Source organism: Pseudomonas sp. GQ91, assembly GCF_059758795.1.
This window is the reverse complement of record NZ_JCAXED010000009.1, coordinates 1-113,952: the sequence shown is the minus strand read 5'-3', so window position 1 is coordinate 113,952 and position 113,952 is coordinate 1. Positions and strand designations below refer to the sequence as shown.

General features: G+C 60.0%; 106 protein-coding genes (1 of these 106 only partly in view). 55 read left to right on the top strand and 51 right to left on the bottom strand.

Annotation, left to right across the window (positions count from 1 at the left end):
- The 7 genes from cmk to mtnA form a co-directional block, all read right to left on the bottom strand.
- A protein-coding gene (gene cmk, locus AC6CIA_RS15265) for a (d)CMP kinase (RefSeq protein ID WP_339532802.1) crosses the window boundary here: on the bottom strand, window positions 1-186 show its 5' portion. It extends 504 nt beyond the left edge of the window; the window shows 186 of its 690 coding nt (coding positions 1-186); it begins with the start codon at window positions 184-186; its stop codon lies beyond the left edge, outside the window.
- A 2-nt stretch (window positions 187-188) separates the two neighbouring features.
- Window positions 189-2,393, bottom strand: coding sequence for a bifunctional prephenate dehydrogenase/3-phosphoshikimate 1-carboxyvinyltransferase (locus tag AC6CIA_RS15260; protein ID WP_498313358.1), 2,205 nt, complete (start codon window positions 2,391-2,393; stop codon window positions 189-191).
- 28 nt (window positions 2,394-2,421) lie between these two features.
- Complete coding sequence (hisC, locus tag AC6CIA_RS15255) at window positions 2,422-3,534, bottom strand: histidinol-phosphate transaminase (RefSeq protein ID WP_498313142.1); 1,113 nt, start codon at window positions 3,532-3,534, stop codon at window positions 2,422-2,424.
- A 9-nt stretch (window positions 3,535-3,543) separates the two neighbouring features.
- Complete coding sequence (gene pheA / locus AC6CIA_RS15250; RefSeq protein WP_339532804.1) at window positions 3,544-4,638, bottom strand: prephenate dehydratase; 1,095 nt, start codon at window positions 4,636-4,638, stop codon at window positions 3,544-3,546.
- Entirely contained in the window at window positions 4,638-5,723 is a 1,086-nt protein-coding gene (gene serC, locus AC6CIA_RS15245) for a 3-phosphoserine/phosphohydroxythreonine transaminase (RefSeq protein WP_339532805.1), read from the bottom strand. The genes pheA and serC overlap by 1 nt, the downstream gene beginning before the upstream one ends.
- Window positions 5,724-5,953: 230 nt before the next feature.
- Complete coding sequence (gene gyrA, locus AC6CIA_RS15240; protein ID WP_339532806.1) at window positions 5,954-8,608, bottom strand: DNA gyrase subunit A; 2,655 nt, start codon at window positions 8,606-8,608, stop codon at window positions 5,954-5,956.
- A gap of 303 nt (window positions 8,609-8,911) precedes the next feature.
- Window positions 8,912-9,988: an S-methyl-5-thioribose-1-phosphate isomerase gene (gene mtnA / locus AC6CIA_RS15235; protein WP_498313140.1), complete on the bottom strand. Its 1,077-nt coding sequence runs from the start codon at window positions 9,986-9,988 to the stop codon at window positions 8,912-8,914.
- A gap of 109 nt (window positions 9,989-10,097) precedes the next feature.
- Here mtnA and AC6CIA_RS15230 point away from each other — a divergent pair, with 109 nt between their 5' ends.
- The 5 genes from AC6CIA_RS15230 to AC6CIA_RS15210 all read left to right on the top strand — a co-directional run bounded on the left by AC6CIA_RS15230 (window position 10,098) and on the right by AC6CIA_RS15210 (window position 15,092).
- Complete coding sequence (locus AC6CIA_RS15230) at window positions 10,098-11,429, top strand: TRZ/ATZ family hydrolase (protein WP_339532808.1); 1,332 nt, start codon at window positions 10,098-10,100, stop codon at window positions 11,427-11,429.
- Between the two features lie 62 nt (window positions 11,430-11,491).
- A complete protein-coding gene (ubiG, locus tag AC6CIA_RS15225; protein WP_498313137.1) occupies window positions 11,492-12,190 on the top strand; it encodes a bifunctional 2-polyprenyl-6-hydroxyphenol methylase/3-demethylubiquinol 3-O-methyltransferase UbiG in 699 nt (232 codons plus the stop codon).
- 4 nt (window positions 12,191-12,194) lie between these two features.
- Window positions 12,195-12,866, top strand: a complete 672-nt coding sequence (mupP, locus tag AC6CIA_RS15220; protein WP_339532810.1) for an N-acetylmuramic acid 6-phosphate phosphatase MupP — start codon at window positions 12,195-12,197, stop codon at window positions 12,864-12,866.
- 186 nt (window positions 12,867-13,052) lie between these two features.
- Window positions 13,053-13,793, top strand: coding sequence for a YciK family oxidoreductase (locus AC6CIA_RS15215; protein WP_498313135.1), 741 nt, complete (start codon window positions 13,053-13,055; stop codon window positions 13,791-13,793).
- A 372-nt stretch (window positions 13,794-14,165) separates the two neighbouring features.
- Complete coding sequence (locus AC6CIA_RS15210) at window positions 14,166-15,092, top strand: GGDEF domain-containing protein (protein WP_498313133.1); 927 nt, start codon at window positions 14,166-14,168, stop codon at window positions 15,090-15,092.
- A 22-nt stretch (window positions 15,093-15,114) separates the two neighbouring features.
- On the opposite strand, the gene AC6CIA_RS15205 is transcribed toward AC6CIA_RS15210, so the two are convergent.
- From AC6CIA_RS15205 to AC6CIA_RS15175, 7 genes are all read right to left on the bottom strand, one after another.
- Window positions 15,115-15,873, bottom strand: coding sequence for an iron-containing redox enzyme family protein (locus AC6CIA_RS15205; protein ID WP_498313131.1), 759 nt, complete (start codon window positions 15,871-15,873; stop codon window positions 15,115-15,117).
- A 79-nt stretch (window positions 15,874-15,952) separates the two neighbouring features.
- Entirely contained in the window at window positions 15,953-18,415 is a 2,463-nt protein-coding gene (locus AC6CIA_RS15200) for an EAL domain-containing protein (protein WP_498313129.1), read from the bottom strand.
- A 73-nt stretch (window positions 18,416-18,488) separates the two neighbouring features.
- Complete coding sequence (locus AC6CIA_RS15195) at window positions 18,489-20,303, bottom strand: ABC transporter ATP-binding protein (RefSeq protein ID WP_498313128.1); 1,815 nt, start codon at window positions 20,301-20,303, stop codon at window positions 18,489-18,491.
- Entirely contained in the window at window positions 20,296-20,931 is a 636-nt protein-coding gene (locus AC6CIA_RS15190; RefSeq protein ID WP_498313126.1) for a DsbA family protein, read from the bottom strand. Before AC6CIA_RS15190 ends, AC6CIA_RS15195 begins: the two co-directional genes overlap by 8 nt.
- Window positions 20,932-20,934: 3 nt before the next feature.
- The gene (gene trhO, locus AC6CIA_RS15185) at window positions 20,935-21,876 is read right to left on the bottom strand and encodes an oxygen-dependent tRNA uridine(34) hydroxylase TrhO (protein WP_339532817.1); all 942 of its coding nucleotides are present in this window, start codon (window positions 21,874-21,876) and stop codon (window positions 20,935-20,937) included.
- Window positions 21,877-22,347: 471 nt separating this feature from the next.
- Window positions 22,348-22,641: a BolA family protein gene (locus AC6CIA_RS15180; RefSeq protein ID WP_498313123.1), complete on the bottom strand. Its 294-nt coding sequence runs from the start codon at window positions 22,639-22,641 to the stop codon at window positions 22,348-22,350.
- Between the two features lie 12 nt (window positions 22,642-22,653).
- Window positions 22,654-23,175 carry a DUF2059 domain-containing protein gene (locus AC6CIA_RS15175; protein ID WP_084378115.1) on the bottom strand — a complete coding sequence of 174 codons (522 nt, stop codon included), beginning with the start codon at window positions 23,173-23,175 and terminating at the stop codon, window positions 22,654-22,656.
- 204 nt (window positions 23,176-23,379) lie between these two features.
- Here AC6CIA_RS15175 and AC6CIA_RS15170 point away from each other — a divergent pair, with 204 nt between their 5' ends.
- Window positions 23,380-24,768 (top strand): class II fumarate hydratase, encoded by a 1,389-nt coding sequence (locus tag AC6CIA_RS15170; RefSeq protein WP_498313121.1) that lies wholly within the window; start codon window positions 23,380-23,382, stop codon window positions 24,766-24,768.
- Here the strand turns inward: AC6CIA_RS15170 and AC6CIA_RS15165 are convergent.
- The 3 genes from AC6CIA_RS15165 to pap all read right to left on the bottom strand — a co-directional run bounded on the left by AC6CIA_RS15165 (window position 24,762) and on the right by pap (window position 28,796).
- Complete coding sequence (locus AC6CIA_RS15165; protein WP_498313119.1) at window positions 24,762-25,721, bottom strand: DMT family transporter; 960 nt, start codon at window positions 25,719-25,721, stop codon at window positions 24,762-24,764. The two genes, AC6CIA_RS15170 and AC6CIA_RS15165, sit on opposite strands and share 7 nt — an antisense overlap.
- Window positions 25,722-25,992: 271 nt before the next feature.
- A complete protein-coding gene (locus tag AC6CIA_RS15160; protein WP_498313117.1) occupies window positions 25,993-27,177 on the bottom strand; it encodes a thiolase family protein in 1,185 nt (394 codons plus the stop codon).
- 101 nt (window positions 27,178-27,278) lie between these two features.
- Entirely contained in the window at window positions 27,279-28,796 is a 1,518-nt protein-coding gene (pap, locus tag AC6CIA_RS15155) for a polyphosphate:AMP phosphotransferase (RefSeq protein ID WP_498313116.1), read from the bottom strand.
- Between the two features lie 380 nt (window positions 28,797-29,176).
- Between pap and mnmC the strand changes: the two genes are divergently transcribed.
- The 5 genes from mnmC to AC6CIA_RS15130 all read left to right on the top strand — a co-directional run bounded on the left by mnmC (window position 29,177) and on the right by AC6CIA_RS15130 (window position 36,527).
- Complete coding sequence (mnmC, locus tag AC6CIA_RS15150) at window positions 29,177-31,159, top strand: bifunctional tRNA (5-methylaminomethyl-2-thiouridine)(34)-methyltransferase MnmC2/FAD-dependent 5-carboxymethylaminomethyl-2-thiouridine(34) oxidoreductase MnmC1 (RefSeq protein WP_498313114.1); 1,983 nt, start codon at window positions 29,177-29,179, stop codon at window positions 31,157-31,159.
- Between the two features lie 194 nt (window positions 31,160-31,353).
- Entirely contained in the window at window positions 31,354-33,126 is a 1,773-nt protein-coding gene (locus tag AC6CIA_RS15145) for an N-acetylglutaminylglutamine amidotransferase (RefSeq protein ID WP_339533309.1), read from the top strand.
- A 3-nt stretch (window positions 33,127-33,129) separates the two neighbouring features.
- Window positions 33,130-34,875 (top strand): N-acetylglutaminylglutamine synthetase, encoded by a 1,746-nt coding sequence (ngg, locus tag AC6CIA_RS15140; RefSeq protein ID WP_498313112.1) that lies wholly within the window; start codon window positions 33,130-33,132, stop codon window positions 34,873-34,875.
- 180 nt (window positions 34,876-35,055) lie between these two features.
- The gene (locus AC6CIA_RS15135) at window positions 35,056-36,240 is read left to right on the top strand and encodes an osmoprotectant NAGGN system M42 family peptidase (RefSeq protein WP_084378093.1); all 1,185 of its coding nucleotides are present in this window, start codon (window positions 35,056-35,058) and stop codon (window positions 36,238-36,240) included.
- A 59-nt stretch (window positions 36,241-36,299) separates the two neighbouring features.
- Window positions 36,300-36,527, top strand: a complete 228-nt coding sequence (locus tag AC6CIA_RS15130; RefSeq protein WP_003172962.1) for a YheU family protein — start codon at window positions 36,300-36,302, stop codon at window positions 36,525-36,527.
- Here AC6CIA_RS15130 and csrA read toward each other — a convergent pair.
- Together csrA and AC6CIA_RS15120 are read right to left on the bottom strand one after the other, a co-directional pair.
- Window positions 36,524-36,727 carry a carbon storage regulator CsrA gene (gene csrA / locus AC6CIA_RS15125; protein ID WP_498313109.1) on the bottom strand — a complete coding sequence of 68 codons (204 nt, stop codon included), beginning with the start codon at window positions 36,725-36,727 and terminating at the stop codon, window positions 36,524-36,526. The genes AC6CIA_RS15130 and csrA overlap by 4 nt on opposite strands.
- Before the next feature lie 164 nt (window positions 36,728-36,891).
- Window positions 36,892-37,707 (bottom strand): SDR family oxidoreductase, encoded by an 816-nt coding sequence (locus AC6CIA_RS15120; protein WP_339533313.1) that lies wholly within the window; start codon window positions 37,705-37,707, stop codon window positions 36,892-36,894.
- Between the two features lie 328 nt (window positions 37,708-38,035).
- Between AC6CIA_RS15120 and AC6CIA_RS15115 the strand changes: the two genes are divergently transcribed.
- Window positions 38,036-38,188, top strand: a complete 153-nt coding sequence (locus AC6CIA_RS15115) for a DUF3309 family protein (RefSeq protein ID WP_084378090.1) — start codon at window positions 38,036-38,038, stop codon at window positions 38,186-38,188.
- Window positions 38,189-38,246: 58 nt separating this feature from the next.
- On the opposite strand, the gene AC6CIA_RS15110 is transcribed toward AC6CIA_RS15115, so the two are convergent.
- From AC6CIA_RS15110 to AC6CIA_RS15090, 5 genes are all read right to left on the bottom strand, one after another.
- Window positions 38,247-40,337, bottom strand: coding sequence for an LTA synthase family protein (locus AC6CIA_RS15110; RefSeq protein ID WP_498313107.1), 2,091 nt, complete (start codon window positions 40,335-40,337; stop codon window positions 38,247-38,249).
- Between the two features lie 400 nt (window positions 40,338-40,737).
- Window positions 40,738-40,929 (bottom strand): PLDc N-terminal domain-containing protein, encoded by a 192-nt coding sequence (locus AC6CIA_RS15105; RefSeq protein WP_003172956.1) that lies wholly within the window; start codon window positions 40,927-40,929, stop codon window positions 40,738-40,740.
- Between the two features lie 67 nt (window positions 40,930-40,996).
- Window positions 40,997-41,527: a hypothetical protein gene (locus AC6CIA_RS15100; protein WP_498313105.1), complete on the bottom strand. Its 531-nt coding sequence runs from the start codon at window positions 41,525-41,527 to the stop codon at window positions 40,997-40,999.
- 41 nt (window positions 41,528-41,568) lie between these two features.
- Window positions 41,569-42,084, bottom strand: a complete 516-nt coding sequence (locus AC6CIA_RS15095; RefSeq protein WP_498313103.1) for an ankyrin repeat domain-containing protein — start codon at window positions 42,082-42,084, stop codon at window positions 41,569-41,571.
- A 97-nt stretch (window positions 42,085-42,181) separates the two neighbouring features.
- Window positions 42,182-44,008 (bottom strand): long-chain-acyl-CoA synthetase, encoded by a 1,827-nt coding sequence (locus tag AC6CIA_RS15090; RefSeq protein ID WP_498313101.1) that lies wholly within the window; start codon window positions 44,006-44,008, stop codon window positions 42,182-42,184.
- A gap of 401 nt (window positions 44,009-44,409) precedes the next feature.
- Between AC6CIA_RS15090 and AC6CIA_RS15085 the strand changes: the two genes are divergently transcribed.
- On the top strand, window positions 44,410-44,688 hold the full coding sequence (locus AC6CIA_RS15085) for a DUF3509 domain-containing protein (RefSeq protein WP_498313099.1): 279 nt from the start codon (window positions 44,410-44,412) through the stop codon (window positions 44,686-44,688).
- Between the two features lie 152 nt (window positions 44,689-44,840).
- Here AC6CIA_RS15085 and AC6CIA_RS15080 read toward each other — a convergent pair whose 3' ends face one another.
- The 6 genes from AC6CIA_RS15080 to aroC all read right to left on the bottom strand — a co-directional run bounded on the left by AC6CIA_RS15080 (window position 44,841) and on the right by aroC (window position 50,484).
- The gene (locus tag AC6CIA_RS15080; RefSeq protein WP_498313098.1) at window positions 44,841-45,230 is read right to left on the bottom strand and encodes a hypothetical protein; all 390 of its coding nucleotides are present in this window, start codon (window positions 45,228-45,230) and stop codon (window positions 44,841-44,843) included.
- Entirely contained in the window at window positions 45,227-45,676 is a 450-nt protein-coding gene (locus AC6CIA_RS15075; RefSeq protein ID WP_498313096.1) for a hypothetical protein, read from the bottom strand. Before AC6CIA_RS15075 ends, AC6CIA_RS15080 begins: the two co-directional genes overlap by 4 nt.
- A gap of 405 nt (window positions 45,677-46,081) precedes the next feature.
- Window positions 46,082-47,473: a PAAR domain-containing protein gene (locus AC6CIA_RS15070; protein ID WP_498313094.1), complete on the bottom strand. Its 1,392-nt coding sequence runs from the start codon at window positions 47,471-47,473 to the stop codon at window positions 46,082-46,084.
- 215 nt (window positions 47,474-47,688) lie between these two features.
- On the bottom strand, window positions 47,689-48,222 hold the full coding sequence (locus AC6CIA_RS15065; protein WP_498313092.1) for a 1,2-dihydroxy-3-keto-5-methylthiopentene dioxygenase: 534 nt from the start codon (window positions 48,220-48,222) through the stop codon (window positions 47,689-47,691).
- A complete protein-coding gene (locus AC6CIA_RS15060) occupies window positions 48,219-49,379 on the bottom strand; it encodes an MFS transporter (protein WP_498313090.1) in 1,161 nt (386 codons plus the stop codon). Before AC6CIA_RS15060 ends, AC6CIA_RS15065 begins: the two co-directional genes overlap by 4 nt.
- A 13-nt stretch (window positions 49,380-49,392) precedes the next feature.
- Window positions 49,393-50,484: a chorismate synthase gene (gene aroC / locus AC6CIA_RS15055; protein WP_339532870.1), complete on the bottom strand. Its 1,092-nt coding sequence runs from the start codon at window positions 50,482-50,484 to the stop codon at window positions 49,393-49,395.
- A gap of 142 nt (window positions 50,485-50,626) precedes the next feature.
- On the opposite strand from aroC, the gene AC6CIA_RS15050 reads away from it, so the two are divergent.
- Both AC6CIA_RS15050 and AC6CIA_RS15045 read left to right on the top strand, forming a co-directional pair.
- Complete coding sequence (locus AC6CIA_RS15050; RefSeq protein WP_498313088.1) at window positions 50,627-51,589, top strand: alpha/beta hydrolase; 963 nt, start codon at window positions 50,627-50,629, stop codon at window positions 51,587-51,589.
- A gap of 100 nt (window positions 51,590-51,689) precedes the next feature.
- Window positions 51,690-52,481, top strand: a complete 792-nt coding sequence (locus tag AC6CIA_RS15045; protein WP_339532868.1) for a hypothetical protein — start codon at window positions 51,690-51,692, stop codon at window positions 52,479-52,481.
- A 399-nt stretch (window positions 52,482-52,880) separates the two neighbouring features.
- Here the strand turns inward: AC6CIA_RS15045 and prmB are convergent, their stop codons facing one another.
- Complete coding sequence (gene prmB, locus AC6CIA_RS15040; RefSeq protein ID WP_498313086.1) at window positions 52,881-53,789, bottom strand: 50S ribosomal protein L3 N(5)-glutamine methyltransferase; 909 nt, start codon at window positions 53,787-53,789, stop codon at window positions 52,881-52,883.
- 240 nt (window positions 53,790-54,029) lie between these two features.
- On the opposite strand from prmB, the gene AC6CIA_RS15035 reads away from it, so the two are divergent.
- From AC6CIA_RS15035 to AC6CIA_RS15015, 5 genes are all read left to right on the top strand, one after another.
- Window positions 54,030-54,620, top strand: coding sequence for a cysteine hydrolase family protein (locus AC6CIA_RS15035; RefSeq protein ID WP_498313084.1), 591 nt, complete (start codon window positions 54,030-54,032; stop codon window positions 54,618-54,620).
- A 141-nt stretch (window positions 54,621-54,761) separates the two neighbouring features.
- The gene (locus AC6CIA_RS15030) at window positions 54,762-55,082 is read left to right on the top strand and encodes a hypothetical protein (protein ID WP_339532865.1); all 321 of its coding nucleotides are present in this window, start codon (window positions 54,762-54,764) and stop codon (window positions 55,080-55,082) included.
- A gap of 76 nt (window positions 55,083-55,158) precedes the next feature.
- On the top strand, window positions 55,159-55,716 hold the full coding sequence (locus AC6CIA_RS15025; protein ID WP_498313082.1) for a Smr/MutS family protein: 558 nt from the start codon (window positions 55,159-55,161) through the stop codon (window positions 55,714-55,716).
- Window positions 55,717-55,889: 173 nt separating this feature from the next.
- Window positions 55,890-56,435: a GTP cyclohydrolase I FolE gene (folE, locus tag AC6CIA_RS15020; protein ID WP_003175229.1), complete on the top strand. Its 546-nt coding sequence runs from the start codon at window positions 55,890-55,892 to the stop codon at window positions 56,433-56,435.
- Between the two features lie 102 nt (window positions 56,436-56,537).
- Entirely contained in the window at window positions 56,538-56,909 is a 372-nt protein-coding gene (locus AC6CIA_RS15015; protein WP_498313080.1) for a glutathione S-transferase N-terminal domain-containing protein, read from the top strand.
- Between the two features lie 20 nt (window positions 56,910-56,929).
- Here the strand turns inward: AC6CIA_RS15015 and AC6CIA_RS15010 are convergent, their stop codons facing one another.
- Window positions 56,930-57,532, bottom strand: a complete 603-nt coding sequence (locus AC6CIA_RS15010; RefSeq protein ID WP_498313078.1) for a glutathione S-transferase family protein — start codon at window positions 57,530-57,532, stop codon at window positions 56,930-56,932.
- Between the two features lie 10 nt (window positions 57,533-57,542).
- Window positions 57,543-58,709: an aminotransferase-like domain-containing protein gene (locus AC6CIA_RS15005; RefSeq protein WP_498313076.1), complete on the bottom strand. Its 1,167-nt coding sequence runs from the start codon at window positions 58,707-58,709 to the stop codon at window positions 57,543-57,545.
- Between the two features lie 82 nt (window positions 58,710-58,791).
- Between AC6CIA_RS15005 and AC6CIA_RS15000 the strand changes: the two genes are divergently transcribed.
- The 3 genes from AC6CIA_RS15000 to AC6CIA_RS14990 all read left to right on the top strand — a co-directional run bounded on the left by AC6CIA_RS15000 (window position 58,792) and on the right by AC6CIA_RS14990 (window position 61,630).
- Complete coding sequence (locus AC6CIA_RS15000; protein ID WP_498313074.1) at window positions 58,792-59,223, top strand: MarR family transcriptional regulator; 432 nt, start codon at window positions 58,792-58,794, stop codon at window positions 59,221-59,223.
- A gap of 193 nt (window positions 59,224-59,416) precedes the next feature.
- A complete protein-coding gene (locus AC6CIA_RS14995) occupies window positions 59,417-60,775 on the top strand; it encodes an NCS2 family permease (protein WP_498313072.1) in 1,359 nt (452 codons plus the stop codon).
- A gap of 228 nt (window positions 60,776-61,003) precedes the next feature.
- Complete coding sequence (locus AC6CIA_RS14990) at window positions 61,004-61,630, top strand: LysE family translocator (protein WP_498313070.1); 627 nt, start codon at window positions 61,004-61,006, stop codon at window positions 61,628-61,630.
- Between the two features lie 184 nt (window positions 61,631-61,814).
- On the opposite strand, the gene uraH is transcribed toward AC6CIA_RS14990, so the two are convergent.
- Window positions 61,815-62,168, bottom strand: coding sequence for a hydroxyisourate hydrolase (gene uraH / locus AC6CIA_RS14985; protein WP_498313068.1), 354 nt, complete (start codon window positions 62,166-62,168; stop codon window positions 61,815-61,817).
- A 491-nt stretch (window positions 62,169-62,659) separates the two neighbouring features.
- On the opposite strand from uraH, the gene puuE reads away from it, so the two are divergent.
- The 8 genes from puuE to AC6CIA_RS14945 all read left to right on the top strand — a co-directional run bounded on the left by puuE (window position 62,660) and on the right by AC6CIA_RS14945 (window position 69,953).
- The gene (puuE, locus tag AC6CIA_RS14980; RefSeq protein WP_498313066.1) at window positions 62,660-63,586 is read left to right on the top strand and encodes an allantoinase PuuE; all 927 of its coding nucleotides are present in this window, start codon (window positions 62,660-62,662) and stop codon (window positions 63,584-63,586) included.
- Window positions 63,583-64,098 carry a 2-oxo-4-hydroxy-4-carboxy-5-ureidoimidazoline decarboxylase gene (gene uraD, locus AC6CIA_RS14975; RefSeq protein WP_498313064.1) on the top strand — a complete coding sequence of 172 codons (516 nt, stop codon included), beginning with the start codon at window positions 63,583-63,585 and terminating at the stop codon, window positions 64,096-64,098. The genes puuE and uraD overlap by 4 nt, the downstream gene beginning before the upstream one ends.
- A gap of 41 nt (window positions 64,099-64,139) precedes the next feature.
- Window positions 64,140-65,135, top strand: a complete 996-nt coding sequence (alc, locus tag AC6CIA_RS14970; RefSeq protein WP_498313063.1) for an allantoicase — start codon at window positions 64,140-64,142, stop codon at window positions 65,133-65,135.
- Between the two features lie 183 nt (window positions 65,136-65,318).
- Window positions 65,319-65,822 (top strand): ureidoglycolate lyase, encoded by a 504-nt coding sequence (locus AC6CIA_RS14965; RefSeq protein WP_084381579.1) that lies wholly within the window; start codon window positions 65,319-65,321, stop codon window positions 65,820-65,822.
- 51 nt (window positions 65,823-65,873) lie between these two features.
- Window positions 65,874-67,172, top strand: a complete 1,299-nt coding sequence (locus AC6CIA_RS14960; RefSeq protein ID WP_498313061.1) for a urate hydroxylase PuuD — start codon at window positions 65,874-65,876, stop codon at window positions 67,170-67,172.
- 188 nt (window positions 67,173-67,360) lie between these two features.
- Window positions 67,361-68,716 carry a nucleobase:cation symporter-2 family protein gene (locus AC6CIA_RS14955; protein WP_498313059.1) on the top strand — a complete coding sequence of 452 codons (1,356 nt, stop codon included), beginning with the start codon at window positions 67,361-67,363 and terminating at the stop codon, window positions 68,714-68,716.
- A gap of 59 nt (window positions 68,717-68,775) precedes the next feature.
- Complete coding sequence (locus AC6CIA_RS14950) at window positions 68,776-69,171, top strand: hypothetical protein (RefSeq protein WP_498313058.1); 396 nt, start codon at window positions 68,776-68,778, stop codon at window positions 69,169-69,171.
- On the top strand, window positions 69,168-69,953 hold the full coding sequence (locus AC6CIA_RS14945) for an outer membrane protein OmpK (protein ID WP_498313056.1): 786 nt from the start codon (window positions 69,168-69,170) through the stop codon (window positions 69,951-69,953). The genes AC6CIA_RS14950 and AC6CIA_RS14945 overlap by 4 nt, the downstream gene beginning before the upstream one ends.
- A gap of 110 nt (window positions 69,954-70,063) precedes the next feature.
- Here the strand turns inward: AC6CIA_RS14945 and AC6CIA_RS14940 are convergent, their stop codons facing one another.
- Both AC6CIA_RS14940 and AC6CIA_RS14935 read right to left on the bottom strand, forming a co-directional pair.
- Window positions 70,064-71,218, bottom strand: a complete 1,155-nt coding sequence (locus AC6CIA_RS14940; RefSeq protein ID WP_498313054.1) for a patatin-like phospholipase family protein — start codon at window positions 71,216-71,218, stop codon at window positions 70,064-70,066.
- A gap of 32 nt (window positions 71,219-71,250) precedes the next feature.
- Window positions 71,251-72,183: a lipid A biosynthesis lauroyl acyltransferase gene (locus AC6CIA_RS14935; protein ID WP_498313053.1), complete on the bottom strand. Its 933-nt coding sequence runs from the start codon at window positions 72,181-72,183 to the stop codon at window positions 71,251-71,253.
- A gap of 118 nt (window positions 72,184-72,301) precedes the next feature.
- Between AC6CIA_RS14935 and minC the strand changes: the two genes are divergently transcribed.
- The 5 genes from minC (at window position 72,302) to AC6CIA_RS14910 (ending at window position 76,622) form a co-directional block, all read left to right on the top strand.
- A complete protein-coding gene (gene minC, locus AC6CIA_RS14930) occupies window positions 72,302-73,039 on the top strand; it encodes a septum site-determining protein MinC (RefSeq protein ID WP_498313052.1) in 738 nt (245 codons plus the stop codon).
- A gap of 211 nt (window positions 73,040-73,250) precedes the next feature.
- On the top strand, window positions 73,251-74,063 hold the full coding sequence (minD, locus tag AC6CIA_RS14925; RefSeq protein WP_498313050.1) for a septum site-determining protein MinD: 813 nt from the start codon (window positions 73,251-73,253) through the stop codon (window positions 74,061-74,063).
- A 3-nt stretch (window positions 74,064-74,066) separates the two neighbouring features.
- Window positions 74,067-74,321 carry a cell division topological specificity factor MinE gene (gene minE, locus AC6CIA_RS14920; protein ID WP_084381587.1) on the top strand — a complete coding sequence of 85 codons (255 nt, stop codon included), beginning with the start codon at window positions 74,067-74,069 and terminating at the stop codon, window positions 74,319-74,321.
- Window positions 74,322-74,514: 193 nt separating this feature from the next.
- Window positions 74,515-75,150, top strand: coding sequence for an RluA family pseudouridine synthase (locus AC6CIA_RS14915; RefSeq protein WP_498313048.1), 636 nt, complete (start codon window positions 74,515-74,517; stop codon window positions 75,148-75,150).
- A 182-nt stretch (window positions 75,151-75,332) separates the two neighbouring features.
- On the top strand, window positions 75,333-76,622 hold the full coding sequence (locus tag AC6CIA_RS14910; RefSeq protein WP_339532847.1) for a M18 family aminopeptidase: 1,290 nt from the start codon (window positions 75,333-75,335) through the stop codon (window positions 76,620-76,622).
- A 54-nt stretch (window positions 76,623-76,676) separates the two neighbouring features.
- On the opposite strand, the gene nagZ is transcribed toward AC6CIA_RS14910, so the two are convergent.
- Window positions 76,677-77,687 carry a beta-N-acetylhexosaminidase gene (gene nagZ, locus AC6CIA_RS14905; RefSeq protein WP_339532846.1) on the bottom strand — a complete coding sequence of 337 codons (1,011 nt, stop codon included), beginning with the start codon at window positions 77,685-77,687 and terminating at the stop codon, window positions 76,677-76,679.
- A 156-nt stretch (window positions 77,688-77,843) separates the two neighbouring features.
- Window positions 77,844-78,551, bottom strand: a complete 708-nt coding sequence (locus AC6CIA_RS14900) for a TetR/AcrR family transcriptional regulator (RefSeq protein WP_084381591.1) — start codon at window positions 78,549-78,551, stop codon at window positions 77,844-77,846.
- A 262-nt stretch (window positions 78,552-78,813) separates the two neighbouring features.
- Here AC6CIA_RS14900 and lexA point away from each other — a divergent pair, with 262 nt between their 5' ends.
- Together lexA and sulA are read left to right on the top strand one after the other, a co-directional pair.
- A complete protein-coding gene (gene lexA / locus AC6CIA_RS14895; protein ID WP_003172575.1) occupies window positions 78,814-79,422 on the top strand; it encodes a transcriptional repressor LexA in 609 nt (202 codons plus the stop codon).
- 10 nt (window positions 79,423-79,432) lie between these two features.
- Entirely contained in the window at window positions 79,433-79,906 is a 474-nt protein-coding gene (sulA, locus tag AC6CIA_RS14890) for an SOS-induced cell division inhibitor SulA (RefSeq protein ID WP_498313045.1), read from the top strand.
- A gap of 157 nt (window positions 79,907-80,063) precedes the next feature.
- Here sulA and AC6CIA_RS14885 read toward each other — a convergent pair whose 3' ends face one another.
- From AC6CIA_RS14885 to AC6CIA_RS14855, 7 genes are all read right to left on the bottom strand, one after another.
- Complete coding sequence (locus AC6CIA_RS14885) at window positions 80,064-80,300, bottom strand: hypothetical protein (protein WP_498313043.1); 237 nt, start codon at window positions 80,298-80,300, stop codon at window positions 80,064-80,066.
- A gap of 102 nt (window positions 80,301-80,402) precedes the next feature.
- Entirely contained in the window at window positions 80,403-80,924 is a 522-nt protein-coding gene (locus AC6CIA_RS14880; protein ID WP_498313041.1) for a DUF6586 family protein, read from the bottom strand.
- Window positions 80,925-81,129: 205 nt separating this feature from the next.
- Complete coding sequence (topA, locus tag AC6CIA_RS14875) at window positions 81,130-83,751, bottom strand: type I DNA topoisomerase (protein ID WP_339532841.1); 2,622 nt, start codon at window positions 83,749-83,751, stop codon at window positions 81,130-81,132.
- A gap of 114 nt (window positions 83,752-83,865) precedes the next feature.
- The gene (locus tag AC6CIA_RS14870) at window positions 83,866-84,102 is read right to left on the bottom strand and encodes a DUF1653 domain-containing protein (protein ID WP_498313039.1); all 237 of its coding nucleotides are present in this window, start codon (window positions 84,100-84,102) and stop codon (window positions 83,866-83,868) included.
- A 97-nt stretch (window positions 84,103-84,199) separates the two neighbouring features.
- Window positions 84,200-85,375: an acetyl-CoA C-acyltransferase FadA gene (fadA, locus tag AC6CIA_RS14865; RefSeq protein ID WP_005786153.1), complete on the bottom strand. Its 1,176-nt coding sequence runs from the start codon at window positions 85,373-85,375 to the stop codon at window positions 84,200-84,202.
- 29 nt (window positions 85,376-85,404) lie between these two features.
- Window positions 85,405-87,552 (bottom strand): fatty acid oxidation complex subunit alpha FadB, encoded by a 2,148-nt coding sequence (gene fadB / locus AC6CIA_RS14860; RefSeq protein WP_498313037.1) that lies wholly within the window; start codon window positions 87,550-87,552, stop codon window positions 85,405-85,407.
- Window positions 87,553-88,038: 486 nt separating this feature from the next.
- The gene (locus AC6CIA_RS14855) at window positions 88,039-88,476 is read right to left on the bottom strand and encodes a hypothetical protein (protein ID WP_498313035.1); all 438 of its coding nucleotides are present in this window, start codon (window positions 88,474-88,476) and stop codon (window positions 88,039-88,041) included.
- Window positions 88,477-88,581: 105 nt separating this feature from the next.
- On the opposite strand from AC6CIA_RS14855, the gene AC6CIA_RS14850 reads away from it, so the two are divergent.
- Window positions 88,582-89,019, top strand: coding sequence for a universal stress protein (locus tag AC6CIA_RS14850; RefSeq protein WP_498313033.1), 438 nt, complete (start codon window positions 88,582-88,584; stop codon window positions 89,017-89,019).
- 182 nt (window positions 89,020-89,201) lie between these two features.
- On the opposite strand, the gene AC6CIA_RS14845 is transcribed toward AC6CIA_RS14850, so the two are convergent.
- Entirely contained in the window at window positions 89,202-91,121 is a 1,920-nt protein-coding gene (locus AC6CIA_RS14845; RefSeq protein WP_498313032.1) for an ATP-binding cassette domain-containing protein, read from the bottom strand.
- Between the two features lie 213 nt (window positions 91,122-91,334).
- On the opposite strand from AC6CIA_RS14845, the gene AC6CIA_RS14840 reads away from it, so the two are divergent.
- Window positions 91,335-93,263 (top strand): transglycosylase SLT domain-containing protein, encoded by a 1,929-nt coding sequence (locus AC6CIA_RS14840; protein ID WP_498313030.1) that lies wholly within the window; start codon window positions 91,335-91,337, stop codon window positions 93,261-93,263.
- Window positions 93,264-93,328: 65 nt separating this feature from the next.
- Here AC6CIA_RS14840 and AC6CIA_RS14835 read toward each other — a convergent pair whose 3' ends face one another.
- The gene (locus tag AC6CIA_RS14835) at window positions 93,329-95,095 is read right to left on the bottom strand and encodes an ABC transporter transmembrane domain-containing protein (protein WP_498313029.1); all 1,767 of its coding nucleotides are present in this window, start codon (window positions 95,093-95,095) and stop codon (window positions 93,329-93,331) included.
- A gap of 253 nt (window positions 95,096-95,348) precedes the next feature.
- On the opposite strand from AC6CIA_RS14835, the gene AC6CIA_RS14830 reads away from it, so the two are divergent.
- Entirely contained in the window at window positions 95,349-95,522 is a 174-nt protein-coding gene (locus AC6CIA_RS14830) for a PA1571 family protein (RefSeq protein ID WP_498313027.1), read from the top strand.
- Between the two features lie 198 nt (window positions 95,523-95,720).
- Here AC6CIA_RS14830 and pdxB read toward each other — a convergent pair whose 3' ends face one another.
- On the bottom strand, window positions 95,721-96,863 hold the full coding sequence (gene pdxB / locus AC6CIA_RS14825) for a 4-phosphoerythronate dehydrogenase PdxB (RefSeq protein WP_498313026.1): 1,143 nt from the start codon (window positions 96,861-96,863) through the stop codon (window positions 95,721-95,723).
- Between the two features lie 141 nt (window positions 96,864-97,004).
- Here pdxB and AC6CIA_RS14820 point away from each other — a divergent pair, with 141 nt between their 5' ends.
- Window positions 97,005-98,393: an MATE family efflux transporter gene (locus tag AC6CIA_RS14820; RefSeq protein ID WP_498313024.1), complete on the top strand. Its 1,389-nt coding sequence runs from the start codon at window positions 97,005-97,007 to the stop codon at window positions 98,391-98,393.
- On the opposite strand, the gene tusA is transcribed toward AC6CIA_RS14820, so the two are convergent.
- Together tusA and rlmM are read right to left on the bottom strand one after the other, a co-directional pair.
- Window positions 98,390-98,641, bottom strand: a complete 252-nt coding sequence (tusA, locus tag AC6CIA_RS14815; protein ID WP_498313022.1) for a sulfurtransferase TusA — start codon at window positions 98,639-98,641, stop codon at window positions 98,390-98,392. The genes AC6CIA_RS14820 and tusA overlap by 4 nt on opposite strands.
- Window positions 98,642-98,668: 27 nt before the next feature.
- Complete coding sequence (rlmM, locus tag AC6CIA_RS14810; RefSeq protein ID WP_084381607.1) at window positions 98,669-99,742, bottom strand: 23S rRNA (cytidine(2498)-2'-O)-methyltransferase RlmM; 1,074 nt, start codon at window positions 99,740-99,742, stop codon at window positions 98,669-98,671.
- A 192-nt stretch (window positions 99,743-99,934) separates the two neighbouring features.
- Here rlmM and acnA point away from each other — a divergent pair, with 192 nt between their 5' ends.
- The 3 genes from acnA to AC6CIA_RS14795 all read left to right on the top strand — a co-directional run bounded on the left by acnA (window position 99,935) and on the right by AC6CIA_RS14795 (window position 105,274).
- Window positions 99,935-102,676 (top strand): aconitate hydratase AcnA, encoded by a 2,742-nt coding sequence (gene acnA, locus AC6CIA_RS14805; RefSeq protein WP_498313020.1) that lies wholly within the window; start codon window positions 99,935-99,937, stop codon window positions 102,674-102,676.
- A 100-nt stretch (window positions 102,677-102,776) separates the two neighbouring features.
- A complete protein-coding gene (locus AC6CIA_RS14800) occupies window positions 102,777-103,568 on the top strand; it encodes a CPBP family intramembrane glutamic endopeptidase (RefSeq protein WP_498313019.1) in 792 nt (263 codons plus the stop codon).
- A gap of 140 nt (window positions 103,569-103,708) precedes the next feature.
- Window positions 103,709-105,274, top strand: coding sequence for a methyl-accepting chemotaxis protein (locus AC6CIA_RS14795; protein ID WP_498313017.1), 1,566 nt, complete (start codon window positions 103,709-103,711; stop codon window positions 105,272-105,274).
- Between the two features lie 118 nt (window positions 105,275-105,392).
- Here AC6CIA_RS14795 and AC6CIA_RS14790 read toward each other — a convergent pair whose 3' ends face one another.
- Window positions 105,393-106,085 (bottom strand): alpha/beta family hydrolase, encoded by a 693-nt coding sequence (locus tag AC6CIA_RS14790; RefSeq protein ID WP_498313015.1) that lies wholly within the window; start codon window positions 106,083-106,085, stop codon window positions 105,393-105,395.
- 79 nt (window positions 106,086-106,164) lie between these two features.
- On the opposite strand from AC6CIA_RS14790, the gene ccoN (AC6CIA_RS14785) reads away from it, so the two are divergent.
- From ccoN (AC6CIA_RS14785) to AC6CIA_RS14740, 10 genes are all read left to right on the top strand, one after another.
- The gene (gene ccoN, locus AC6CIA_RS14785; RefSeq protein WP_339533333.1) at window positions 106,165-107,589 is read left to right on the top strand and encodes a cytochrome-c oxidase, cbb3-type subunit I; all 1,425 of its coding nucleotides are present in this window, start codon (window positions 106,165-106,167) and stop codon (window positions 107,587-107,589) included.
- Window positions 107,590-107,599: 10 nt separating this feature from the next.
- Window positions 107,600-108,208, top strand: coding sequence for a cytochrome-c oxidase, cbb3-type subunit II (gene ccoO / locus AC6CIA_RS14780; RefSeq protein ID WP_498313013.1), 609 nt, complete (start codon window positions 107,600-107,602; stop codon window positions 108,206-108,208).
- A gap of 3 nt (window positions 108,209-108,211) precedes the next feature.
- A complete protein-coding gene (locus tag AC6CIA_RS14775) occupies window positions 108,212-108,427 on the top strand; it encodes a cbb3-type cytochrome oxidase subunit 3 (RefSeq protein ID WP_498313011.1) in 216 nt (71 codons plus the stop codon).
- A complete protein-coding gene (gene ccoP / locus AC6CIA_RS14770) occupies window positions 108,424-109,371 on the top strand; it encodes a cytochrome-c oxidase, cbb3-type subunit III (protein ID WP_498313009.1) in 948 nt (315 codons plus the stop codon). The genes AC6CIA_RS14775 and ccoP (AC6CIA_RS14770) overlap by 4 nt, the downstream gene beginning before the upstream one ends.
- Before the next feature lie 362 nt (window positions 109,372-109,733).
- Window positions 109,734-111,176 carry a cytochrome-c oxidase, cbb3-type subunit I gene (gene ccoN, locus AC6CIA_RS14765; protein WP_498313007.1) on the top strand — a complete coding sequence of 481 codons (1,443 nt, stop codon included), beginning with the start codon at window positions 109,734-109,736 and terminating at the stop codon, window positions 111,174-111,176.
- Window positions 111,176-111,784 carry a cytochrome-c oxidase, cbb3-type subunit II gene (gene ccoO, locus AC6CIA_RS14760; RefSeq protein WP_339533338.1) on the top strand — a complete coding sequence of 203 codons (609 nt, stop codon included), beginning with the start codon at window positions 111,176-111,178 and terminating at the stop codon, window positions 111,782-111,784. Before ccoN (AC6CIA_RS14765) ends, ccoO (AC6CIA_RS14760) begins: the two co-directional genes overlap by 1 nt.
- Before the next feature lie 5 nt (window positions 111,785-111,789).
- Complete coding sequence (locus AC6CIA_RS14755; RefSeq protein WP_003175465.1) at window positions 111,790-111,975, top strand: CcoQ/FixQ family Cbb3-type cytochrome c oxidase assembly chaperone; 186 nt, start codon at window positions 111,790-111,792, stop codon at window positions 111,973-111,975.
- Window positions 111,972-112,955, top strand: a complete 984-nt coding sequence (gene ccoP / locus AC6CIA_RS14750) for a cytochrome-c oxidase, cbb3-type subunit III (protein WP_084381617.1) — start codon at window positions 111,972-111,974, stop codon at window positions 112,953-112,955. The genes AC6CIA_RS14755 and ccoP (AC6CIA_RS14750) overlap by 4 nt, the downstream gene beginning before the upstream one ends.
- 149 nt (window positions 112,956-113,104) lie before the next feature.
- Window positions 113,105-113,359 carry a type II toxin-antitoxin system Phd/YefM family antitoxin gene (locus AC6CIA_RS14745; RefSeq protein WP_498313005.1) on the top strand — a complete coding sequence of 85 codons (255 nt, stop codon included), beginning with the start codon at window positions 113,105-113,107 and terminating at the stop codon, window positions 113,357-113,359.
- Entirely contained in the window at window positions 113,359-113,769 is a 411-nt protein-coding gene (locus AC6CIA_RS14740) for a type II toxin-antitoxin system VapC family toxin (RefSeq protein ID WP_498313003.1), read from the top strand. The genes AC6CIA_RS14745 and AC6CIA_RS14740 overlap by 1 nt, the downstream gene beginning before the upstream one ends.
- Window positions 113,770-113,952 lie beyond the last annotated feature (183 nt).

Here is a 113,952-nt window from a genome sequence, read left to right as displayed (position 1 = left end):
CAGCTTCAGCGATTCTTCGTTAGTCAGGTCGACGCCATGATTGCGCGCGGCGAAGGCCAGCAGGCGGTACAACGCCCCGGAATCCAGCAGACACCACCCCAGGCGCTTGGCCAGAATGCCGGCCACCGTGCCTTTGCCCGAGCCACTTGGCCCATCTATGGTAATCACCGGTGCTTTGATATTCACAATTAAGCCTCTTGGGCAACACGCATGCCGACTTGGGCACACAGTGTAAGAAAATTCGGAAAAGATGTAGCTACATTGGCACAGTCATGGATAAGAATCGGCGCTGCAGCCCGTAGCGAGGCCACGCTGAATGCCATGGCAATCCGGTGATCGCCGTGGGCATGCACCTCGCCCCCGCCGATCACGCCGCCGTCAATGATAATCCCATCGGGTGTCGGCACACACTTCACGCCCAGCGCCAGCAGACCATCGGCCATCGCCTGGATCCGGTCAGACTCCTTGACGCGCAGCTCCTCGGCCCCACGCAAGACGGTGCGCCCCCGGGCACAGGCCGCGGCAACAAATAACACAGGGAATTCGTCAATGGCCAAGGGCACCAGCGCTGCGGGAATCTCGATGCCTTGCAGCGGCGCAGATCGGACCCGCAGGTCGGCAACCGGCTCGCCGCCAACTTCCCGAGGATTCTCCAGGGTGATATCCGCGCCCATCAAACGCAGGATATCGATAACACCCGTACGTGTCGGATTGATGCCAACGTGCTCAAGCAACAGCTCGGAGCCCTCGGCAATCGAGGCCGCCACCAGGAAAAATGCCGCAGATGAGAGATCACCCGGCACTTCGATACGCGTCGCGAGCAGCGTACGCCCCGACTCGACCGCAGCCGTTGCCCCCGTCACCTCAACCGGATAGCCAAAACCACGCAGCATGCGCTCGGTATGGTCACGGGTCGGCGCAGGCTCGCTGACTGCCGTCCTGCCTTCGGCATACAAGCCGGCCAACAGCAGACTGGACTTGACCTGGGCGCTGGCCATCGGCAGCACGTAGTTCAAGCCTTTAAGCGCCTGACCGCCGCGAATGGTCAGCGGTGGATGCCCTTGCGGCCCGGTCTCGATGCTCGCGCCCATCTCCCGCAAGGGTTTGGCGATGCGGTTCATCGGACGCCGGGACAGCGAGGCGTCCCCCGTCAGGACACTGTCAAAGGCCTGGGCCGCCAGCAAGCCGGACAACAGGCGCATGGACGTACCCGAATTACCGAGGTAGATCGGCCCCGGCGCCGGCTTCAAGCCATGCAAGCCAACCCCATGAATGGTCACGCGCCCATGGTGCGGGCCTTCAATCACCACGCCCATGTCGCGGAATGCCTGCAACGTCGCGAGCGCATCTTCGCCTTCCAGGAAGCCTTCGACCTCAGTCACGCCTTCCGCCAGGGAACCGAGCATGATCGAGCGGTGTGAAATCGACTTGTCACCCGGCACTCGAACCTGCCCGCTCAGGCGGCCGCCAGGACTGGCGATAAACACCACCTCGTCGGCGCTCACCGCGGCGTCCACGTAGGCCCGGCGCGCCAGGATCTTGCTGAAATGCTCGCGCGCCACCCGCGCACGGGTGAACACGCCCAATAATTGATGGCCATCTCCGGCATCGACCGCGTCGCGCAAGGCGTCCAGGTCGCCGCGGAAGGTGTCCAGAGTACGCAGCACCGCCTCGCGATTAGCCAGGAAGATGTCATGCCACATCACCGGATCACTGCCGGCAATCCGCGTGAAATCGCGAAAGCCACCGGCGGCGTAACGGAAAATCTCGAGGTTTTCGTTGCGTTTGGCGAGGGAATCGACAAGACCAAATGCCAATAAATGCGGCAAATGGCTGGTCGCGGCCAACACTTCATCATGGCGCTCGACCTGCATATGCTCGACATCTGCGCCCAGCTCACGCCAGAGGCGATCCACCACCGCCAACGCGGTCGGGTCAGTTTCCTGCAGCGGCGTCAGGATCACTTTATGCCGGCGGAACAGCTGCGCATTGGACGCTTCCACCCCGCTCTGTTCAGAGCCGGCAATCGGATGCCCCGGCACGAACCGCGACGGCATGCCACCAAACGCCGAGCGCGCCGCACGCACCACATTGCCCTTGGCGCTGCCGACATCGGTAAGAATCGCCTGACCCAGGTCCATGCCTGCGAGCAATGCCAACAGTTTCTCCATCGCCAGGATCGGCACCGCCAACTGAATCACATCGGCGCCACGGCAGGCCATCGCCAGGTCCGCCTCGCAGCGATCGACAACCCCCAGCTCGACCGCCAACGTACGCGATTGCGGATCCAGGTCGACGCCGACCACTTCGCCACACAGGCCACTTTCCCGCAGCCCCTTGGCGAAGGAGCCGCCGATCAACCCCAGGCCGACCACCACCAGGCGACCGACCACAGGCACAACAGGTTGCAACGCCGTGACATCAACCACGGGCCAGGACCTTGGCCAGCGCCTCAAGGAAACGGCTGTTTTCCGCCGGCAAACCGATGGTGATGCGCAAGTGGTTCGGCATCCCGTAATTGGCAACCGGACGCACGATCACACCTTCGCGCAACAGCCCCTGAAACACCGGCGCCGCGTCTTGCCCGAGGTCGACGCAGATGAAATTGCCCTTGGACGGAATCCAGCCCAGGCCCAACTCGCGGAAACCTTCCTGCAACTGCAGCATGCCGCTTTCATTGAGGCGGCGGCCTTCAGCCAGGTACTCGCCATCCTGCACAGCCGCACACGCCGCTGCCAGCGCCAGGCTGTTGACGTTGAACGGCTGACGCACGCGGTTCAGCACATCCGCGACCACCGCAGTGGATAGGCCGTAGCCAACCCGCAACGAGGCCAGGCCATACGCCTTGGAGAAGGTACGGGACACCAGCAGATTGGGATACGCCGCGAGAAAATCCAGGCCGTCCGGCAGGTCGCTGCCTTCGGCGTACTCGATGTAAGCCTCGTCCAGCACCACCAGCACATGTTCCGGCACATCCTGCAGGAACGCGTCCAGCGCCTCGGCACCAAACCAGGTCCCGGTCGGGTTGTTCGGGTTGGCGATAAACACCACACGGGTCTGGGCATCGATCGCCGCCAGCATCGCAGGCAAGTCATGCCCCCAGTCCTTGGCCGGGATCACCCGCGCCTCGGCACCGACCGCCTGAGTGACGATCGGATAGACCGCAAAAGCATGCTCGCTGAACACCGCATTCAAGCCCGGCGCCAGATAGGCCCGCGCCACCAGCTCAAGAATGTCATTGGAGCCGTTACCCAGCGTGACCTGGCTCAACGCTACCCGGCAGCGCTCGGCCAACAGCGATTTGAGCGCAAAACCGTTGCCATCGGGATAGCGGGTCAGCTCGGCCAACTCTTCGCGAATCGCCGCCAGCACCTTGGGACTGGGGCCCAGCGGGTTTTCGTTACTCGCCAACTTGACGATCCTGGCCGGATCGAGATTCAGCTCACGCGCCAACTCGTCCACAGGCTTGCCTGGAACGTAAGGCGACAGTTGTTGCACGCCCGGCTGTGCCAAGGCGAGGAAATTGCCACTCATGTTAAAGCCTCACAGAACCGCTTTCGGGTAAGAGCCGAGCACCTTGAGCGCCACGGCTTCCTGGCTGATTTTCTCCAGCACACTCTTGACCAGCGGGTCGCGGTGATGGCCGATGAAGTCGATAAAGAACACGTAGGTCCATTTACCGCTGCGCGACGGACGTGTCTCGATGCGCGTCAGGTCAATCCCGTTGTCGTGGAACGGCACCAGCAGTTCGTGAAGCGCGCCAGGCTTGTTGCTCATGGAGACGATGATCGAAGTCTTGTCGTCGCCGGTCGGCGGCACTTCCTGGCTGCCGATCATCAAGAAGCGCGTGGAGTTGTCCGGGCGGTCCTCGATTTTTTCCGCCAGACGGGTCAAACCGTACAGGCCCGCGGCCATATCGCCGGCAATCGCCGCCGAATTCCACTCACCCTTGACCCGCTTGGCCGCCTCGGCGTTGCTGGACACCGCTACGCGCTCGACATTCGGGTAATGGGCATCCAGCCATTTGCGGCACTGGGCCAGCGACTGGGCATGGGAGTAGATACGGCTGATGCTGTCGGTCTTGGTATTTTCGCCGACCAACAAATGGTGGTGAATGCGCAGCTCGACTTCGCCGCAGATCACCATGTCGTGTTCAAGGAAGCTGTCGAGGGTGTGGTTGACCGCGCCTTCCGTGGAGTTCTCCACCGGCACCACGCCAAAGTTCACCGCGCCGGCCGCCACTTCGCGGAATACTTCATCGATGGCCGCCATGGGCTTGCTGATCACCGCGTGACCAAAGTGTTTCATGGCCGCTGCTTGGGTGAAGGTCCCTTCAGGGCCGAGGTACGCCACTTTCAGCGGCTGTTCCAAAGCCAGGCATGACGACATGATTTCACGGAACAACCGCGCCATCTCTTCGTTGCCCAGCGGGCCCTGGTTACGCTCCATCACCCGCTTGAGCACCTGCGCCTCACGCTCCGGACGGTAGAACACCGGCACTTCGCCTTCGGCCAGGGAGGCCATTTTCACCCGTGCAACTTCCTGGGCGCAGCGCGCACGCTCGCTGATCAGTTCCAGGACTTTTTCGTCGAGGCTGTCAATGCGCAGGCGCAGGGCCTTGAGTTCTTGCTCAGACATTAGCCGTGTTCCTTTTCGAACGCTGTCATGTAGGCCACCAGCGCCTTGACGCCATTGATGTCGACAGCATTGTAGATCGAAGCGCGCATGCCCCCCACCGAACGGTGCCCCTTGAGGTTCAGCAGGCCACGCTCTTCAGCACCTGCCAGGAACGGCTTGTCCAGACGATCATCCGCCAGGCGGAAGGGCACGTTCATCCACGAGCGATCAGTCTTGTTGATCGGGTTGCTGTACAGGCCGCTGGCGTCGATGAAGTCGTACAGGACGCGCTTCTTCTCTTCGTTGAGCTTGCCCATGGCAGCCACACCGCCCTGCTCTTTCAGCCATTCGAAGACCAGGCCCGAGAGGTACCAGGCAAAGGCCGGCGGAGTGTTGTACATCGAGCCGTTATCGGCGGCGACCTTGTAGTTGAGCATGGTCGGGCACAACGAACGCGCACGCCCCAGCAGGTCTTCACGGATGATGTTGACCAGGATCCCGCTCGGGCCGATGTTCTTCTGGGCGCCGGCGTAGATCATGCCGTAGCGCGAGACATCGATAGGTCGCGAAAGAATGTCCGAAGACATGTCACACACCAGCGGCACATCACCGGTCTGCGGCACCCAGTCGAATTCCAGGCCGCCGATGGTTTCGTTCTGCACGTAGTGCACGTAGGCCGCGTCCGCAGACAGCTGCCATTCGTTCTGACCCGGGATCGCGAAGTAGTCGTAAGGCTTGGCGGTGCCCGCGACATTGATGTTGCCGTAGCGCGAGGCTTCTTCAATGGCTTTCTGCGACCAGATACCGGTGTCGATGTAGTCCGCCGTGCCGTCTTCCGGCAGCAGGTTCAGTGGCAGCTGGGCAAACTGCTGGCTCGCGCCGCCCTGCAGGAACAACACTTTGTAATCGGATGGGATGTCCAGCAGGTCGCGCAGATCCTGCTCGGCCTTGGTGGCGATGGACACGAACTCATCGCTGCGATGGCTCATTTCCATCACAGAGAGGCCTTTGCCATGCCAGTCGAGGAGTTCACCCTGCGCACGCTGCAGGACTGCTTCAGGAAGCGCCGCGGGACCGGCACAGAAGTTATAGGCTCTCTTGCTCACATCCAATCTCACTCTGATTTGGGTAGTCACGCAAACATATCAGTCGACACTGGATCCAGTGTGGGAGCGGGCTTGCTCGCGAAGGCGGCGTGTCAGTCAACACATCTGGCGACTGACCCTCCGCCTTCGCGAGCAAGCCCGCTCCCACAAGAGGTCTCCATCGTTGTCGATATTTCCATCCGGACAAACAACAAGGGGGCGAATTTTCATCCGCCCCCTTGTATGTCCGCTTATTCCTGCGGTTCTTCTTCGTCTGCGGCAGCGTCGAGGGTTGGCTCGTCGACGCTGTCATCGCTGCCCGCGATCACCTCGCCTTCAAACGTCTCGCCTTCGAGCTCTTCGCCTTCGACTTCCGATGGCTCCTGGACACGCTCCAGGCCTACCAGCGTTTCATCGCTGGCCAGCTTGATCAGCGTCACGCCCTGGGTGTTACGCCCCAGGCTCGACACTTCAGCCACACGGGTACGCACCAGCGTGCCCTGGTCGGAAATCAACATGATTTCCTCGCCATCCAGCACCTGGACCGCGCCGACCAGACGACCGTTACGGTCGTTGCTGACCATGGCGATCACGCCCTGGCCGCCACGCTTGTACTCCGGGAACTCGCTGATAGCGGTACGCTTGCCGTAACCACGGGCCGAAGCAGTGAGGATCTCGCTGCCTTCTTCCGGGATCAGCATGGAAATCAGCTTCTGCCCTTCCGGCAGACGCATGCCGCGCACACCGCGGGCGGTACGGCCCATGGCACGCACGTCGGATTCCTTGAAGCGCGTGACCTTGCCACCGTCGGAGAACAGCATGACTTCACGCTCGCCATCGGTGATGGCAGCCGAGATCAATACGTCGCCTTCGTCCAGCTCCAGGGCGATCAGGCCCACGCTGCGCTGGCGGCTGAAGGATTCCAGCGGAGTCTTTTTCACGGTGCCCTTGGCGGTCGCCATGAAAATGAAGTGACCTTCGGTGTATTCCTCGACCGGCAGCATGGTGGTGATGTATTCATCACTGTCCAGCGGCAGCAGGTTGACCAAGGGACGACCACGGGCCGCGCGGGATGCTTCCGGGATTTCGTAGGTCTTCAGCCAGTACACCTTGCCCTTGCTGGAGAACAGCAGGAGCGTGGTGTGGCTGTTGGCGACCAGCAGGTGAGCAATGTAGTCCTCATCCTTGACGCCGGTCGCCGACTTGCCTTTACCGCCACGGCGCTGGGCCTGATAGGCAGCCAGTGGCTGAGTCTTGGCGTAGCCGCCGTGGGAAATAGTCACCACGCGCTCTTCTTCCGGGATCATGTCACCCAGGGTCAGGTCGAGACGTGCGTCGAGGATTTCGGTACGGCGCACGTCGCCGTATTCGGCGCGGATCACTTCCAGCTCTTCGCGAATCACTTCCATCAGGCGCACGGCGCTATTGAGGATGCGGATCAGCTCGCCGATCTGGTTGAGAATTTCCTGGTATTCGGCCAGCAGTTTCTCGTGTTCCAGGCCAGTCAGGCGGTGCAGGCGCAATTCGAGGATGGCCTGGGCCTGCTCTGGTGACAGGAAGTACTTGCCTTCGCGCAGACCGTATTGCGGGTCGAGGTTCTCCGGACGGCAGGAATCGGCACCGGCGCGCTCGACCATTGCGACCACCGCGCTGGACTCCCAAGGGGTGCTGATCAGCGCTTCCTTGGCTTCCGACGGAGTCGGCGAAGCCTTGATCAGGGCGATCACCGGGTCGATGTTCGACAACGCTACCGCCTGGCCTTCCAGGATGTGCCCGCGCTCACGGGCCTTGCGCAGTTCAAACACGGTACGCCGGGTCACTACTTCACGACGGTGACGGACAAAGGCTTCCAGCAGATCCTTGAGGTTGAGGATGCGCGGGCGGCCGTCGATCAAGGCCACGACGTTGATACCAAACACGCTTTGCAGCTGGGTCTGGGCGTAGAGGTTGTTGAGGATCACTTCAGGCACTTCGCCGCGACGCAGCTCGATCACCACGCGCATACCGTCCTTGTCAGACTCGTCGCGCAGCTCGGTGATGCCTTCAAGTTTCTTCTCTTTGACCAGTTCGGCGATTTTTTCGATCAATCGCGCCTTGTTCAACTGGTAAGGCAGCTCGGTAATGACGATCTGCTGACGACCACCGACCTTGTCGATGTCCTCGATGATCGAGCGGGCACGCATATAAATGCGCCCGCGGCCGGTGCGGTAGGCTTCGATGATGCCGGCGCGACCGTTGATGATCGCGGCGGTCGGGAAGTCCGGGCCGGGAATGTACTGCATCAACTCATCGATGGTCAGCTCAGGGTTGTCGATGAGCGCCAGGCAACCGTCGATGACTTCACCGAGGTTGTGTGGCGGGATGTTGGTGGCCATGCCCACGGCGATACCGCTGGAGCCGTTGACCAACAGGTTGGGAATACGGGTCGGCATGACCGCCGGGATCATTTCGGTGCCGTCGTAGTTCGGCACCCAGTCCACGGTTTCTTTATGCAGGTCGGCCAGCAGCTCGTGCGCCAGCTTGGTCATGCGCACTTCGGTGTATCGCATGGCCGCGGCGTTGTCGCCGTCGACCGAACCGAAGTTGCCCTGGCCATCTACCAGCAGGTAGCGCAGGGAAAACGGCTGAGCCATCCGAACGATGGTGTCGTACACCGCAGTGTCGCCGTGAGGGTGATACTTACCGATCACGTCACCGACAACACGGGCAGATTTCTTGTACGGCTTGTTCCAGTCGTTACCCAGCTCGCTCATCGCGAACAGCACACGCCGGTGCACGGGCTTCAAGCCATCGCGCGCATCAGGCAGTGCCCGCCCGACAATTACGCTCATCGCGTAGTCGAGGTAGGACTGTTTCAGCTCGTCTTCGATATTGACCGGGAGGATTTCTTTGGCCAGTTCGCCCATGAGAAGCCTGATTCCTTTTTCGGGTGAAACCTCGTCACATCCATATGGGACGAACGAAGCTCGCCGCCGCCGGCATGGTGCCTGGCAACGACTTACGACAAATCAACGAGTTAGGACACGGATCTGCGCATTAAGGATCACCCCTTGGGGTGACCCTGGAAACCGCCGAATGTTATCACAATCGCCGCCACGCACCTATCCCCCTGATGCGCATGGAGCATAGTAAGTTGACGGGTGACAGGCTTGACGGCGACGAGAGAGGCCCTGAGGCAAACCTTCGGCGGTTTTTCCAGGGAAAAACGCTCAATGCAAGCGTTTACGACACATCAATTGCGCCAGTTTTGCCGTGTCGGGCCGTTCGACAATGCCTTTTTCCGTGACAATCACGTCAATCAAGTCCGCCGGCGTCACGTCAAACACCGGATTGAACACATCGACCGCAGCCCCGAGCCGCTGGCCGCCGACTTGCAGCAACTCCCCCGCGTCACGCTCTTCAAGGGGAATTTCATCGCCACTGGCCAGCATCCTGTCGATGCTGGAGCTGGGCGCCACCACCATGAAGCGCACACCGTGGTGCATCGCACATACGGCCAATTGATAAGTGCCGATCTTGCTGGCCACGTCACCATTGGCGGCAATGCAGTCAGCCCCGACAATCACCCAGGTGACGCCCTTGGTCTTCAACACATGGGCGCCGGCCGAATCGCTGTTGATCGTGACCGCGATGCCATCGCCCGCCAACTCCCACGCCGTCAGCCGCGAACCTTGTAGCGCCGGACGGGTTTCGTTGACATAGACGCGCTCCACCATGCCATCCAGGAACGCCCCGCGAATCACCCCAAGGGCCGTGCCGAAACCACCGGTCGCCAGGGCACCCGCGTTGCAATGGGTAAGGATCGCCTGAGCATTGCCCTGATGCTTGCGGATCAGGTCGACGCCCAACTGCGCCATGGTCAAGTTGGCTTCGCGATCACTTTCGTGGATCGCCCGGGCTTCCGCCTCCAGGATCGACAGCGGGTCGGCGGGCTCCTTGAGGCGATCCAGCCGGTCGCGCATGCGGTTCAAGGCCCAGAACAGATGCGCCGCCGTCGGACGGGTATCGGCCAGCAGCGCCAGGTCCTCTTCCCATGCCGCCTGCCAGTCGCCGCCTTCGGCGAGCCGCGCACGGGCCGCCAGCACCAGCCCGTAGGCCGCACTGATACCAATCGCCGACGCGCCACGCACCGCCATCGAACGAATAGCCAGCGCAACCTCCGCCGCAGTGGCGCAGGTTATCCAGGTTTCCTCGAATGGCAACCTGCGCTGATCAAGCAGATGCAGGACGCCATCACGCCAATCGATGGCCTTTACCTTCTCCGCAGCCAACAGTCGGTCGCGCATCCCTCACCCCGCACTCATGCACAAAAGCCGCCGATTATAGCGATCCGCCAGCCAAGACGCTCGGGTATACTTCGCCCTTCCTTAATAACAGCCTTGGACGACGCTTCCGATGATGCCACCCGCCGCCCCGCTCGACTTATTGCTCCTGCCAACCTGGCTGGTACCGGTCGAACCTGCCGGCGTAGTGCTCAAGGAACACGGCCTGGGCATCCGTGACGGGCGCATCGCCTTTATCGGACCCCGTACGCAAGCACTGAAATTGGCGGCGACCGAAGTCCGGGAACTGCCTGGCATGTTGCTCAGCCCCGGCTTGATCAACGCCCACGGCCACGCGGCAATGACACTGTTTCGTGGCCTGGCGGACGATTTGCCACTGATGAACTGGCTCGAAAATCACATCTGGCCCGCCGAGGCCAAGTGGGTGGATGAAGCCTTCGTGCGTGACGGCACCGACCTGGCCATCGCCGAGCAGCTCAAGGGCGGCATCACCTGTTTTTCGGACATGTATTTCTTTCCAAAAGTGGCCAGCGAGCGGGTGCACAACAGTGGCATCCGCGCACAGATCGCCATCCCGATCCTGGATTTCCCGATTCCCGGCGCCAGCAATGCCGACGAGGCTATCCGCCAGGGCATCGAACTGTTTGGCGACCTCAAGCACCACCCACGCATCAACATTGCCTTCGGGCCTCATGCGCCGTATACCGTCAACGATGAAAACCTGGAGAAAGTCCGGGTGATCGCCGAGGAACTGGACGCCGTCATTCACATGCATGTCCATGAAACAGCCTTCGAAGTGCAGCAGGCGGTGGAGCATCACGGTGAGCGCCCGCTGACACGCCTTGGCCGCCTGGGTTTGCTGGGACCGCGCTTCCAGGCGGTGCATATGACCCAAATCAGCGAGGACGACCTGACTTTACTGGTAGAAAGTAACAGCAGCGTCATCCATTGCCCGGAGTCGAACCTGAAACTGGCCAGCGGCTTCTGCCCGGTGGAACGTCTGTGGCAAGCCGGCGTCAATGTGGCAGTAGGCACCGACGGCGCAGCCAGTAACAATGACCTCGACCTGCTGGGTGAAACCCGCACCGCGGCCTTGCTCGCCAAAGCCGTTGCCGGCTCGGCCACCGCCCTGGATGCCCATCGCGCGTTGCGCATGGCCACGCTCAACGGAGCCCGGGCGTTGGGCCTGGACAGCCAAATCGGCTCACTGCAAGTCGGCAAGGCCGCGGACTTGGTCGCCTTCGACTTGTCGGGCCTGGCGCAACAACCGATCTATGATCCTGTCTCGCAGCTTATATATGCCACCGGACGCGATTGTGTGAAACACCTTTGGGTCGACGGCAAACACTTGCTCGACGACCGGCAACTGACTCGCCTGGATGAACAACAGTTGTGCGCCACGGCCATTGCCTGGGGCCAACGCATCAGCGGACATACCGAATAACGCCGCGCTTGAGCCCCGCCTCACGCCCGGCAAACCGTTTTATCAGATTTAGAGGATGATCCATGAGCAACGTCGACCACGCTGAAATCGCCAAATTCGAAGCCTTGGCCCATCGTTGGTGGGACCGCGAAAGCGAGTTCAAGCCGCTGCACGATATCAATCCACTGCGCGTCAACTGGATTGACGAGCGCGTCAACCTGGCAGGCAAGAAGGTGCTGGACGTCGGTTGCGGCGGCGGCATCCTCAGCGAAGCCATGGCCTTGCGCGGCGCGACCGTGATGGGCATCGACATGGGCGAAGCGCCACTGGCGGTGGCGCAGCTGCATCAACTGGAATCCGGCGTGAGCGTCGAATACCGGCAGATCACCGCCGAAGCCCTGGCCGAAGAAATGCCCGAGCAGTTCGACGTGGTCACCTGCCTCGAGATGCTTGAACACGTGCCGGACCCGTCCTCGGTGATCCGCGCCTGCTTTCGCATGGTCAAGCCCGGTGGCCAGGTCTTCTTCTCGACTATCAACCGGAACCCGAAAGCCTATCTGTTCGCGATCATCGGGGCCGAATACATCATGAAGCTGCTGCCTCGCGGCACCCACGACTTCAAGAAATTCATCCGCCCTTCCGAACTGGGCGCCTGGAGCCGTCATGCCGGACTCACCGTCAAAGACATCATCGGCTTGACCTACAACCCGCTGACCAAGCACTACAAGCTGGCCAGCGACGTTGACGTCAATTACATGATCCAGACCTTGCGCGAGGAATGAGCCTGTGAAGTTGAAAGCAGTTCTTTTCGACATGGACGGCACCCTACTGGACACCGCGCCGGACTTTATCGCCATCTGCCAGTCGATGCGCGCCGATCGCGGGCTGGCGCCGATCAATGACCAGCATATCCGTGATGAAATTTCCGGCGGTGCCAAGGCCATGGTCGCCGTGACCTTCTCGATGGACCCTGAATCCCCGGGTTTTGAAGCGTTGCGCCTGGAGTTCCTGGAGCGTTACCTGAAAGGTTGCGCCATCCATAGCAAATTGTTCGATGGCATGGGCGAGTTGCTGGCCGATATCGAGAAATCCAAGCTGATCTGGGGCGTGGTCACCAACAAACCCGTACGCTTCGCCGAACCGATCATGCAGCAACTGGGCCTGGCCCAGCGCTCGGCACTGCTGATCTGCCCGGATCACGTGAAAAACAGCAAGCCCGACCCCGAACCCCTGATCCTGGCCTGCAAGATGCTCGACCTGGACCCGGCCAGCGTGCTGTTCGTGGGTGATGACTTGCGCGACATCGAGTCGGGTCGTGACGCCGGCACCCGCACCGCCGCCGTGACCTACGGTTATATTCACCCGGACGACAACCCGCGCAACTGGGGGGCCGATGTGGTGGTGAATCACCCGCTGGAATTGCGCAAGGTGCTGGATAACGCGCTGTGCAGTTGCTGATTGCTCACCGATTCTGCTGACCGGTGAAGATCCAAAGGTGGGAGCGGGCTTGCTCGCGAAAGCAGTGGTTCAGTCAATGAATGTATGAATGGCCCACCGCTTTCGCGAGCAAGCCCGCTCCCACAAGGGATCTCCACAGATCTCAAGTCGGGTGTTTGAAACCTGTTAGTTTTGTTGAGGTTGTTTATGTTTGATTACTCCGCACGCCCAGAATTACTCAAGGACCGGGTCATCCTGGTCACCGGTGCCGGTCGCGGGATTGGCGCGGCAGCGGCAAAAACCTACGCAGCCCACGGTGCCACCGTCCTGCTGCTGGGCAAGACCGAAGCCAACCTGGCCCAGGTCTACGACGAAATCGAAGACGCTGGCCACCCGCAGCCGGTAGTCATCCCGTTCAACCTGGAAACCGCCCTGCCCCATCAATACGATGAGCTGGCGGCAATGATCGAAAAAGAATTCGGCCGTCTCGACGGTCTGCTGCACAACGCCTCGATCATTGGCCCACGTACGCCGATCGAGCAGCTGTCTGGCGAAAACTTCATGCGCGTGATGCACATCAACGTCAATGCGATGTTCATGCTGACCGCGACCTTGCTGCCGTTGCTCAAGCTGTCCCAGGATGCTTCGGTGGTATTCACCTCCAGCAGCGTGGGACGCAAAGGCCGCGCCTACTGGGGCGCCTATGGGGTTTCGAAATTCGCCACCGAAGGCCTGATGCAAACCCTGGCGGACGAACTCGACACCGTCGCCGCGGTACGCGCCAACAGCATCAATCCGGGCGCCACCCGCACCAGCATGCGCGCTCAGGCCTATCCAGGGGAAAACCCGGTCAACAATCCGCTGCCAGAGGAAATCATGCCGGTGTACCTGTACCTGATGGGCCCGGACAGTACCGGTATCAATGGCCAGGCATTCGACGCGCAATAACCCGCTCACCCCACGCCCCGCAGGCGCTGTCGAGCGAAACGAGGCTGCAACTTTCCAGCAATCGCGACGATTTCGACCCGGACAGCGCCTGCGCCAACTTTCCGCCGTCCGGCCCGCGCCCTCAACAAATTCCAACCCTCTGATTCAGCTGGCTTTTTATCGGCTGATGCACATGGCATGAATTTCGCTCTGCTCTACCCGACGCAGGTTGCGCGACATCACGACGCGCGGCATGGGAAGCGGGTTATAACCCTCGGCAAAGCGGACTAAACTGTCACTCAGGGTTTACACAACTGAATGACCAGTAGCACACCCGCACCTGCTGTTCTCATTGAGCCTGTCAGACAGTGTTAGGTGCTTAGAGGCCAGTCCATGAAAACACCGACCCAGACCAACGCGATTGACTTCGACAGTGCCAAATTACAGCGCCTGGGCTTTGGTCGGCCGTCCCTTCTTGCGCGTCGCCCCACCACCCTAGAGCAACTGCGCCAGCAACTGACCCTGCAATTGCAGACCAGCCTGCAGCCGGAACGCATCCTCGGCCTGTTTTTTCGCGAAATTCAGCGGCTGGTCCCCCTGGATGCCCTGCAGTACCGTCACGACAGCAGTGATCTGCGCCTGGAGTACGGCCATCGCGGCCATCACTCGGTGAGCTATGCCCTCAGCCATGAGGGTGAACATCTGGGCGAACTGATCTTCCGGCGCAACCAGCGCTTCAGTGAAGAGGAACAAGGCAACCTGGAGTCGCTGCTGGCCACCTTGCTGTATCCCATGCGCAACGCCCTGATGTACCGCGCCGCAACCCGCAGCGCCCTGCGTGACCCATTGACGGGCACCGGCAATCGCATCGCCATGGACCAGACGCTGCAGCGGGAAATCGACATGGCCAAGCGACATTTGCATCCGCTGTCGTTACTGATGCTCGACATTGATCACTTCAAGCGCGTGAACGATAGTCATGGACATGCCACTGGCGACAAGGTGCTCAAAGCGATCGCCGGGTTGATCAAGAGCCAACTGCGGAACGTCGATATGGTGTTTCGTTTTGGCGGGGAAGAATTTCTGATCCTGCTTTCCAACACCGGCCGGGAGGCCGCAGCGTTGGTTGGCGAGCGCCTGCGAAAGGCGGCTCAGGCCCAGGACTATTGGGCGGATACAACGCGAATCGAATTAACCGTGAGCCTGGGTTGCTCGACGTTGTTGCCGGGAGAAAGCGCCGATAGCCTGCTGCGCCGGGCCGACAGTGCCTTGTACGTGGCCAAGCGCGAAGGCCGTAATCGCCTGGCGTTGGCGGGGTAACCAGGACCCCGCCAAGGTCATATCAAGCTTCGCTGGCTTCCAGCGCATGTCGCTCGCGAGCAACCGGTGCTTTCTCCAACTGCATGCAACGTTCCAGGAACAGGTACATGTAGTCGTAGCTCTTGCAGACCGCTTGTCGCAACTCCACCTGCAGGGCCTTGCTCGGGTTCATCCCGGCCAGGGTGCAAATGATTTCCAGGGCTTCCCAGGGATGCGCGTCATCGTACTGGGCATGCATTTTCAACCACTTCATCGCCCGCTTGCGATCTTCCTCGGGGAACGCCGCCGCATAGACGCCTGTCGAGCACACCACGGCAGACCATTCACCGGTGGCGCCTTCGATCGCATAGTTGGTGGCAGCGATCGCGACGATCAATGAATCCGACGAGCTTGTGTGCCAGCACCAATGGCTCAGGGCATGCAACTCGGGCGGAACATTTTGTGCCTGCAACTCTTCCAGCGTGACGCCATGGGCACGCGCCCAGTGCACCCAATAGTCAGCGTGATTCAGTTCCACGCGAATGTTGCGCATCAACCAGCGTCGCGCCATATCCTCCCCAGGATGGCGGGCAAACTTGGTCTTGGTGAGGTTCTGCGCCATGTACAACGCAAACTGTTCAACCACCGGCCAGCCGCCAATCAGGTAGTGGCGCATGGTCTTGGCGCTGAGCTGGTTATCGCGCATACGCTGGTACAGTTCATGTTCGACAACTCGGCGCTTGCTCTCGCTACAGTCCTGGATCAGTTGCTGAGCCCAGGCGGGATAACTTGAGGCATCCATAAGCGGACCGGTTCTGTTGAATGTGTCGATCACTGTCGGGCTCCTTTTGATGTGTGATATGTACAGACCAGCAAATGTTTCAACGGAACGTGCCAGGCGCCCTGAATAACAGAGGCTGTGCCCGCACAGGTCGACACTGCAAACTATCAAAGGTAAACAATTGCGGACGTTCGATCAGGTAACCCTGAGCGTAATCCACGCCAATCTCAAGCAAGGCCTGCTCGATCTGCGGCGTTTCGACAAATTCGGCAATTGTACGTTTACCCATGACATGCCCGATGTGATTGATCACTTCGACCATTGCGCGGTTAATCGGGTCGTCCAGCATATCCTTTACGAAACTTCCATCGATCTTCAAGAAGTCTACAGGTAAATGTTTGAGATAAGCGAATGAAGACATTCCGGCGCAGAAGTCATCCAGTGAGAATTGGCAACCCAAGGCTTTGAGTTCATTAATAAAACGAATTGCACTGCCCAAGTTGGAGATCGCACTGGTCTCGGTGATTTCAAAACAGATCATTTCTGGCGGAATATTGTAAGCATTGAATTTCTCACGTAAAAAACCGAGAAAGTCGTCGTCTCCAATAGTTATTCCTGACAGATTTATCGCACATACCGCCATGGGCCGGCCGGGTCGCTCGAGCATACACTTGGCAATGATCTTGAATACGTTCTCTACCACCCACCGGTCCAGCGAAGTCATCAAGCCGTAACGTTCGGCGGCCGGGATAAAACTGTTGGGCAAGATGATGCGTCCGGTTTCATCATGCAGGCGCAGCAGAATCTCAATGTGCCCGCAACCCAACTCGGTATGGCCCAGCGGAGCGATTTCCTGGGCGTACAGACAGAACCGGTTCTCTTCCAGGGCAATATGCAGGCGTTGCACCCACGCCATCTCGCCAAAACGCAGAGACAACTCCGAATCATCGGCATGATAGACCTGCACCCGGTTGCGGCCCTTTTCCTTGGCCATGTAACAGGCCATATCGGCGGTCCGCAGCGAAGTCTCCAGGGTGGTCGGGGTTTGCGAGATATGCACCAGGCCGATGCTGACGGTGGTGACAAAAGGCCGGCCCTTCCAGACAAAGTGCAGGCTTTGCACGGTATGGCGCAGGCTTTCGGCGATTTTTTCCGCCATCGGCGGCGGACAGTTCTCCAGCAGGATGCCGAACTCATCTCCGCCAAGGCGAGCCAGGGTGTCGCCTTCACGCAGGTCCGACTGCAACAGCGCGCAGATATGGCGCAACAACTCATCGCCCGCCGCATGACCGCACGTGTCATTGACCAGCTTGAACTGATCCAGATCCAGGAACATCAACGCATGGCGCCCGCCGTGCTGGCGACCGGCGCTGCTTATCACCTGCTCCAGGCGATATTCAAACTCGCGGCGGTTGGCCAGGCCGGTCAGTGCGTCGTGCGTCGCTTGCCAGGACAGGTTGGCGATGTACTGACGTTCCTGGGTCATGTCGTGCAACACCAATACCGCGCCACTGACTTTGCCGGCACTGCGAATCGGCGCGCCCACCAGGGTCACGGACACCGTGCTGCCGTCCACCCGCTGGATCAACTTCGAATGTTCACTGCCACCGCTGAGTTGGCCAGCGAGAATATGCTCGATCAGGGTAAACCCATCGGCCTGGATATTTTCATCGAGCAAATTGAACAACGCGGCCAGGGGCAATCCTTGGGCCTGAGCAGCCTTCCAGTGGGTCAGTGCCTCGGCCGCCGGATTCATATAGGTGATGGCTCCGTCGACATCCGTACTGATGACCCCGTCGCCTATGGATTCCAGGGTAATCTGTGCCCGCTCCTTTTCCAGCTCCAGGGCATCGGCAAAAGCGCGGCGCTGGGTCAGCAACTTGCGGGTGCGCAAAAGCGCCAGAGCGATCAAGACCAGTGCCGTGGCGAGATTGATCACCAGCAGCATGCGCAAAATCACCCGCGACCCCTCGCCCAGGGCATCACTGAAGGCTTTGGCGGCCGGTGTCACGCCGTCATTGATGGCAAAGATGCGGGCTTTCCAGCGTTTCACATCGCCATCGCTCACCTGATTGCCAAGAATCGCCCGGTGCATCTCCTGCGCCAACGCATCCAGTTGCACCAGGTAGCCATTCCCCACCGTCCACAATTCGATAGCCTTTTCCAGGTAACTGAAATGCCGAAAATTGAGGTACAGCCAAATCAGGCTGGAAACGTCATCACGATGATTGCCACCCTTGAGAATACTCAGGCGTGCCGCGCTCAGGTCAGGCGTCGGGCGGTCCAGGGCGAGCCGCAGTTCATGCCCGCCCTGGGGCACCGCAATCGCGTTCTGGTATTTGAGGAAGGTGGCTTCGTCACGACTGTCGGCGTACAGCGTCAGGTAGTAGATGGCATCTTTCTGTCCCTTGGACCATAAGCTCTCACCTGCGACGTACCCACGCACCGCCGACAGCACGTAGAGACTGACGCCACCCAGTAATGCCTGGAACAGCACCACGGCGATAAATGGCCAGACGATGCCCAACAACCGTGGCGTTCCGAAAGTCCGCTTTTGCTTCATGAGGTCCCTTGCACATGCACCGCCAAATACGCACGCGAATCCAACACGCCCCGAGCGCACAGCCTAAGCTAAATCAACGTACTTGTTGCAGATGACCGTAAAGTTTTGCGTATAACCCGCCATCGGCAATCAACTGCTGATGGTCACCGTCTTCGGCAATATGGCCACCGTCAAATACCAGCACCCGGTCCGCCTGCTTCACCGCCGACAAACGGTGGGCGATGATCAGTGTAGTACGACCACTGAGAAACCGCGTCAGTGCCTGGTGCAGGTTGTATTCGGTAGCGGCATCGAGAGCCGACGTGGCTTCATCGAGAATCACTACCTTGGGTTCGGCCAACACCATTCGCGCAATGGCCAGGCGCTGACGCTGCCCACCGGAAAAACGCACTCCGGACCGTCCCACTACGCTGTCCAGGCCCAAGGGGAGAGCCTTGACCGTAGCGTCCAGTTGCGCGATTTCCAGCGCCTGCCAGCAGGCTTGATCGCTGCGGTCGCGGCCCATGGTCAGGTTGGCGCGCACGGTGTCGTTGAACAAGGCTGGGTGTTGCAGCACCACCGCGAGGTTCTCACGGATCGTGGCAAGACCGATTTCCTGCTGGGTTGCACCGCCGTAACGGATGCTGCCCGACTGCGGCGTATAAAGTCCCAGCAACAACTGCACCAAGGTACTTTTGCCGCCACCGCTGGCGCCGACAAGCGCCACCTTCTCACCGGGCGCAATGATCAGGTCAAGCTGGTCGAGCACCCGCTCCTCGCCGTAACCGAAGCTCAGGCCGCGCACCTCGATCCCCACCGTTTCCCGCCCAACAAAAGGATCGGTTACCCCGGCGTATTGCGGCTCGTCGGCCCGCGCCAGCAGTTCGTTGATTCGCGTCAGCGCCCCCCCTGCCGCGTAGTAGGCGTATTGCAGATTCAGCAACTGCTCCACCGGGCTGATCATGAACCACAGGTAACTGAACACCGCGAGCATCTGCCCGATGGACAGGTCGGAAAACAGTACCGTGAGCATCGCCGCCGCGCGAAAGATGTCGATGCCGAACTGGAACAACAAGCCGCTGGCACGACTGGAGGCATCGCTTCTCCACTGCGAGTTGACCGCAAAGTCCCGCACTTCCTGGGCTCGCCGCCCCAGCCGGCCGAGGAAAAATCCTTGGCGGTTGCCCGCGCGGACTTCCTGGATGGCGTCGAGGGTTTCGGTCAGCGCCTGGGTAAACCGCGAGGTGCTGTCATTCTCCAGCTTTTTCAGGTGCTTGACCCGCTTGCCCAACTGCACTGTGGCGTAGATCACCAACGGGTTGAACAACAGGATCAACAGCGCCAGTTGCCAGTGCATCCACATCAGAATCGCGGAAGTGCCGACCAACGTCAGCATGGCCACCAGGAAACGGCTCAGGGTTTCACCGACAAACTTGTCCAGCGTGTCCAGGTCAGTCACCAGGTGCGTGGTCACGGTGCCGCTGCCCAGGCTTTCGTATTCACTCAGCGATATCCGCTTGAGCCGCTCGATCAGCCGGACGCGAATACGGTACACAATGTCCTTGGCCAGCCGCGCGAACAGCCGGGCTTGCAGCACGTTGAACAGCAGCGCGCCGCAACGCAGCACCAGGGTGAGCAACAGCATCAAGCCAATGTAGCCCGCGGCCTTCTGCCAACCCAGCGGCAGCGCATGGTTCATCACCTTCAAGGCGGCGTCGCCATGACCCAGCAGCACTTCGTCCACCAGCAACGGCAACAGCAAGGGAATCGGCACGCTGCACAGGGTCGCGAGTACCGCGACGCCATTGGCAATCCACAGGGATTTCTTGTGATGCAAGGCCAGGCGGCGAACTTCCGCCCAGGTCAACCGATCGACACGCTGGACCTGCTCGGCAGACGGCTCAGGCACAGGCAGCGCGCTCCAGCCAGCGGCCGAGCAACGCAGACAGCTCGGACAGGGGCTGGTAGCCGTTGGTCAGCAAGGCCAATTGACCATTACGCTCGGCCAGCATCGTCGGGAAGCCAGCCACGCCCAGATCCTGGACCCAGGTGAAATCAGCGGCCGTGGCCGCGTGCTGGTCGGCACGGTCGAACGCTTCGGCAAACTCGATGCGCGGTATACCCGCCTGTTCGGCCAGTTCCACCAACACGCTGGCGAGGGTCACGTCGCGCCCTTCCACATAAAACGCACGCTGGATCAGCCCCAGCAGTGTCCAGGCACAATCCGGCGCCAGGCCGCGGGCGGTGACGATCGCCCTGCACGCGGGCTCAGTGTCGTAGACAAAGCCCTCGGGCAGCGCCCCTTCCCGATTGAACGGTTGGCCAGTGGCTTCAGTGACTGCCTGCCAATGCTCGAGGATGTAGCGCCGAGTCGTCGGCTCCAGCGCCGCGCCACTGCCGGTGCGCAAGCCGCCCACCACCAGATGCAACTCGACGCCGGCAGCTTGCGCCTGCTTCACCAGCGCCTCGGCCACCGGCGCAAAGCCCCAGCACCAGGAACACATGGGGTCCATTACATAGAGCAGGCGCGCGGACATGGCTCAGGCCTCGGAAGATGGTTGCTTGTAGTTGTAGCCAATCGGGTGCGGCATATTGCGGGCCTTGGCCAGCTCAATCTGCTTCTGCCGGTCGATCGCGCTGCGACGGGTTTTCTCGGAGAGCTTATCCCAACAATGCGGGCAACTGATGCCGGCCACATAATGCTCGGACGCCCGGTCTTCGACACTGATGGGGGTTCGGCAGGCATGGCATTGATCGTAGTCGCCTTCGCTCAAGTCGTGGCGCACGGTGACACGATTATCGAAGACAAAGCAGTCGCCCTGCCACTTGGTTTCTTCCTGAGGCACCTCTTCGAGGTATTTCAAGATGCCGCCCTTGAGATGGTAGACCTCATCGAAGCCTTCGCTGAGCATATAGCTCGAGGCCTTTTCACAGCGAATACCGCCGGTGCAGAACATCGCGACTTTCTTATGCCTGGCCGGGTCGAAGTTGGCTTTGATGTAGTCGGGAAATTCGCGAAAACTGGTGGTTTTCGGGTCGATTGCGCCTTCAAAGGTGCCGATCGACACTTCATAATCGTTGCGGGTATCGATCAACAGTACTTCTGGATCGCTGATCAGCGCGTTCCAGTCCTTGGGGTCGACGTAGGTACCGACTTTCTTGTTCGGGTCGACGCCTTCGACGCCCAGGGTCACGATCTCTTTCTTCAGCTTGACCTTGGTACGGTAGAACGGCTGCTCATCGCAGTACGATTCCTTGTGATCGAGGTCGACCATGCGCGGATCATGCTTGAGCCAGGCGATTAAGCCATCAATGCCTTCGCGGCTGCCGGAAACAGTGCCGTTGATGCCTTCTTCGGCGATCAGCAAGGTGCCTTTGATGCCGTTGTCGACCATCGCCTTGAGCAGTGGCTCGCGCAGGGCAACGTAATCTTCAAGGGTGACGAACTTATACAGTGCCGCCACGACAATCGGGTGTGTCATGGGTATCTCTCCAGGTGGCTACCCTCGTAAAGGGTGAACCGGATGCAAAAAAAAGCGCCAACCGTGTGGCGCGCTGCGGATTCTAACAAAATCCGCATGACGTTAGCATCGACTCTGATAGGCGCGGAGTTTCAAATTGCCATGGTGGCATGGCAGACCGGGTCGACGCCTGGAATGGACCACTCCTGTGGCGAGGGGGCTTGTCCTGTGGTGAGGAGGTCTGTCCTGTGGTGAAGGGGTTTGTCCTGGGGTGAACTGTGGCGAGGGGGCTTGTCCCCCGTTGGGCTGCGCAGCAGCCCCAGTCAGGAAAAACGCGGTGTATCAGACAATTCTCGGCGCCCGGTTTTGGGGCTGCTGCGCAGCCCACCGGGGGACAAGCCCCCTCGCCACAGGACAAACCCCTTCATCACAGGACAAGCCTCCTAGCCACAGGACAGCCCCCTTAGTCACAGTGTGGGTTTCAGGCTGGCTTCAATGTCCGCCCGCGCACGTCGGCGAAGCCGGGGCGGCGTCGATTTGCGCCCACTCTGCAGGCGTGTAGGTATGCAGCGCCAGCGCATGAAACTCACTCATCAGGTCACCCAAAGTGGCATAGACCTTCTGGTGGCGCTTGACGCGGTTCAGCCCTTCGAACTGCTGGCTGACCAGCACGGCCTTGAAGTGGGTCTGTAACCCGCGGCTGTGCATATGACTTTCATCCAGCACGCTCAGGTGCTCAGGGCTCAGGCCGCCAAGTGCCGTCTCTATACGCTGTTGCATGGTCATTCCCGGCTCCACTTACTTCTTCACAGGGGCGGCGGCTTTCTTGGCTGGCGCCAGTTCGTTGGTCATATCTTCCAGCAACTTGTTCACCACCGGTACCGCGCTTTCCAGCTTGGCCTGGGTCAACTGGGCCGATTGCTGGGTCAACTGGGGCATTTTTTCCAGGACTTTTTTGCCCAGGGGCGACTTGTAGAACGCCACCAGCTCCTTGAGCTCGGATTCGCTGAAGTTGCTGGTGTAGAGCTTGACCATGTCAGGCTTGAGCTTTTTCCAGCCGATAGCCTGATCCAGGGCGGCGTTGGCCTTGGCCTGATAGCTATCGAGGACAGTTTGCTTGGCGGCAGGCGCCTTGGTCTGCTCGAAACGCTGGGCGAACATTTGCTGCACTTGCATGTACACCGGGGTACCCAGCTTGTCGGCATGGGCCAGGGTAAGGAAGGCTTCGGCGCTGGCGTTGTGGCTGGCGGTATCGGCAAGAACCTGGCCGCTGGCGCAGACCAGAGCAACCGCGGTACAGATGGCACGAAGACGAGTCATCGAGTTTCCTTTCTAGCAGGCGAGGTAAGACCCCAAGGGCGCTCATTCTGCGCCTAAAAAACGCCGCGACTCAACCCCACACCTTGCAGCACCTGGTTTTGCGGGGATTCACGGCAAAAACCGTTCATTGAAAGGTGTTCAATGGAACCCCTCGGTCCAGGCAGGGCCTAAACTGCGCTAACCGACTTAAGGAGGGTCCTCGCGATGAGCCGTATTGAAACCGACAGCCTGGGAGACGTACAGGTCCCGGATGACGCTTACTGGGGCGCGCAGACCCAACGTTCACTGGTCAACTTCGCTATTGGCGAGCAACGCATGCCGTTGGCGGTGCTGCACGCCCTGGCGCTGATCAAGAAAGCCGCCGCACGGGTCAATGACCGTAATGGCGACCTGCCCGCCGACATCGCCCGGTTGATCGAGCAAGCGGCCGACGAAGTGCTCGACGGGCAGCACGATGACCAGTTCCCGCTGGTCGTCTGGCAGACCGGGAGCGGCACACAGAGCAACATGAACGCCAACGAAGTGATCGCTGGCCGCGCCAACGAACTATCCGGCCAACCCCGTGGCGGCAAAAGCCCGGTACATCCCAACGATCACGTCAACCGTTCCCAGAGTTCCAACGACTGCTTCCCCACCGCCATGAACATTGCCGCGGTGCAAGCGGTGCACGAACAATTGCTGCCGGCGATCCGCGAGCTGTCCGGAGGACTGGCCGAGTTGTCGGCGCGCCATATGAAGCTGGTCAAGACCGGACGCACCCACATGATGGACGCGACGCCGATTACCTTTGGCCAGGAAGTCTCGGCGTTCATCGCACAACTGGATTATGCCGAACGCGCGATTCGCAGCGCCCTGCCCGCGGTCTGCGAGCTGGCCCAGGGCGGTACGGCAGTCGGCACCGGCCTCAATTCGCCGCATGGCTTTGGCGAAGCTATCGCCGCGGAAATCGCCGCGCTGTCCGGCCTGCCGTTTGTCACCGCGCCGAACAAATTCGCCGCGCTGTCAGGGCATGAACCGCTGACCACCCTGTCTGGCGCCCTGAAAACCCTGGCCGTGGCCCTGATGAAAATCGCCAACGATCTGCGTCTGTTGGGCTCGGGCCCGCGTACCGGGCTGGCCGAGGTCAAGCTGCCGGCCAACGAGCCAGGCAGTTCGATCATGCCCGGCAAGGTCAACCCGACCCAATGCGAAGCGCTGTCGATGCTGGCCTGCCAAGTGCTGGGCAATGACGTGACCATCGGCTTTGCCGCAAGCCAAGGGCATCTGCAGTTGAACGTGTACAAGCCGGTGATCATCCACAACCTGCTGGAATCGATCCGCTTGCTGGCTGACGGTTGCCGCAACTTTCAGGAACACTGCATCGCCGGCCTCGAACCGGATGCGGAGCAGATGGCTCAGCACCTGGAGCGGGGCTTGATGCTGGTGACAGCCCTGAATCCGCACATCGGCTATGACAAGTCGGCGGAAATCGCCAAGAAAGCCTACGCCGAAAGATTGACGTTACGCCAGGCAGCGCTGGACCTTGGCTACCTCACTGACGCAGAGTTCGATCAGTGGGTACGTCCGCAAAACATGCTCGAGGCGGGTCACTGAGACAACAAGCGGGTGCGCCGGGCCTTGAGCCCGGCGAACAACGAGGGCGCCAAGGCTATCGTCGCTGAACCCAGCACCACCAATACCGCCCCGCCATAACCCAGTCCATTGATTTGCTCGGCATGCACATAATCCGGCCATAACCAGGCTGCGGCAGCCACCGCCACGAAGGTCACCAGCGGCGTAATCGCCAAGGTCGCGCTCACCCGCGACGCTTCCCAATGCGCCAGCGCCTCGGCAAATGCGCCGTAGGCAATCAGCGTATTGAAACAGCAGGCGAGTAACAGCCAACCTTGCAGCGGGCTCAATTGCAGCGCTTCCATGGGATGCGCCCAAGGCGTCAACAGCAGGGCGCAGGACAGGTAGATCACCATCATTACCTGCAACGAATTCCACACCGTCAGCAGTTGCTTCTGACCCAATGCGTAGAGCACCCAGATTGTCGTCGCCAGAAGAATCGTCAGCACGCCCGAGGTGTAGGCACCCAGAGACGTCAGCAGCTCCGCCAGACGCTGGTTGAAGAACAGCGCGAAGCCGATGATCAGCACCAACAGACCCGCGCCCTGCCCCAGGCTGAAACGCTCCTTGAACACAAAGACGCTGGCGATCATCAGAAAGATCGGCCCCATCTGCACCACCAGTTGCGCAGTGCCGGGGCTCAATAGTTTCAGCCCCACCAGATACAGCACGTAGTTGCCCACCAGGCCACACACCGCCATCGCCACCAGCCAGCCGCCCTTCGGGCCGAGCGCGCGCGGGTTGGGCAGGCGTCTCACGGCGGCCAGGTAGATGAACAGAAAGCTGCCGGCGACCATCAGGCGGAACCAGGTGACGGTGATCGGATCCATCACCTGCAGCACCTGTTTGAGCTTGATCGGCAGAATGCCCCAGAGCAGCGCGGTCAGCAGGGTCAGCGATAAACCGTAGACCCAGCGGCCGGAGGAGATGTGCATGAGTGCCCCAGAAGCCAGAGGAGGTGGATCGGCATTCTAAGGGCAAGTGCGTGACTTGGGCTACGCCGCAGTTCAACTGTGGGAGCTGGCTGTCGTGGCGAATGCACAGGCGACAGAGATGTATCAGGTGTAAGCATTGCAAATGTGGGAGCGGCGGTGCGACGATTCGACTTGCTCGCGAAAGCGGTGTGCCAGAGAAGAATAGGCTGACTGACACTCTGCATTCGCGACCAAGCCCGCTCCCACATTGATCTGGTTTCTCCAATGAAATCTAGTGTACGGCTTCGAAGAGGCCGGTCGCGCCCATCCCGCCACCCACGCACATGGTGACGATCCCATAGCGCACATCACGCCGCTGCAACTCCCGCACCAGATGCCCGACCTGCCGCGAACCGGTCATGCCGAACGGGTGGCCAATCGAGATCGAACCGCCGTTGACATTGTATTTGGCGTTATCGATCTCCAGCCGATTACGCGCATACAAGCACTGCGAGGCAAACGCTTCATTCAGTTCCCACAGGTCGATGTCTGCCACCTGCAACCCACGCGCCTTGAGCAGCTTGGGCACCGAGAACACCGGGCCGATGCCCATCTCGTCCGGCTCGCAGCCGGCCACGGTAAAACCACGGAAGAAGGCCTTGGGCTTGAGCCCCAGTTCCAGGGCTTTTTCCAGACTCATCACCAGCGTCATCGACGCGCCGTCGGACAACTGCGACGAGTTCCCCGCCGTCACCGACCCATCCTCGGCAAATACCGGCTTCAGTCCGGACAGGCTGGACAACGTGGTGTCTGGACGGTTGCAGTCATCCCGGTCCACCACGCCGTCGAGGATCTGCACCTCACCGGTATGCTTGTCCTCGACTTTGTACTTGACCGGCATCGCCACGATTTCATCGTCGAACAATCCGTCCGCCTGGGCCTGGGCCGTACGCTGCTGGCTTTGCAGGGCATACAGGTCCTGTTCTTCGCGGCTGACGTTATAGCGACGCGCGACGATTTCGGCGGTCTGGCCCATCGGGAAGTAGATGCCAGGCACCTGCGCCTTGAGCAGCGGGTTGATCAGGTTGTCGGTATTCACGCTCTTCATCGTCAGGCTGATGGACTCGACACCGCCAGCAACCATGATGTCACTGCATCCGGAAGCAATCTGATTGGCGGCAATCGCAATCGCCTGCAGGCCCGAGGAACAGAAACGGTTAAGGGTCATGCCCGCCGTACCGGTGCCCAGGCGCGAAAGGACCGCCACGTTGCGGCCAATGTTGTAGCCCTGGGCACCCTCGTTGGAACCGGCGCCGACGATGCAATCCTCGACGCTGGCCGGGTCGATGCCGTTACGTGCCAGCAGCGCGTTGACACAATGCGCCGCCATGTCATCCGGACGGGTCTGGTTGAACTTGCCGCGAAAGGACTTGGCCAGGCCGGTTCGCACGCTGTCGACGATCACTACTTCACGCATGGGCTTGCCTCTTTTTGTGGGGGGTGGGAACTGGACCGAGCATAGATCCAGCCCGCACCGACCGCGACAATCATTCACCCCGCGTATGCAAAAGCATGGCGTTACTTTTTCTTGCCCTTCTTCGCACGTTTACCGGACTGCTCGAACGCGTCTTCCAGCGCCCGGTTGATGGTGCGCAATACCTTGATCCGCGCCCAGCGCTTGTCGTTGGCTTCCACCAGGGTCCAGGGTGAAATCTCGGTGCTGGTGCGGTCGACCATATCGCCTACCGCCGCCCGGTAGTCGTCCCACTTTTCGCGGTTGCGCCAGTCGTCTTCGGTGATCTTGAAGCGCTTGAAAGGGATTTCCTCGCGGGCCTGGAAACGTTCCAGTTGGGTCTGCTTGTCGATCGCCAGCCAGAACTTGACGACGATCACACCGGCGTCGTGCAGTTGTTCCTCGAAGTCGTTGATCTCGCCATAGGCGCGCATCCAGTCCGCCGACGAACAAAAGCCTTCGATCCGCTCCACCAACACCCGGCCATACCAGGAACGGTCGAACACGGTAAACATGCCTCGCCCCGGAATCTGCCGCCAGAATCGCCACAGATAAGGCTGGGCCCGTTCGTCCTCGGTCGGCGCGGCAATCGGTACGATGTGGTACTGACGCGGATCCAGCGCGGCCGCCACCCGGCGAATCGCGCCGCCCTTGCCTGCCGCGTCGTTGCCCTCGAACACCGTGACCAACGCGTGCCTGCGCATGCGCTTGTCACGCATCAAGCCGGATAAACGGGCCTGCTCGGTAATCAATTGATCTTCGTAATCGTCTTTCTCAAGGCGCTGGCTCATGTCCAGGCTGTCCAGCAGGTTCTTTTGATCCACGGCGGCCAGCAACGGCGCCGGGTTCATTCCGCTGGCCTTGCTCTTGGGGACTTTCAGGGCGTTTTGCAGGCCTTCGAGGAGGATTTTGCCAACGGTCAGGCCGCGAAAATGCGGGTCGACGCCTTCAATCACATGCCAGGGCGCGTAATCGCGACTGGTGCGGCGCAACACCCGCTCGCCAAAATGCACGAACTTGTCATAGGTCTCGGACTGCTGCCAGTCCAGCGGGCTGATGCGCCAGCTGTGCAGCGGATCGTCGGCCAGGGACTTGAGCCGCGCCTTCATTTGCTTCTTGGACAAATGGAACCAGAACTTGAAAATCAACGCGCCTTCGTCGCAGAGCATCTTTTCCAGACGCTCGGCACCGGCAATCGCCTGATCCAGCCGCGCATCCTTGAACAGGTCATGCACCCGCCCCTGGAGCATCTGGCTGTACCAGTTGCCGAAAAAAATCCCCATGCGGCCCTTGGCGGGCAGTTGGCGCCAGTAGCGCCAGGCGGGAGGACGGGCCAGTTCTTCATCGGTCTGCTGGTCAAAGGTCCGCACCTCGATCAGGCGCGGATCCATCCATTCGTTGAGTAGCTTGACGGTTTCGCCCTTGCCTGCCCCTTCAATACCATTGATCAGCACAATCACCGGAAACCGCCCTTGCTGGCGCAGTTCGTATTGCGCTTCCAGCAAGGCTTCGCGCAACGCCGGCACTTCGGCGTCGTAAGTCTCTTTGTCGATGGCGTGACCGATTTCAGCAGATTCGAACATGGACGACTCCCTTTCAAGATGGATCAAGACTAGCGGATTGGAGATCACCCGGCGCAAGGAAATTCCACCGGCGCTTGCCCTAGTGCCGTTCAGTTAAAAAACTTGCATGCCCCTGTGAGGAGACTTGTCTGTGGAAAAGTGGCTCGCCTGTAGGCAGAGGCTTGTCTGTAGGCAGAGGCTTGTCTGTGGCGAGGGGGCTTGTCCCCCGTTGGGCTGCGCAGCAGCCCCAAAAAGGCCTCCCGGTTGATCCAGGCAAACCGGGATGGCAGGTTTGAGGGCTGCTGCGCAGCCCAACGGGGGACAAGCCCCCTCGCCACAACAGCGATATTCCGCGCCCGTTGATCGGCTAGAATAGCCGTCTTGCCTTTGCCGAGTTGCCCATGAACCCCGTACTGCCGCACGCCCAGCTCGACTGGGACGAACAGGGACGCCCGCGTTCGCGAGTGTTCGACGATGTGTATTTCTCCGACAAGTCGGGCCTGGAAGAAACCCGCTACGTGTTCCTTGAACAGAACCGCCTGGCCGAACGTTTTGCCGCCTTGACGGTGGACGGCAGCCTGGTGATCGGCGAAACCGGATTCGGCACCGGCCTGAATTTCCTCTGCGCCTGGCAACTGTTCGAACAACAGGCGGTGACAGGTGCGCGGCTGCATTTTGTCAGCGTGGAAAAATACCCGCTGAGCCCTGCCGACCTGCAACGGGCCCTCGCCCTCTGGCCGGAACTCAAGCCCTTTGCCGATCAACTGCTGGCGCAGTACGTCGCGATTCATCAAGGCTTTCAACGCCTGGTACTGGACAGCGGTCGAGTGACACTGACATTGCTGATCGGCGATGCCCTGGAGCAACTGCCGCAGTTGGACGCGCAAATCGACGCGTGGTTTCTCGACGGTTTCGCGCCGGCGAAAAACCCTGACATGTGGACCGCCGAGCTGTTTGCCGAACTCGCACGGTTGGCGGCGCCGGGCTCGACCATCAGCACGTTCACCAGCACCGGCTGGGTACGGCGCCTGCTCAATGGTGCCGGGTTCAAGATGAAGCGCACACCGGGCATCGGCCACAAGTGGGAAGTGCTGCGCGGTGAATTTCTCGGCTGGCCCGAGCAAACACCGCGGCCGCCGACCACCGCGCCCTGGTTCGCACGCCCCGCGCCACATAACGGCGAACGCCACGCCATGGTCATCGGTGGCGGCCTGGCGGGATGCGCCACGGCCGCCAGCCTGGCCGCCCGTGGCTGGCGGGTCAGTCTGCTGGAGCGTCATGCTGCCCTGGCCCAGGAAGCCTCCGGCAACCCGCAAGGCGTGCTGTACCTCAAACTCTCGGCCCACGGCACCGCGCTGTCACAGCTGATTGTCAGCGGTTTCGGCCACACCCGGCGCCTGCTGCAGCAGTTGCAGCGCGGCGTCGACTGGGACGCCTGCGGCGTGCTGCAACTGGCGTTCAACGCCAAGGAAGCCCAGCGCCAGGCCACGCTGGCCGAGGCCTTTGCGCCGGACTTGTTGCGGTGCCTGGATCAGCCCCAGGCCCAGACTATCGCCGGTGTCGCCCTGGCGCACGGCGGGCTGTTTTTCCCTGAGGGGGGTTGGGTGCATCCTCCGGCGCTCTGCCAATGGCAGGCCGCGCACCCGTTGATTGAGGTGTTGACGCACCATGACGCCCTCGACCTGCAACGTGTCGATAACCAATGGCACGCACAGGCGGCCGGCCGCGTATTGGCCAGCGCTCCGGTGGTGATCCTCGCGGGGGCCGCCGAGGTCACACGCTTTGCCGCCAGCGCCGAACTGCCGCTGAAGCGCATTCGTGGGCAAATCACCCGATTGGCGCAAACCGCCACCAGCCGCGACCTGGCGACCGTGGTCTGTAGCGAAGGCTATATTGCCCCGGCGCGCCTGGGTGAACACACCCTTGGCGCCAGCTTCGACTTCACCCGCGAGGACCTGACGCCGACCGCCAGCGAACACGCCGGTAACCTGCACCTGCTGCGGGATATCTCCGCCGACCTGTGGCAACGCTTGCAGGCCGAGGAGCTCGATCCCGGACAACTCGAAGGTCGCGCGGCGTTTCGCTGCACCAGCCCGGACTACCTGCCGATTGTCGGCCCCCTGGCAGACAGCCAGGCTTTTTCCCTGGCCTACGCCGCCTTGCGCAAGGACGCTCGCCAGGTACCGGACACGCCCTGCCCCTGGCTGGACGGCCTGTACATCAATAGCGGACATGGTTCGCGCGGCCTGATTAGCGCACCGTTGTGCGGTGAACTGCTGGCGGCCTGGATCAATCAGGAACCGCTGCCGTTGCCTGCCAGCGTCGCCCAGGCCTGCCACCCCAACCGGTTCGCGTTGCGCCGTTTGATACGAAATCAAGCCTGAGCCAGCCCCCCGCCCAGCCTCGCGAAGTGGGCAAACCGACCCGAGACTTTCTCGCCGCGCTGCCATCCCCTGGCAGCCCCGCCGGCACATGCGTCGCGCGCCTTATAACCGATTGATCTAAAACTACCGCAACACACACTTGTCAGCTTTCAAGTACCCTGAAGTCTCCCCAACGGAAAACCGGTAAGGAATTTATGTGTGGATTAGCTGGCGAGTTACGCTTTGATCATCAACCTGCCGACCTGGCAGCAGTAGAACGAATCACCCACCACTTGGCCCCACGCGGGCCAGACGCGTGGGGCTTCCAGGCACAGGGACCGATTGCTCTGGGCCATCGTCGCCTGAAAATCATGGACCTGTCGGACGGCTCCGCCCAGCCGATGGTCGACGCTCAACTGGGCCTGTCACTGGCCTTCAACGGCGCCATCTACAACTTCCCCGAATTGCGTGCAGAGCTTGAAGCCCTGGGCTATGCCTTCTATTCCGGCGGCGACACCGAAGTGCTGCTCAAGGGCTATCACGCCTGGGGCGAAGCCTTGTTGCCCAAGCTCAACGGGATGTTTGCATTCGCCATCTGGGAGCGTGATGCCCAGCGTCTGTTTATTGCCCGCGACCGCCTTGGCGTGAAGCCTTTATACCTGTCGCGCACCGGCAAGCGCCTGCGCTTTGCCTCGGCGTTGCCGGCGCTGCTCAAGGGCGGCGACATCAACCCGATCCTCGATCCGGTCGCGCTCAATCACTACCTGAATTTCCACGCCGTGGTACCCGCGCCGCGCACGCTGCTGGCGGGCATTGAAAAACTGCCGCCCGCCACCTGGATGCGCATCGAAGCCGATGGCAAGACCGAGCAGAAAACCTGGTGGACCTTGCCTTACGGGCCGCATGCCGATGAAGCCAACCTGACCCTGGAAGACTGGCGCGACCGTGTGCTCGACAGCACCCGCGACGCCGTGGCCATTCGCCAACGGGCGGCGGTGGATGTCGGTGTTCTGCTGTCAGGTGGCGTTGACTCCAGCATGCTGGTGGGCCTGCTGCGCGAAGTCGGCGTACAGGACCTGTCGACCTTTTCCATCGGTTTTGAAGACGCCGGCGGTGAACGTGGCGACGAGTTCCAGTATTCCGATCTGATCGCCAAACACTACGGCACGCAGCATCACCAATTGCGCATTGCCGAGAGCGAGATCATCGAACAACTGCCAGCGGCGTTTCGCGCCATGAGCGAGCCGATGGTCAGCCATGACTGCATCGCCTTCTACCTGCTGTCTCGGGAAGTGGCCAAGCACTGCAAAGTGGTACAGAGCGGCCAGGGCGCCGATGAGTTGTTCGCCGGTTATCACTGGTACCCGCAGGTGGACGGCGCCAGCGATCCATACGCGGCCTACCGCGATGCATTTTTTGACCGCAGCTATGACGATTACGCCGCGACGGTCGCCCCGCAATGGTTGACTGCCAATGACGCTGCCGGCGACTTTGTCCGCGAACATTTCGCCCAGCCGGGTGCCGAGGCGCCTGTGGATAAAGCCTTGCGCCTGGACAGCACGGTGATGCTGGTCGACGACCCGGTCAAGCGTGTCGACAACATGACCATGGCCTGGGGCCTGGAAGCGCGAACGCCGTTTCTCGATTATCGCCTGGTGGAGTTGTCGGCCCGCGTCCCGGCCAAGTTCAAACTGCCGGACGGCGGCAAACAGGTGCTGAAAGAAGCTGCGCGCCTGGTGATTCCAAGCGAAGTCATCGACCGCAAGAAAGGTTACTTTCCGGTGCCAGGCCTCAAGCACTTGCAGGGCAACACCTTGAATTGGGTGCGCGATCTGCTGCTGGACCCGAGCCAGGATCGTGGCCTGTTCAACCCGGCCATGCTCGATCGCCTGCTCACTGACCCGCAAGGTCAATTGACCCCGCTGCGCGGCTCCAAGCTGTGGCAACTGGCGGCGCTGAACCTGTGGCTCAGCGAACAAGGAATCTGATTGATGAAACCTCATGCCACGGCTTACAGCCAACGCTTGCTGCGCGGCCAGTCGCCGTCCTACGAACGCTTGCAAGCCCGTTTAGCCGAGGACGGCAGTCAGCTGAGCCCCACCTCGATTGCCGTGCATTGCGGCTGGGGGCGCTTATTGATCGGTCACACTTTTTGCGATCCGGCGAGCCTGGCTCGCGAGCTGCTCAACGAGCAGCCCGGGGAACGCGATATCGCACTGTATGTGGCTGCGCCGCAACAAATTCTCGGGATTGATCCGCAACAACTGTTCCTCGATCCGTCCGACACCTTGCGCCTGTGGTTCAGCGATTATCGCCCGTCCACCCGGGTGTTTCGCGGCTTTCGGATTCGCCGGGTGCAGAGCGACGCGGATTGGCAGGCGGTCAATCACCTTTACCAGGGACGCGGCATGCTGCCCGTGACCCCGGAGTTGCTGACACCCCGCCATCAAGGCGGTCCGGTGTACTGGCTGGCCGAGGATGAAGACAGTGGCGCGGTGATCGGCAGCGTGATGGGCCTGAATCACCAGAAGGCATTCCACGATCCGGAAAACGGTTGCAGCCTCTGGTGCCTGGCGGTGGACCCACAATGCAGTCGGCCAGGCGTGGGCGAAGTGCTGGTGCGTCATCTGATCGAGCACTTCATGAGCCGAGGCTTGAGCTACCTGGACCTGTCGGTGCTGCACGACAACCGCCAGGCGAAGAACCTCTACGCCAAGCTCGGCTTTCGACCGCTGACCACTTTCGCCATCAAGCGCAAGAACGGCATCAACCAACCGTTGTTCCTCGGACCAGGCCCGCAGGCCGGGTTCAATCCCTATGCGCGGATCATTGTCGAGGAAGCCCATCGGCGCGGCATCGATGTGCAGGTGGATGATGCCGATGCCGGCTTATTCACCTTGAACCATGGCGGGCGTCGGGTCCGCTGCCGCGAGTCATTGAGCGACCTGACCAGCGCCATCAGTATGACGTTGTGCCAGGACAAGAGCCTGACCCACAAAGTGCTCAAGGCCGCCGGACTCAATCTGCCGGCCCAGCAACTGGCCGGCAGCGCCGACGACAACCTGGAGTTCCTCGACGAACACCAGCGCGTGGTGGTCAAGCCGTTGGATGGCGAGCAAGGCCAAGGGGTGGCGGTGGACCTGCAGAGCATCGAAGAGGTGCAGAAAGCCATCGAAGCGGCGCGTCAGTTCGATACCCGAGTGCTGCTGGAAAGCTTCCACGAGGGCCTGGACCTGCGCATCGTGGTGATCGGTTTCGAGGTGGTCGCGGCGGCCATTCGGCGACCGGCCGAGGTGATCGGTGATGGCCAACACTCTATCGGCACGCTGATCGAAGCCCAGAGCCGACGGCGCCAGGCCGCTACCGGCGGCGAAAGCAAAATCCCCCTGGATCACGAAACCGAACGGACGTTGCAAGCCGCTGGCTACGACTACAACAGTATCTTGCCCCAAGGCGAACACCTGGCGGTGCGGCGCACAGCCAATCTGCATACCGGCGGTTGCCTGGAAGACGTCACCGACATCCTTCACCCCACGCTGGTGGACGCCGCCGTGCGCGCCGCTCGGGCGCTCGACATCCCCATGGTCGGCCTGGACCTGATGGTCCCGGCTGCCGATCAACCGGAGTACGTGTTTATCGAAGCCAATGAACGGGCCGGGCTGGCCAACCATGAGCCACAACCGACGGCGGAAAAATTCGTCGATTTATTGTTTCCGCACAGCCAACCCACGACATGAGAAACACGTAGCAGCTGTCGAGCCCGCGCGAGGCTGCGTCAGCGGCGTATCAGACAGACCGTTGACGCAGCCTCGCCGGGGCTCGACAGCTGCTACGCAATACCGACTCACAGACGGGTCGGTGACTTTTCAGCCCCCTTCATCGAAACCATCGATGCCCTTACCCCATCAGGAGTTTCCATGACCCGAACCATTCCAGAACCGGATCTCGCTTATCTGCAAAAAGTGCTGCTGGAAATGCTCGCCATTCCCAGCCCCACCGGCTTTACCGACACCATCGTGCGTTACGTCGCCGAGCGCCTTGAAGAACTGGGCATTCCCTTTGAAATGACCCGGCGCGGCACCATCCGCGCGACCCTCAAGGGCCAGAAAAACAGTCCTGACCGCGCAGTCTCCGCGCACCTGGACACCATTGGCGCCGCTGTGCGGGCAATCAAGGATAACGGCCGCCTGACCCTGGCGCCCGTAGGTTGCTGGTCCAGCCGCTTTGCCGAAGGCAGCCGTGTCAGCCTGTTTACCGACAACGGTGTGATTCGCGGCAGCGTGCTGCCGTTGATGGCCTCCGGGCACGCCTTTAATACCGCCGTGGATGAAATGCCCATCAGTTGGGACCACGTCGAACTGCGCCTGGACGCCTATTGCACCACGCGCGCCGATTGCGACTCCCTGGGGATCAGCGTCGGTGACTTCGTCGCCTTCGATCCGCTGCCGGAATTTACCGAAAGCGGTCATATCAGCGCGCGTCACCTGGATGACAAAGCCGGCGTCGCGGCACTGCTGGCGGCACTCAAGGCTATCGTCGACAGCGGCGAACCGTTGCTGATCGACTGTCATCCACTGTTCACCATTACCGAGGAGACCGGCAGCGGCGCGGCAGCCGCGTTACCCTGGGATGTCAGTGAATTCGTCGGTATCGACATCGCTCCGGTCGCCCCCGGCCAGCACTCCAGCGAACATGCGGTGAGCGTGGCCATGCAGGATTCCGGCGGCCCTTACGACTATCACTTGTCCCGACATTTGCTGCGCCTGGCATCGGACAACGAACTGCCGGTACGCCGCGATCTGTTTCGCTATTACTTCAGCGACGCGCATTCTGCCGTGACGGCCGGGCACGATATCCGCACCGCGCTGCTGGCGTTCGGCTGCGACGCCACCCATGGCTATGAGCGTACCCACATCGACAGCCTGGCCGCCCTGAGCCGCCTGTTGGGGGCTTATATCCTCAGCCCGCCGGTGTTTGCCAGCGATGCGCAACCGGCCCAAGGCTCCCTCGACCGGTTCAGTCATCAACTGGAACATGAGACGCAGATGGAAAGCGACACACGCGTACCGTCCGTGGACAGTCTGTTGGGTCAAAAAAACTGAAGCTGGCAACAATGATCCCGGCGCAGTAGCATCGCCGGGATCATTACCATGAGGCTTGTATGCTGATTCCCCACGACGCACTTGAAGTCGACACCCTGACCCGCCTCATCGAAGACTTCGTGACCCGCGACGGCACCGACAATGGCGATGACACGCCCTTGGAAACCCGCGTATTGCGCGTGCGCCAGGCGCTGACCAAAGGCCAGGCGTTGATCGTCTTCGACCCCGAAAGCGAGCAATGCCAACTGATGCTCAAGCACGATGTGCCCAAGCACCTGTTTGACTAGGGGTTGGGCACCGACTCAGGCGCTGCGTACCGGCCCTGGCGTTCGAGAATCCTCTGATAGATCTCCTCCCGATACACCTTGACCCCACTCGGCGCCTGCACGCCGAGTTTCACTTGCCTGCCGTTTACCTCGAGGACGCGCAGCGTGATGTGTTCACCAATGGAAATGAATTCGCCTACCGCACGGCTTAATATCAGCATGGCGTTTGTCCTCTGAAAGTTGACGGACGTTGACCATGCCTTCTTGCCTATACCTCATCAATGCCCTGCCGGTTAAACAGACAATTCCCACGACTAAGGGTTAATTTTACTGACAGACAAATAACAATTTTCTCTGCAAGACGCCTAGCTTTTAAACACGTTGTTCAAGCTCTGCCTGATTGCGCCTTGGCGCGCATTTTGTCCGACATGCTGGTCATCTCGTCATACAGCAACTGCGGATTCTTCTGCTTCAATGCCCAGGCCATGCGGCCCTGTTCATGGGGCAGAATCATGAACTCACCCTCGGCCACCCGCTGATAAATGTAATCGGCGATATCCGCGGCGCTGATCGGCGAGCTTTCCAGCAGTTTGCCGACCTGGGCTTTCATCGCGGGTGTCGGGCCACGGAAAGAGTCCAGCAGATTGGTCTGGAAGAACGAAGGACAGACCACATGCACGCCGATTTCCTGCTGCTTGAGTTCCACCAGCAAGCTTTCCGACAACGCCACCACGCCGGCCTTCGCCACGTTGTAGTTGCTCATGGCCGGGCCTTGCATCAATGCAGCCATGGAGGCGATGTTGATGATCCGCCCCTTGCTCTTTTCCAGCAGCCCCAGGAAAGCCTTGCAGCCTTTGACCACGCCCATCAGGTTGATCGCGATCTGCCAGTCCCAGTCTTCAAGGGACAATTCGCTGAAAAAACCGCCCGAGGCCACGCCGGCATTATTGACGATCACATCGATGCCGCCCAGTTTCACTTCGCAGGCTTGGGCAAACGCAGTGAGCTGGCTGTAGTCGCGCACATCGCAGCGCTGGGTAAACCCGTCGCCACCGGCTTCGCGTACCAACCTGAGGGTTTCTTGCAGTCCCGGCTCGCTGACATCCGACAAGGCCAGCTGCCAGCCTTCGCGCGCCCAGCGCAGCGCTATTTCGCGTCCCAGGCCGGACCCGGCGCCAGTGATCATCATGCGATTTTGCATAGGAAGTGCCTTGTGGTTCAGGGAAGAAGTAGGCGCCAGTGTAGCGAAGGTTATTAAGTCACCGGTGGACCATCAGATTGCTGAATGCCCCAGGCAAACCAACGGCTGGGTCGGATAGCGTGTTGCCACGAAAGTTCAATATTTGCGAACTAAGCACGCAACCTGAGCAAATTAAAAAAGAAATAAGCGAGTAAGCGAAAAGCTTTAAAAAAACACTGAATTTTTCAGGCAACACAACAGTCGGAGTTTTTAAGGCAGGCGTTATTGACTATCGGCTCTGCTACTTAACCATCAGGTCTTTTTAGAAGACGAATAAGGAAAACACACCATGACCCTCATTCTTATCATTGTCTTGATCCTGCTGCTGGTCGGCGGTCTGCCGGTGTTCCCGCACTCCCGCAACTGGGGTTATGGGCCATCGGGGATTCTCGGTACCATCTTGATTGTGCTGTTGATTCTGTTGTTGCTCGGCAAGATATAAAACAGTAAAACGCGCGCAAAAAAAGAGGCCCTCAGGCCTCTTTTTTATTCACCGTTATTTAGTCCGGCACGCCGTCCACCACACCGGCGGTGTTATCCAGCAAGCCTTTGGTCGCGGTCTGCAGGAACGACTCGAGTTTCTGCTTGAGCGCTGCCTCATCGGCCGACTCGGGAATCACTTTGCCACCGGGGTTGGCGCCTAACTGGTATTGCCAGAGTTTCGGTGGCATTTCCTTAGGCAGTACCAACACCCGATCACCCGTCAGCAAGGCCACGGTCTGGTCGCTGCCGGAAGGTTTGATCACGCCGAAGCCCTTGTCGCCTTCCGGCAGGTTAAGCAGGTCACGGCCCCAGCATTGATGACGGGTTTCACCCCCCAGGCGTCCCATGATGGTCGGCACAATATCGATCTGCGTACCCACGGTGTGATCAAGCACACCGAATTTTTCCTGCACGCCTGGCGCGATCAGCAACATCGGCACGTTGAAGCGGCCCAGGTCCATTTCGGTGATTTGCTGCTCGTTGCCGAAGCCATGGTCACCGACGATCACAAACAGGGTTTCCTTGAAGTACGGCTCCTTACGGGCTTTTTCAAAGAACTGTCCCAGCGCCCAGTCGGAGTAGCGCATGGCCGTCAAATGCTCGTTGAGGCTGCCACGGTCGGTAACAGGCTCGACCGGCAATGGCGTCGGCAAGGCATAGGGCGTGTGGTTGGACAGCGTCTGCAACAACGCATAGAACGGCTTGCCGTTCTCACGCGCCTTCAACTCTTCCAGGCCACGGTTGAACATGTCCTGGTCGGACACCCCCCACGTCGAGTCGGAGAATACCGGGTCGACAAAGTCGTTGCGACCGATGAAGTTGGTCATGCCTTGGTTGCTGAAGAAGCCCGACTGGTTGTCCCAGGCAAAATCGCCGTTGTAGACATACACATCGTCAAAATCACGGGCACTGAGCAGCTGTGGCAACCCTGACAATTTGTGGCTGCCTTCCGGCGTCTGCATCAAGTATTCAAAACCCGGCAGGTTCGGGAAGCAGGCCATGGTGGCGAACATCCCCTGGTGGGTGTGTGTGCCGTTGGAGAAGAAACGGTCGAACAGCAGGCCTTCTTTCGTCAACTGGTCAAAGTACGGCGTGATATTGCCCGGACGCCCCAGCACGCCCACCGAGTGGCCGGCGAAGCTTTCCATGAGGATCACCACGACGTTCTTGATCGGCAAGGTCTTGTCGGCCGGCGGCGTGTAGTCTCGACGCACGGCGGCGGTATCGGTATCCACCAGCTTCTCGTCAGACAGCACCAGCATATCGCGCACCGTCTGGGTCGCCAGCGGCTGCTCCAGCGTGGCCTTCCAGATATTGGTGCGGTGCTCGGAGAAACGCGCCTTGGCGGCGCCGATCAACGACAGCGTGCCGTTAAGACCCAACTGGTTGGCAAAGATCGAATCGGTGGTGTAGACATCACCCCAGCGCAACGGCGGGCCTTGGCGCAAGGTGCCACGGGCGGCAACCACCGCGATCAGCAGGCACACCACGAACACCGCGATGCGGCTGTACCACGGGGCGACCTGGCGGGTGCCAATGGTGCCACCGCTGAACGGCCCTCGCGGCCGGGTCGCGCGATCCGCGCCCTTGAAGGCCATGCTCAGGATCAAGGTGCCTACGGCCCAGGCCAGCAGATAGCGCACCACCGGAAAACCGTACCAGAGCATGCTCATCACGGTACTCGGATCTTCCTTGACGTATTGGAAGACCAGGCCGTTGAGACGCTGGTGGAACTCACGGTAGAAGTCCATCTCCATCAAGCCCAGGAACAGGGCGATGCTGGAAACAACGGTGAGCCAGAATCGGAAGAACCCGCGGGCAGCCATGGCGCGCACGCTGAACAGCGCCAGGATCAGCGGAATGCTCAGGTACACCACCAGGCGCAGGTCCAGGCGCAGACCGTTGGCGAACGCTTCGAGAAAAGTCGAGGCCGGGGTGTCGAGGATCATCTCGCGGTTGTATACCAGCAGCGCCAGGCGCAGCAGCGAGAGCATCACCATCATGACCAGTGCGCAAAGCAGCGTGTACGCCAGATGGGATTTGACGGTCGGTTGCAGCAAGCGAGCCTTGGCTGCTCGTTGCTGATTCAGGGCGTCCGGGTTTGCCATGTCGTTTTAGGACCCATTGGAAGTTTAAGTTGCGAAAATAATGCAGCGCTGTTCTGTCGATGCCTGTTCAGGCAACGGCAGGATCGGGAGTAACGCGGTGGGCAGATGGTGCCCGATCAACGCCGGCAACGCCATTGATTACTCAAGGATCGTCGCCCATCCGCCGCCACAGACGCGGGTTTCAGCGCCTTGGCAGGAAAATTTAGCCGGCGGATTGTCTTGGATGACGTGTGAAAATTTTGTGCAGCGAATAGCCCGATATACAAATAAGGCGACAGCGCATGCAGGGGGAAAAAGCTGGAAAGGGATACTCGACGCCCATCGCGCTCGAGTGAAGCCAGACTGCGCCCGGGCTCGGCTGGCACCGCGCAGAGGCAGCCGGGCTCGGGCGGTTCAGTGATTAAATCCGCACATTGCCCCGTGGCCCGGCAATCGCCCAGATGATCAGGCCCAATACCGGCAGCAGCAGAATCAGCAGGATCCACAACACCTTGGCGCCGGTACTCGCACCGCTTTTGAAGACATTGATGATCGCCCAGATATCCAGTGCGAGGATGATCAGCCCAATCAGACCATTAAAGGTGGAACCCATGGTGTCGCTCCTAAGTGAGGGTTTGCCTGTTTAGGATAGTCAGCGCTGGCGAGGGTTCCGTTTTATTTCAGACGTGGACCGCAACACGCAAGGCTTCCAGGGACGGCTCGGCCTTGATACCCAGGTCGGCGCACAATTCCAGCACCCGAGGCACATCATTGCCGTAGACCAACACGGCCTGGATTTCGTCATCCAGCAGTTGGCTGAAATTCATCAGCGTGTAGCCGCCGTTTTCCGGGTTCATGGCACTCAGTTGAATCTGGATACGATTAAGCGCCGTCAGTGCCTCGGTCTTTGCCAACTGCTTGGGCTTGAGGTTGAACCCCACGCCGGGACCAAAGGAAGCAACGATCTGCGTGAACAGTTCCTGATAGGTATCGGCCTGAAACAACACGGTTTCCGGCAGACTGCCGACGACAACCCACTCACCCAGCGGGATCGGAAAGCTGTCGTCGTAGTTGATGTCCGGGTTGGCCGCCAGAAAGCCTTCGGCATCCGCGTAGGCCTGGGCGGCCTCGTCGGCGATCCGCGCAATCTCGGCGTCGCCCAGGCAGCCGGAACTGATTTTAGTGATGAGTTCGACGAGCGCGGTGTTCATGGGCAAATCCTGTGGCGAGGCTGATTTTGAGGGCGCAAAGCCTACACCAGTTTCTGCAACTGCGCCGCCGTATCCGCTGCTCCCATGGTCTGGGCCGCCGCCAGCGCGGTCACGCCCTGGGCATCCGTCGCCTGGGGATTGGCGCCTTGGCTGAGCAAGTAGTCCACCATTTCGGTACGGTTGAACATTGCGGCCATCATCAATGCGGTGCGGCCATCTGCAGAGGCAGCGTCTACCGGGGTGGCGCCTTCAATCAGCGCCTTGACCACCGGCAGATTGCCTTTAAACGCTGCGCCGGCAATCGGCAGTTGATTTTTATCATTGGCGATCTGCGGGTCGGCCTTGAATTCGAGCAGCACTTTCACCGCATCAGCGTGGCCATGGTAGGCCGACAGCATCAGCAGGGTATCGCCATTGTGATTACGCAGGTTCGGCGGCAACCCCTTGGCCAACAGCGCTGCCAGCATTGCAGCGTCACCCTTGCGGGCCACATCGAACACCTGCTCGGCAAATTCAGCGGCTTCATCGGCGGTCATTTGTTTGGCTTGGTCTGACATGTAGGAGCTCCTTGTCTGATGCTGTATAAGGCGCCCAGTCTCGCGAGGGAGTTCCCGCCTGTCATGGTTTTTTTCCGAAAACCCGCAATAGCCAAAATCAATAGCGGTATTTGCCCGACTGGATATCGGTCCACAACTGGCTCGTGACGGGAATATAGCTGTCCGCCCCCGGCAGCCAGGCAAAAAGCGGGTCTTCACCGGCCTTTTCAGGGTCAAACGCCTGTTCCTTGAGCTTCACCTTCTGATATTTGAAGGTGCCGGTGGTGTCCATTTTCAGTTTGATCCGCAAGAACAGGGGCACGGCATAGGTGGGCAAACGGCTCTGCGCAAACTGCAGCAGTTCACGCATATCCAGGGCGGCCAGTGACTCGCTCGGAGTAATCGCCGCCATGCCTGCCCGGCCGTCGGTGTCGTTGATTTCAACGCCATAGGCGACGACTTCGGAAATCTGCGGGTGCTGCAGCAGGAAATTTTCCACTTCAGTGGTGGAAACGTTCTCGCCTTTCCAGCGATAGGTATCCCCCAGGCGATCGACAAATTGCGCATGCCCAAAACCGATGCTGCGCAACAGGTCGCCGGTATTGAAATAGCGATCGCCCTTCTCGAACACGTCGTTCACCACCACCTTGCGGTTCTTTTCAGGGTCGGTGTAGCCATCAAACGGCGCCTTGTCATCGATCCTCGCCAGCAACAGACCCTGGCCGCCCTTCTGCACCTCGTGCATAAAACCGTTGCTGCCGCGTATCGGCTCACAGGTGTCATGCGCGTATTCCACCAGCGCCCAATGCATCAGGGAAAAACCGATGGTGTTATCGAAATTCAAGACATTGGTGAAACCGATATTGCCGTCGCTGGCGGCGTACAGCTCACAAATGTGCTCGACACCAAAACGTTCCTTGAATGACGCCCATACGCCCGGACGCAAACCATTGCCGATCATCTTGACCACCCGGGTATCGCGATCACGCTCACTGGGCGGCTGCTCGAGCAGGTAACGGCATAACTCGCCGACATAACCCAGGGTCGTCGCGTTGAATTTGCGTACATCTTCCCAGAACTGGCTGGCGCTGAACTTGCGGCGAATGGCAAAACCCGAAGCGCCGGCAATCGCCGAGCCCCAACACACGCACAAGCCGGTGGCGTGGTACAGCGGCAATGTGCAGTAGACGACGTCTTCAGGTCGCATATCCAGAGCGATGGTGCCGAAACTGGCCGAGGATTTCATCCAGCGACCATGCTTGAACACACCTGCCTTGGGCAGCCCGGTCGTGCCGGAGGTGTAGATGTAGAAGCAAGGATCATTGCAGTAGATGTGCTGGCTACTCGCGGGATTGTCTACCGCTCCTGCCGCACTGGCCGCCAGCAGGTCGACATAGTCTTGGGCAACAGTGATGGGCGGCTGGTCGGCGACAAACCAGGTGCGCCGTGGCTCGATCGCTACCTGTTCACGCACCGCCGTGTAGGCATCGACCAGTTCGGCCCCCACCATAATCGCCACCGGCTGCACCAGGTTGAGACTGTGCACCAGCACCGCCTGAGTATGTGCGGTGTTGAGCATGGCGCAAACACCCCCGAGCTTGGCCACGGCCAGTACACTCAGCAGCAGTTCGGGGCGGTTCTCGATAAACAGTGCGACCACATCACCCTTGGCGATCCCCTGCGCTTGCAGATAATGGGCGATGCGGTTGGCTTGTTGATTGGCCTGGTGATAGCTGAGTACCGTATCGCCGTACAGCAACGCCGCACCTTGCGGATTGCGCAGGGTGGCTTGCTCAAAGGTCCAGGCCAGCCCGCACGGCTGTCGGGGGTCGGTGATATTAGCGACGCGCATACCACGCACCAGTCGTGGCAAGGTCCTGACAATGCTTGGTAGCTTACGCAGCATCATGCTCCAGGTAATCATCTCGCCTCGCGGGTGATTCATGCGCAGCCGTCCTTTTCTTATTATTCGTATGATCCTTGGACATGCATCCGGCGTATGACCGATAGCACACGTCTTGCAGGAAAATACGCCAGCCATTCTTTGGCTGTACACGCGGGATTTGAAAAGTTTTGTATCCCGGGTCCCGTCAAGAGAAACAAGGAATTTCCTCGGCGCTTGACGGATCCATAACCCGAACAGCCCCCCAACCACCCCGGCGGCGGCAATGAACAACGCAAAATGCAGGATGCACGATGGCCATTCATGCAAATTGCACGAAAACGAAAATCACAATAATTTGTAACTACTTGATTTTAAAAGAAATTATATAACGCGAAATACTGGCACAATCGCTGCACTTATCACTCCACGCTGCCCAACATGAGCCAATGGAGCTGATAGACATGAGCCTGATCCAAGATAAATTTGCTTCTGTATTCTCCAACTACGACGTCACCACCCAACCGCGTCCGGACGGTGGCATCCTGCTGACCTTGCGTAACAGCGAAGGCAAGCAGGTCAAGCGCTCGATCTCCTATCAGCAGCTGCACACGGCCGACCAATTGACCTGGGTCATCAGCGCCATTCGCCGTGACCTGGCCGAACAAGCCAGCGAGCTGCCCCAGATTTCGATGCTGCAAAGCCAACACCGCTTCGCCTTGCCGACCTACCATTCGGCATAAGTACAGGTTTCAACAAACGGGCCGTGACGCATTGCGCATCACGGCCCGTTTTGGTTCTCGGCATAACTCCCGCTTGATCGCCCCGCCGCCCAGCGCAGGACTTCCCGCTCTTTGGCTGTCATGGGCCTATTCACCCAGAGTTGTCCATCAAACTACTTAAACTCCAACAGGACCGACACAATTAACAGCCAACCACCACTACCAATCAGCATCGCTGCTTTGATTTTCAGTAGCCGCTTGAGATGAGGGGGGAAGTTTTCGAGATCGACAGGATCCAGTTCGCCGATGATGAGTGATGACCTTGGCATTGTGATCATCTGGGTGATTTTTGCTATCTCCAAGAGGGACCAAATCAAACCTCGTTTCCCTAGGTTTGCCCCCCAAAGATGAATATAACGGCTGTTCTTCAAGGCCTCTTTAATGGCGCCTAACTTACAGTGGCTCAGGTACAGACTGAAGGCAAAACCCGCAAATGCTAGCAGGCCCCAGCCACCAAGAACAATGATCGCAACCCAGGGAGACCACGTGTCGATATTGGTCATGGTTGAATAACTTCGTAGATCTTCTCCCCAATAGCTTCGCCAGCCTTACCACCGTAAGTCGTACCCACCCATGCGCCAGTCCCTACTATGGCAGCGGCACAGACAACACCACCGACACCTGTAGAGACGCCAAGCGCGAGACAGATCGGTATACCAGCTAATCTGCCTATTTCTCCACCTGCGGCACCACCAAAGGTAGACAAGCCAAACTTCCCCCCTTCCGTAAACTTGACCCTCTTACACGCCTCTCCAGAATCGCCATTACACACCTGCTGAATCGCCAGCAACGAAGACACGCCCCCAATCCCGATACCGATATACCCGCCGGCCGCACGACTGGTCGCTTCCACATGGGTGGCATAGCCCGGAATCTGCCCCGGTGCACCGGCCTTGTTCCAGTGATGCACCAGACTTCGCCTGGCAATGCGCGGGACCACTCTCAACATGCAGTGGCCTTCCAGCCCGTTACTCAAATTCCAGCAGCACAGATATAGCCACTAGCCATATGGCACCTCCTAACATCACCATTGTTACGATTTTCAGTCGACGCTTCAGGTACCGAGGGAAGTTTTCAAGATCGACTGGGTCCAAATCACCGAGCCGGATATATGCCTTTGGCATCGTGATCATTCCGGCTATTTTTGCGATTTCCAATAGGGACCAAATGCAACCCCGCTTCCCCAAACTCGTGCCCCAAATATAAATATAACGACTGTTCTTCAAGGCCTCCTTGATGGCGTCCAGATGACGGTGACTCAGGTACAAACTGTATGCAGAACCTGTGGCCGCAAGCAGAAACGGGCCCGCCAAAAGCCAGATAGCTAGCCAAGACTTCCAAAACTCCTCCGCTGTCATGGCAGTGTTTTCTCGTATAACTTTTCGCCTAATCGTTCGCCACCCATACCGCCGTAAGTCGTACCCACCCACGCGCCAGTCCCTACTATGGCCGCGACGCAGACAACACCGCCGAGACCTGTAGAAACACCAAGCGCCAGGCAAATCGGACCACTGGTATAACTGGCTGCCCATCCGCCTAAGGCACCACTCGCGGTAGCTCCGCCAAACTTCCCCCCTTCCGTAAACTTGACCCTCTCACACGCCTCTCCAGAATCGCCGCTACACACCTGCTGAATCGCCAGCAACGAAGACACGCCCCCAATCCCAATACCGATATACCCGCCCGCCGTCATGTACTTGGCCGCACGACTGGTCGCTTCCACATGGGTGGCATAGCCCGGAATCTGCCCCGGTGCACCGGCCTTGTTCCAGTGATGCACCAGACTCTTGCTGGAAATGCCCAGCGCCGCTTTCAACTTCGGATGGTCGCCCAAGGTTGTCTGGCCACGCAGTCGAGTGGAATTCAACAGGTGGGCATCCAACTGGTTGATCAAGTGCCGGCGATCGGCGAAGAACTGCGGTGATTTCAGGTGGCCGTGCTGACGATAGCTTTCCTGATGCAAGCGTTCCATGGCTTGCAGGGTGTCGCGCAGGTTGCTCAGGTGCTTTTCCATCACCACCGCGCTGACGCCAAGCCAGGTTGAGGTCTGCCCGCTAAAGCTGGCGATTTCAGCCGCGTGGCGGAGCATGAACTCGGCCTCCTCCGGTGTCAGGGGATCGAGGGACGCCTGGACCTGTTGCGCGGCCTGCATCAATTGCGCTTCCGGGTAGGTGCAGGACATGTTGTCCGGGTCGCTGAGCACAATCATCGAGCCGGCTTTCACATCGCCGACATGCGGATTGAGCGCTTGGAACTTGCTCATCACCGCCGGATCGCGCACCGGGAACAGCGTGGCTTCCAGTGCTTCGCGGGTCATGCTTTTGGGCGCAATATAGAAACCCGGTTCCTGGCCCTGCAGGCTGGTGAATGGCGTTGGGGCTGGCGTGTTCGAAGGGGTGAAGCTGGCTTGCTGCGGCGCCACCGAACGAGTGACTGGGGCCGCTTCAGCGGCTCGCGGTGCAGCGTTGTGGCTGCTGTAGGAAGCCGTGGACACCGAAGGAATCAGTCGGGCTTGGCAGGGGCAACCGCTGAGGCTGTCCAGCGTGCCAGCCATAAGCCTGCCATGACTGTTCATGTGGGAAATGCCGCCGAGGATCTTATAAATCTCGCCGTTCTTGCCACAGGTGACCCGGTCACCTTCGCAAGCATGAAGCAGGCCATAGAAGTTGATTCGTTTATCACCCTCCAGCACTTCGCCGCCGCAGGTGGTCTTGTCACCCAGGCCAATGAAATATCCTTTATTCATCCGTGGTTTTCTCCAGTTCATCCGGCATAAGCCAATAGAGGGACTGGAAATAAGACGACGGGGGATGTGCCCATCACAAGCCCACAGGCTGGGCCGTGACCGACGAAAAGGAAGCTTCGCCCAACAACAGCTACCGATGTCCTACAGCGTTGTCTGGCGGGGGATTGATTGGGTGAGTATGCCTATCAAGTCTGGCGATGGCCCGATCAGACGCCTCAGTCGTCCAGGCCCGGAAAAACCGCTGCGATAGCGCTGGCCGTGACGGCGGGCACTGTCCCCTGCCGAGTATCGAACACACGTAGCGTAACGAAATGCGGGTTCTCGCCTATATCGAACCAATGCGGCATACCGGCCGGGATGATCAACAGATCGTTTCTCTCGCAACGTACGGCATATACATAATCGTCGACATGCAGAGTAAACAGGCCTTGGCCCGCCACGATAAGGCGTACATGGTCTTCGCTGTAACGCTGCTCGAGGAGGAACTGCGCGCGCATTTCGGCTTTCTGCGGGTGATCGCAGGTGACACTGAACAGCTCGACGTTCGCGTAACCGAGGGCATCGAGCTGTGCCTGGTAAGCCGCGAACAGTTCAGCCTCGCTGGCCTCCTTTTCCAGGGATGTGGCCGGCTGCCAACGCTCGAAGCGTACGCCGAGCGTGGCCAGGGTCGACACAATATCCTCGAAGTGGGTCAGGACCTTGTTCGGGGTGTCGGGTGAAGCGACGGGGAAGACGGCAACATAACTCATTGAACGATTCCTTGGTTTTGCTCTTGCAATCGAAGACCGATGACAATGGCAGCGGCCAATGCGGCGACGCTGGCGATACTGAAGGTCAGGGTCGGCCCCAGCAGGTTCCAGCTATAACCGGAATAAAGGGCTCCCAGAGCGCCGCCAGTGCCGGCCAAGGCGGCATATAACGCCTGGCCCTGGCCTTGCTGGCGATCGCCGAAACTGCGTTGGACAAAGGCAATGGCCGCCGCGTGGAAACTGCCGAAGGTCGCCGCGTGCATCACCTGCGCCAGTATCAACACCCAGAAAAACTCGGCGAAGGAGCCCAACAGCAACCAGCGCACTGCCGCCAGCAGGAAACTGGCCATCAGCACACGACGCACCGAGAAGCGCGCCAGCAGGCGGCTCATGGCCAGGAACATCAACACTTCCGCCACCACTCCCAGGGCCCATAACAGGCCGATCACGCCCCGACTGTAACCGAGGTTTTCGAGGTGCAGGGTCAGGAAGGTGTAATACGGACCGTGGCTCATTTGCATCAGCGCAACGCAGGCATAGAACGCCAGCACGCCGGGGCTGCGCAATTGCCGCAAAAAGCCATCACCGGCCACGCGATTGCCCTGGGACACGGGTTGGGCGTTGGGCACCCACAGGCTGGCACCGACGATGCCAGCCATGATCAGAATGATCGCCACCGGGTAAATATCCAGGCTCAACGCCTCGAACAGGCGCCCCAAGGCCACCACGGCGAGAATGAAACCGATGGAGCCCCACAGGCGGATCTGGCTGTAGCGCGAGGTCTGGCCTTGCAGATGGGCCAGGGTAATCACTTCAAACTGTGGCAGCACCGCGTGCCAGAAGAACGCATGCAAAGCCATCACCAGCGCCAGCCAGGCGTAGCTTTGGCTGATGAATATCAGCGAAAAACTCAATAAGGTGCACACCGCGCCAAACCGCACGATGGCCAGGCGCCGGCCGGTGTAGTCCCCCAGCCAGCCCCATATATTGGGGGCCACGCAGCGCATCAACATCGGGATGGCCACCAGCTCGCCAATACGCGCGCTGGAGAAGCCCAAGTGATGGAAGTACAGCGCGAGGAACGGCGCCGTCGCCCCCAGCAGGGCGAAATAGAACAGGTAGAAGCTGGAAAGTCGCCAGTAAGGAAGGCTTGCCACGGCCGTCAGACCGTCACAACTGACCCAGCACCGGCGTGGTCACACGCACCTCGGCATTCTGGCCACGATGGCGCAGCAGGTGATCCATCAACACGATAGCCATCATCGCCTCGGCAATCGGCGTGGCGCGGATACCGACGCACGGGTCGTGGCGACCTTTGGTGATCACCTCCACCGGATTGCCGTGGACATCAATCGAACGCCCAGGTGTGGTGATGCTCGAAGTCGCCTTGAGGGCCAGGTGCGCAACAATCGGCTGGCCGGAGGAAATCCCGCCCAGAATGCCACCGGCGTTGTTGCTGAGAAAGCCTTCCGGGGTCAGCTCATCGCGGTGCTCGGTGCCGCGCTGGGCGACACACGCGAAACCGGCGCCGATTTCCACGCCTTTGACCGCGTTGATACTCATCAGCGCATGGGCCAGCTCGGCATCCAGACGGTCGAAAATCGGCTCGCCCAGTCCTGGCATCACGCCTTCGGCAACCACGGTAATTTTCGCCCCGACAGAGTCCTGATCGCGTCGCAGTTGGTCCATATAGGCCTCCAACTCCGGCACTTTGTCCGGGTCGGGGCAGAAGAAGGCGTTGTCTGGCACGCTGTCCCAGCTTTTGAACGGAATTTCGATCGGGCCCAGCTGGCTCATGTAGCCACGAATGACGATGCCTTGGGTCGCCAGGTATTTCTTCGCGATGGCACCGGCAGCAACACGCATCGCGGTTTCCCGCGCCGAGCTGCGGCCGCCGCCACGGTAATCGCGCTCACCGTATTTGTGGTGATAGGTGTAGTCGGCATGGGCCGGGCGGAACAAGTCCTTGATCGCCGAGTAGTCCTTGGACTTCTGGTCGGTGTTGCGGATCAACAGGCCGATGGCGCAACCGGTGGTGCGGCCCTCGAAGACGCCGGAGAGGATTTCGACTTCATCGGGCTCCTGGCGCTGGGTGGTGTGGCGACTGGTACCGGGCTTGCGGCGGTCGAGGTCGCGTTGCAGATCCTCCAGGCACAGCGCGAGGCCCGGCGGGCAGCCGTCGACAATGGCGACCAACGCCGGACCATGGCTTTCGCCAGCGGTGGTGACTGTGAACAGCTTGCCGTAGGTATTGCCGGACATGCAGGGCGCTCCGTGAAATCAGTTGAACCAACTCAACCGCGATAACTAAGCGCGCCAGTATACGCAGGCTAACCGAGTAGTTCATCCTCGAAACCTTACCGGTAGACATTGGTCCAACCGGCACCTTCCTGATGATGGCGCGATGATGCTTCGAGTTTTGCTGTTTACCCTCACCCTGTTCTGCACCGTGGCCCACGCGGCCCTGCCTGTCGTGCTGCAACGCCCTATCAGTCTGGAAACCGGCAGTGGCGAGCTGTCTGGTTCATTGCTGCTGCCCAAATCCGCGCATCCGGTGCCAGTGGTACTGATCATTGCCGGCTCGGGGCCTACCGATCGCAACGGCAACAGCGCCGATGGCGCACGTAACGACAGCCTCAAGCGCCTGGCCTGGGTACTTGCCAGGCACAACATCGCCAGCGTGCGCTACGACAAGCGCGGCGTCGCTGCCAGCCTCAAGGCCACGCCTGACGAGCGCAACCTGACGCTGGACGCCTATGTCGCCGACGCCGTGGCCTGGGGCAGGTTGCTCAAATCCGATTCGCGGCTGGGGCCGTTGATTGTGCTGGGCCACAGCGAAGGCGCGCTGGTAGCCGCCCTCGCCGCCCCACAGCTGAATCCGGCCGGGGTCATTTCCCTGTCCGGCAGCGCTCGCCCAGTGGATCAAGTGATTCGTCAACAACTGGCCGATCACTTGCCGCCGGCCCTGTTGCTGCGCAGCAACCAGATTCTCGACCAGCTCAAGGCCGGCAAGGTTGATAACGATGTACCGGCACCACTTCAAAGTATTTTTCGTCCCAGCGTGCAGCCTTATTTGATCAGCCTGTTTCGCGCCGACCCTTCGGCGGCGTTCGCCAGGCTGACGATGCCGGCCCTGATCATCCAGGGCACCCACGACCTGCAGGTCGGTGTCGCCGATGCGCGGAAACTCAAGGCAGCCAAGCCGGATGCGCAGCTGACGGTGATTCCCGGCATGAACCATGTCATGCGGATCGTGCCCAACGACGTGAAACAACAATTGAGCTCCTACAACGATCCGCAATTGCCCCTCGCGGCCGAGCTGGGTAACCGCCTGGTGCGCTTTATCGACGGACTTCGCCATCGTTAAGCCAGTATTTACCCTCCAGTCTTGAAGAAAGCGGCCGATAAGCACAAGGTCGACAGCAAAAAGCCTGTCGACCTGCAAGGCTTGGACAGGATCGCGCCGAATGACGAACACCGAAGCAATACCCGAATCGCCCCCTGAAGCCGAAGAACCCGTAGCGGCCACTTTGCCGTGGGCGGAGGTTCAAGCTGAACACTTCAGAATGCTGCGCCTGGCGCCCTTGACCATCGACCGCGCCACCGGCGCACGCCCGCTGCGTTTTGTGCAGTTTGGCTATGCCGAACGCAACGACAAGGACCACAGCCTGCTGCGCATGGTCATCCAGTTGCCCGGGCAGCGGGTCCGGCGCGAGCAGAATCATTTGGATATCCACGTCGATCACGCCACCCAACGCGTGCATTTTGGCCCGGGCAGCAGCCTGGAGATCGAACCGCCAAACCGTGGTCTGGGTCGCTTCCTGGTAGCCCAGGGCGCCGCCTGGGCGAAAAAGAAGTGGTCGCACTATCGCATCGACGGCGTCACCCTGGCGAACAAAGACGCGCTGAATGAAGCCACGCGGCTGCGGCGTGATCATTTCCTGCGGGTTCAGGGTTTTGATGTGGCCTATGCCGATGTCCAGCATTTGAAAGGCCATGTGCAGCCCGGCAAGGTCCGCGATGTGCTGGACAGTTGGAACACCGAGAAAGTGCAGTTCGTGGAAATCCTCGAAGCGGCGCAGATGCTGCAACAAGCCGAGCAGAATCTGACGGAACAGCATGTGAAGCTGCGCAAGGAGGAGGAAAAAGTCCTCAAGTTCAAGCGCGAGGACAGCGGTTTGCGCTTCACCATTACTTGCCTGGTGGCGTTTACCGTGTTTCAGGCGGGGTTATTGATCTGGATTGCTACGCACCGTTGATTGCTTGGGTTCGGTGGCAGACAGCGGGTTGGAGTTGGGGTACATATCCGTTGCTGCGGTCATGGCTGATATGGGTTTCGCCCTTACGGCGAGTCACTTTCGAAAAGCGCGAAAGTAGCGCTCTTGCCCCACCACTCGGCACCTCGCTTAGGCTCGGTGTGCCCGCAGTCCGACATTGATTCGGGGGGGCGCCGCGATGGGCCATCCCTGGCCCAGCGCGGCTAAACCGGCGTCCTGCCGGTTTAGCCCCCGAATCAATCCCGGACTGCGGCCAGCGTGGTTTAACGGGGCGCCTAAGATCAAGATCAAGAGCAGATCAACAGACCGCTGACTCGTCAGCGAATAAGGAGGTAGAGGCCACACCGCGTACGCTTCAGAGATGTGGGCCGCCAATCTGACTCAAACTCGAGAAGCAAACAGCGCCTGGTGCGCCCGGCACTGCTCGGCCGTGAGCATGAACACGCCGTGCCCGCCGCGCTGGAAGTCCAGCCAGGCAAAGTCCACTTCCGGATAAAGAGCTTCGACGTGAACCTGGCTGTTGCCGACCTCGACAATCAACAGTCCCTTCTCGGTCAAATGCTCGGCCGCCTCGGCCAACATCCGCCGTACCAGGTTCAAGCCATCATCACCGCACGCCAGGCCCAGCTCCGGCTCATGCTGATATTCATCCGGCATGTCGGCAAAGTCTTCGGCGTCGACGTAGGGCGGGTTGGACACGATCAGGTCAAAACGCTGGCCCGGCAGGCCGTCGAAACCGTCACCCTGCACGGTATAGACCCGCTCGTCGGCGCCGTGGCGCTCAATGTTCTGATTGGCCACCTCCAAGGCTTCGAAGGACAGGTCCGCAAGCACCACCTCGGCCTCCTGGAATTCGTAGGCGCATGCAATACCGATACACCCGGAACCGGTGCACAGATCGAGAATCCGTGCAGGCGGTGCGCCCAACCAGGGTTCAAAGCGGTTTTCGATCAACTCGCCGATGGGTGAACGCGGAATCAGCACCCGTTCATCGACAATGAACGACATGCCACAGAACCAGGCTTCGCCCAGCAGGTAAGCGGTGGGTACACGCTCCTCGATGCGGCGCTTGAGCAAACGCTGCAGGTTAACCAACTCATTGTCTTCGAGGTTGCAGTCCAGGTAGCTATCGGCGATTTCCCAAGGCAAGTGCAAGGCGCCAAGCACCAGTTGCCGGGCTTCGTCCCAGGCATTGTCGGTGCCATGGCCAAAAAACAGGTCTTCCCCATGGAAACGGCTGACAGCCCAACGGATATGGTCGCGCAAGGTGCGCAGGCGGGAAGTGATCACGGGGGCAAACTCCTGGAAAAAACGACTGGCAATTCTAACAGCCTTGAGCTGTACCGACGATGTACGAAAACACCTTAGCCATACGTCCGATTTCATCCACTTTGTGTGTTTTCCAGCCCCCGCGCGCGCCTCTTGACACGGCTGTAAGCCAGCAACGGCGTACCTTGCGTGAGTAGCGATTCACAGAACCGCTCAGCCAGAGGACAATGTCGCAAAAGCCCCACTCACAGGAGCCCCAGAATGTCCGTTCCAAAGACGATGTTTCAACTCAGCGGTCGTGGTTACGCGCCGGCCAATTTGAGCCACGCGACCCTTGTGATCATCGATGCCCAGAAAGAATACTTGAGCGGTCCACTGGCCTTGTCGGGCATGGACAGCGCCGTGGAAAACATCAAGCAGTTGACCGCGGCGGCGCGCGGTGCGAGTCGTCCGATCGTCCACGTGCATCACTTGGGCACCGTCGGCGGCCTGTTCGACCCACAGGGCGAACGTGGCGAGTTCATTCCCGGCCTGGAGCCTGCGGGTGACGAAACGGTCATCGGCAAGTTGCTGCCCAGCGCCTTCCACGGCACATCGCTGGAAAAACGCCTGCAGGACTTGGGTTCCCTGGACCTGATCGTCTGCGGCTTCATGAGCCACTCCAGTGTCAGCACCACGGTGCGGGCGGCGAAGAACCTGGGCTTCCGTTGCACCTTGGTGGAAGACGCCTGCGCTACGCGGGACCTGCCTTACAAAGGCGGCATCCTCAGCGCCGAACATGTACAGCAAACTGAGATGGCCATCATGGCCGACAATTTCGCCACACTTGCCTTGACCAAAGATCTGATCTGATCGCCCTTGCGATGAGCGGTGCGGCCCTCTTGCGGCCCCGCTCATCTGTAAAGGCCTGTCATTTGCCGCAATTGCCTCCCAGTCCGGAACAAGTTGTTTATCTTCCGGTCGAAGGGCCGATACCCTGGAGGAAAGGTCGGAATGAAGATATCCGATGGTTTTGACGCTCGTCGCTTGCGCCCCAAAGGCCCGAGCAACTGGCGTTTGCGCTTGGGCGCCGGTTTTGCCGCGCTGCTGGCGATGTTTGGTTTACTGTTGACGGTGGCCGGCGCGGCCGGTCTGTTTGGACTCTCAGCCGCCCTTGGCGAGTTGAATGCCAGCCCTGCGGGCTCTGCAATACTGCTGGTGATCGGACTATTGATCCTGTGGTTCGGCATCTGGTTGTGGCGTCGTTGCCGACGTCGTATGCGCCAGCCGCTGTCACTGAACATTGCCTCGCACCTGATGAAAAAGCACGACTGATGGAGCTCTGATAGCGTTTTGTCCCGCATGCACCACCACGTTTTGGGTAAACTGCCCGCCCTGCGCGGAGGCTGACATGCAAGACGACGACTTTTCCCTGTTCAAAAACGAGCTTCGCGGCGTCAAGCCGATCAAGCACGACCGCGCCGACACCGGCAAACCCAAGACCGACCGCGCGCAGATCGCCAAACTGCGCCAGGCGGCCACGGTGCGCACGGACGCGACCACGGTGGACGGGCTGTCGGACCAGTTTGTCATCGACGTCGGCCCCGAGGATGAACTGATGTGGGCCCGCGACGGTGTCCAGGAAAGCCAGGTACGCAAGCTCAAATCTGGCCAGATCCCCTTTGAAGGCAGCCTGGACCTGCACGGCATGACCGTGGAAAAAGCCCGGAAAACCCTCTGGGCCTTCCTCGCCGAAGCCACCCGGTTCGAAATCCGCTGCGTGCGTGTCACCCATGGCAAAGCCGTGCGCCTGGATGGCAAACGGCCGATGATCAAGAGCCACGTCAACACCTGGCTGCGCCAGCATGCCCAAGTGCTCGGGTTTACCTCATGCCAGCCGCGGCATGGCGGAGCCGGTGCGGTCTACGTGATGCTCAAGCGCACGATGCTCGAAGGACGTGACGAGTAAGTCCGGCCGATTTACCGCGTCACCGCCTCCGGCCATACACCTCTTGCCATAGCTACGCTACTATGTGCGCCAATCACTGGCGATGCTGCGCAACTCCTTGCTCGCTGGCGTACAGCTTCACATTGGTACAGGCATACACCGTACCGCTCTGAAACCCATACGGAAACAGCCCTGTGACATTGGAACAAAACTACACCGCGATCCTCGGCCAACTGGGTGAGGACGTCTCCCGCGAGGGTCTGCTCGACACGCCGAAACGTGCCGCCAAGGCGATGCAGTACCTGTGCCGTGGCTACGAGCAGACGCTGGAAGAGGTCACCAACGGTGCCCTGTTCAGCTCCGATAACAGCGAGATGGTGTTGGTCAAGGACATCGAGTTGTACTCGCTGTGCGAACACCACCTGCTGCCTTTCATCGGCAAGGCCCACGTCGCATACATCCCGAGCGGCAAGGTATTGGGCCTGTCGAAGGTCGCGCGCATCGTCGACATGTACGCCCGTCGCCTGCAGATCCAGGAAAACCTCAGCCGCCAGATCGCCGATGCGGTACTGCAAGTCACCGGCGCCCTGGGCGTGGCCGTGGTGATCGAGGCCAAGCACATGTGCATGATGATGCGCGGTGTGGAGAAACAGAACTCGTCGATGATCACCTCGGTGATGCTGGGCGAGTTCCGCGAAAACGCGGCGACCCGCAGTGAGTTCCTCAGCCTGATCAAGTAACAGGCCGCTTCGATAAAACCGGCGTTCATCGTCGGTTTTTTTTCGCCTGTGGAAAATCAGGTAAGCTGCCGCCCCTTCTGTCATGCACAAGAGGTTTCAGGCATGTTCGTCAAAGCACTTCGAGTCGGTCTCGGCCACGTCATCATCGCCGCCGACTTAATCACCCGCCCTCGCAAAAAGCAGCGTCCTGCCGAGCAACAGGCCCAAGTGAACGCGGCAGCCAAGGGCCTGACCCTGTATCAGTTCCACGCCTGTCCGTTCTGTGTAAAGACCCGCCGTACCCTGCATCGCTTGAATGTGCCGGTGGCGTTGAAGGACGCCAAGAACAATGAACAGGATCGCCAGACCCTGCTTGAGCAAGGCGGCAAGATCAAAGTGCCCTGCCTGCGCATTGAAGAAAATGGCCAGACCACCTGGATGTATGACTCCAAGGTGATCATTGATTATCTGGACCAGCGCTTCGCGGCGATCTGACTCACCGCGAAGCCCGCGCATCAGTCGAGCATCGCCACGTGTTTCGGATGACTCGCCACGCGCTCGAGCCAGGCCTGTACCGCCGGATAAGGGCTCAGGTCGAAACCGCCTTCATGGGCCACGTGAGTGTAGGCATACAGCGCGATATCGGCGATGGAATACTGCTCGCCCACCAGGTACGGCGTGGCTTGCAGTTGGCGCTCCATGACCTTCAAGGCCTTGTAGCCGCCCTTGTGGGTTGTCTTGTATTCCTCCAGTCGATCTTCCGGCATCCCCAGGTAATACTGGATAAACCGCGCCACGGCGATGTATGGCTCATGGCTGTACTGCTCGAAAAACTGCCATTGCAACACTTGGGTGCGCAGGCGCGGCTCGCTGGGCAGGAATTCGCTGCCGTCGGCCAGGAAGTTGAGGATCGCGTTGGATTCCCACAGACAGGTTCCGTCGTCCAGTTCCAGCACCGGGATCTTGCCGTTGGGGTTTTTCGCCAGGAATTCTGCAGTCTGAGTGTCGCCCTTCAAGATATCGACATCCACCCACTGATACGGGATGCCCAACAAGTTGAGCATCAACTTGATCTTGTAGCAGTTGCCCGAACGGTAATCGCCGTAAACCTTGTACATGAAACTCTCCTTATGCCGCTTGCGCGAGCTGTGCTTGACGGATTACCGTCGCGAGACGCTTGAGACCTTCATCCAGGCGCGCTGGATCGATGTGGCTGAAATTGAGTCGCAAATGACCGTGATGCCGATCCGGCTCGGAAAAGAACGGTTCGCCGGGCATGAACGCAACATCCTGCTCGAGCGCCCGCGCCAATAAAGTGCGGGTGTCCAAGGGTTGTTTCAAGGTCAGCCAGAAGAATAATCCCCCTTCGGGCATCTGCCAGTCGGCCAGCTCACTAAAGTGACGCTCCAACGCTGCCTGGAATCCATCGCGCCGCTCGCGGTAGAAATTGCGCAACGTCGCGAGATGCTGCTGGTATTTTTCGCTGCCGATCCACTGCATTGCCTGCCACTGCCCAACACGATTGGTGTGCAGGTCCGCCGATTGCTTGAGCTTGAGCAGATGCGGGAACAGATCGGGACTGGCGATCAGGTAACCGACACGCAGCCCTGGCAGCAAGGTCTTGGATACCGTGCCAGTGTAGATCCAACTTGCCGCCCGCAGACGGCTGACAATCGGCCGGGCGCTGCCGCCGTCGAAAGTCAGCTCGCGATAGGGCTCGTCTTCGATCAGGGTCACGCCGAACTCGTCCAGCAACGCCGCCACCGCATCACGCTTGGCTTCGCTGTAGCGCACCGCCGATGGGTTCTGGAAGGTCGGAATCAAGTAGATGAAGGCCGGACGCTGGCGCTCCAGGCTGCGGCGCAGCGTCGCCAGGTTCGGGCCATCGGCCTCCAGTTCGACGGTCAGGCAATCGGCGCCAAACAGTTGGAAGATTTGCAACGCCGCGAGGTAGGTCGGGCCTTCCAGCAGAACCTGCGTGCCTTGATCGATATACAACTTGGCGGCCAAGTCGAGGGTTTGCTGGGAACCGCTGACCACCAACACCTGGCTGGCCTCACAGGCAACGCCCAACGTTCGCGCCTCGGCCGCGAGCAACTCGCGCAATTGCGGCTCGCCCTCGCTCATGCCGTACTGGCCGATATTCAGCGGCATCGCCTGCCAGTCCAGCTCGGGCAACATGGCCTCGGCGGGCAGGCCACCGGCAAACGACATCACGTGCGGACGCTGGGCCGCGGCAAGAATCTCACGGATCAAGGAGCTTTTAAGGCGCGAAACACGTTCAGAGAAAGCCATTCGGGTCACCGGTAGCGAAGCCAGGGGAAAATACGTCAAACTGGTTGACCGAAATTACGACGCCTTGAGTAGATACGTCAATATGCTTGACCTTAAAAACCAGAACTCGCAGCAAGCCGCCATGGAAGCGTTTTTCTTCGGCTACCAGGCTTTCACCGCCAAGGCTGACGAAATGCTCGAACGGCGCGGCCTGAGTCGGGTGCATCAGCGCATTGTATTTTTCATCGCCCGCTATCCGGCCTTGAGCGTCAAGCAGCTGCTGGAATTACTCGGTGTAAGCAAACAGGCGCTGAACATGCCACTGCGCCAATTGCAGGAAATGCATCTGGTCAACAGCCTCGCCTGCGCCAGCGACAAGCGCAAGCGCCTGCTGGAGCTGACCGAAGAAGGGCGGCGTTTCGAGCAATCCCTGCGCCGCGAACAAGTGAAGCTGTTGCAGCGGGCGTTCACCGAAGCCGGCGAGGACGCGGTGAATGGGTGGCTGGCGGTGAACAAAGCGCTGACGTTACCTTGAAATAGCCTTTCATCTTTTTTTGCACACATAATCGAAAACATTAATTGCTTTATTTGTATACAAAAGCATAATTCGCTTCATGCGAGTTCCTGACCTAACGGTCAACAAAGCCCGCTGGTACCTCAAAGCGTCGCTGCCCCACTCATGTGTCCGGCGCTGGAAATAACAATAAAACTCTTGAGGAGTACTTGCTGTGGAAAGCCGCAAATCCGAAGCCCCGCTGGACCTCGCGCCGCCGCGCCTCACCTCCACGAAACCAGGTTGGCTGGAACGCCTGTTCAAACTGCGTCTGCATGGCACCACAGTGAAGACCGAGCTGATTGCCGGCCTCACCACCTTTATCACCATGGCCTACATCATCTTCGTCAATCCCAACATCATGGCCGACGCCGGCATCGATCACGGCGCAGCCTTTGTCGCGACCTGTATCGCCGCCGCGCTGGGCTGCCTGTTGATGGGCCTGTATGCCAACTGGCCCGTGGGCCTGGCACCGGGCATGGGGCTGAACGCGTTTTTTACCTACACCGTGGTCGGCACCATGGGCTACAACTGGGAAACGGCGCTGGGCGCGGTGTTCATCTCGGGTGTGCTGTTCATGATCCTGACCCTGTCGCGCATCCGCGAATGGCTGCTCAACAGCATCCCGGTGAGCCTGCGTCATGCGATGGGCGCGGGGGTCGGTCTGTTTCTCGGGGTGATCGGCCTGAAAACCGCCGGCATCATCGTCGACAGCCCCGCCACCCTGATCAAGCTCGGCTCCCTGCATGAACCCGCGCCGCTGTTGGCGGCGGTCTGCTTTCTGTTGATCGCGATCCTCAGCTATCACCGGGTGTTCGGCGCGATCCTGATCAGCATCATCGCCGTGACGTTGGCCGGCTGGGGCCTGGGCCTGGTGCAGTATCAGGGCATCCTCGCCGCCCCGCCGAGCCTGGCACCGACCTGGATGGCGATGGACGTGATGGGTGTGTTCAATGTCAGCATGATCAGCGTGGTGTTCGCGTTTCTGTTTGTGCACATGTTCGACACCGCCGGCACCCTGATGGGCGTTGCGCAACGGGCGGGATTGGTGAACCCCGACGGCAAGATCGAAAACCTCTCCCGCGCCTTGAAAGCCGACAGTACTTCCAGCGTATTCGGCGCCATGGTCGGTGTACCGCCGGTCACCAGCTACGTGGAAAGTGCTGCCGGTGTCGCCGCCGGCGGTCGTACCGGCCTGACGGCCGTAACCGTCGGCGTGCTGTTTGTGGCCGCGATGTTTTTCGCGCCGCTGGCTGGCATGATTCCCGCCTATGCCACCGCCGGTGCGCTGATTTATGTGGCGATGTTGATGATGGGCAGCATGGCGCATATCGAATGGGATGAAGCCACCGACACAATCCCGGCGATTGTCACCGTGATCATGATGCCGCTGACCTTCTCGGTCGCCGACGGCATCGCCCTGGGTTTTATCAGTTACGTGGCACTCAAGGCGGGCACCGGCAAATACAAGGAAATTTCCGTCAGCCTGTGGGCGCTGTGTGCAATTTTCATCGCCAAGTTTATCTTCCTGTAATCCGGGATGCGGCGAAAACCCTCCTGTGGCGAGGGGGCTTGTCCCCCCGCTGGGCTGCGTAGCAGCCTAAACCAGCCGCTGAGGAATGCCTGATACACCGCATTCCTCTTTATTGGGGCTGCTGCGCAGCCCAACGGGGGACAAGCTCCCTCGCCACAGGAGATTTTCGGCCTTAACTGAACGGTATTACGCCTTCGGGTGGGGCTTTTGCGTGAATGGAGGAATGTAATGAGTGTGGAAACCTGGCTGCTGTTCAGCGGCGCTGCGCTGGTGGTGATCCTGATTCCAGGCCCGCTGTCCCTGTTGATGATCAGCAACAGCTTGAACTATGGCCTGCGCCGTTCGTATCCGGCGTTTCTCGGCGGCGTGTTTGCCTCGATCTGCCTGCTGAGCGCATCGGCCCTGGGGCTGGGCGCGTTGTTGCTGGCGTCGGAGCAATTGTTCAGCGCCTTGAAGATCGTCGGTGCGCTGTATCTGTTCTACCTTGCCTGGCAAAGCTGGCAGCAGTCACGCCAACCGAGCCATGCCGTGGACGTTCCGCAAGCTGCGCCGGTGCCGCGTTTTCGCACGCTGTTCGGGCGGGCGTTTGTACTGGGCGCCAGCAACCCCAAGGACATTCTGTTTTTCGCCGCTTTCCTGCCGCAGTTTCTCAGCAGCCAGCAACCTTTCTTACCGCAATTGCTGATCATGATCGCCACCTGGACGGTCCTGGACCTGCTGTGCAAGCTGGCTTACGGCCTCAGCGCCCATGGCGCGGCGCGCTATTTACGTAGCGGTAAGGGCCAAAGCTGGTTTAACCGTGTCAGTGCCGGGTTGTTCGGCGGCGCCGGCGCCGCGTCGCTGCTCAGTCGCTGACGCTGCACCTTGGGCCGGCCGCAGGCACGGTTTTGCCAGGCACTCGTCGGTGCCCGCCATTGCCGTGCTACAGGGCTGGCCCAAGGCTTTCGCTCCCACCCAGGATCCGCGAACGAAAAAAAGCCCGCAGTGTGAGCGGGCGAAACCAACGAAGAGCTTTGGGGGTGTGAAGCGAGGTGACGACTCAGCTACCGCGATAAGTGGAGTAGCTGTAAGGCGAAATCAGCAGGGGCACGTGGTAATGCTCCTGTTCGGCACTGATGCCAAAGCGCAGGACCACAACGTCGAGAAACGCCGGTTCCGGCAGTTGCACACCACGGGCGCGATAGTAATCACCGGCGCTGAACTGCAATTGGTAAACCCCACTACGGTAGTCATCACCTTGCAGCAGCGGCGCGTCGCAACGGCCGTCGCTATTGGTCAGGGCGCTGGCAACCGGTTCAAGCCGTGTCCCTTCAACGCGATACAGCTCCACCTTGATGGCGCTGCCGGGGCAGCCGTGCGCGGCGTCCAAAACGTGTGTAGTCAAACGTCCCATGGCGTCTACGCGCCTCCCGAAGTCAGTAGAAAAGAAATCCGCACTTTTTCAGGGCATCGAAAAAGCCGGCGATGATCGATTAAGACACTTTTCATAAAAATTGTACACAATAAATTCAACATCTTCTTCTATCAGCTTCCGACCAATACGGTAGGCGCGAGGGGGCGCCCAGCTGTTGCTCGCGAAATCGCCAACGAAGATGCAGTGCATCAGGTCTCCCACAGCGCACTCACGTTTCTCGCGAGCAAGCTCGTTCCTACAGTAAGTGCGCGCAAAGGATAAACTCAGCGCGGGTATTTATTTTGGTTTAGCTGACCCATCGGGCAGGTTTCTTGCAACCCTGGAAAACCGACCGTTCAGAAAAAAATGCAGAAATACAGGCTTACAAAGTGGCCAGCAAGTTGTATACAATCATTCCATCGCTGTGACGCCACCCAGTCTTTTCGCTGGCCGCCACACACTCGCTACCACGAACAAGAAGGAAGACTGCAGTGAGCGCTGACTACCCACGCGACCTGATCGGTTACGGCAGTAACCCTCCTCATCCCCACTGGCCGGGTAAGGCGCGCATCGCCTTGTCGTTCGTACTCAACTACGAAGAAGGTGGCGAGCGCAATATCCTGCACGGCGACAAAGAGTCGGAAGCCTTCCTTTCGGAAATGGTCTCGGCACAACCGCTGCAGGGCGAGCGCAACATGAGCATGGAGTCACTGTACGAATACGGCAGCCGTGCCGGGGTGTGGCGCATCCTCAAGTTGTTCAAGGCATTCGACATTCCGCTGACCGTCTTCGCCGTGGCGATGGCCGCCCAGCGTCATCCGGAGGTGATCCGCGCGATGGCCGCCGCCGGTCACGAAATCTGCAGTCACGGCTACCGCTGGATCGATTACCAGTACATGGACGAGGCCCAGGAGCGCGAGCACATGCTCGAAGCGATCCGCATCCTCACCGAGCTGACCGGCGAACGCCCGCTCGGCTGGTACACCGGGCGCACCGGCCCGAACACCCGCCGGTTGGTGATGGAAGAAGGCGGCTTCCTCTATGATTGCGACACCTACGACGACGACCTGCCCTACTGGGAACCCAACACCCCGACTGGCAAGCCGCACCTGGTGATCCCCTACACCCTGGACACCAACGACATGCGCTTCACCCAGGTCCAGGGTTTCAACAAGGGCGACGATTTCTTCGAGTACCTCAAGGACGCGTTCGACGTACTGTACGCCGAGGGCGCCGAGGCACCAAAAATGCTTTCCATCGGTTTGCATTGCCGCCTGATTGGCCGCCCCGCCCGGCTGGCCGCGCTCAAGCGCTTCATCGAATACGCCAAGGGCCATGAACAGGTGTGGTTCACCCGCCGCGTCGACATTGCCCGCCACTGGCATGCAACCCACCCTTGCCCGGGAGTCGCCAAGTGACCGCTTTCCAGACCTTGAAACCCTCGACCTTGAGCCGCGCTGCGTTTGTCGCCGCCTTCGCCGATATCTATGAACACTCGCCATGGGTGGCCGAAAAGGCCTTCGACCTGGGCCAGGACGCTTCGCTCGACCAGATCGAAAGCCTGCACCAGCGCATGAGCGATATCCTGTTGAGCGCGGATCGGCAAAGCCAGCTGGCGCTGATCAACGCTCACCCGGACCTGGCCGGCAAAGCCGCCGTCCAGGGCCAACTGACCGCGGCCAGCACTGGAGAACAGGCTGGCGCGGGGATTCACCAATGCACGGCCGAAGAGTTTTCGCGCTTCACCGAGCTGAACGACGCCTACAAGGCCAAGTTCAAGTTTCCCTTCATCATGGCGGTAAAAGGCAGCAACCGGCATCAGATCCTTGCTGCGTTTGAAACGCGCATCCACAACTCGATCGACACCGAGTTCAAGTGTGCGCTGGCAGAGATCAACAAGATCGCGTTGTTCCGATTACTGACCCTCTAAACGACCATCCCCAGCCACTCAATTCAAGGCAGACAAGAAGAATGAAAGCTTACGCCGTCCCTTTCGAAAAGTTCGTCAACCTCGCCGACGCCCGCCTGGGCACCAAGATCATCTCCGTGACGGATGACTGGTTCGCCGACGCCAACCGCCTGTTCCAGCCGACCCCGGCCGTATGGAAGGAGGGCGTGTTCGATGACAACGGCAAGTGGATGGACGGCTGGGAGTCACGTCGCAAGCGCTTCGAAGGCTATGACAGCGCAGTGATCCGCCTGGGCGTGCCCGGCTCGATCAAGGGCGTGGACATCGACACTTCATTCTTCACCGGCAACTTCCCGCCATCGGCGTCCCTGGAAGGTTGCTTCCTGGCCGAAGGCGAACCGAGCGAAAACACCCAGTGGGTCGAAGTGCTGTCCGCCGTCGAGTTGCAAGGCAACAGCCACCATTACCACGAGATCAACAACGACCAGGCGTTCAGCCACTTGCGCTTCAACATCTACCCGGACGGCGGCGTGGCGCGCCTGCGGGTGTACGGCATTCCGTTCCGTGACTGGTCGGCGGTGGGCGACAACGAGCAGATCGACCTGGCGTCCTCGCTCAACGGCGGACGTGCCCTCGCGTGCTCCGACGAACACTTCGGGCGCATGGGCAACATCCTCAACCCGGGCCGTGGCATCAACATGGGCGATGGCTGGGAAACAGCCCGTCGTCGCACGCCGGGCAATGACTGGGTAATCGTCGCCCTGGGTCACGCCGGCGAGATCGAAAAGGTCATCGTCGACACCCTGCACTTCAAGGGCAACTACCCGGACACCTGCTCGATCCAGGGCGCGTTCGTCAAAGGCGGCACCGACAGCCAGATCGAAACCCAATCGCTGTTCTGGCGTGAACTGTTGCCGGCGCAGAAACTGGAAATGCACGCCGAACACACCTTCGCCGAGCAGATCAAGGCGCTGGGCCCGATTACCCACATCCGCCTGAACGTCTTCCCGGATGGGGGCGTGAGTCGCTTGCGCGTGCTGGGCAAGGTTTCGAAATAAGCGTGACCTGTGGCGAGGGGGCTCGTCCCCCGTTGGGCTGCGCAGCAGCCCCAATCAGGTATACAGCTGGAATGCATTACCTGGTTTCAGGGCCGCCTCGCGGCCCAACGGCGGACAAGCCCCCTCGCCACGACAAACAGCACAGAATTACAAATAACACAGCATTCGGATAAGAAGACAGCCATGCGCACACTGATGATCGAACCCTTGACCAAAGAAGCCTTCGCCCCCTTCGGAGACGTTATCGAAACCGATGGCAGCGATCACTTCATGATCAACAACGGCTCGACCATGCGCTTTCATAAACTGGCGACGGTTGAAACCGCCACGCCAGAAGACCACGCAATCATCAGCATCTTCCGCGCCGACGCGCAGGACATGCCGCTGACCGTGTGCATGCTGGAAAGACACCCGCTGGGCAGCCAGGCCTTCATTCCGCTGCTCGGCAACCCCTTTCTGATCGTGGTCGCGCCACTTGGCGATGCACCTGTATCAGGCTTGGTCCGCGCCTTCGTGACTAACGGCAGGCAGGGCATTAATTACCATCGCGGCGTCTGGCACCACCCGGTGCTGACGATCGAAAAGCGGGATGACTTCCTGGTGGTTGATCGCAGTGGCACAGGCAATAACTGCGATGAGCATTTCTTCAAAGAGGATGAGCGATTGATCCTCGCCCCCCACCAATAAGAGAAGGTCCGATCACCCGACAACAAGGGTGACGGGCGAGAGGTAAAGACTGTGGAAGCACATCTGTTGGAATGGCTGAACCTGAGCGTGCGCTGGGTTCATATGATCACCGGCGTCGCCTGGATCGGCGCTTCTTTCTACTTTGTCTGGCTGGAAAACAACCTTAACCGCGTCAACCCCAAGAATGGCCTCGCCGGTGACTTGTGGGCGATCCACGGTGGCGGTATCTACCACCTGGAAAAATACAAACTGGCTCCGCCGACCATGCCGGACAACCTGCACTGGTTCAAATGGGAAGCCTATTTCACCTGGATGTCGGGCGTCGCGCTGCTGTGCGTGGTGTTCTATCTGAATCCGACGTTGTACCTGCTTGCCCCCGGCAGCAGCCTCAGCGGTACCGAAGGCGTATTGCTGGGCATTGGCTCGTTGTTCGTCGGCTGGTTCATCTACTCCTTTCTCTGCGACTCGGCCCTGGGCAAGCGCCCTGCCCTGCTCGGCTTGATCCTGTTCGTGCTGTTGATTGCAGCGGCCTACGGCTTCAGCAAGGTGTTCAGCGGTCGTGGCGCCTACCTGCATGTGGGCGCCGTGATCGGCACCATCATGGTCGGCAACGTGTTCCGCATCATCATGCCGGCCCAGCGTGCGCTGGTAGCGGCGATCGCGGAAAACCGCACGCCTGACCCGGCGCTGCCGGCCAAGGGCTTGCTGCGTTCACGCCACAACAACTACTTCACCTTGCCCGTGCTGTTCATCATGATCAGTAACCACTTCCCGAGCACCTATGGCAGCCAGTACAACTGGTTGATCCTGGCCGGGATCGCGGTAGCGGCGGTGTTGGTGCGTCACTACTTCAACACCCGCCATGACAGCCAGAAATACGCGTGGACCTTGCCCGCAGGCGCGTTGGCGATGATTTGCCTGGCCTATGTCACCGGCCCCAAACCCGTGGCGACCGCACCGGACGTGGCGAAGGCGCCCGCCGCCATCGAGTACCAGCCGTTGCCGGAAACCGCATTGGGTGGTGGCCTCAAACCCGCCGCGCCCGCCACCCCCGCGCCAGCCGCCGAACCCGCACCGGCCCAGGCGTCGACGGACTTTGGCAAGGTCCACAGCGTGATCGAAGAACGTTGCACCGTATGCCATTCGGCCAAGCCCACCAGCCCGCTGTTCAGTACCGCGCCTGGCGGGGTGATGTTTGATACGCCCGCACAGATCCAGCAACAGGCGGCGCGGATTCAGGCTCAGGCGGTCGCGACCCAGATCATGCCACTGGGCAATATCACTCAAATGACCCAGCAGGAGCGGGACTTGATTGGTAGCTGGATCACTCAGGGAGCGCGTACCCACTAACTGACGCAGATCCAAATGTGGGAGCGGGCTTGCTCGCGATAGCGGTGTGTCATTCAACACATCGGGTGACTGGACCACCGCTATCGCGAGCAAGCCCGCTCCCACAGGGTCCGCCGGTGTTTTAAAGAATGGGTTCCACCTGGCAATTGACAGCCAAACACAAAAATAAAAAAGATCCGAGGTGTTGCATGTCCGAGTTAGCCGAACCGCAGATTCCTGCCGCACCGAGTAGGGTGCGGCTGCCCTTGTTGCAACTGATCCTGGTAGGCCTGCAACACGTGTTGCTGATGTACGGCGGCGCTGTGGCGGTGCCATTGATCATCGGTGAAGCCGCGGGCTTGAGCCGTGAGGAAATCGCATTCCTGATCAACGCCGACCTGCTGGTCGCGGGGATCGCCACCATCGTGCAATCCCTGGGGATCGGTCCGGTGGGCATTCGCATGCCGGTGATGATGGGTGCCAGTTTCGCCGCCGTCGGCAGCATGGTCGCCATGGCCGGCATGCCGGGCATCGGCTTGCAAGGGATCTTCGGCGCGACCATCGCCGCTGGCTTTTTTGGCATGCTGATCGCACCGTTCATGTCCAAGGTGGTGCGCTTCTTTCCACCCTTGGTGACCGGCACCGTGATCACCGCCATCGGTCTTTCGTTGTTTCCCGTGGCGGTGAATTGGGCCGGCGGTGGTGACGCCGCCGCGCAGTTCGGCTCACCTATCTATCTGGCCATCGCTGCGCTGGTGCTCGCGACCATTCTGCTGATCAACCGCTTCATGCATGGTTTCTGGGTCAACATTTCAGTGCTGATCGGCATGGCCCTGGGCTACGCCTTGTGCGGGATGCTCGGCATGGTCGACCTCAGCGGCCTGGCCCAGGCGCCTTGGGTACAGGTGGTCACGCCGTTGCATTTCGGCATGCCGAAATTCGAGTTGGCGCCGATCCTGTCAATGTGCCTGGTGGTGGTGATTATTTTTGTCGAGTCCACCGGCATGTTCATCGCCCTGGGCAAGATCACCGGCCAAGAGGTCACGCCAAGAATGCTACGACGCGGCTTGTTGTGTGACGCCGGCGCGTCGTTCTTCGCCGGGTTCTTCAATACCTTCACCCACTCCTCTTTCGCGCAAAACATTGGCCTGGTGCAGATGACCGGTGTGCGCTGTCGGTCGGTGACCCTCGTGGCGGGAGTTTTCCTGATCATCCTCAGCCTGTTGCCCAAGGCGGCCTTCCTGGTGGCCTCGATCCCCCCGGCGGTGCTCGGCGGCGCGGCGATCGCGATGTTCGGCATGGTGGCGGCGACCGGGATCAAGATCCTCCAGGAAGCCGACATTGCCGATCGCCGCAACCAGTTGTTGGTGGCCGTCAGTATCGGCATGGGACTGATTCCGGTGGTGCGCCCTGAGTTCTTCGCCCAATTGCCGCTGTGGATGAGCCCGATTACCCATAGCGGCATCGCCATGGCCACCCTCAGCGCGTTATCGCTGAACCTGTTGTTCAACATTCTGGGCGGCGCCGAACGGGCGGCGGCCAGCGTACACGCGCATACGCATTGACTCAGAACCTCGCTCACCCGGCGTCACAACAACAATAAGAACGATCAGGGAGCAACACCATGCACGCCACTCACCCGGGGCCGGCTTCAGGCCGTGCCCCATTCTCGTCCCTCGCGCTCTGTAACGGCGCACTTGAGCACAGGCCTGGGAGCCAGTATTCTCCGCGCCCGCTCAAATCAACTCAAAAAAAAACAGCGAATGTAAAACCTGACTTCAAGGCCAACTTATCCCGGCCCACGGTCAGCCGCCCTGGCCTGCACAAAAACCTTGAATTCGACTGTGGTTATCACAGCCGACGGGGTTTTTTTGGCTTTTTTTACGCCTTGGCGCAGCTCTTGCTAAAAGCACTAAAGCTGACCAAACAGACGATTTTTTCAACACCTCAAAAGGCGCCAGACCAGAGCGCTTTATCTAGAAGAAAAACACAAAACCTTAACTCGGGAGCAACCGAATGAAACGTACCGTGAACAGCCTGATGCTGGCAGGAACCCTGCTGGGTGGGGGCCAGGCGATAGCCGGCGATCTGCTGCAGTGGCAGAACAACAGCCTGACTTACTTGTGGGGCAAGAACTTCACTGTTAACCCGCAGATCCAGCAAACCGTCACGTTCGAGCACGCCGATGCCTGGAAGTACGGCGACAACTTCTTCTTCCTCGACCGCATCTTTTACAACGGCAAGGAAGACGGCAACGTCGGCCCCAATACTTACTACGGTGAGTTCAGCCCACGGGTGTCGTTTGGCAAAATCCTCGACAAGGACCTGTCCTTCGGACCGATCAAAGACGTCTTGCTGGCGTTCACTTACGAATTCGGCGAAGGCGACAACGAATCCTATCTGTTGGGCCCGGCCTTTGACTTGGCAATCCCCGGCTTCGACTACTTCCAGTTGAATTTCTATCAGCGCCAGACCGAAGGCAATCGCCCGGGTGACGGTGTATGGCAGATCACGCCGGTTTGGTCGTACACCCTTCCCGTGGGTAACTCCGACGTGCTGATCGACGGTTTTATGGACTGGGTAGTGGATAACGATAAAAACGCCCGTGGTACTTACCACGCCAACTTGCACTTCAACCCACAGGTCAAATATGACCTGGGCAAGGCGATGAATTGGGGCGACAAGCAGCTGTATGTCGGTTTCGAATACGACTACTGGAAGCACAAATACGGGATTGAAGACTCGGGCGCATTCAAAACCACCCAGGATACGGCGAGTTTCCTGGTCAAGTATCACTTCTAAGCGCTGGATGCTTGAAGCGCAGCCCTGTTAAGTAGCAGCTGTCGAGTCTTCGAGGCTCGACAACTGCCTGTACTATTACGATGCCTCGCGGGTAAGCCCGTCTTCAACACTCACGGCGCAGTCAGGCCGAGGAAGCGCGAGAGTTCTTCACGCTTGGCCAATGCGTCGCGCCGGCCCAATTCAATCAACTCACTGCAATACCCCGCCTCGAACAACAGATAGCTGAGCACCCCCGCCCCGCTGGTCTTGGTCGCCCCTGGCCCACGTAGGAACAGGCGTAACGCGGCTGGCAATTCCTGACGATGGCGCGCGGCTATTTCATCGATAGGCTGGCTGGGTGCGATCACCAGCACATCCACCGGCGACAGGCCGCGTGCCGCGCTGTCCGCCGGCTGCAGGTGGCTGAACTGGTTCAGACGCTCCAGCAACTCGATATCGCTTTCAAGGCTGTCAATGAAGGTGCTGTTGAGCATATGCCCGCCGATCTGCGCCAGGGTCGGCTGCTGCCCGGTATAGCTGCGTTGCTGCGGCACCGAGGGGTCGAGGGCTCGTGGGTTGCCGCTGACGCCGACCACCAGCACCCGGTTGGCGCCCAGGTGCAAGGCAGGACTGATGGGGGCCGATTGCCTCACCGCGCCATCCCCGAAATATTCCTGATCCAGTTTGACCGGGGCAAACAGCAAGGGAATCGCGGAACTGGCCAACAGGTGCTCCACGGTCAACGACGTGGGAAAGCCAATGCGGCGATGGCGCAACCAGGGATCGATGGTGCCGCCGCCCTGATAAAAGGTCACCGCTTGTCCGGACTCATAGCCAAATGCGGTCACGGCCACCGCGTGCAAGTGCTTGTGGCGGATCGCTTCGTCGATGCCTTCGAGGTGCAATCTGTCTTGCAGCAGCTCCCGCAGCGGCGAGCTGTCGAGCAATGCCACCGGGACCGGTGTCCCCAGGCCCAGCAGACTGCGGGCAAGGAACCGACTGGCCTGGCGAATCACGCCAGGCCAGTCGCTGCGCAGCACCATATGGCTGCGAAAGCCCTGCCAGAAGGCCGTGAGCCGCTGGATGGCGGCGGTGAAGTCGAGAGCGCCACTGGCCAGGCTCACGGCATTGATCGCCCCGGCTGAGGTGCCGACGATCACCGGAAAGGGATTGGGTGCGCCCGGCGGCAGCAGTTCGGCGATCGCCGCCAGCACCCCCACCTGATAGGCCGCTCGCGCCCCGCCGCCGGATAGAATCAGACCTGTGACCGGTTCAGCTGGACGCATTGCATCACTCCATGTGGGATTGGGTCGTGCCGTCAGCGGCGCTTTTCGTACAGTTTGGGTTCACCCGGCGGCCGGCTCTTGAAGCGACGGTGGGTCCACAAGTATTGCTCGGGGCATTCACGGACCGACGCTTCCACCCATTGATTGATACGCAGGCAATCGATTTCGTCGGTGTCGCCAGGAAAGTCGCTCAACGGTGGGTGAATCACCAGACGATAGCCGCTGCCGTCCGCCAGCCGCTCCTGGGTAAACGGCACGACCAGGGCCTTGCCCAAGCGGGCAAACTTGCTGGTGGCGGTGACCGTCGCGGCCTGAATCCCGAACAACGGTACGAAGATGCTCTGCTTGGCGCCGTAGTCCTGGTCCGGCGCATACCAGATCGCCCGGCCAGCCCGCAGCAGCTTGAGCATGCCGCGTACGTCTTCGCGCTCGACTGCCAGGGAATCCAGATTGTGCCGCTCGCGCCCGCGACGCTGGATGAAGTCGAATAACGGATTACCGTGCTCCCGGTACATACCGTCAATGGTGTGCTTCTGTCCCAGCAAAGCAGCGCCGATTTCCAGGGTGGTGAAATGCAGGGCCATGAGAATCACGCCCTTTCCTTCCTGTTGCGCCTGCTTGAGGTGCTCCAGGCCTTCGACGTGGGCCAGGCGCGCCAACCGCGGTTTGCTCCACCACCAGCTCATGGCCATTTCGAAAAAGGCGATGCCGGTGGAGGCAAAATTTTCCTTGAGCAAACGTTTACGTTCCTCGGCGGACTTTTCCGGGAAGCACAATTGCAGGTTTCGCGCGGCAATGCGTCGACGCTCACCGGCCACCCGGTACATAAACGCGCCAAGGACACGGCCAACCCCCAGCAACACCCGGTATGGCAACTGCACGATCAGCCACAGCAGACCGAGTCCCAGCCAAAGCAGCCAGAAACGCGGATGAAAAAATACAGCTCGAAAACGCGGGCGATCCATTACAGATTCCGGTAAAGACAAGGGCCGCGCATTCTACAACGGTTCGACTCGGCTTGCGGCTAGCAGATGTTCTCGCTATAAGTCTCGACACTTTTCGTGACAAGCCGCTTTGCCGACCATGAGCCAAAATGAATCGCTAGACCAAGATCCCGTGTTCCAGCTGAAAGGCAGCATGCTCGCCATTACCGTGCTGGAACTGGCCCGCAACGACCTCGACGCCCTGGACCGCCAACTCGCCGCCAAGGTTGCCCTGGCACCGAACTTCTTCAACAACGCCCCGCTGGTGCTGGCCCTGGATAAATTGCCCGCAGGCCAAGGCGCCGTTGATCTGCCCGGATTGATGCGTGTGTGCCGCCAACATGGACTGCGCACCCTGGCTATTCGCGCCAGCCGCATTGAAGACATTGCCGCAGCCATCGCCATTGAACTGCCAGTATTGCCACCGTCCGGTGCCCGCGAGCGTGCGCTCGACCCGATGGAAGGCGAAATCAAGAAAAAAACCGAAAAACCACCCGAGCCGACGATCAAGCCGACAAAGATCATCACCTCTCCCGTACGCGGCGGACAGCAGATTTACGCCCAGGGCGGCGACCTGGTGGTGATTGCTCCAGTCAGTCCCGGTGCGGAACTTCTCGCCGATGGAAACATCCATGTATACGGCCCAATGCGCGGACGCGCACTGGCCGGCATCAAGGGTGATACCAAGGCGCGTATTTTTTGCCAGCAGTTGACCGCTGAACTCGTGTCCATCGCAGGCCAGTACAAGGTTTCAGAAGATTTGCGCCGCGATCCGCTGTGGGGAGCCGGGGTCCAGGTCAACCTGTCGGGCGATGTGTTGAACATCATCCGTCTTTAACGGATACTGCCGCATTTTCCAAGCATCTCTAGACTCTGATAGCAAAGCGAAAACGGCAAGATTTGAGTAGGAGTGATTAACAAGCGAAGTTGACCTTCGGGTAAGTCGCAGTTTTTCACCTTCATTCCTACACAGGCTGTCCGCCTGCGGCGAGTTTCAAGAGATGTTTTTCAGGGACTGGAAAGTCCTTTTTCCTTAGGGGTGAAACACCTTGGCCAAGATTCTCGTGGTTACATCCGGCAAGGGTGGTGTGGGTAAGACCACCACCAGCGCCGCTATCGGTACCGGCCTCGCATTGCGCGGCCACAAGACAGTTATCGTCGACTTCGACGTCGGTCTGCGTAACCTCGACCTGATCATGGGTTGCGAGCGTCGCGTGGTGTATGACTTCGTCAATGTGGTCAATGGCGAAGCCAACCTGCAACAGGCCCTGATCAAGGACAAGCGCCTTGAGAACCTGTATGTACTGGCCGCCAGCCAGACCCGTGACAAAGAAGCGCTGACCAAGGAAGGCGTGGAAAAAGTCCTGATGGAACTCAAGGAAACCTTTGAGTACGTCGTGTGCGACTCCCCCGCCGGCATCGAGACCGGTGCTCACCTGGCAATGTACTTCGCCGATGAAGCCATCGTCGTGACCAACCCGGAAGTCTCCTCGGTACGTGACTCGGACCGCATGCTGGGCCTGCTGGCCAGCAAATCGCGCCGCGCCGAAAAGGGTGAAGAAGCGATCAAGGAGCACCTGCTGCTGACCCGCTACAACCCTGAGCGCGTGAGCAAGGGTGAAATGCTGGGCGTTGAAGACGTCAAAGATATTCTCGCCGTGACCTTGCTCGGTGTGATTCCCGAGTCCCAGGCTGTGCTCAAGGCTTCCAACCAAGGCGTTCCGGTCATTCTTGACGACCAGAGCGATGCCGGCCAGGCGTACAGCGATGCTGTCGATCGCCTGTTGGGCAAGACCGTGGAACATCGCTTCCTCGACGAAAAGAAGAAGGGATTCTTCGAGCGTATCTTTGGAGGCAACTAAACAATGAAATTTCTCGACTTCTTTCGTGCCAGCAAAAAGCCAAGTACCGCGTCGGTAGCGAAAGAGCGTCTACAGATCATCGTGGCGCATGAACGCGGCCAACGCAGCACCCCGGATTACCTGCCAGCCTTGCAGAAGGAACTGGTCGAAGTGATCCGCAAGTACGTCAATATCGGTAACGACGACGTGCATGTAGCCCTGGAAAACGACGGCAGCTGCTCGATTCTGGAACTCAATATCACCCTGCCTGATCGTTGATCGAACCGGTAGTCGCCACGGCGGCTCCGCTATCTGGCTTTCCTGTAGGAGCGAGCCTGCTCGCGAAGAACCTGAGGAGACCGCGTTTATCCTGAATGAACGCGCGGCCCTTGAGTTTTTTCGCAAGCAAGCTCGCTCCTACAGAGGAGCCAAATAGCGGAGCCGCCGTTGGCGTTTGTTACGAGGCTGTTTAATGCCGCTGTCCAATATCCACATTCTTCACCAGGACACCGCCGTCCTGGTGGTGAACAAGCCAACCCTGCTGCTGTCGGTGCCGGGTCGTGCCGATGACAACAAAGACTGCCTGATCACGCGCCTGCAGGAAAACGGCTACCCCGAAGCCCGCATCGTCCATCGCCTGGACTGGGAAACGTCGGGCATCATCCTGCTTGCGCGGGATGCCGATACCCATCGCGAACTGTCTCGCCAGTTCCATGACCGCGAAACCGAAAAGGCCTACACCGCCTTGTGCTGGGGCCAGCCGCAGCTGGACAGCGGCAGCATCGACCTGCCGTTACGCTACGATCCGCCGACCAAACCGCGTCACGTGGTGGACCATGAATTCGGCAAGCACGCCCTGACCTTCTGGAAAGTGCTGGAGCGCCATGGCGACTGGTGCCGGGTTGAACTGACGCCGATTACCGGACGCTCGCACCAACTGCGCGTACATATGTTGTCCATCGGTCATCCGTTGCTGGGCGACGGTTTGTATGCCCACGAACAAGCCCTGGCCGCCTGGCCGCGCCTGTGCCTGCACGCGAGCATGTTGAGCTTCACCCATCCGCAAAGCGGCGAACGCCTGCGCTTCGAGTGCCCCGCACCGTTCTAAAGCTGAACACCGTCAAATGTGGGAGCGGGCTTGCTCGCGATGGCGGTGTACCAGTCGACATCTCAATTGACTGAGCCACCGCCATCGCGAGCAAGCCCGCTCCCACACTCGATCTGCGTCACTTCTCGCCACCGAGCCAAACCAATACGGTAAACTCGCGCCATTGCTGTCTGGAGCTACTTATGCGCGAAGCGTTGAACCAAGGCCTGATCGACTTTCTCAAGGCCTCCCCCACTCCCTTTCATGCCACCGCGGCCCTCGCCCAGCGCCTGGAAGCCGCCGGTTTCCAGTCTCTTGACGAGCGCGAGACCTGGACCACCGAGGCCAACGGTCGCTATTACGTAACCCGTAACGACTCTTCGATCATTGCCTTCAAACTAGGCCGGCATGCCCCGCTGCAGGGCGGTATCCGATTGGTCGGCGCCCATACCGATAGCCCGTGCCTGCGTGTCAAGCCGCAACCGGAGCTGCAGCGCCAGGGTTTCTGGCAACTGGGCGTGGAAGTCTATGGCGGCGCGTTGCTTGCACCGTGGTTCGACCGCGACCTCTCCCTGGCGGGCCGCGTGACCTTCCGCCGCGACGGCAAGGTCGAAAGCCAGTTGATCGACTTCAAGCTACCTATCGCCACCATCCCCAACCTGGCCATTCACCTGAACCGCGAGGCCAATCAGGGCTGGGCGATCAATCCCCAGACCGAGCTGCCGCCAATCCTCGCGCAGTTTGCCGGTGACGAGCGCGTGGATTTCCGTGCGGTGCTCACCGACCAATTGGCCCGCGAGCATGGACTGAATGCCGATGTGGTGCTCGACTATGAACTGAGCTTCTACGACACTCAGGACGCTGCCGTCATCGGCCTGCACGGCGACTTTATTGCCGGCGCACGCCTGGACAACCTGCTGTCGTGCTACGCCGGCCTGCAAGCCTTGCTCACCGCCGAAACCGATGAGACGTGCGTCCTGGTCTGCAATGACCACGAAGAAGTCGGTTCCTGCTCGGCGTGCGGCGCCGACGGTCCGATGCTGGAACAGACCCTACGTCGCCTGTTACCCGAAGGTGATGAGTTCGTACGCACCATTCAGAAATCGCTGCTGGTGTCCGCCGATAATGCTCACGGCATCCACCCGAACTACGCCGACAAGCACGATGCCAACCATGGCCCGAAACTGAATGCCGGCCCGGTGATCAAGGTCAACAGCAACCAGCGCTACGCCACCAACAGCGAAACCGCCGGTTTCTTCCGCCACCTGTGCATGGCCGAGGAGGTTCCGGTACAGAGCTTCGTGGTGCGCAGCGACATGGGTTGTGGATCGACCATCGGCCCGATCACCGCCAGCCACCTCGGCGTGCGCACCGTGGACATCGGCCTGCCGACCTTCGCCATGCATTCGATTCGCGAGCTGTGCGGCAGCCATGACCTGGCGCACCTGGTGAAAGTGCTGAGCGCGTTTTATGCGAGTCGCGACCTGCCCTGACGAGGTTCCCCTCGCCGCTGTCGATCCCCGATGGAGCCCGACAGCGGCGACGCATTATTCGATCAGTTGCGCATTGCGCAGTGCACGCAATGCCGCGAGCCAACGCGGATCCTGCTTGTAATCAGTAGACGCAATGGCTTGACCGCGCATCCGCGCAATCCGTGCCGACGGCGTGACTTTCATGCGCTGAGCGGCGCTCAGCGCCAATTCGGCGGCGGCGCGGTCGTTGCACACCAGTCCCATGTCGCAACCGGCCGTCAGGGCCGCCTCGATGCGGCTGGCGGCATCACCCACCACGTGAGCGCCGGCCATGGACAGATCATCACTGAAAATCACCCCGTCGAACTGCAATTCGCCACGCAGGATGTCCTGCAGCCAGCGGCGCGAGAAACCGGCAGGCTGGTTATCGACCTGCGGGTAGATGACGTGAGCCGGCATGACAGCTGCCAGTTGCTTGCTCAAGCGAGCGAACGGCACCAGATCGCTGGCGCGGATCTGCTCCAGGCTGCGCTCATCATTGGGAATGGCGACGTGAGAATCCGCCTCGGCCCAGCCATGCCCCGGAAAATGCTTGCCGGTGGCCGCCATGCCAGCGCTGTTCATGCCCCGGATAAAGGCGCCAGCCAATAGCGCGGCACGTTGCGGATCGCTTTCGAACGAGCGCGTGCCGACGACGGCACTGCGCTGGAAATCCAGATCCAGCACCGGGGCAAAACTCAGATCCAGACCGACAGCCAGCACTTCTGTCGCCATGACCCAGCCGCATTGCTCGGCCAGGAATTCGGCATCCGGATTGTCAGCCAAGGCGCGCATGGCCGGCAAACGGACAAAACCCTGGCGCAAACGCTGCACCCGTCCACCCTCCTGATCGACTGCCAGCAACACGTCAGGACGCACGGCCCGAACGGCTGCGCTTAATTCACGCACCTGGCGCGGATGTTCGATGTTGCGCGCAAAAATGATCAGCCCGCCCACTTCAGGTTGACGCAACAAATGGCGATCCTCAGCCGTCAACCAGGTACCGGCGACATCCACCATCAAAGAGCCTTGCAGGGCAGCAGTCATAAATTTTCCTTAAATAGCGCGCGCACCCCATCGCATCGCCAGGTGCAGGCCTGGCAATGGACACTCACGAAGAGCGATGGAGTGTGGATAATCATCTGAAATCGGCATGGACCGCTAGCTTAGCGGATGCCAGCAGCCACGCCCACCCGGAAGCGGTCAAACCTTGGCAACGGTGGGCACGGACTTGCTGCGTGGGCGCAGTTGTGCGGCCGCCATCGCTTGATCGGTCACACCGGTTTGCGCACGCATGCCGGCGGCAAGGAACGGCACCATCAGGCGCATGACCTGCTCGATCGATGTATTGACGCCAAAGTCAGTTTCGGCAATCGCCCGCAAGGCCTTGATCCCCGACATGCTGAACGCCGCGGCACCCAGCATGAAATGCACGCGCCAGAACAACTCAATCGGTGGAATGCGAGGGGCGGCTTCATTCACCAGTAACATGTAACGGCGGAATACTTTGCCGTACATATCCTCCAGATAACGCCGCAGGTGACCCTGGCTCTGACTGAAGGCCAGGCCCAGCAGACGCATGAAAATAGACAGGTCGTTGCCGCTGCGTGGCTGCACCACCAGCGCTTGCTCGACCAGGATCTCCAGCAGCTCTTCCAGGCTCGGCTTATGGTCCGGCTTGGCCTGGCGACGCTCCAGTTCACGATCGAGGCTGACACAGAACGGCCCCAGAAAACGTGAAAACACCGCCTGGATCAAGGCTTTTTTCGAACCGAAATGGTAGTTCACCGCAGCGAGGTTGACCCCAGCCTTGCTGGTGATCAGCCGCAATGAAGTTTCAGCAAATCCCTTTTCCGCGAACAACTGCTCGGCAGCATCAAGAATGCGTTCAACGGTTTCCGACTGGGCCATGGCTACTCCGCCTGACAAACACTTGTTTGAAACATACGTTTCACTTAGTGCAATGTCAAGCCTGCGCAGGCGTTTTCCGGCTGCTCAGTCAGCCGTTCGGCGCTTATTTAATCACATCTTCCGGGCATGTAGGCAGCACTCTCCACAGGCGCTTGAAGCGCTGACGGATGACCGTCCGGCGGCGTTAGGAAAAACGGTGATTGCCAAGCGCGATTCACTGTATATAATCCCAGTCACTGTATAAAAAGACAGAGCGATCAACATGCTAAAACTGACGCCACGCCAAGCTGAGATTCTCGCTTTTATCAAGCGCTGCCTCGACGATAACGGCTATCCGCCGACCCGCGCCGAAATTGCATTGGAACTGGGCTTCAAGTCCCCCAATGCGGCCGAAGAACACCTGAAGGCCCTGGCACGCAAAGGTGCAATCGAAATGACGCCTGGAGCCTCCCGAGGCATTCGCATTCCCGGCTTCGAGGCCAAGGCTGACGAGTCGACATTGCCGATCATCGGTCGTGTCGCTGCCGGCGCGCCCATCCTGGCGCAACAGCACGTCGAAGAATCCTGCAACATCAACCCGACGTTCTTTCATCCCCGGGCTGATTACCTGTTGCGGGTACACGGCATGAGCATGAAGGATGTCGGCATTTTTGACGGCGACCTGCTCGCCGTCCATACCACTCGCGAAGCCCGCAATGGCCAGATTGTCGTGGCGCGCATCGGTGACGAGGTCACAGTCAAGCGCTTCAAGCGCGAAGGCAGCAAGGTCTGGCTTCTGGCCGAAAACCCCGAGTTCGCACCCATAGAAGTGAACCTGAAAGATCAGGATCTGGTGATAGAAGGCTTGAGTGTCGGCGTTATTCGCCGCTAACGGAGGCATCATGCAGTTCCCACACGCCCAGCAACACACACAACTGCCGCTGTTCGAGGCCTTCATGGCCCAGCCGCTGGCACCCATCCTCAAGGAAACAGTTGAATCCCCCTGGATCAACGAACCCGAGGTATTCAGTGAATTGTCGTTGCGCGGCGCGGCCGGGAACTGCCTGAGCTTGCTCGCCCCTATTCTTCGTGAATTGAGCCAGGAGCAGGACGCTCGATGGCTGACCCTGATCGCACCTCCTTCCAGCCTGACCCAGGCCTGGTTGCGGGATGCCGGCCTGAACCGCGAGCGCATCCTGCTGTTGCAGCCTCGGGGCACTCAGAGTGCACAGCAATTGGCGTGCGAAGCCTTGCGCCTGGGGCGTAGCCACACTGTGGTCAGTTGGTTGAATCCATTGAGCCCCACAGCCAAACAGCAACTGACCAGCGCTGCTCGCATTGGCGATGCACAAAGCTTGAATATTCGATTGGGATAAACCCTGGAGCGACGCGCAATGCGTATCCAGGCATCCGCTCAAAGACCGTCCGATTGCAGCCCTGACACTGAGTCAGTGCCTGCGATGGACGCAAGGCTTCTACGGGGTTGAGAAGCCGACGTGTAAGGTTAAACGCAAAAAAAACCGACAAGCGGACTCAGTGAAGTACGCGTGCACCGTCTTCTTTTTCCGGTTCATCACCTTCGGCAAGACGCCCGGCCATCTGTACACCGACGCTCAACATGGCCTTTGCTATTTCTACATGCTGACCTTGCAGGAATGCTTTAGCATCCTCGGAAAAGTCCAGAGTCACCAGAGAACCCTCGTCCTCAGCCCTGCGCAGCTCAATTCGGCCGTCGGGCAATTCAACAATTTCCAAAAAGGACGTTGGCATAAAAGTCTGTTCTCCACGAAAGGCCGGGATTATATCAGTCTTGTGGCAAGCCGGCTCGCCACACTAAGGGTCAACGTCCGCCCCCCGATGATCGTCAGCCGATCAGCACTCGTTCAATCCATCCCGAAAGCGGATCGCGAGCTTTTTCAGTTCCTGGCGCCAGCTCTCAAGCTCTTCGCGGCTCAGGGGCACTGGCTCCTCCTCGTCCATCGAAACGGCCACGATCAACGGCTGAGTGACATCACCCTTGGGAATATGGGGAATACGTGGCGGCTGGAACATGTCGCTATGTGCCTTGAGCAGGCGCGCGACCCAGCTGTCGGGGCTCTGAGCCATTTCCACCAGCTCGGCCAGCTCGGGAATGGCCGTGCTCTCCAGGACCTCACGACTCATGATGGTTTCCGCTCGGGGCGCGCCGGCCTGAGGCAAGCGGTAGAACCCGGCGATTTCATGGCACAGACCCAGCAAGGCGCCATAGAGGTGAAACAACGCCGACTCACGCCCCGCCTGTACCAATGCGATGGCATTCATCTCCTTCCCTTCCTCGGCACGACCCAGGGCTTCCAGGGCCAAGCCCGCGAAATAGATTTTCTGGTTGGTACGGGTATAGAGCTCGTTGGCCATGACGGCAATCTCCACAACGAAAGAGGCGTGATGCTGGCTATGCAGGAGCGCGCTTGCTCACGAAAAAACCGATAGCCCCACGGGGTGTCAGGTTTTGTGCATCATCGTTAACGACCTTCGCGAGCAAGAACCAGGCGTCCCCTCGCACCTACAGTAGACCATGGCCGCCAGCACCGGCCGCCATGGTCTCTCTGAGGCTAGCGGATCAGGCGCCCTGGCGCTTGTCCTCGACCTTCCACTTGCCGCCGTCGTAGAACGCCTTCCAACCGGTAGGCTTGCCATCCACTTCGGTCTGCACGTACTGCTCCTTGGTCTTGCGGCTGTAGCGGATCACCGCCGGGCGACCGTCGGGGTCCTTCTTCGGCGCTTCACAAAGGAAGTGGTACTTGGGATCGATTTCATCCTTGTGCGGCACGATTTCCAGCACCAGCGGCGCACGGGTCTCACGATTTTTCGGGAACTGGCTGGCGGCCAGGAACAGGCCGGAAGCGCCGTCACGCAGAATGTAAGTGTCGTTGACCTTCTCGCACTTGAGTTCGGGCATCTTCACCGGGTCCATCTTCGGCGGCGCCGCATCACCACTTTTCAGCAGTTTGCGGGTGTTCTTGCACGTCGGGTTGGTGCAACCGAAGAACTTGCCGAATCGGCCCGTCTTGAGCTGCATCTCACTGCCGCACTTGTCGCACTCCAGGCTCGGACCTTCGTAGCCCTTGATGCGGTAAGTGCCTTCCTCGATCTCGTAGCCGTTGCAATCCGGATTGTTACCGCAGATGTGCAGTTTGTGCTTCTCATCCAGCAGATAGGCGTCCATCGCGGTGCTGCAGATCGGGCAACGGTGCTTGCCACGCAGTACCAGCGACTCGGATTCACCTTCGTCATCGGCTGCGATTTCATCGCCCGGCACCAGGTTGACGGTGGCCTTGCAACGCTCTTTCGGCGGCAAGCTGTAACCCGAGCACCCCAGGAACACGCCGGTAGACGCGGTGCGGATCTGCATCGGACGCCCACAGGTCAGGCACGCAATATCCGTCATCACCGGCTGATTGGCGCGCATGCCGCTGTCTGGGCTTTCCGCCACTTCGAGCTTCTTCTTGAAGTCGCCGTAGAACTCGTCGAGCACGTTTTTCCAGTCGCGCTCGCCCTGGGCCACATCATCGAGGTTCTCTTCCATGCCGGCGGTAAAACCGTAGTCCATCAGGTTGGAGAAACTCTCGGAGAGTCGTTCAGTGACGATATCGCCCATCTTTTCCGAATAGAAACGACGGTTGTGCAGGGCCACATAACCACGGTCCTGGATGGTGGAGATGATCGCCGCGTAGGTCGAAGGACGACCGATGCCGCGTTTTTCCATCTCCTTGACCAGACTGGCTTCCGAATAACGCGCCGGTGGCTTGGTGAAATGCTGGGACGGATCAAGCTTGATCAACTTCAGCACGTCACCCTGGGCCATGTCCGGGAGCACGTCGTCATCGCCCGGCTTGGCGATTTGCGGCATCACACGGGTGTAGCCGTCGAACTTGAGGATGCGCCCCTTGGCACGCAACTCGAAGTCCCCGGCACCGACACTGACGGTGGTGGACAGGTATTGCGCCGGCAGCATCTGGCAGGCGAGGAACTGGCGCCAGATCAGCTCGTAGAGGCGCTCAGCGTCGCGCTCCATGCCGCTCAGCTTGCTTGGCTCGGTATTGGCGTCGGACGGACGAATCGCTTCGTGAGCCTCTTGTGCGCCTTCCTTGCTGCTGTAGACGTTCGGGGATTCCGGCAGGTACTTCTTGCCGAATTCGCCTTCGATATACGTACGCGCCATCGCCACCGCGTCCACCGAAAGGTTGGTGGAGTCGGTACGCATGTAAGTGATGTAGCCTGCTTCATACAAACGCTGGGCCATCATCATGGTCTTCTTCACCCCAAAGCCCAGGCGGTTGCTCGCGGCCTGTTGCAGGGTGGAGGTGATGAACGGCGCCGAGGGCTTGCTGCTGGTCGGCTTGTCTTCGCGCTTGACGATGCTGTAGCTGGACGCCTTGAGCTTGTCCAGTGCCGCCATGGCCTGGGCTTCGTTGAGCGGCTTGAAGGCCTCGCCCTTCTCGCGAGCCACGTCAAAGCGCACGGTAGCGCCCTTGGCGGTACCCAGGTCAGCGTGGACTTCCCAGTACTCTTCCGGAATGAACGCGCGAATCTCGCGCTCACGCTCGACCACCAGCTTCACCGCGACCGATTGCACACGGCCGGCGGACAGGCCACGGGCAATCTTCGCCCACAACAGCGGCGAGACCATATAGCCCACCACGCGGTCGAGGAAACGCCGCGCCTGCTGGGCATTGACGCGATCGATGTCCAGTTCGCCCGGCTTGGAAAAGGCTTCCTGGATGGCCTTCTTGGTGATTTCGTTGAACACCACACGCTTGTAACGGCTGTCATCGCCGCCAATGGCTTCCCGCAGGTGCCAGGCAATGGCTTCCCCTTCGCGGTCCAAGTCCGTCGCGAGATAGATGGTGTCAGCATCCTTGGCGAGCCGGCGCAGCTCTTCGATGACTTTTTCCTTGCCTGGCAGGATCTCGTACTTGGCTTTCCAGCCATGATCAGGATCGACACCCATGCGCGAGACCAACTGCTTGCGGGCTTTCTCTTTCGGCGAGAGCACCGGACCTTCGCCCGCAGCCGCCTTGCCGCGCTTGGCGGCAGGCTCCTTGCTGGCGCTCGCCGAGCCGCTCGTGGGCAAGTCGCGGATATGGCCGATACTCGACTTCACCACGTACTCGTTGCCCAAGTACTTGTTGATGGTCTTGGCCTTAGCCGGGGATTCCACAATGACCAGCGATTTGCCCATGGATCGGAAAATTCCTGAATTCGAGAAGTGAAAGGCGGTTGGCGCCTGACGCGGCAACGCTATATATAGTGGCAACAGAGTGAGGTCAAGCGCAGCAACCTGCGCGACCTGCCGTCATTGCCCTGAAAAAAGGCTGGGTTCGGCCTGGATCAAAGCAAAGCGCGGGACCTGTTCGCCGTCAACCTCGACCGTCTCCAGGAACATGCTCAAGGGACGTACCCAAAAACCGTAATCGCCATACAGTGCTTGATAAAACACCACTTGCTCTTCAGTCTCGGAATGTCGCGCGAGATTAAAAACGCGGTACTGCGGACCTTTGTAATGCCGGTAGAGGCCTGGTTCGACTTTCATGCTCTGGCGCCTCACAAATCTTGTTAAAAAAAAATATAAAAAAATCCCAAAAAACAAAAACCGGGGCACTGGGCCCCGGCTTCCATCACCGTAACGCTTAAACGCGTTCGAAGACGGTCGAGATGCCTTGGCCGAGACCAATGCACATGGTGGCTACCCCGAGGTTGCCGCCATTTTGCTTCATCACGTTCAGCAAAGTGCCGGAGATACGCGCACCGGAACACCCGAATGGGTGACCCAGGGCAATCGCGCCGCCGTGCAGGTTAACCTTCTCATTCATCTTGTCGAGTACTTTCAGATCTTTCAACACTGGCAGGGCCTGTGCAGCGAAAGCTTCGTTGAGCTCGAAGAAGTCGATGTCGGAGATGCTCAGACCCGCGCGCTTCAGTGCTTTTTGTGTGGCCGGTACAGGACCATAGCCCATGATCGCGGGATCCACACCCGCCACCGCCATCGAGCGGATCACCGCCAGCGGTTGAATGCCCAGGTCCTGGGCACGCTGGGCCGACATCACGATCATGCACGAGGCACCATCGGTGATCTGCGACGAAGTACCGGCCGTCACGGTGCCGCCCTTTGGATTGAAGGCCGGCTTCAAGGCCGCCAGGCTTTCCAGGGTGGTGTCCGGACGAATGGTTTCGTCGTAGTCGAACAGTTTCAGGAAACCGTTCTCGTCGTAGCCGTTCATCGGGATGATCTCATCCTTGAACTTGCCTTCCACGGTTGCCTTGTGGGCAAGCTGGTGGGAACGCAGGCCAAAGGCGTCCTGGGCTTCGCGGGTGATGCCGTGCATCTTGCCAAGCATTTCCGCGGTCAGGCCCATCATGCCCGAGGCTTTCGCCGCGTACAGCGACATGTGCGGGTTCGGGTCGACACCGTGCATCATGCTGACGTGGCCCATGTGCTCCACGCCACCGACCACGAATACATCACCGTTGCCGGTCATGATTGCCTGGGCGGCAGTGTGCAGCGCACTCATGGAGGAGCCGCACAGGCGGCTGACGGTCTGGCCGGCAGCGGTGTGCGGGATCTGGGTCATCAGCGACGCCATGCGTGCGATGTTCCAGCCTTGCTCCAGGGTCTGGTTGACACAGCCCCAGATCACGTCTTCGACTTCGTTCGGGTCGACCTTGACGTTGCGCTCCAGCAGTTTGCTGATCAGGTGCGCCGACATGTCCTCGGCACGGGTGTTGCGGTGCATGCCGCCCTTGGAGCGGCCCATCGGCGTACGACCGAAGTCGACAATCACGACGTCTCTTGGATTCAAGCTCATAAATATTCTCGCTCTAGTCGTTTGGGCGCTTAACCGAAGAAGCTCTGGCCGTTCTTGGCCATCTCACGCAGCTTCGCGGTCGGGTGGTACAGCGGGCCCAAATCAGCGTATTGATCAGCCAGGGCAACGAACTCGGCCACACCGATCGAGTCGATGTAACGCAGTGCACCACCACGGAATGGAGGGAAACCAATACCGTAGACCAGGCCCATGTCGGCTTCGGCTGCGGTTTCGACAATGCCGTCTTCCAGACAGCGCACGGTTTCCAGGCACAGGGCGATCATCATCCAGTTGATGATGTCCTCGTCGGACACCTCACGCTGTTCGTAGACAATCGGCGCGAGCACTTCATGCACCGAAGGATCGGCGACTTTCTTCTGCTTGCCCTTCTTGTCGGTCTCGTAGGCGTAGAAACCCTTGCCATTCTTCTGGCCCAGGCGCTTGGCTTCGTAGAGCGCGTCGACAGCCGAACGGCGGTCGTCTTGCATGCGGTCCGGGAACCCTTCAGCCATTACGTCGCGACCGTGGTGGCCGGTGTCGATGCCGACCACGTCCATCAGGTACGCCGGGCCCATTGGCCAGCCGAATTTTTCCATGACCTTGTCAATGCGCACGAAGTCCACGCCGGCGCTGACCAACTTGGCGAAACCGCCGAAGTACGGAAACAGTACACGGTTAACGAGAAAGCCTGGGCAATCGTTGACGACGATCGGGTTCTTGCCCATTTTCTTGGCGTAAGCCACGGTGGTGGCAACGGCCAGCTCACTGGACTTCTCGCCACGGATCACTTCCACCAGCGGCATCATGTGCACCGGGTTGAAGAAGTGCATGCCGACGAAGTTTTCCGGACGCTTGAGGGCCTGGGCCAGCAAGGTGATGGAGATGGTCGAGGTGTTGGACGCCAGAATGGTGTCTTCCTTGACCTGGGCTTCGACTTCAGCAAGTACCGCCTGCTTGACCTTCGGGTTCTCGACAACCGCTTCGACCACCAGGTCGACGTGACCGAAGTCGCCGTAGGACAAGGTAGGACGAATGCCGTTAAGCACTTCAGCCATTTTCGCAGCGGTCATGCGGCCTTTATCAACGCGGCCCACCAACAGTTTGGCGGCTTCCGCCAGACCCTGCTCGATCCCGTGTTCGTTGATGTCTTTCATCAGGATCGGCGTGCCTTTGGACGCCGACTGATAAGCGATACCGCCACCCATGATGCCGGCGCCGAGTACGGCAGCCTGCTTCACGTCCTTGGCGATTTCGTCGTAGGCCTTGGCTTTTTTCTTCAGCTCCTGATCGTTCAGGAACAGGCCGATCAAGCTCTGCGCGGCAGAAGTCTTGGCCAGTTTGACGAAGCCGGCCGCTTCAACTTCCAGCGCCTTGTCACGACCGAAGTTCGCAGCTTTCTGGATGGTCTTGATGGCTTCGACAGGCGCCGGGTAGTTCGGACCGGCCTGGCCCGCGACAAAGCCCTTGGCGGTCTCGAACGACATCATTTGTTCGATGGCGTTGAGCTTGAGTTTTTCCAGCTTCGGCTGACGCTTGGCCTTGTAGTCAAATTCGCCGCTGATGGCGCCCTTGATCAGGTTCAGTGCCGCTTCTGCCAGTTTCTCGGGAGCCACCACAGCATCCACTGCGCCGACTTTCAGTGCGTCTTCAGCACGGTTTTCCTTACCCGCGGCGATCCACTCGATGGCGTTGTCGGCACCGATGATACGCGGCAGGCGCACGGTACCGCCGAAGCCTGGGTAGATGCCCAGCTTGACTTCCGGCAGGCCGATTTTTGCACTGCTGGCCATGACTCGGAAATCCGCGGCCAGGCACATTTCCAGACCGCCGCCCAGCGCGATGCCATTGATCGCGGCAACAGTCGGTACGTTAAGGTCTTCGAAATCGCTGAAAATCTTGTTGGCTTCGAGGTTGCCAGCCACAAGCTCGGCATCGGGCAGCTTGAAGTTGTCGACGAATTCAGTGATGTCGGCGCCGACGATAAACACGTCTTTGCCACTGGAAACGATCACGCCCTTGACCGACGCATCTGCTTTGATGGTGTCTACGGCCTGACGCAATTCATTCAGGGTTAGACGGTTGAACTTGTTGACGGACTCACCCTTGAGGTCGAATTTCAATTCGACGATGCTACTTTCAAGAGCCTTAACCGTGATGGCTTTACCTTCGTAAATCATCAACTGATCTCCACGATATGGAAGCTGAACAGTACACGTCGGACGCAGGCCTCAGCGTAAACACTGACGTTACCGTCGATGCTAACGCCAATTCGCCAGGCACACCCGCCAACGCGATAGTCGGGATTCTGTACGAATCGTCTGAAAGACAAACGCTCAATTCATACGCCCGTTTGATTTGGGTACGTCACCTTCATCCAATTAACGACAATTGTCAATCGCTCGAAAGGGCTGTGAAAGCGCGACTTTGCAGTCACTTCGCAACCGCCGCGCCAGATCAATAGGCAGCCATTCACACAATCAATAATCAGATAAATACACGCACGAGCTGTACGACAACGGATATCCGCTCTTGCTTTTCTGTAGGAGCGAGCTTGCGCGCGAAAAAGCTCGAGAACCCCACGCTCCCCCTGAATGCCCGCGTTATCCTCGACGATTTTCGCAAGCAAGGGTTGGGCGCTCCCTCGCGCCTACAATGAGGCTGCGTCACGCCAGCGCCTTGAGCACCGCATTGATATCCTGCAACACGCTCAGCTCGCCCTTCTCGCCCCAACATAGCGCGATCATTTGCTTGTCCGCCTCGACCTTGTAGACATTGGCCGGCAGCGTTGCAAAATGCGGCAACAACTTTTCATCAACACACACTTCCTGCCACTGGTTGACCCACACACCCGGCTCCAACTGCCAATAACTCCAGGTCATAGGCTTGTTCCCGCGCCGTGGCCGATGGTACTGCGCACAAGGGCTCGGCGGCTCTTGCTTGAGCCAGTGCGGCCATTCCTGGGGCGTCAGTTGCATGGCCAGACCGATGCGCCGCGCCTCCATGCGTAGCGCCATGCGTCCGCTCTGATGACGCGAGGGACGCAACCATGCCAAGGGGCTCAGAACCACCACGAGGATTGACACCACTATCCAGACCGTCATATGTGTACTCCCGAATTTCTAGATGAGCGGATTTGACCTGACGCAACCCCATCCGCTTGAAAGCAGCCATACTGAACTTATTGCAGTCCCCTGGAGGAACGCCTCATGCCCTATGAACACATCCTGGTCGCCGTGGATCTGACCGAAGAGTGCGATCCGGTGATCAAGCGCGCCGTCGGCCTGGCCGGCGACATTTCAAAGTTGTCCCTGGTGCATATCGTCGAACCCATGGCGATGGCCTTTGGCGGCGACGTGCCGATGGACCTTTCGCAATTGCAGCAACAGCAGTTCGATCAGGCCAAGGAGCGCCTTGAACGGCTGATCACCAAGTACCCGGCACTGAAAAAAGAGCAGAGCCATCTGACCTACGGCCAGCCGCGCCAGGAGATTCACCACCTTGCCAAGGAACAGAACTGCGACCTGATCGTCGTCGGCAGCCATGGTCGACACGGCCTGGCCTTGCTGCTGGGCTCCACCGCCAACGATGTATTGCACGGTGCGCCTTGCGATGTACTGGCGGTGCGACTGGTGAAAAATACTTAAGCGCGACGGCCACCAAATGTGGGAGCGGGCTTGCTCGCGAAAGCGGTCTGTCAGTTATGCATCTGGCGACTGATACAACGCTTTCGCGAGCAAGCCCGCTCCCACATTTTTCAACCGCACTTCATGTAAAAAACCCGGCGCCCATAGGAATGAGCGCCGGGTTTTTATTGGCCCTGAATCACTCAGGCATCCAGCTCGGCCCAACGTTCAACCAGCGCATCCAGCTCTTTGTTCAACTGCTCAAGAGACGCAATGACCTTTGCGGTTTCCGCCGCAGGACGCAGATAAAACCCCGCGTCAGCCATCTCAGCCTCAACCGCGGCGATCTGTTTTTCCTTGGCGTCGATATCGCCCGGCAAGGCTTCCAGTTCACGCTGCAGCTTGTAGCTGAGCTTCTTCTTGACTGCCGGCGCGGCGTCCTGGGCAGGCGCGGCTGCAGCCACCGGAGCGACCACCGCAGAGTTCAAGTCAGCCTTGCCGGACTTGCTCTCGGTCACGCCCAGCAGGCGCGGCGAGCCGCCCTGACGCAACCAGTCCTGATAACCACCGACGTACTCGCGAACCTTGCCTTCACCTTCGAAGACCAGGGTGCTGGTGACCACGTTATCGAGGAATGCCCGGTCGTGGCTGACCATCAGCACGGTGCCATTAAAGGTCAGCAAGACCTCTTCCAGCAGCTCGAGGGTTTCCACATCCAGGTCGTTGGTCGGTTCGTCGAGCACCAACAGGTTGGCTGGCTTGCTGAACAACTTGGCCAGCAACAGGCGCGCACGCTCACCGCCAGACAATGCCTTGACCGGTGTACGGGCCCGCTGCGGGCTGAACAGGAAGTCACCGAGATAGCTCAGTACGTGGCGGCTCTGGCCGTCGATGTCGATAAAGTCGCGACCTTCGGCGACGTTGTCGATTACGGTCTTTTCCAGGTCCAACTGGTGACGCAACTGGTCGAAGTAGGCCACGTCGATGCGCGTGCCCTCTTCCACCGTGCCGCTGGTCGGCTGCAGACCGCTGAGCATCAACTTGAGCAAGGTAGTCTTGCCGGTACCGTTGGCGCCCAACAGGCCGATACGGTCGCCGCGCTGCAGGACCATGGAGAAGTCCTTGATCAGGAACGGACCCTCCGGGTGATGGAAACTGACGTTTTCCAGCACCATCACCTGCTTGCCCGACTTGTCGGCGGTATCAAGCTGAATATTGGCCTTGCCGGTGCGCTCGCGACGTTCGCTGCGCTCAACGCGCAGGGCTTTCAGGGCACGCACGCGACCTTCGTTGCGGGTGCGTCGAGCCTTGATGCCCTGGCGAATCCAGACTTCTTCCTGGGCCAGTTTCTTGTCGAACAGTGCATTCGCGGTTTCTTCGGCGGCCAGGGCCGCTTCCTTGTGCACCAGGAAGCTGGCGTAATCGCCGTTCCAGTCGATCAGGCCGCCGCGATCCAGTTCCAGGATACGCGTGGCCAGGTTTTGCAGGAAGGAACGGTCGTGCGTGATAAACAGCACGGCGCCCTGGAAGTCCTTGAGGGCCTCTTCCAGCCAGGCGATTGCACCGATATCCAGGTGGTTGGTCGGCTCGTCGAGCAGCAGCAGATCCGGTTCGGAAACCAGGGCCTGGGCCAGCAGGACACGGCGACGCCAGCCGCCGGAAAGCTCTGCAAGGGTTTTATCGGCAGGCAGTTGCAGGCGGCTCAACGTGCTGTCGACCAATTGCTGCAAGCGCCAGCCGTCACGGGCTTCGAGGTCTTGCTGGACATGCATCAGCTTGTCCAGGTCGGCGTCGGTAACGATGTTCTGGCTCAGGTGATGGTATTCGGCGAGCAACGCGCCAACACCATCCAGGCCCTCGGCGACCACGTCGAACACAGTCCGTCCGTCGGCCACTGGCAGTTCTTGCGGCAATTCGCCGATCTTGAGGCCTGGGGCACGCCAAACGGAGCCTTCATCAGGCTTCTGATCGCCCTTCACCAGCTTCATCATGCTGGATTTGCCAGTGCCGTTGCGGCCGATGATGCACACCCGCTCACCACGGGCGATCTGCCAGGACACCTTGTCCAACAACGGCATAGCGCCGAAAGCAAGGGACACATCGCTGAATTTGAGCAGGGTCATGAGCTTCTCCAAAAACCGGGCGCGCATTCTACCTGAGTTGGGGGGTGAAGCGGCCGGCATTTTCATCCTTGACACGTTCTGAAGGACATTTCCCGATAACTTGGACGAAGCACCCGGCAAAGCTTTCAACGGCCGCCGGCAAAAGGCTAAGCTAGGGGCAATCAGTGTCGGCCCGCGTCGGCACTAGTCCTGATTTCTTTGCACGGACGTCTCATGCGCAGTCGCCTTTTCAGTTTCTTATCTTGCCTGCTTCTTTCTACCACCGCCGTTCAAAGCGCCCAGGCCGTGGATTTGACCACTCAACGCCAATATTACGATCAAGCCAAGCGCGCGCTGGCCAAAGGCGACAGCGGCCCCTACATGCAATACAGCCGAGCCCTGGCCGATTATCCGCTGACGCCGTACCTGGCGTACGACGAGCTCACCGCCCGTCTGAAGACCGCCAGCAATCAGGAAATCGAACAGTTCCTGGGCAAGCATGGCGATCTGCCCCAGGCCAACTGGATGAAACTGCGCTGGTTGCGCTGGCTGGCCGAGCGTGGCGAATGGCAGACGTTTGAAAAGTACTACGACGCCAAGCTTAACTTCACGGAACTGGACTGCCTCCACGGTCAATACCAACTGAGCCACAACCTCAAGGCCGAGGGTTACGCCAGCGCCGAAAAACTGTGGTTGAGCGGGAAATCCCAGCCGGCGGCCTGTGATGCGCTGTTCGCACAGTGGGCCGCCGATGGCCAACTGACCGAACAGAAACGCTGGAAGCGCACCAAATTGGCCGCCGAAGCCCGTAACTACGGCCTGGCCAACAGCCTGGTGAAAACCCTGACCACCCTCGCGCCCCAAGGTCGGCTGATGGTCGATGTCGCGCAAAAGCCTGCCTTGCTGAGCGATCCGTCACGCTTCCTGCCAGCCAGCGAAGCCATGTCCGACGCAGTCGGCCTGGGCCTTCGTCGCCTGGCTCGCCAGGATCCCGAAAAGGCCATGGCGCTGCTGGACGGTTACGCCGCCAGCATGCACTTCTCCCGTGACGAAAAAGTCTCGATTGCCCGAGAGATCGGCCTGACTCTGGCGCGCCGCTTCGACCCTCGCGCCCTTGACGTAATGACCAAGTACGACCCGGAACTGCGCGACAACACAGTCTCCGAATGGCGCCTGCGCCTGCTGTTGCGCCTGGCCCGCTGGGAAGATGCCTACCAACTGACTCGCAAGCTGCCCGAGGACCTGGCCACCACCAGTCGCTGGCGCTACTGGCAGGCCCGCGCACTGGAGCTGGCCGAACCCAAGAACCCTCAGCCCCTGGTGCTGTACAAAGACCTGGCGCGGGAGCGAGACTTCTATGGTTTCCTCGCGGCGGATCGCTCCCAGGCGCCGTATCAACTGAACAATCGCCCTTTGGTGATGAGCCAGGCGCTCCTCAATAAAGTACGTAACACCCCCGGCGTACGACGCGCCCTGGAGTTCTACGCCCGCGGCCAGATTGTCGATGGCCGTCGCGAGTGGTATCACGTCACCCGCCACTTCAACCGTGACGAAATGGTCGCCCAGGCCAAACTCGCCTACGACATGAAATGGTATTTCCCGGCGATCCGCACCATCAGCCAGGCAAAGTACTGGGACGACCTGGATATCCGCTTCCCCATGGCCCACCGCGCCACGCTGGTGCGCGAGGCCAAGGTACGTGGCCTGCATTCGAGCTGGGTGTTCGCCATTACTCGCCAGGAAAGCGCCTTCATGGACGACGCCCGCTCTGGCGTTGGCGCCACCGGCCTGATGCAACTGATGCCGGCCACCGCCAAGGAAACCGCGCGCAAGTTCAGCATTCCCCTGGCATCACCGCGACAAGTGCTGGATCCGGACAAGAACATTCAGCTCGGCACGGCGTACCTGAGCCAGGTCCACAGCCAGTTCAATGGCAACCGTGTCCTCGCCTCCGCCGCCTACAATGCCGGCCCGGGGCGCGTGCGCCAGTGGCTGCGCGGCGCCGACCACTTGAGCTTCGACGTCTGGGTAGAAAGCATTCCTTTCGACGAAACACGCCAGTACGTGCAGAACGTGCTGTCCTATTCGGTGATCTACGGTCAGAAGCTCAACTCGCCGCAACCCTTGGTGGATTGGCATGAACGCTACTTCGATGATCAGTAGGAGGGGAGCAGCTGCAAGCTGCAAGCCGCAAGCCGCAAGCTTGAAGCTTGAAGCTTGAAGCTGCTTTAAGCTTGCTCTTGCCCATCGCTAAATTGCAGCGCCGCCAGTCGCGCATACAACGGATTGCTCGCGATCAATTGCTGGTGCGTGCCTACCGCCACTAATTTGCCTTGATCCATCACCGCGATTCGATCGGCGTTTTTCACCGTCGCCAGACGATGGGCAATCACCAGCGTGGTCCGCCCATGCATCAATTGCGGTAACGCCTGCTGGATCAAGTGCTCACTCTGGGCATCGAGCGCGCTGGTGGCCTCATCCAGCAACAGAATCGGTGCGTCCACCAACAACGCACGGGCGATAGCCAAACGTTGCCGTTGACCACCGGAAAGGCCGATGCCGCCGTCGCCCAGATGCGTCTGATAACCATCCGGCATTTGCAGGATAAAGTCGTGAGCATGGGCAATACCTGCCGCCGCCTCGACTTGGGCAAAAGTGGCCGACGGGTTGCCATACCGGATGTTGTCTTCGACACTGCCGAAAAACAGCGCCGGGCTCTGGGACACAAGAGCAAAGCAACGACGCACATCCAACGGGTCCAAGTCGGTCAACGACTGGCCTTCCAGCAGCACGCGTCCTTGTTGCGGATCGTAGAAACGCAGCAACAGGTCGAAAATCGTGGATTTGCCAGCGCCGGACGGCCCGACCAAGGCCAGGGTTTCACCGGCATCAATGGTCAGGTCAAGGCCGTCGATGGCATAGCGATCGGGACGCGACGGATATGAAAATCGCAGGTCTTGCAGCTCCAGTCGACCACTGACCCGCTCGGGCAACTTGACCAGGCCGTTGTCCGGCGCCTGGATTTCATTACTCGACTGCAGCAGCTCGGCAATCCGCTCCGCCGCGCCGGCCGCCCGTTGCAACTCACCGATCACTTCGCTCAAGGTGCCAAAGGCGCTGCCGACGATCAGGCTGTAGAACACGAAGGCCGCCAGTTCGCCCCCGGAAATACGCCCGGCAATCACGTCCATGCCGCCCACCCAGAGCATTACACCCACGGCACCCAGCACCAGCATGATGACCAGAGTAATCAGCCAGGCGCGCTGGACGATACGTTTGCGCGCGGTGGCAAAGGCCTCTTCCACGGTCACCGCGAACCGTTGCTCATCCTGCGCCTGATGGTTGTATGCCTGCACGGTCTTGATCTGGCCGAGGGTCTCGGACACGTAGCTGCCGACATCGGCGATACGGTCCTGGCTCTGACGCGACAAGCTGCGCACGCGCCTGCCAAAGATAAGGATCGGCGCGAGCACCAGCGGCAGCGCCACCACGACGATGCTGGTGAGCTTGGGATTGGTGATGAACAGCAGCACCACGCCACCGATCACCATCAATGCATTGCGCAGAAACAACGACAGTGAAGAGCCGATCACCGACTGCAGCAACGTGGTGTCCGCGGTCAACCGCGACTGGATCTCGGAACTGCGGTTGTTTTCGTAGAAGCCCGGATGCAGGTAAATCAGGTGATTGAACACCTGCTGGCGGATGTCCGCGACACAGCGTTCGCCAATCCATGACACCAGGTAGAAGCGACTGAAGGTGCCCACCGCCAAGCCCAGCACCAGCACCATGAACAGACCTATGGACTGATTGAGCAGGTGCGGCGATTGGGTCATGAAGCCTTGGTCCACCAACAAACGAATGCCTTGCCCCATGGACAAAGTAATCCCGGCGGTGACGATCAGTGCCAGCAAGGCGCCCAGCGCCTGCCAACGATAAGGGGCGATAAAGCGGCTGGCCAGGCGAATGGCGCGACGTTGACGGGCAGAAAGCATGGATGACACCACCTGAGGGATACAGCCTCAAGCCTACACTGCAAATAGATGGAACTTGGGTAAATCACAATGAGTCAGGTTAATTATGCCCGGCATGAGTGGACGCTAGAAACTATCGTTCTAAAGCGAAGGTGGAAATCCCGAGTGGTTTCTGCTGGACTGGGCACTCGATCCGCTGATCTTGTAAGGAGTTGTCATAGCTCGGTCATGCGGTGGAATTAAAGTGGGAACACAACCTGATGAGGAGACAGGCATGTCCTTGCAAACCAGCAGCACTGAGAAAGTTGAAGTCATCCGCCAACCGCAACAATTGCCTTGCTCGTATATCGATGCCCAGGGCCGCGAAGTGCAGATCACTGAAGAAATGATCCAGAGCGCGTGTGCTGAACTGGACAAAAAACTGATCACGCCTGCCCGCCAAGGCTGACATACCCCAATTCGATTGAAACCGGCCTGCAGGCCTAATGTCGATCAGTTAAGCGAATGAGACATCCTGTAGGAGCGAGCTTGCTCGCGAAAAACGTCAACGATAACGCGTGCATTCTGGATAAACGCGGCGCCTTTGAGTTCTTCGCGAGCAAGCTCGCTCCTACAAAAAGCCAAGGCCGGCTTTTTTGACCTTTTTCTACGCGTGCTGCGCGCCCAACGCCGCTACGATCCTCGACAAATCCTTCGACTCACCATTGATCCGCACTTTCAAACCATCAATCTCTCTGCGCAACGGATAATGCTTGCGCAGCAGGTCGAACGCCTGGCGCTGCTCTTCCACACTTCCCACCAGGCTGCGCCGAAAATCCGCATCATCACGCCGCGGATCGTAGACACTGCGGCACAGCATGGCCAGCGCCCAGGCCGGATCCGTGTTGGCGTCCAGACTGACCTCGGCAAGCCACGGCTGCGGCAACAACTCGCTCAATTGAACGCTCGGCGCCTGCCCAAGATGCTCGCAAAACGCCTGATAGATTTGCGCGGTGCCGCGCTGCTTGCCGTCCAGGCTGTAACCGGCAATGTGCGGCGTCGCCAGTACGCACAAGTCGGCCAACTCGACGTCCACTTCGGGCTCCCCCTCCCAGACATCCAGCACCGCCTGCAAGTCTTCACGTTCCAGCAGCACCGTCTTGAGCGCAGCGTTATCCACGACCGCACCACGGCTGGCGTTGATCAGCCAGGTACCCGGTTTGAGCTGGTTCAGGCGCTGACGATCAAACAGATGCCAAGTCGAATCATGGCCGGACTTTTTCAGCGGCGTGTGCACACTGATGACATCGCACTGCTCGACAATCTGCTCCAGGCTGACGTAATCGGCGTCTTCGGCAATCTGTCGCGGTGGATCGCACACCAGCACATTCCAGCCCAGGCCCTTGAGCACCTTGACCAGTCGGCCGCCCACCTCCCCCGCGCCCACCACGCCATACGTGCGTTGATTAAGGTCCGCGCCTTCGATTTCGGCCAGGGTCAGCAGGCTGCCCAGCACATAGTCGACCACGCCACGGGCATTGCAACCCGGCGCGCTGGACCAGCGGATAGCGGCTTTTTTCAAGTAATCGAGGTCCAGGTGATCAGTGCCGATGGTGCACGTGCCGACAAAACGCACTGGCGTACCTTCAAGCAGCAGCCGATTGACGTTGGTCACCGAACGCACCAGCAGCACATCCGCCTGCTCAAGGGTGGCGCGGTCGATGGCTCGGCCAGGCACCCGGCGAACTTCGCCAAAGCCCTCGAAAAAAGCATCGAGCAGCGGAATATTTTCGTCGGCAACAATCAGCATGGCAGGCTCCTTTGGCGGATCAGCAGTGTACAGGCACCACTCGCTGAAGCGTTTACAAATCAGCAACACAGGTTTTTTCCTGACTGACACGTCAAGGCGTAGAATGCGCCGTCCTGCGTTCCCCTTATCGGACACCTGCACGTGAACACTGCCACCGACACCCGCGCCCTCTCCCGCCCCGCCCGCGTCCGCCTGGAGGTCCGCAGTTTGCTGACCCTGGCCTTGCCGATCATGATCGGGCAACTGGCAACCACCGCGATGGGTTTTGTCGATGCGGTAATGGCCGGGCGGGTCGGCGCGCGGGACCTTGCGGCGGTCGCCCTGGGCAACTCGATCTGGATTCCGGTGTATCTGTTGATGACCGGCACCTTGCTCGCGACCACGCCTAAGGTCGCCCAACGCTTCGGCGCCGGCACCCACAAGGAGATCGGCCCGCTGGTGCGTCAGTCGATGTGGCTGGGACTGCTGGTCGGGGTCATCGCCTTATTGTTGTTGATCAGCGCCGAACCGATCCTGCATGCGATGAACGTCGATCCCGAATTGATCGGACCCTGCATGGGCTATCTGCACGGGATCGCCTCGGGCATGCCTGCCGTGGCGCTGTATTACGTGTTGCGCTGTTTCAGTGACGGGCTGGGGTGCACGCGGCCCAGCATGATCCTCGGCCTGTGCGGGCTGGCACTGAACATCCCGCTGAACTACATATTCATCTATGGGCATTTTGGCGTGCCGGCCATGGGCGGCGTCGGCTGCGGCTGGGCCACGGCGATCGTGATGTGGGTGATGATGCTCGGTTTGGCCGGCTGGACCCGATGGGCACCGGTGTATCAGGCCAGCGAGTTGTTCACGCGTTTCGACTGGCCGCAATGGCAGGTGATCAAACGCATCTTGAATATTGGCCTGCCGATCGGCATCGCGATCTTTGCCGAATCGAGCATCTTTGCGGTGATTGCCCTGCTGATCGGCAGCCTCGGCGCCACCGTGGTGGCGGGACACCAGATTGCGCTGAACTTCAGCTCGCTGGTGTTCATGATTCCTTACTCCCTGAGCATGGCCGTGACCGTTCGGGTCGGCCAGGCCCTGGGCCGCAGCGAACCCCGCGAGGCACGCTTTGCCGCAGGCGTGGGAATGGGCACCGCGCTGGCTTATGCCTGCGTGTCCTGCAGCTTGATGCTGGTGTTCCGCGAACAGATCGCCACCCTCTACACCTCGGACCCGCTGGCGATCCAGGTGGCGGCGATGCTGATTGTGTTTGCCGCACTGTTCCAGTTTTCCGATGCGATCCAGGTCACGGCCGCCGGCGCCTTGCGGGGTTATCAAGACACGCGGGTGACCATGGTCCTGACCCTGTTCGCCTATTGGGGCGTGGGCCTGCCGGTGGGTTATGCATTGGGGCTGACCGATTGGTTGGGCCAGGCCAACGGCCCGAGCGGCTTGTGGCAAGGGCTGATCGTTGGCTTGAGTTGCGCGGCAGCGATGTTGCTGGTGCGCCTGGCACGCAGTGCGCGCAGGCGGATTCACGCGGTTTAATCGGACTTCTTGCGAATCCAGTACAGATAGGTCCCCGCCTGCTCTTGCTGGTTCACCAGTTCATGGTCGAGGAACACACAAAACTTGGGAATGTCGCGACGGGTCGACGGATCGGTCGCGATCACCTTGAGCAGGCCGCCAGGGGCCAGGTCGCGGATGTGCTGGTGCAGCATCATCACTGGCTCCGGGCAATTCAGGCCGGAGGCGTCGAGGGTAGCGTCGACGACAGGGTCAAAAATCTCGCTCATCATTCACTCCTGAAACTGGCCACACGTTCAACGGGCCTTGGTTTTCTTTACGTCCAATCGACGCAAATGGCAGGTCACTTCCTCACGGTCGTGGTACAGCTGCTTGCAACCGATTTCCACACGAATGCCACGCGTCTTGAAGCCTTCCTGGATCCGCTCCAGCAAACGTTTTACCTCGGCGTAACGCTGTTTCATCGGCAACTTGAGGTTAACCACCGCTTCGCGGCAATGCCCCTCGCCGATCCAGGTTTCCAGCAGCGCCGCATTACGCGCGGGTTTCTCGACGATGTCGCAGACCATCCAGTCCACCGGCTGTTTGGGCGTGAAGACAAAACCATCGGCCATCAAGTGCTGCACCAGACCAGTGTCCATCAGGCTTTCGGCCATCGGTCCGTTGTCGATGGCCGTAACCAGCATGCCGCGATTGACCAATTGCCAGGTCCAGCCACCCGGCGCGGCCCCCAGGTCGACACCGGTCATGTCGCCGTGCAGGCGATCTTCCCACTGATCGCGGGGGATGAAGTGGTGCCAGGCCTCTTCCAGCTTCAAGGTCGAACGGCTCGGCGCCTCGCGAGGAAATTTCAGGCGCGGAATACCCATCGGCCACATCGCCGAGTTATTCGACTCGGCCAACCCCATGAACACTTCACGGCCGCTCTTGAAGGTCAACAGCAGGCGCGGCTTGCTGGCATCCTCCACCAACCTGCCGGCGGCCAGCAGCGCCTTGCGCAGATGAACCTCGAACTTTTTGCAAAAGTTCGACAGTTCCTTGCCATCATTGGTATCGACCATCTCCAGCCACAGGCTGCCGCATACCGGGAAACTGTGCAGGTGAGCGAGGATCACGCTGATGCGGTCAGTCTCCGGCAAGTCGATAAAGACCCCGCGCGCCCACTGCCGCGGGAAGATCAGCTCGGCAAAACGCTGGCCGTGCATCAAGCGTTGCGCGCCCTCTTCCTCGGTGCAGATAAATTCGGCGCAAGCGCTGCCGGTCTTGGCCTTGGCATAGCCCGAGACATTCAAGCGGGCGGCGTGCTCCGCAATCTCGGAACAGACTTCGCCTTCAAAGCCCGGGCGGCAGTGCATAAAAAGGGTGTTCATTGACTCTCCTGGATCACCGACCTTGCTCTGGCGCAAAGCCTGTCATGAAAACGCGCGCATGATAGCTGACTTCGGAACCTTGGTTATGTCCATAGAGTCCAGTTATTAGCCAGCTACTTAAAACAGCGCTAGGTTAGAAGCTCTGTCCGTCCCGTCAGGTCCGTAGCCGTGCGGACTAAAAGGAGTCATGTAATGTCATCCCTTGATAGCCTGAGAACCCTGAAGACACTCGAAATAGACAACAAGACCTACCATTATTTCAGCCTGCCCGAAGCCGCCAAGAGCCTGGGCGATCTGGACAAGCTACCAATGTCCCTGAAGGTGCTGCTGGAAAACCTGCTGCGCTGGGAGGACGAAAAAACCGTCACCGGCGCCGACCTCAAGGCCATCGCCGCCTGGCTCAAGGAGCGCCGTTCGGACCGCGAGATCCAGTACCGCCCGGCGCGAGTGCTGATGCAAGACTTTACCGGCGTGCCCGCGGTGGTCGACCTGGCCGCCATGCGCGCCGCCATGGCCAAGGCCGGTGGCGACCCGCAGCGCATCAACCCGTTGTCGCCGGTGGACCTGGTGATTGACCACTCGGTAATGGTCGACAAATTTGGCAACGCCGACGCTTTCGAACAGAACGTCGACATCGAAATGCAGCGCAACGGCGAACGCTACGCTTTCTTGCGCTGGGGCCAGAGCGCCTTCGACAACTTCAGCGTGGTGCCGCCCGGCACCGGCATTTGCCACCAGGTAAACCTGGAATACCTCGGTCGCACGGTATGGACCAAGGATGAAGACGGCCGCACTTACGCCTTCCCCGACACGCTGGTCGGCACCGACTCCCACACCACCATGATCAACGGCCTGGGCGTACTGGGCTGGGGCGTGGGCGGGATTGAAGCCGAAGCCGCGATGCTCGGCCAACCGGTGTCGATGCTGATCCCCGAAGTCATCGGGTTCAAGCTCACCGGCAAACTCAAGGAAGGCATCACCGCCACCGACCTGGTGCTGACCGTGACGCAAATGCTGCGTAAAAAAGGCGTGGTGGGCAAGTTCGTCGAATTTTACGGCGATGGCCTCGCCGATCTGCCGCTGGCCGACCGTGCCACGATCGCCAACATGGCACCGGAGTACGGCGCCACCTGTGGTTTCTTCCCGGTGGACGAGGTGACGCTGGACTACCTGCGCCTGTCAGGCCGTCCCGTTGAAACCATCAAATTGGTGGAGGCCTATACCAAGGCCCAGGGCTTGTGGCGCAACGCCGGCCAGGAACCGGTGTTCACGGACAGCCTGGCCTTGGACATGGGTACCGTCGAAGCCAGCCTCGCCGGACCGAAACGCCCTCAGGATCGCGTATCGCTGCCGAATGTCGGCCAGGCCTTCAGCGACTTCCTCGACTTGCAGTTCAAGCCCACCAACAAAGAAGAAGGCCGCCTGGAAAGCGAAGGCGGTGGCGGCGTCGCAGTGGGCAACGCGGATCTGGTGGGCGAAGCGGACTACGACTTTGAAGGTCAGACGTATCGCCTGAAAAATGGCGCGGTGGTGATCGCCGCGATCACCTCTTGCACCAACACCTCCAATCCGAGCGTGATGATGGCGGCGGGCCTGGTCGCGAAAAAAGCCGTGGAGAAAGGCCTGACCCGCAAACCGTGGGTAAAGACCTCCCTGGCACCTGGCTCCAAGGTCGTCACCGATTACTACAAGGCCGCCGGCCTGACTCACTATCTGGATCAGTTGGGCTTCGACCTGGTGGGTTACGGCTGCACCACCTGTATCGGCAACTCCGGTCCATTGCCGGAACCTATCGAGAAAGCTATCCAGAAAGCCGACCTCGCCGTCGCGTCCGTGCTGTCGGGGAACCGTAACTTCGAAGGCCGCGTCCATCCTTTGGTGAAAACCAACTGGCTGGCCTCGCCGCCGCTCGTCGTGGCATACGCTCTAGCCGGCACCGTGCGTATCGACATCAGCAGTGAGCCGCTGGGCGAAGGCAAGGATGGCAAGCCGGTTTACCTGCGCGACATCTGGCCCAGCAGCCAGGAAATCGCCGACGCCGTGGCCCAAGTCAGCACTGGCATGTTCCACAAGGAATACGCCGAAGTGTTTGCCGGCGACGAACAATGGCAGGCCATCGAAGTCCCGCAAGCCGCGACTTACGTGTGGCAGGACGATTCCACTTATATCCAGCATCCGCCGTTCTTCGATGACATTGCCGGGCCCTTGCCGGTGATCAAGGATGTCCAGGGCGCCAATGTCCTGGCCTTGCTTGGCGATTCGGTGACCACCGACCACATTTCCCCTGCCGGCAACATCAAGATTGACAGCCCGGCGGGTCGTTACCTGCGCGAACAGGGTGTCGAACCGCGGGACTTCAACTCCTACGGTTCACGCCGCGGCAACCACGAAGTGATGATGCGCGGCACCTTTGCCAATATCCGCATCCGCAATGAAATGCTGGGCGGCGAAGAAGGCGGCAACACGCTGTATATCCCTACCGGGGAAAAAATGCCGATTTACGATGCCGCAATGCAATACCAGGCCTCCGGCACGCCGCTGGTGGTCATCGCCGGCCAGGAATACGGCACCGGGTCGAGCCGCGACTGGGCGGCCAAGGGCACCAATCTGCTGGGGGTCAAGGCGGTGATTGCCGAGAGTTTTGAACGGATTCACCGTTCCAACCTGGTAGGCATGGGCGTGCTGCCGCTGCAGTTCAAGCTGGATCAGAACCGCAAGAGCTTGAAGCTGACAGGCAAGGAAAAGATCGACATCCTCGGCCTGACCGGTGCGATGCTTGTCCCTCGAATGAACCTGACGCTGGTGATAACCCGCGAAGATGGCAACCGCGAGCAGGTCGAGGTGCTGTGCCGGATCGATACGCTGAATGAGGTGGAGTACTTCAAGGCCGGGGGGATCTTGCACTACGTGCTGCGCCAACTGATCGCTGCATAAGGCACTACGCCTGACAAGACACCGCCTTAGGGCGGTGTTTTCATGTGGGCTGCCTGTGCGGTCGCTATAATACTGCCCATTTTCGACCCAAGGATCCCTCATGCTCGCTTTGCCCTGGCTGTACTTGGCGCTTCTCTCCATGGGTTATGGACTGGCCCTGATCTACGGGCACCTGGGTTGGCTGGCGCTGGCCTCAATCGGGTTATTGCTGGTCGCAGGCTTTGCCGTGCGCCAGCAACGGAACCCGTGGGCCCGCTACGTCGGGCATGGGCTGTTTATTGTCCTGGCCTTGGGCCTGGCAATGCACTGGTTGCCCGGTTTCCAAAACGGCCGAGGCATCGAGCCACAGCGCTTTACCGCCGATGCGGTGCCTTTTTCGATGTACCTGAACCAGGACAAGCCACTGATCGGCTTCTGGTTACTGCTGGTCTGTCCGTGGATCGTCGCCCGTCGTTCTTTACGCCTGTCGATCTATGCCACGGCGCTGGCCCTGACCTTGACGGCAATTGCTGCCCTCGGCGGCGGCGTACTGCTGGGGATCATCAGTTGGGCGCCAAAATGGCCGGAACAAGCCTGGTTATGGGTGTTGAACAACCTGCTGCTGGTGACCCTGGTGGAGGAAGCGCTGTTTCGAGGGTATATCCAGGGCGGCCTGAGCCATCGTTTCAAGCATTTGCCCTACGGCGAAAACCTCGCGCTGATGCTCGCCTCATTGCTGTTTGGCCTGGTACATGTGGGTGCGGGCTGGCAGTGGGTGCTGCTGGCCAGTATTGCCGGTACCGGCTACGGCCTGGCCTATCGTTTTGGCGGCTTGGGCGCGGCAATTGCCACTCATTTTGGCTTGAATCTGCTGCATTTCGGATTGTTCACCTACCCGATGCTGGCGGGCTGAAAGCCTGATCAGGCAACGACTGCAACGTACGCCAGCAGCGGTTGAGGGCTGCGTGAAACCGCGCTAATTATTGCAAAAATAAGTTAAATAAAAGGCGCGGCTGGTCGACAACCTATCAAAGCCTTGCGGATTGAACAGTCATGCGTAATAACCAGCCCGTTACCCAGCGCGAACGTACCTTCCCCGCTCAGCAACGGTTGATCTCCACCACTGACGCCAAAGGCGTGATCACTTACTGCAACGATGCGTTTGTAGAGATCAGTGGGTTTTCCCGGGAAGAATTGACGCGTGCCCCGCACAACCTGGTGCGTCACCCGGACGTGCCGGCGGCGGTGTTCGCGCACATGTGGGCGACGCTCAAACAAGGCTTGCCATGGATGGGCATTGTTAAAAACCGCTGCAAGACCGGCGACCATTACTGGGTCAATGCCTACGTGACACCGGTCTTCGAGGGCCAGCAGGTGGTCGGCTATGAGTCGGTGCGGGTCAAACCCACGGCCGAGCAAATCCGCCGGGCCGAAGCGCTGTATCAGCGCATCAACCAAGGCAAGTCGGCCATTCCACGCAGCGACAAATGGCTGCCGGTACTGCAGGACTGGCTACCCTTTATTCTGGTCAGCCAACTGAGTTTCCTGATCGGCATCTGGCTCAATTCCCAATGGGGTTTCGCCCTGGCCGCCGCCCTCTCGGTGCCGCTGGGATTGCTCGGCCTGACCTGGCAACAGCGCGGCCTGAAGCGTTTGTTGCGCCTGGCCGAGCAAACCACCTCCGACCCGCTGATCGCGCAGATGTACACCGATAGCCGGGGTGCACAAGCACGACTGGAAATGTCGATCCTGAGCCAGGAAGCCCGCCTGAAAACCTGTCTGACACGTTTGCAGGACACCGCCGAGCACCTCAACGACCAGGCGCGGCAGTCCAATACCCTGGCGCATAACAGTTCCACCGGACTGGAACGCCAGCGGGTGGAAACCGAGCAGGTGGCCACGGCGATCAATCAGATGGCCGCGACCACCCAGGAAGTCGCCAGCCATGTGCAGCGCACGGCCGATGCCACCCAGGAAGCCAATCGCCTGACCGGTCGCGGTCGCGATATTGCCGGGGAAACCCGCGAAGCTATTCAGCGCTTGTCGGTGGTGGTCGGGGAAACCGGTGCAACGGTGACCCAACTGGCCAAGGACAGTGACGAAATCGGCGGCGTGGTGGATGTGATCAAAGGCATCGCCGACCAGACCAACCTGCTGGCCCTGAACGCCGCCATCGAAGCGGCCCGTGCCGGTGAGATGGGTCGTGGTTTTGCGGTGGTCGCCGACGAAGTGCGGCAACTGGCCCAACGTACCAGCGAATCCACCGGGCAGATTCACGCGCTGATCGCCAAGCTGCAACAGACCGCCAGCACCGCCGTACAAACCATGGACGCCGGGCATCGTCAGGCAGAAGAAGGCGTGGCCCGTGTCATGGAAGCGGATCAGGCGCTGGTGGGCATCAGCGAAGCCGTGGCGCATATCACCGACATGACCACCCAGATCGCCGCCGCGACCGAAGAACAAAGTTCGGTGGCTGAAGAGATCAGCCGCAACATCAGCACCATCGCGCTGCTGGCGGACCAGACCTCGGAACAGGCCTTGAGCTCGGCGCAGTTGAGTGAAGAGCTGACCCTTACGGCGAATACGCAGTACTCGTTGGTGGAACGCTTCAACCGCTGACGACTGTGGCGAGGGGGGTGTCCTGTGGCTAGGGGGCTTGTCCCCCGTCGGGCTACACAGCGGCCCCAAAACCTGCCGCTGAGTGCCGCCTGATACACCGCCATCGTCTTTAATCGGGCTAACGGTTGCCGAGAAATTCTGACACCTTTCTTGCCGCAGCCTCCAGATGCTGTGCATGACTGAACCCCGAGGCCTTCAACGGCTTCAAATCATGATCCCCCGCCCCCAGCCACAGCATTTCGATGCTCGGCGACAGCGTGTATCCCGCGACCGCCGCTCGATTCCCCAGCGCATCCCGTTCGCCCTGGACAATCAACGTCGGCGTCTGCAGCCCGGCCAGATGCTCGACCCGCGGTTTTTCCGGTTTGCCCACCGCGTAGAACGGATAGCCCAGGCACACCAGCCCATCAGCCGCCAACTCATCGGCCAATAAACTGGCCATCCGCCCGCCCATGGACTTGCCACCGACGGCAAGTCGCCCCGTGACATGGCGTCGCACCTCGGCATATACCTCACGCCAACACTCCAGCAGTTTAGGTGCCGGGTTTGGCGGTCGCTTGCCACCGTCCAGCCGCCGCTGGGCCATGTAGGGAAACTCGAAGCGCACTACGTTGACCCCACGCCCGGCGAGGCGTGCAGCCATGTCATTCATAAAGCCCGAGTCCATCGGCGCACCGGCGCCGTGGGCCAGAATCAGCGTCGTGCCGTGGCCCGGCGCTGCGCCGCAAGCCGCATCCCACAGCCAGCCGCGCTCACGCACACACTGCGCCCATTGATCCCCGTCAATACTGGCCTTGTGCTCTTTGCCCATGCTTGCCTCGCTTTTTAGTCTGCCTATAACTCCAGCCCAAGTGCCGCATCGACTTGGGTTGAACCGTGGATGGGGAACCATGAACACTACTTTAAGTACCGCCTATAACTACAAGGTGGTCCGCCAATTCGCCATTATGACGGTGGTGTGGGGCATCGTCGGCATGGGGCTCGGGGTTTTTCTCGCGGCCCAGTTGGTATGGCCTCAACTCAACTTCGATCTGCCCTGGACCAGTTTTGGTCGATTGCGCCCGCTGCACACCAACGCGGTGATCTTCGCCTTTGGTGGTTGCGCGCTGTTTGCCAGCTCTTTCTACTCGGTGCAGCGCACCTGCCAGACACAACTGTTCGCGCCGAAAATCGCGGCGTTCTGCTTCTGGGGCTGGCAGTTGGTCATTGTCCTGGCCGCGATCACCTTGCCACTCGGTTACACCAGTTCCAAGGAATACGCCGAACTGGAATGGCCGATCGATATCCTGATCACCATTGTCTGGGTGGCCTACGCCATTGTGTTCTTTGGCACCGTGGCCAAGCGCAACACCAAGCACATCTACGTCGGCAACTGGTTCTTTGGCGGGTTCATCCTCACCGTGGCAATCCTGCATATCGTCAACAACCTGGAAATCCCGGTCAGCCTGACCAAGTCCTACTCGCTGTACGGCGGTGCGACGGATGCGATGGTGCAGTGGTGGTATGGCCATAACGCCGTAGGTTTCTTCCTGACCGCTGGCTTCCTGGGGATGATGTACTACTTCGTGCCGAAACAGGCCGAGCGTCCGGTGTATTCCTATCGTTTGTCCATCGTGCATTTCTGGGCGCTGATCACCCTGTATATCTGGGCCGGCCCTCACCACCTGCACTACACCGCGCTGCCGGATTGGGCGCAATCGCTGGGCATGGTGATGTCGCTGGTACTGCTGGCGCCGAGCTGGGGCGGCATGATCAACGGCATGATGACCCTCTCGGGCGCCTGGCATAAGTTGCGCAGCGACCCGATCCTGCGCTTCCTCGTGGTCTCCCTGGCGTTCTACGGCATGTCGACCTTCGAAGGCCCGATGATGGCGATCAAGACCGTCAACTCGCTGTCCCACTACACCGACTGGACCATCGGCCACGTACACGCCGGCGCCCTCGGCTGGGTCGCGATGATTTCCATCGGCGCGCTGTACCACATGATCCCGAAAGTCTTCGGTCGCGAGCAGATGTACAGCCTCGGCCTGATCAACGCGCACTTCTGGCTGGCCACCATCGGCACCGTGCTCTACATCGCGTCGATGTGGGTCAACGGCATTGCCCAGGGCCTGATGTGGCGCGCGGTCAACGAAGACGGCACCTTGACCTACTCCTTCGTCGAAACCCTGGTGGCCAGCCACCCAGGCTTCATCGTGCGGTTGGTGGGTGGCGCGATCTTCCTCAGCGGCATGTTCCTGATGGCTTACAACACTTGGCGCACCGTGCGTTCGGCGCAACCCGCTGAAATCACCGCTGCGGCGCAGATGGCCTGAGGAGTCAGTGATGAAACACGAAACCATTGAAAAAAACGTCGGCCTGCTGATGCTGCTGATGGTGCTCGCCGTGAGCATCGGCGGCCTGACGCAGATCGTCCCGCTGTTCTTCCAGGACGTCACCAACAAGCCGGTGGAAGGCATGAAGCCTTACACCGCACTGCAACTGGAAGGCCGCGACATTTATATCCGCGAAGGCTGCGTGCAGTGCCATTCGCAAATGATCCGGCCGTTCCGCGCCGAAACCGAACGCTACGGTCACTACTCGGTCGCCGGGGAAAGCGTGTGGGATCACCCATTCCTGTGGGGCTCCAAACGTACCGGGCCGGACCTGGCGCGCGTCGGCGCTCGCTACTCGGACGACTGGCATCGCGCGCACCTGTACAACCCGCGCAACGTAGTGCCGGAATCGAAGATGCCGGCCTATCCATGGCTGGTCACCGCCCAGGTCGACAGCCGCCACACCGAAACCAAGCTCAAAGTCATGCGCACCCTCGGCGTGCCATACACCGACGCTGACATCAGTGGCGCAGTGGACAGCCTCAAGGGCAAGACCGAAATGGACGCGTTGGTCGCCTATCTGCAAGTGCTCGGCACTGCGATCAAGAGCAAGAGGTGAACCATGGGATTTGAACTGGATATCGGAATGATCCGCGGCCTCGGCACACTGGTGGTGGCGATTGCCTTCATCGGCCTGTCCCTGTGGGTGTTCAACGCCAAGCGCAACCCGGAGTTCGCCGAAGCCTGCCTGCTGCCATTTGCCGATGAACCGTCACCGGACATCGCCACCCCATCCGACGCTCAAGAAGAGCCTGTAACAAGGAGCATCCGGCCATGACTACCTTTTGGAGTACATGGATCTGCGTACTGACCCTCGGCAGCCTGATCGGCTTGACCTGGTTGCTGTTCAGCACCCGCCGGGGCGAGACCAAGGGCAGTGTCGACCAGACCATGGGCCACGCCTTCGACGGGATCGAGGAATACGACAATCCCCTGCCCCAATGGTGGTTCCTGTTATTCGTCGGCACGCTGGTGTTTGCCGTCGGCTACTTGATCCTGTATCCGGGCCTGGGTAACTGGAAAGGCCTATTGCCAGGCTATGAAGACGGTTGGACCCAAACCAAGGAATGGGACAAGGAAATGGCCAGGGCTGACGCCAAATTCGGGCCTATCTTCGCCAAATTTGCAGCCATGCCCGTAGAAGAAGTGGCTAAAGACCCGCAAGCCTTGAAAATGGGCGGCCGTCTGTTTGCCTCCAACTGTTCGGTGTGCCACGGCTCGGATGCCAAGGGCGCCTACGGCTTTCCGAATCTGGCGGACAGCAACTGGCGCTGGGGCGGTTCGGCCGAAGCGATCAAGCAGAGCATCATGAACGGTCGCCATGCCGCAATGCCGGCCTGGGGTGAAGTGCTGGGTGAAGAGGGCGTCAAGAACGTCGCCGCTTATGTGCGTCACGACCTGGCCAGGTTACCGCTGCCGGCTGACAGCCAGGTCGACCTGGCCGCCGGGCAGCAAGCGTTCGCCACCACGTGTGTCGCGTGCCACGGCCCTGAAGGCCACGGCGTCGAAGCCATGGGCGCGCCGAACCTGACACAGCCTGCCGGTTTTATCTACGGCACCAGCCTGGCGCAGTTGCAACAAACCATCCGCCACGGTCGCCAGGGCCAGATGCCAGCCCAGCAGGCGCTGCAAGGCAATGACAAGGTTCACCTGCTGGCGGCCTACGTCTACAGTCTGTCCCACAACGCTGATGGCGCAACGCCCGAAAGCCCCGTGCAATAAGCGTGGACTGCCGCTCCGATCCGGGGCGGCAACTCGCTCCTACAGCAATCCGTTACGCGCGGCAAAGTGTCACACCCTTCCAAAGCACACCTTTCCCCTCCTGCCATTCGGGTCTACGCTTGCTCTCACAGCGGAGCGGTTTTGGCGTACGCGGCTACAATCGTCGCGACCCGAGAAAAACCTGTCCACTTGATCAGCTTTATATTTCGGATTTTGTCCTTACGCCAAACATGGAAAGGGCGCAGAATCTGGTTTGGAACGCCTTGACGCAGGTCAGCGCTACGTTGCAATGGCACCCCGCTTTCTCCATACTTGCGGCCGATTTTTATCCTAATAAAATACCTAAACCGTGGAACCTTAGAATGAGCACAGCAATCAGTCCGACTGCTTATAACTATAAGGTAGTCCGCCAGTTCGCCATCATGACGGTGGTCTGGGGGATCCTTGGCATGGGGCTCGGAGTCTTCATCGCCTCGCAACTGGTCTGGCCGGAGTTGAACTTCGACTTGCCATGGACGACGTTTGGACGCCTGCGCCCGCTGCACACCAACCTGGTGATTTTCGCCTTCGGCGGATGCGCACTGTTTGCCACTTCCTACTATGTCGTGCAGCGAACCTGCCAGACGCGACTGATTTCCGACGGTCTCGCCGCCTTCACCTTCTGGGGCTGGCAAGCGGTCATCATCGGCGCCATCATCACCCTGCCAATGGGCTTCACCACCACCAAGGAATACGCGGAATTGGAATGGCCACTTGCCATCCTTCTGGCGATCGTCTGGGTGACCTACGGCATCGTGTTCTTCGGCACCATCGTCAAGCGCAAGACCAAGCACATCTACGTGGGCAACTGGTTCTACGGTGCGTTTATCGTCGTGACGGCGATGCTGCACATCGTCAACCACGCGTCGCTGCCCGTGAGTTTCTTCAAGTCCTACTCGGCCTACTCCGGGGCAACGGACGCGATGATCCAATGGTGGTACGGCCACAACGCCGTGGGCTTCTTCCTGACCACCGGCTTTCTGGGGATGATGTACTACTTCGTGCCGAAACAGGCCGAGCGTCCGATCTACTCCTATCGCCTGTCCATCGTGCACTTCTGGGCGCTGATCACCCTGTACATCTGGGCCGGTCCGCACCACCTGCACTACACCGCATTGCCGGATTGGGCGCAGTCGTTGGGCATGGCCATGTCGATCGTGCTGCTGGCACCGAGCTGGGGTGGCATGATCAACGGCATGATGACCCTCTCGGGCGCCTGGCATAAGCTGCGCACCGACCCGATCCTGCGCTTCCTCGTGGTATCGCTGGCGTTCTACGGCATGTCGACCTTTGAAGGTCCGATGATGGCGATCAAGACCGTCAACTCGTTGTCCCACTACACCGACTGGACCATCGGCCACGTACACGCCGGCGCTCTGGGCTGGGTCGCGATGATTTCCATCGGCGCGCTGTACCACATGATTCCCAAGCTCTACGGCCGTGCGCAGATGCACAGCACCAGCCTGATCAATACGCACTTCTGGCTGGCCACGATCGGTACCGTGCTCTACATCGCCTCGATGTGGGTCAACGGCATCACCCAGGGCCTGATGTGGCGTGCAATCAACGATGACGGCACCCTCACCTACTCTTTCGTAGAAGCGCTGCAAGCCAGCCATCCTGGTTTCATCGTACGCGCCCTCGGTGGTGCGTTCTTTGCCAGCGGCATGTTGTTCATGGCCTACAACGTCTGGCGCACCGTGCGTGCCTCCAACTCTGTAGAGGCTGAAGCCGCCGCCAAGATCGCCGTTGTGGGAGCGCACTGATGAAGCATGAAGCCGTAGAGAAGAATATCGGCCTGCTGGCCTTCTTCATGGTCATCGCCGTGAGTATCGGCGGCCTGACCCAGATCGTCCCGCTGTTTTTCCAGGACGTGACCAACAAGCCGGTGGAAGGCATGAAGCCGCGCACCGCCCTTGAACTGGAAGGCCGTGACGTCTACATCGCCAACGGTTGCGTCGGTTGTCACTCGCAGATGATCCGTCCGTTCCGCGCCGAAACCGAACGCTACGGGCACTACTCGGTAGCGGGTGAAAGCGTGTGGGATCACCCGTTCCTGTGGGGCTCCAAGCGTACGGGTCCGGACCTGGCGCGGGTGGGCGGTCGTTACTCCGATGACTGGCAGCGTGCGCACCTGTACAACCCGCGCAACGTGGTGCCCGAGTCGAAAATGCCGGCGTACCCGTTCCTCGTGGAAAACAAGCTCGACGGCAAAGACACGGCGAAGAAAATGCAAGTCTTGCGCACCCTGGGCGTGCCTTACACCGACGAAGACATCGCCGGTGCTCAGGCCGCGGTAAAGGGCAAGACCGAAATGGACGCGCTGGTGGCCTATCTGCAAGGCCTGGGCACCATCATCAAAAGCAAACGGTGATCTGAATGGATATCGGGATGATTCGAGGCCTGGGCACCGTTGTCGTGATGGTGGCCTTTATCGGTCTGGCGTTGTGGGTGTTCAGCCCCAAGCGCAAGTCAGAGTTTGAAGACGCGACCTTGCTGCCTTTCGCGGATGATCCCGAAGCCATCAAGCACGTCGAGCAAGCTTCTAGGAGTAACAAAGAATGACTACGTTCTGGAGTCTGTACGTCACAGTCCTCAGTCTGGGTACCATTTTTGCCCTGACCTGGCTGCTGCTGTCGACCCGCAAGGGCCAGCGCGCCGAGCAAACGGACGAGACGGTTGGCCACTCGTTCGACGGGATCGAGGAATACGACAACCCGCTGCCAAAGTGGTGGTTCATGCTGTTCGTCGGCACCATCGTTTTCGCCCTGGGCTACCTGGCGTTGTACCCCGGCCTGGGCAACTGGAAAGGCTTGCTGCCGGGCTACGCCTACCTCGACAACGAAAAGCAAACCCCGTTCGCCAACGGCCAGACCGGCTGGACCGGCGTGCACGAGTGGGAAAAGGAAATGGCGCGCTCGGAGGCCAAGTTCGGGCCGATCTTCGCCAAGTTCGCCTCCATGCCGATTGAAGAAGTGGCCAAGGACCCGCAAGCCTTGAAGATGGGCGGACGCCTGTTCGCCTCCAACTGCTCGGTGTGCCACGGCTCCGACGCCAAGGGCGCTTATGGCTTTCCGAACCTGACCGACGCCGACTGGCGCTGGGGTGGAGAGCCGGAAACCATCAAGGCTTCGATCATGGGCGGCCGTCACGCAGTGATGCCTGCCTGGGCCGAAGTCATTGGCGAGCAAGGCGTGGCCGACGTGTCCGCGTTCGTATTGACCCAGCTCGATGGCCGCAAGCTGCCGGAAGGCGCCAAGGCCGACGTGGCCAACGGCGAGAAACTCTTCGCCGCCAACTGCGTGGCGTGCCACGGCCCAGCCGGTAAAGGTACTCCTGCGATGGGCGCACCCGACCTGACTCATCCGGGCGCATTCATTTACGGCTCGAGCTTCGCGCAATTGCAGCAGACCATCCGTTACGGCCGCCAGGGCCAGATGCCTGCGCAGGAACACCTGCAAGGCAACGACAAGGTGCACCTGCTGGCAGCCTACGTTTACAGCCTGTCCCATGGCGAACAGGCTCCAGCGGCGAACGCCGAATAAGGCATCCGCTGGTTACACTCAAGGCCCCGTCAAGCAATGTTGACGGGGCCTTTTTTGTGGGTGGGCACCACGCGTCGGGGCGGCTTGGCTTGCTCGCAGCCGTCACAGGTAGTAACGTGCCTACATTCGAGTTTTCCGAGGGCACCGCCATGTCCATCACGACCATTTCCAGCCGCGAATTCAACCATGACACAAGTGGTGCCAAAAAAGCCGCCCGCCTGGGGCCGGTCATCATCACCGACCGTGGCAAGCCGGCCCATGTGCTGCTAAGTATTGAGGAGTACCAGAAACTGACCGGCATCGGCGCAAGCCTTGTCGAGTTGCTGGTCATGCCCGATGCGTCGGATATCGACTTCGAGACCGAACGCGCCGTCATCACTCCCCGGCCGATGGACCTGTCCTGATGTTTTTGCTCGATACCCATGTCATTTCGGAACTGCGAAAACCCCAGGCAGATAAACACGTACAGGCCTGGGCACGTAGCGTGTCCGCCGCCAACCTGTATGTCTCGGCAATTACCGTATTGGAACTGGAAACCGGTGTATTGCGGTTCGAACGCAAGGATCCGGCACAAGGCGGCCGCCTGCGGGCATGGCTGGATAACCATGTCCTGCCGGCGTTTGCGGGCAGAATCCTGGCGGTCGACCGCGCCGTCGCGCTGCGTTGCGCGCGCCTGCACGTACCGGATCGCAGCAATCAATGCGCTGCACTGATTGCCGCCACCGCGCTGGTCCATGGATTGACCGTGGTCACCCGCAACGTGACGGACTTCCAAAACACTGGCGTGGCGCTGCTCAATCCGTGGTCAAGCTAATCTGACCTCGCGACGGCCCCTCAATTACCGCCAAGGAAATAGGCGCAATGGATATCGAAACACTTAAGCGCGTAACGCTGAGCACCCAGCATGTCTGACGCCCTCTGGGCCGCCCGCATGGGCGACGCGCTCAACCATACCTCGATGATGGCCGACATCCTCGGCGGCGTGCTGGAGGTGGCG

Excerpts from the sequence above, each read along its gene's own strand:
- hisC (WP_498313142.1), bottom strand. The coding sequence starts at position 3,534 with ATGAGTGGCAATTTCCTCGCCTTGGCACAGCCGGGCGTGCAACAACTG.
- pheA (WP_339532804.1), bottom strand. The coding sequence starts at position 4,638 with ATGTCTGAGCAAGAACTCAAGGCCCTGCGCCTGCGCATTGACAGCCTC.
- gyrA (WP_339532806.1), bottom strand. The coding sequence starts at position 8,608 with ATGGGCGAACTGGCCAAAGAAATCCTCCCGGTCAATATCGAAGACGAG.
- mtnA (WP_498313140.1), bottom strand. The coding sequence starts at position 9,988 with ATGCGCGACCGACTGTTGGCTGCGGAGAAGGTAAAGGCCATCGATTGG.
- AC6CIA_RS15230 (WP_339532808.1), top strand. The coding sequence starts at position 10,098 with ATGATGCCACCCGCCGCCCCGCTCGACTTATTGCTCCTGCCAACCTGG.
- ubiG (WP_498313137.1), top strand. The coding sequence starts at position 11,492 with ATGAGCAACGTCGACCACGCTGAAATCGCCAAATTCGAAGCCTTGGCC.
- AC6CIA_RS15215 (WP_498313135.1), top strand. The coding sequence starts at position 13,053 with ATGTTTGATTACTCCGCACGCCCAGAATTACTCAAGGACCGGGTCATC.
- AC6CIA_RS15210 (WP_498313133.1), top strand. The coding sequence starts at position 14,166 with ATGAAAACACCGACCCAGACCAACGCGATTGACTTCGACAGTGCCAAA.
- AC6CIA_RS15205 (WP_498313131.1), bottom strand. The coding sequence starts at position 15,873 with ATGGATGCCTCAAGTTATCCCGCCTGGGCTCAGCAACTGATCCAGGAC.
- AC6CIA_RS15200 (WP_498313129.1), bottom strand. The coding sequence starts at position 18,415 with ATGAAGCAAAAGCGGACTTTCGGAACGCCACGGTTGTTGGGCATCGTC.
- AC6CIA_RS15190 (WP_498313126.1), bottom strand. The coding sequence starts at position 20,931 with ATGTCCGCGCGCCTGCTCTATGTAATGGACCCCATGTGTTCCTGGTGC.
- trhO (WP_339532817.1), bottom strand. The coding sequence starts at position 21,876 with ATGACACACCCGATTGTCGTGGCGGCACTGTATAAGTTCGTCACCCTT.
- AC6CIA_RS15180 (WP_498313123.1), bottom strand. The coding sequence starts at position 22,641 with ATGACCATGCAACAGCGTATAGAGACGGCACTTGGCGGCCTGAGCCCT.
- AC6CIA_RS15175 (WP_084378115.1), bottom strand. The coding sequence starts at position 23,175 with ATGACTCGTCTTCGTGCCATCTGTACCGCGGTTGCTCTGGTCTGCGCC.
- AC6CIA_RS15170 (WP_498313121.1), top strand. The coding sequence starts at position 23,380 with ATGAGCCGTATTGAAACCGACAGCCTGGGAGACGTACAGGTCCCGGAT.
- AC6CIA_RS15165 (WP_498313119.1), bottom strand. The coding sequence starts at position 25,721 with ATGCACATCTCCTCCGGCCGCTGGGTCTACGGTTTATCGCTGACCCTG.
- AC6CIA_RS15160 (WP_498313117.1), bottom strand. The coding sequence starts at position 27,177 with ATGCGTGAAGTAGTGATCGTCGACAGCGTGCGAACCGGCCTGGCCAAG.
- pap (WP_498313116.1), bottom strand. The coding sequence starts at position 28,796 with ATGTTCGAATCTGCTGAAATCGGTCACGCCATCGACAAAGAGACTTAC.
- mnmC (WP_498313114.1), top strand. The coding sequence starts at position 29,177 with ATGAACCCCGTACTGCCGCACGCCCAGCTCGACTGGGACGAACAGGGA.
- AC6CIA_RS15145 (WP_339533309.1), top strand. The coding sequence starts at position 31,354 with ATGTGTGGATTAGCTGGCGAGTTACGCTTTGATCATCAACCTGCCGAC.
- ngg (WP_498313112.1), top strand. The coding sequence starts at position 33,130 with ATGAAACCTCATGCCACGGCTTACAGCCAACGCTTGCTGCGCGGCCAG.
- AC6CIA_RS15135 (WP_084378093.1), top strand. The coding sequence starts at position 35,056 with ATGACCCGAACCATTCCAGAACCGGATCTCGCTTATCTGCAAAAAGTG.
- AC6CIA_RS15130 (WP_003172962.1), top strand. The coding sequence starts at position 36,300 with ATGCTGATTCCCCACGACGCACTTGAAGTCGACACCCTGACCCGCCTC.
- csrA (WP_498313109.1), bottom strand. The coding sequence starts at position 36,727 with ATGCTGATATTAAGCCGTGCGGTAGGCGAATTCATTTCCATTGGTGAA.
- AC6CIA_RS15120 (WP_339533313.1), bottom strand. The coding sequence starts at position 37,707 with ATGCAAAATCGCATGATGATCACTGGCGCCGGGTCCGGCCTGGGACGC.
- AC6CIA_RS15115 (WP_084378090.1), top strand. The coding sequence starts at position 38,036 with ATGACCCTCATTCTTATCATTGTCTTGATCCTGCTGCTGGTCGGCGGT.
- AC6CIA_RS15110 (WP_498313107.1), bottom strand. The coding sequence starts at position 40,337 with ATGGCAAACCCGGACGCCCTGAATCAGCAACGAGCAGCCAAGGCTCGC.
- AC6CIA_RS15105 (WP_003172956.1), bottom strand. The coding sequence starts at position 40,929 with ATGGGTTCCACCTTTAATGGTCTGATTGGGCTGATCATCCTCGCACTG.
- AC6CIA_RS15100 (WP_498313105.1), bottom strand. The coding sequence starts at position 41,527 with ATGAACACCGCGCTCGTCGAACTCATCACTAAAATCAGTTCCGGCTGC.
- AC6CIA_RS15095 (WP_498313103.1), bottom strand. The coding sequence starts at position 42,084 with ATGTCAGACCAAGCCAAACAAATGACCGCCGATGAAGCCGCTGAATTT.
- AC6CIA_RS15090 (WP_498313101.1), bottom strand. The coding sequence starts at position 44,008 with ATGAATCACCCGCGAGGCGAGATGATTACCTGGAGCATGATGCTGCGT.
- AC6CIA_RS15085 (WP_498313099.1), top strand. The coding sequence starts at position 44,410 with ATGAGCCTGATCCAAGATAAATTTGCTTCTGTATTCTCCAACTACGAC.
- AC6CIA_RS15080 (WP_498313098.1), bottom strand. The coding sequence starts at position 45,230 with ATGACCAATATCGACACGTGGTCTCCCTGGGTTGCGATCATTGTTCTT.
- AC6CIA_RS15075 (WP_498313096.1), bottom strand. The coding sequence starts at position 45,676 with ATGTTGAGAGTGGTCCCGCGCATTGCCAGGCGAAGTCTGGTGCATCAC.
- AC6CIA_RS15070 (WP_498313094.1), bottom strand. The coding sequence starts at position 47,473 with ATGAATAAAGGATATTTCATTGGCCTGGGTGACAAGACCACCTGCGGC.
- AC6CIA_RS15065 (WP_498313092.1), bottom strand. The coding sequence starts at position 48,222 with ATGAGTTATGTTGCCGTCTTCCCCGTCGCTTCACCCGACACCCCGAAC.
- aroC (WP_339532870.1), bottom strand. The coding sequence starts at position 50,484 with ATGTCCGGCAATACCTACGGCAAGCTGTTCACAGTCACCACCGCTGGC.
- AC6CIA_RS15050 (WP_498313088.1), top strand. The coding sequence starts at position 50,627 with ATGATGCTTCGAGTTTTGCTGTTTACCCTCACCCTGTTCTGCACCGTG.
- AC6CIA_RS15045 (WP_339532868.1), top strand. The coding sequence starts at position 51,690 with ATGACGAACACCGAAGCAATACCCGAATCGCCCCCTGAAGCCGAAGAA.
- AC6CIA_RS15035 (WP_498313084.1), top strand. The coding sequence starts at position 54,030 with ATGTCCGTTCCAAAGACGATGTTTCAACTCAGCGGTCGTGGTTACGCG.
- AC6CIA_RS15030 (WP_339532865.1), top strand. The coding sequence starts at position 54,762 with ATGAAGATATCCGATGGTTTTGACGCTCGTCGCTTGCGCCCCAAAGGC.
- AC6CIA_RS15025 (WP_498313082.1), top strand. The coding sequence starts at position 55,159 with ATGCAAGACGACGACTTTTCCCTGTTCAAAAACGAGCTTCGCGGCGTC.
- AC6CIA_RS15015 (WP_498313080.1), top strand. The coding sequence starts at position 56,538 with ATGTTCGTCAAAGCACTTCGAGTCGGTCTCGGCCACGTCATCATCGCC.
- AC6CIA_RS15010 (WP_498313078.1), bottom strand. The coding sequence starts at position 57,532 with ATGTACAAGGTTTACGGCGATTACCGTTCGGGCAACTGCTACAAGATC.
- AC6CIA_RS15005 (WP_498313076.1), bottom strand. The coding sequence starts at position 58,709 with ATGGCTTTCTCTGAACGTGTTTCGCGCCTTAAAAGCTCCTTGATCCGT.
- AC6CIA_RS15000 (WP_498313074.1), top strand. The coding sequence starts at position 58,792 with ATGCTTGACCTTAAAAACCAGAACTCGCAGCAAGCCGCCATGGAAGCG.
- AC6CIA_RS14990 (WP_498313070.1), top strand. The coding sequence starts at position 61,004 with ATGAGTGTGGAAACCTGGCTGCTGTTCAGCGGCGCTGCGCTGGTGGTG.
- uraH (WP_498313068.1), bottom strand. The coding sequence starts at position 62,168 with ATGGGACGTTTGACTACACACGTTTTGGACGCCGCGCACGGCTGCCCC.
- alc (WP_498313063.1), top strand. The coding sequence starts at position 64,140 with ATGAAAGCTTACGCCGTCCCTTTCGAAAAGTTCGTCAACCTCGCCGAC.
- AC6CIA_RS14965 (WP_084381579.1), top strand. The coding sequence starts at position 65,319 with ATGCGCACACTGATGATCGAACCCTTGACCAAAGAAGCCTTCGCCCCC.
- AC6CIA_RS14955 (WP_498313059.1), top strand. The coding sequence starts at position 67,361 with ATGTCCGAGTTAGCCGAACCGCAGATTCCTGCCGCACCGAGTAGGGTG.
- AC6CIA_RS14950 (WP_498313058.1), top strand. The coding sequence starts at position 68,776 with ATGCACGCCACTCACCCGGGGCCGGCTTCAGGCCGTGCCCCATTCTCG.
- AC6CIA_RS14945 (WP_498313056.1), top strand. The coding sequence starts at position 69,168 with ATGAAACGTACCGTGAACAGCCTGATGCTGGCAGGAACCCTGCTGGGT.
- AC6CIA_RS14940 (WP_498313054.1), bottom strand. The coding sequence starts at position 71,218 with ATGCGTCCAGCTGAACCGGTCACAGGTCTGATTCTATCCGGCGGCGGG.
- AC6CIA_RS14935 (WP_498313053.1), bottom strand. The coding sequence starts at position 72,183 with ATGGATCGCCCGCGTTTTCGAGCTGTATTTTTTCATCCGCGTTTCTGG.
- minC (WP_498313052.1), top strand. The coding sequence starts at position 72,302 with ATGAGCCAAAATGAATCGCTAGACCAAGATCCCGTGTTCCAGCTGAAA.
- minE (WP_084381587.1), top strand. The coding sequence starts at position 74,067 with ATGAAATTTCTCGACTTCTTTCGTGCCAGCAAAAAGCCAAGTACCGCG.
- AC6CIA_RS14915 (WP_498313048.1), top strand. The coding sequence starts at position 74,515 with ATGCCGCTGTCCAATATCCACATTCTTCACCAGGACACCGCCGTCCTG.
- AC6CIA_RS14910 (WP_339532847.1), top strand. The coding sequence starts at position 75,333 with ATGCGCGAAGCGTTGAACCAAGGCCTGATCGACTTTCTCAAGGCCTCC.
- nagZ (WP_339532846.1), bottom strand. The coding sequence starts at position 77,687 with ATGACTGCTGCCCTGCAAGGCTCTTTGATGGTGGATGTCGCCGGTACC.
- AC6CIA_RS14900 (WP_084381591.1), bottom strand. The coding sequence starts at position 78,551 with ATGGCCCAGTCGGAAACCGTTGAACGCATTCTTGATGCTGCCGAGCAG.
- lexA (WP_003172575.1), top strand. The coding sequence starts at position 78,814 with ATGCTAAAACTGACGCCACGCCAAGCTGAGATTCTCGCTTTTATCAAG.
- sulA (WP_498313045.1), top strand. The coding sequence starts at position 79,433 with ATGCAGTTCCCACACGCCCAGCAACACACACAACTGCCGCTGTTCGAG.
- AC6CIA_RS14885 (WP_498313043.1), bottom strand. The coding sequence starts at position 80,300 with ATGCCAACGTCCTTTTTGGAAATTGTTGAATTGCCCGACGGCCGAATT.
- AC6CIA_RS14880 (WP_498313041.1), bottom strand. The coding sequence starts at position 80,924 with ATGGCCAACGAGCTCTATACCCGTACCAACCAGAAAATCTATTTCGCG.
- topA (WP_339532841.1), bottom strand. The coding sequence starts at position 83,751 with ATGGGCAAATCGCTGGTCATTGTGGAATCCCCGGCTAAGGCCAAGACC.
- AC6CIA_RS14870 (WP_498313039.1), bottom strand. The coding sequence starts at position 84,102 with ATGAAAGTCGAACCAGGCCTCTACCGGCATTACAAAGGTCCGCAGTAC.
- fadA (WP_005786153.1), bottom strand. The coding sequence starts at position 85,375 with ATGAGCTTGAATCCAAGAGACGTCGTGATTGTCGACTTCGGTCGTACG.
- fadB (WP_498313037.1), bottom strand. The coding sequence starts at position 87,552 with ATGATTTACGAAGGTAAAGCCATCACGGTTAAGGCTCTTGAAAGTAGC.
- AC6CIA_RS14855 (WP_498313035.1), bottom strand. The coding sequence starts at position 88,476 with ATGACGGTCTGGATAGTGGTGTCAATCCTCGTGGTGGTTCTGAGCCCC.
- AC6CIA_RS14850 (WP_498313033.1), top strand. The coding sequence starts at position 88,582 with ATGCCCTATGAACACATCCTGGTCGCCGTGGATCTGACCGAAGAGTGC.
- AC6CIA_RS14845 (WP_498313032.1), bottom strand. The coding sequence starts at position 91,121 with ATGACCCTGCTCAAATTCAGCGATGTGTCCCTTGCTTTCGGCGCTATG.
- AC6CIA_RS14840 (WP_498313030.1), top strand. The coding sequence starts at position 91,335 with ATGCGCAGTCGCCTTTTCAGTTTCTTATCTTGCCTGCTTCTTTCTACC.
- AC6CIA_RS14835 (WP_498313029.1), bottom strand. The coding sequence starts at position 95,095 with ATGCTTTCTGCCCGTCAACGTCGCGCCATTCGCCTGGCCAGCCGCTTT.
- AC6CIA_RS14830 (WP_498313027.1), top strand. The coding sequence starts at position 95,349 with ATGTCCTTGCAAACCAGCAGCACTGAGAAAGTTGAAGTCATCCGCCAA.
- pdxB (WP_498313026.1), bottom strand. The coding sequence starts at position 96,863 with ATGCTGATTGTTGCCGACGAAAATATTCCGCTGCTCGATGCTTTTTTC.
- tusA (WP_498313022.1), bottom strand. The coding sequence starts at position 98,641 with ATGAGCGAGATTTTTGACCCTGTCGTCGACGCTACCCTCGACGCCTCC.
- rlmM (WP_084381607.1), bottom strand. The coding sequence starts at position 99,742 with ATGAACACCCTTTTTATGCACTGCCGCCCGGGCTTTGAAGGCGAAGTC.
- acnA (WP_498313020.1), top strand. The coding sequence starts at position 99,935 with ATGTCATCCCTTGATAGCCTGAGAACCCTGAAGACACTCGAAATAGAC.
- AC6CIA_RS14800 (WP_498313019.1), top strand. The coding sequence starts at position 102,777 with ATGCTCGCTTTGCCCTGGCTGTACTTGGCGCTTCTCTCCATGGGTTAT.
- AC6CIA_RS14795 (WP_498313017.1), top strand. The coding sequence starts at position 103,709 with ATGCGTAATAACCAGCCCGTTACCCAGCGCGAACGTACCTTCCCCGCT.
- AC6CIA_RS14790 (WP_498313015.1), bottom strand. The coding sequence starts at position 106,085 with ATGGGCAAAGAGCACAAGGCCAGTATTGACGGGGATCAATGGGCGCAG.
- ccoN (WP_339533333.1), top strand. The coding sequence starts at position 106,165 with ATGAACACTACTTTAAGTACCGCCTATAACTACAAGGTGGTCCGCCAA.
- ccoO (WP_498313013.1), top strand. The coding sequence starts at position 107,600 with ATGAAACACGAAACCATTGAAAAAAACGTCGGCCTGCTGATGCTGCTG.
- AC6CIA_RS14775 (WP_498313011.1), top strand. The coding sequence starts at position 108,212 with ATGGGATTTGAACTGGATATCGGAATGATCCGCGGCCTCGGCACACTG.
- ccoP (WP_498313009.1), top strand. The coding sequence starts at position 108,424 with ATGACTACCTTTTGGAGTACATGGATCTGCGTACTGACCCTCGGCAGC.
- ccoN (WP_498313007.1), top strand. The coding sequence starts at position 109,734 with ATGAGCACAGCAATCAGTCCGACTGCTTATAACTATAAGGTAGTCCGC.
- ccoO (WP_339533338.1), top strand. The coding sequence starts at position 111,176 with ATGAAGCATGAAGCCGTAGAGAAGAATATCGGCCTGCTGGCCTTCTTC.
- AC6CIA_RS14755 (WP_003175465.1), top strand. The coding sequence starts at position 111,790 with ATGGATATCGGGATGATTCGAGGCCTGGGCACCGTTGTCGTGATGGTG.
- ccoP (WP_084381617.1), top strand. The coding sequence starts at position 111,972 with ATGACTACGTTCTGGAGTCTGTACGTCACAGTCCTCAGTCTGGGTACC.
- AC6CIA_RS14745 (WP_498313005.1), top strand. The coding sequence starts at position 113,105 with ATGTCCATCACGACCATTTCCAGCCGCGAATTCAACCATGACACAAGT.
- AC6CIA_RS14740 (WP_498313003.1), top strand. The coding sequence starts at position 113,359 with ATGTTTTTGCTCGATACCCATGTCATTTCGGAACTGCGAAAACCCCAG.